The sequence below is a fragment of the Saccharopolyspora taberi genome (assembly GCF_039534165.1).
In the GTDB taxonomy this organism is placed as follows: domain Bacteria; phylum Actinomycetota; class Actinomycetes; order Mycobacteriales; family Pseudonocardiaceae; genus Saccharopolyspora_D; species Saccharopolyspora_D taberi.
The window spans coordinates 138696-227110 of record NZ_BAAAUX010000020.1; the positions used below are offsets into that span (position 1 = coordinate 138696).

An 88415-nucleotide genomic window follows, 5' to 3' on the forward strand; every position below is an offset into this window, starting at 1 on the left:
GCGCCACCCTTCCACTGGGCGAGCACCGGCTCCATCTGGCCGTTCAGCGTGTTGACGGCCTGCTCGATGTTGCCGCGGACCTCGTCGATCTGACCCGACGCCTTGTCAATGATCTCGACGTCACCTGCGAAACCGCTCATTGCGGGATGACCCCCTTCATCGGTGTGTGGTCACTGAAGTTCGGATGAACCTACGACGCAGACATTGCCACGACCGGTTCCCGGTTGTCCCGGATTTCGCCGCAACCCGTTGCGGAGGTAAACGTTGATCGCGGAACCCGCTGGTCAACGCAGGATTTGCGCTTGGGAAAAGTCGAGATCGCTGCCGTCCGACGGCGTTTGCTCCTGCGATTCCAACGATTCCGACACATTCTTCCCATCGTCCACATCGGACTCCTCGGCCGGGAACCGCTCGACGTCGAGCCCGACCCGGTCCCGGTAGTCGGCGGCCGACTGGAGCCGCTTCGATCCGGTGCCCTCCGGCTTCAGCTCACCGCTGCGGATCCGGTCGCCGATCTCCCTGCTGCGCCTGCGGAAACCCTCGGAGTTCTCGTGCGCCTCGGCCTGCGCCCGCCGCCCCCGGCTGACCGCGGCGCCGAGCGCGTCGCGCAACCGCGCCATCGACTGGTCGGACTCGTTCATGGCGATGCCTCATTCTTCCCACGACGGCGCTACCGGACCGCGAGGGAACCGATCACGTCGGCGCACGCGCCTGCGACCTCCTGCTTGCTCGCCGCGGTCCACTGGCAGCCGATGCTGACCTGGAACTGCTTCTCGTGGACGACGTACCACTCGACCGTCGAACCCGACAGCTCCTCCCGGTAGTAGACCACGTTGCGCCCGGCGAAACTCGCGTCCTCGTCGAAACCCGACAACTGCTTGCCCTGGTTGATCAGGGTCTGGTAATCGTCCCGCAGCGCCTGCACCGCACGCGCACGCCCGGCCTGGGTGTCGTAGCCGAGCTGGCCCTCCTGCACCACGATGCTGCTCGGCCCGCCGCTCTCCGGCGCGATCACGGTCTGCCACAGCTGCGGATCGCCGCCGGTCTGCCGCCAGGTCGCCGGGTAGGAGAACTCGTACTGGTACTGCGCGATCCGGCGCGGCTCCTCGGACGGCGCGGACCCGCCGCCGTTGGCGAGCGCGATCGTGGTGGCGACGCCGACCACGACCAGCACCGCGGCGGCGGCCCCGACGACCCAGGGCAGCTTGCGCCTGCTCGCGGTGGACTTCTTCCGCCCGGTCGCCACCGGCCGGGTCTGGTCGCTGCCGCCGATGACGATGGTCGAGGCCCGGCTGAGCGAGTCGCCGGACGTGGTGCCTGGTCCCTGCGGCGCCTGCACCGGATGGCCACCGGAGTGCGGGCCGGGCAACGGGTACTTGCGGACCGTGCGCTCGCCGCCGCTCCAGCCGCCGGAGGGCGCCAGCCCGCCGGTGCGCTCGGGATCCAGCCGGACGGCGCGCAGCGCGCCGCGCGCGACGACGGTCTCCGGCTGGTCCAATGTGGTCGGAACGATCCCGGTGCGCTCGTGGATGAGCCGGGCGACCATCGGGATCCGGCTCGACCCGCCGACCAGGAACACCCCGGCCAGCTGCTGCGGGGCGACCTTGCCCTCGCGCAGCGTCGCCAGCACCAGGTCCGCCGCCTTGCCCAGCGGCTGCGCGATCAGCGCTTCCAGGTCGGCGCGGGTGACGTGGGCGTCGGAGAACGGCGGCGGCATCGGGACGTCGGTGTAGGTGTGCCGGGACAGCGTTTCCTTCGCGCCCCGCACGTCCTGGCGCAGCACCCGGCGGCGCCGCCGGTCGGCCATCTCGCGGCCCTCGACGAGCTGCTGCCACGCGGCGGGGTCGGTGCCGGAGACGATGCCGCCGATGTGGTCGAGCAGCGCCTGGTCGATGTCGGCGCCGCCGAAGTTCGGCTCGCCCCTGGTGGCCAGGACCTGGAAGGCGCGGCCGCGCTTGGCCACGACGCTGGCGTCCACGGTGCCGCCGCCGAGGTCGAGCACCGCGAGGGCGCCGCCGTCGGGCAGGCCGTAGCCCGCGGAGTGGAACACCGCCGCCGCGACCGGTTCCGGGACCATGACGAGTTCCTTGGCCAGGCCGGTGGCCGCGCCGCGGAGTTCGTTGGCGCGCACCGAACCCCAGTCGGCGGGGTGGGTCAGCACGAGCAGGTCGACCGCCGCGCCGCCCGCGTAGCGGCGGGCCTCGCCCACCGCGCGCTGCAGCACCGAGCGGACCACGTCGCCGACCTTGAGCACGCTGCTGCCCAGCAGCAGTTCTCCCTCGTCGATGCGGCGCTTGGGGTGCGGCTCGAACCTCGACGGGTCGACCGCGGCCTGCCGCTCCGCCTCGTGGCCCACGAACAACGTGCCGTCCGGAGCGGCGAAGACCGCGGAGGGCACCAGCGGCTGCCCGTCGATCACGACGACCTGTGGTTCGCCGCCACCGACGGAGACCACGGTGCAGGTGCTCGATGTGCCGAAGTCGATCGAGACGTGCAGGGACACCCAGAACTCCTTCACCGTCGGCGGATCGCAGGTCCCCCGACGTCGTCGTCCGGCCGCCGCGATCGGGCGAGGCGGCCGGTTCCCCCGCGCACCCTAGAGGTTATGGGTACGAGCGCTCCAACAGTCTGCCCCGGATCGGGTGACCTTCGCGAGCAACCCGCACATACTGCCACCCGCACGGCCGGAGCTGCGCGTTCCGGGAAAACCGGGGAGGAAACCGAAGAGCCCCCTCCGCGGTGGCGGAACCGAGGAGAGCGGAAGCGGGGCCGACCTCGACGCAGTCACCTTCGGACCGCCGTGGCTGGACTTCCGCCGACCGACAACTCCGCACGGCACCTGCGCGAGCGCAGCGAGATCGACTGGATCACCGAACCCACCTGCCTGCCGTGCTGGAACGTCCTGACCGGCAGGTGACGAGCCCTGTCCGGCGCTCCCTCCCCACCACCGGACCGCACGATGGCCGGGCGCGGCCTTCCCCCGATCCGCGCCCGGCCATCACCCCGAAAACCGAAGAGCCCCCTCCGCGGTGGCGGAAGGGGCTCTGCGGTTCAGCGCGTCACTGCGGCGGCGGCAGGAACGCCGTCTGGATCATCTGCGGTCCGCCCTTGAGCGAACGGCTGACCAGCGTGCCCCGGCCCGGCGGCAGCTGCCGCGACTTGATGTTGCCGACCAGCTGGCCGTCGTCCTTGTTCGCGCTCATCGCGAGACCCGGCGACGACGACTCGCGCATCTTGCCGATGATCGGCTCGTACAGCGAGCGGTTCGCACCACCGGAGTTCCGGGCGATGACGAAGTGCAGACCGACGTCCGACGCCTGCGGGACGAAGTCCGCCAGCGGTGCCAGCGGGTTGTTGCCCTGCGGCGCGACCAGGTCGTAGTCGTCGACCACGACGAACAGCTCCGGGCCGCTCCACCAGGAGCGGTTGCGCAGCTGCTCCTGCGTGACGTCCGGCCCCGGCAGCCGCTTCTTCAGCGACTTGACGATGTCGCCGACGTTGCCCTTGAGCTGGTCGGCACCCACCGAGTACTCCAGCAGGTGGGTGTTGAGGAATCCGAGCATCGTGCGGCGGTAGTCGACCAGCAGGATCAGCGCCTCCTGCGGCGTGTACCTGGTGGTGATGCCGCGCAGGATCGTGCGCAGCAGCGCCGTCTTGCCCGACTCCCGCTCGCCGAAGGCGTAGAAGTGCGGCTCGGCCTGGAAGTCCAGGAAGACCGGGTTGAGGCCCTCCTCGTTGATGCCGATCGGCACCAGCTTCGGACGCTGCTGGTGCTGGTCCGGCGTCGGCAGCTGCTCGTAGGGCAGCAGGTCCGGCAGCAGGCGGACCTGCGGCGCCGGGCGGCCCTGCCAGGAGCTCTTGACCCGGTTGACCAGGTCGTTGACGCCCTCGGCCAGGTCCTCGTTGTAGAGCTCCCAGCCCATCCGGGCCGGCCTGCGCTCCTGCTCGGCGGCCTCCAGCTCGGCACCGACGCGGTCGCCGATGTTCTCGCTGTCGACGCGCGGGAGCGCGGTCAGGAAGTGCAGCTCCGACGGGTGCAGACCGCGGCCGGGCCGTCCACCCGGGACGTTGACCGCGACCTTGCGGTTGATCTCCGACTCGGAGGGGTCACCGAGCCGCAGCTCCATCCGGGTGCCGAGCAGGTCCTTGAGCGCCGGGCGGATCTCGGCCCACCGGTTCGCCGAGACGAACACGTGGACGCCGAAGGTCAGACCCTGCGCGGCCAGGTTCAGCACGTCCTGTTCCAGCGTCTCGAAGTCCTGGCGGAACGCCGCCCAGCCGTCGATCAGCAGGAACACGTCGCCGTACGGGTCGTCGTTGATCTCACCGCGCCGCTTGCGGTTGCGGAAGTCGGTGATGCCGTCGATGCCCTGGGCCTGGAAGCGGCCTTCGCGCTCGGCCAGCAGCGCCTTGAGCTCCTGCACGGTCCGGCGCACCGTGTCCGGGTCGCGGCGACCGCCGAAACCACCGACGTGCGGCAGGTTCCGCAGCGCCGACATCGAACCACCACCGAGGTCGATGCAGTAGAACTGCACTTCCTGCGGGGTGTGGGTGAGCGCCATCGAGGTGATCAGCGTTCGCATCACGTTCGACTTGCCCGACTGCGGACCACCGACGACCGCGCCGTGACCGGCCGCGCCGCCGAGGTCGAGCATGAAGTGGTCCTGCCGCTGGTGGTACGGCACGTCGACCAGGCCGACCGGCACCTGCAGCCTGCCGCTGCCCGCGTAGCCGACGGCCGTGTAGCCGCGGTCGTCGGAGGACTGCAGCGGCGGGAGCAGCGTGTCCAGCGTCGGCGGGGTGTCCAGCGGGGGCAGCCACACCTGGTGCGCGGGCGGACCCTGGTTGATCGTCTTCTGGACGATGATCTGGAAGTCGGTGGGAGCCAGCTCGTCCTGCGGCTCCTCCTTCTTCTCCTCGACCGCGGGCTTCTCCGGTTCCGGGGGCTTCTCGACGAAGTCCGGGATGAACAGCCGCGGCTGCTTCTCACCGGTGACCGGCGACGCGGCCGAACCCGCGGGCCTGCGCCCGCTGGTCTGGTGCAGGTAGCCGGACACGAACGCGGCGCGGAACCGGTCCATGCCGTTGGGGTGCTTCAGGTAGCCGTGACCACCGGTGGCGGGCAGGTCCGCGGCGTCCGGGATGCCGATCGCGGCGCGGGACTCCGCGGCGTTGAAGGTCTTCAGACCGATCCGGTACGACAGGTGCGAGTCCAGGCCGCGGAGCTTGCCCTCCTCCAGCCGCTGGGACGCCAGCAGCAGGTGGACCTGCAGCGACCGGCCCAGTCGACCGATCATCACGAACAGCTCGGCGAAGTCCGGCTTCTGCGACAGCAGCTCGGAGAACTCGTCGATGACCACGAACAGCGCGGGCAGCGGGTCCTGCGCCTTCTCGTCACCGGCGTCGCGCATCTTGCGGTAGTCCCAGACGTTCTTCGCGCCCGCGGCCTGCAGGACCTCCTGGCGCCGGTTCATCTCACCGGCCAGCGCGTCCTGCATGCGGTCGATCAGGGTCGCGTCGTCGCCGAGGTTGGAGATGCTCGCCGAAACGTGCGGCGCGGGCTCGAAGCCGTTGAACGTCGCACCACCCTTGAAGTCGACCAGCACGAAGTTGAGCATCGACGAGGAGTGCGTGGCCATCAGGCCGAGCACGATCGTGCGCAGGAACTCGGACTTACCGGAACCGGTCGCACCGATGCACAGGCCGTGCGGGCCCATACCGCCGGACGCGGTCTCCTTGATGTCCAGGTGCACGATGTCGCCGTACTCGCCGGGTCCGATCGCGACCCGGTACAGGTCGTCCTTCTGGCGGGGGCGCCAGGCCTCGTTGATGTCGAAGGTGACCGCGTCACCGGCCAGGCCCAGCTGCTCGATGTAGTTCAGCGGCGTGGTCAGCGGCTCGTAGCCACCGCTGTCGGCCTCGGCCGCGGCACCGCCGGCGACCCGGTACGGCGACAGCGAGCGGGCCAGCGAGGTGGCCTCCTCCATGCTCAGCGAGTCCGGCTCGCCGAACCACTCGACACCGCTGCCACCGCGGGCACCGATGCGGTCCTCCTCGACGACCATCCGCATGCCGCGGCGGGCGGTGATCTGGCCGAGCGAGTCGGACAGGTCGATCATGGTCACGCCCGCCATGCCGCCCTCGACGATCAGCGCCTCCTCGCGGCTGATCTCGGCGTCGTCGATCAGGATCACCACGTGCGGCTGGCCGTCCGGCGGGGCCGCGTTGCGCTGGAAGCGCGGGCGGTCGGCGAGCTGCTCGGACAGCATCTCCTCGACCGCGCGCAGCGAACCGGCCATCAGCCGCATCTGGCCGATGCCGTCGGTCTCGCTCGGGTGCTGGGCGTGCGGCAGCCACTTCACCCAGTCCCACTCTCGGCGGGCCCGGCCGCTGCTGGCGACGGCGATGATCACGTCGTCGGGGGTGTGGAAGGTGGCCAGCTGGCACAGCATCGCGCGCGCCAGCCCGCGGGTCAGCTCGCGGTCGCCCTGCAGGCCGACGGCGGCGAAGCCGCGCAGCGAGGTCGCGATCGGCAGCCCGGCGACCAGCGAGTGCGCCCGCACGAAGCGGCGCAGCGCCAGCGTCGTGATCGGCTCCAGCTCGTCGACCGGACCGGTCTGCGGCGGAACCAGGCGGGTCTCCAGCCGCTGCGAACCGCGGCCGACCCGGACCTGGCAGAAGTCGTTGTCGTTGGTGCGCCGCTCCCACATCCGGCGGCTGCCCGCCGCGATGGACCACAGCGTCTGCGGGTCCGGGTGCACCCACTCGCGGGCCAGCCGCTGCTCGTCGGCGGCCTCGCGGGCGCGGTCGCGCATCTGGCCGAGGTAGCGCAGGTAGTCCTTGCGGTCCTCGTTCATCTCGGCCTTCTTCTGGCCGTTGTCCTTGCCGCCGCCCGCCATCATCCCGAAGGTCGAGATGAGCATCATCATCGGCATCATCATCATCATCGGGTTGTCTTTGGCCCGCTGAAGCATGAAGACCATCATTCCGAGCGACGCGACGATCATGACGCCCGGAAGGACCTTCTGGATGACGTTGCCGGGGATCGTCCGCGGGATCTCCGGCGGTGGTTCGAGGTGCACCTCCCCGCCCGGTGGCCTCGGAGCGGCCAGGCGTGGCGTTCGCTTGAACTGCAGCGTGCTCACCGGACGCAGCACCCTTTCCCTGTCGACGTGCTCGGAATGCTTCGGACGCGAGCAGCATTCTGTACTGTCCGCACCGCCGACGGCAGCGGGGTGGGCGGAGAACGGGGTCCAGACGTGACCAATCAGATATCAACCGGTTGGCACTTCTTGGACCAAACCCATCACCCGTTCGCGGTCGGTGCGGCCATACTAGGGGCGCTCTCCGGCCGGGCGGGCGGGTTTCGCGAGAAACCCTCGGCTTGATTTGATTCACCGACCACGGCCGGATCGAGCCGACAGGACGGACACAGTCAATGCAAGGACCAGAGGAGTAGGGGGCCCAAGTGGCGACCGGGACCACGGTGTTCAGCCGCGTGACAGTGGTGGCGCCGACAACTCGTATCGACCTGGCGCTGCCCGCAGACGTCTCGGTGGCTGACCTGCTGCCGATGCTGCTGGACTTCGCCCGCGAGGCCACTCCGGACGGCGGATCGCGGCACGGCGGCTGGTGCCTGGCCAAGCTCGGCGAGGACGAGCTCGACCCGAGCCAGACGCTGGCGTCGCTCGGCATCGTCGACGGCGACATGCTGCAGCTGCGCCGCCGGTCGGACAATCCGCCGCCGCCGCTGTACGACGACGTCGTCGACGCGCTGGCCGAGGCGGAGCCGGGCAGCTACCGGCCCTGGACCAAGGAGACCGCGCAGAAGATCGGGCACATCTCCGGCGCCCTCGGGCTGATCGCCGCGGCGATCGGGCTCGGCGTCGCGGGCCCGGCGGGCCTGCTGCACCCGGAGATCGGCAGCACGCTGTCGATGGTCTACCAGATCATCGCGGCGGTCGTCGGTGTCGCGGTCGCGATCCTGGCGACCGGTGTCGGCTCGATCGTCGCCCGAGCCCACGGCGCGGCCACGACGGGCACGGTGATCGCGGCGGCCGGTGGTCTGCCGATGGCCTTCGTCGGTGGTTTCAACATCGTCCCGGGCTCCGACCTGTCGCCGAAGCTGCTGCTGGCCAGCGCGCTGGTGCTGATCTTCTCGTCGGTGTCGATCATGGTGATCGGCGCGGGCATCGTGACCTTCATCGCCGCGGCCACGGTCTCGGCGTTCGGGGTGATCTCGTTCATCATCGCCACGCTGGTCCCGGCCGACACCGTCGCCCCGGCCGGCATCGCCGCCGGTGCGGCCGCGGTCGGCCTCGCGGGCATCTCGCTGCTGCCGCGGATCACGATCCAGCTCGCCAAGCTCCCGCTCCCGCACGTCCCCGGCAACGCCGAGGACCTCAAGGAGGACCAGGGCTTCCCGGACTACCGGCAGATCGAGAAGCAGACCGGTCTCGCGCACCGGTACATGACCGGCCTGATCATCGGCTGCGGCCTGACCGCGGCCATCGGCGCGGTGCTGTCGACCACCAGCATGTCGATCTGGGGCGCGGCGATGTCGGCCGTGGTCTCCGCGGTCCTGCTGCTGCGCGGCCGCAACTACGCCAACGGCAGCCAGGCGGTCGCCCTGCTGATGTGCGGTCTGCTCGCCGCGCTGGGCGTCACCGCGGGCCTGATCGTCCAGGTCGCGCTCTCCCCGCTGTGGGTGGCGTGGGTGTTCCCGCCGCTGCTGCTGCTGGGCATCCTCGCGCTGATCTTCGGCGTGGTCTTCCCGAACCGCCGGTTCTCGCCGGTGCAGCGGCGCATGGTCGACATCCTCGAAGCGGTGCTGATCGCGCTGGTGCTGCCGCTGGCGCTGGGCGTGATGGACCTCTACATGACGGTTCGCGACCTCAACCTCAACCTGTTCTGAGGGGCGGCGTGATGCGCTCAAGTTCCACACGCCTGCGGCGCGCGCTCGCGTTCTCCGCGGTGGTGGGCATCGCGGTCCTCGGACCCGCGATGCCCGCCGCCACGGCGCAGGACTTCGTCCCGCCCCCGCTGCGGCCGACCAGCGTCCCGGGCGGAGCGCTGGGTCCGCTCGGCGGGTACGAGCAGACCCAGGGCTGCATGCAGGGAAACCCCGGCGGCGGCACCATCCAGGAAAAGCCGTGGAGCCAGCTCACGCTGGGCTTCGAGGAGGCCCACGAGCAGGGGCTGCGCGGCGCGAACCAGACGGTCGGCGTGATCGACACCGGGGTGAACCCGCACCCGCGGCTGCGGCTCAACGGCGGCGGTGGCAGCTCGGTCCCGCAGGGCGGCGCGAACACCGACTGCGACGGTCACGGCACGATCGTGGCCGGGATCATCGCGGCGAGGGAGGACCCGAACACCGGGTTCGTCGGTGTCGCGCCGGACGCGACCATCATGTCGATCCGGCAGTCCTCGAAGCTGTGGCAGAACAAGGCCGAGAAGAAGACGATCGGCGACACCCAGACGATGGCGCAGGCCATCCAGCACGCGGCGGACTCCAACGTCAGCGTCATCAACATCTCGCAGTCGTCCTGCCAGGCGATTTCCGCCGCGAGCAACCCGAACGACCCCTACAACAACATGCTCCACCAGGCGGTGAAGAACGCCTACGACAAGGGGATCGTGGTCGTCGCGGCGGCGGGCAACGCCCAGGACGCCTGCCAGAAGAACCCGTCCGGCAGCCCGACGACCGCGGTGCTGCCCGCGTGGTTCGACGACTACGTGCTGACCGTCGGATCGGTCGGCCAGCAGGGTCAGCCCTCGGAGTTCACCGTCCCCGGCCCGTGGGTCGACGTCGCGGCGCCGGGCGAGAACCTGATCTCGCTCGACCCCGGCAAGGGCGGTGACGGACTGGCGAGCCAGATCGCCGCGGGTGCGAACGGCCAGATGCAGCCGATCCAGGGCACCAGCTTCGCCGCCCCGTACGTCTCCGGGCTCGCGGTGCTGATCAAGGAGAAGTTCGCCCAGGAGGGCAAGCCGACGAACAACTCCGAAGCCGCCAAGGAGGTGATGGAGCGGATCGAGACAACCGCTCTGCACCCCGGCGGCAACAACAACCGCAACGACATCGTCGGGTACGGCATGGTCGACTTCATGGCCGCGCTCAGCGACGTCGTGCCTGCCGAGTACGGCAAGGAGCCGAAGCCCGCGGGCGCGGTCCGGCTCGACGCCGACGTGATCCCGCAGAAGGACTGGCCTGCTTTGATGGTCGCCGTCGGCGGGGCGCTCGGCGGCGTTGCCGCCGTTTTGTTCACGGCTTTTTTGGTTAACGCCGTTCGGAACGTTCGGGCTCGGCAGGCCGAGGCTCGGGGGCGGGAGTAGGCGGTTTTTCGTAGGGGGCCCGGTGTCTGCCTTTGATGCGGGTGCCGGGCTTCTTGCGTTTTGTAGGCCGAAGCGGCTTTGCCGGTTCGGCTGCGGTTTCGTGGGGGGTTTCCGGGGCGCTCGCCGCCCCCGGACCCCAGGCAGGTCTCCGGGATGAGTCTCCGCGGTCCGCTGCGGTTCGGTTGGGGTGGTTCTCATCCCGTCGACCTCCACGGAGGGCTATCAGACCGCGTCAAGGGGGCCGTTTCGTTGTTGTCTTGCGGTTTTGCTCGGTGGTGCCCCCTTGACACGGTCTGATCGGGCTTTGCCAGGTCGACGGGATGAGAACCAAACCCCGCCCTTGTAGGTGGGGGCATCTGCTGGGCGCGTTAGGTGTTGTGGGGGCGGTTCAGAGCTTGCGGACCCAGGTGACAGCCCAAAGCAAAAGAACCCGGCTCCGTCCACCTTGGACGGTGCCGGGTTCCTGTCTTGCGGCGGCCTTCAGATCACCGGGGGTGCGGCGTCTCCTACGCCTGCGGAGCCGGTTCGCCGGGGCTGTGCCGTGTTGTCCTTGGGTTCGGGGGCCTTCTGCTTCGGGTCCTCGCCGATCACCGCGGGTGGGACCGCTTCCGGGGTGCCGAACAGGTCCTCGGGCTTGGTCTTGAGTCTGGACTGGTTCTGGCGGTCCTGGGCTCCTCCGCCCATCATTCCGGCCATCGGGCCCATGGGCATCATCCCGCCCATCATTCCGCCCGTCGCGGCTGCCGCCGCTCCGCCCGCCGCTCCCGCGACCGGCGCTGCCGCCGCAGGCGGCGTCGCCGACGGCTCCGCCGCTCCCGTGGCGCCTCCCGGCGCCAGGTCCGGCGCTTCCGCCGCCGCTGGCGGCGCCGCGGCTCCTGCTCCTCCGCCGGAATCAGCGGCTCCGCCGCCTCCGCCTCCGCCCGGCGCAGGCTCGGGCGGCGCGGGCGCGGGGGGAGCGGGCGCGGGAGGAGCGGCAGGCGACGCAGCCGGAGCAGGCGGCGCGGCGGGAGCCTGGAAGTCCCAGTTCCCCTCGGGCATCCGCTTGTCGAACCGCACGTCCCCGATCGCCTTGCCGGACCCCAGCTCGTCGCAGAACCGCGCGAAAGCCCGGAAGGCGTCCTCCACCGACGAGAACAGCTCCTCCGCCGGACCGTCCAAATCGGACAGGTACTTGCGCGCTCGCTGGTCCCCCTCGTGCGGCACGACCAGTGCCTGCGACACCGAATCCGCCGTCTCGGCGATCGTGTCCCCGATGTCGGTCAGCAGCTCGTCGACCGTTTCCGCCGTGTGGTCCAGGGCCGCCGCCAGCGCGCGCATCGCGTCCACCAGGTCGTTGCCCGCCAGTCCGGCGTCCTGCATGTGCGCGAGGAAGGCGTCCGCGTCCGCCCCCTGCCAGGAGCTGTCGATGCCGCCGAGCTTGCCCGCGACGTCACGCGCGGCCTTCTCCACCCGGTCCGCCGTGCGGCGCCAGACCTCCGCCGCTTCCTTCATGTCCTCGGCTCGGCCCACGGCCTGCTCGAAGCGTTCCCGCACCGGGTCCGACACCGCCAGCTCGGCGGCGACCTCGGTCAGGTAGTCCAGGTGTTCGGCGACCTCGGCCGCGATTCGGGAGCCCCGCATCGTCTACCACTCCTGCTTCCGCGCGATGTCCTCGGCGTTGTCGTCGTCCCCTCCGGTGTGGAAGTCCACGACCTCGCGGAGCTCTCGCCCCGCCCCGGTCAGCACCTCGCTCGCACGGCTCGCCTGGTCCCCGAGCAGCCCGGCCAGCCGCTGGTAGGCGTCGGCCGCACCTTCCTTCCTGCCCAGCTCCCCGAAGGACTCCGGCTCCAGCCGGGCCCCGTCGAGCTCCCGCCGCGCGTTCCCGATCTCCTCACCCGCGGCCGTCACCTCGTCCGCGTACTGGGTGAGCCACTCCGTGTCGACCCGGATCCCCGACATCGCCACACCTCCCCGCCTCGTTGCTCTTAAAGCGCGTCCGCCCGCAGCTCCTCGTCGGTGCTGCGGGCGGACTCGCTGTTTCCTCGGACGTCGTCGGGGAAGTGCCGGTTCCCCGTTCGGCTCAGCTGCCTCCGGTGGCGGCCTGCTGCTTCGGCGGCGGCGGCCGGTTCACCGCACCCGGCGGCACCGGGATCGAGTCGTAGACGAAGCTCGCCTGCGCCGGATCCAGGAAGTCACCCGTGGGCAGCGTGGGCGGGTTCCCGCGCAGCAGCCACGAAGGACCGTCCCTGAGGTCGAAGACGCTGCCGATCACGCCCAGTCCCTGCGCCGTGGCGACGTCCTTGATGCCGTAGGTCACGCCCTGGTCGGACACCAGGACGATCGGACCGCTGTCGCCCGCCTCGTTGGCCGCACCGCGGATCACGGCCGCCTTGCCCGCCGGCATGTAGAAGTAGTCGACCTTCGGCCCGTTGCCGTCGTGCTGGGCCAGCTTCACCGGTGCCTTCGCAGCGGGCGAACCCTGGTTCAGGGTGACGGTGACGTGGTGCTCGTTGTTGATGTTCTGCCAGCTCAGGCAGGAGGTGTCGGACTCCTGGAAGGACACCGGCTTGGACACCGCCATCGGGAAGGTGTCCAGCTTCAGGTACGCGCTGGTGGGCGCGTCCTGCGCGTCGGTGATCGCACCGGTGCGGTCCGGGATCTCCCGGCTGCTGCTGTTCGAGGCGTGCAGCAGCGCGGCCGCACCGGCCGAGATCTGCTGCTTGCCCTCGGACAGCAGCACGAAGTACTGGTCCGGCTGGTCCGGGATGTCCCGCTTGACCACGTCGCCGACCTTGCCCTGCGGCATGTTGTAGCTGACCGGGTCGCCCTCGTTGGGCACGTCCGGGATGTTCAGCTGCGGCACCGAGGGAATCGCGTTGAGCATGTTCGTGCTGATCGTGCGCGGGGTCTTGCCCTGCAGCCCGAAGATGTCGGCGATCACCTTGTCGCTGCTGTCCACCTTGGCCTTCACGGCCTGGGTGTGGACCTGGTTCGGAATGCCCTCCACCCGGTAGACCAGGTACTCGTCGCCGGAGGTCTGGTCCTTGACGTAGAGCGACTGCTCCGGGGCGAGCGGGGTGCCGTGGTTGGCGTCACCGCCGATCACGGTGGTCTCGATCTTGGTGGAGCTCTCGATGCTGGCGGCGTTGAGGGTGTTCTTGACGTCACCGACGTCGCAGATCGCCCATGCCGGCAGCGCGCCGTTCTTGGCGTCGGGCAGGTAGGTGGGGGCGTTGACCATGCCGGTGCGGGGACCGCGCGGGAACTCCGCCAGCGCCGCCTCCTTCACCGTCGTCGGCTGCGGCGGGCCGCCCTGACCACCGCCCTGGGCCATCACCAGCAGCTTCGCCGACGCCATGTTCAGCATCGGGATCAGCCGCTTCTGCGCCTTGTCGTCAGCGGTCACGACGAAAACGCTGCCGCTCTCCTTGGCGATCACGATCGAACCGGGCTCCGGGACGTTTCCCTTCCCACCGAACAGCCCCCACACGAGGAATCCGATGAGCCCGATGGCGGCGAGGACGATCCCGACGACGGTAGCCCTCTTGTGCGAGCCCATCGGATCGTGCAGCATCACCGCGTCTTTGCGCACCAGCGCCGATTCCATCCGGCGCAGCACGAACCGATATGCCTGGACCTGTGACTTGGTTGTGGGTGTTGATGCCATTCTTCGCCTACAGCTCTCCCGTCCGAGGTACGGTTCGGCATGCTAGCCGCACGAAGGTATCGAATGGGTACGGTTCAGCCGAACCACCAGTATTCTCTTCACGCGGCTGCCGCCAGCCAGTGACCCACGTTCGCCGTGTGCCGCACTTACCTGCGAGGGGGAGAGACCGAACGGATGTCCGTGACCACACAACATCCGGCCCAGCCGAAAGCCTCCGGGCCCGCCAACGCGCAACGCACGCGCATCCGTGCGCGACGGCGCACCAACGGCGCGACGCTCGGGGCCATCCCGGTGGCCAACATCGTGCTCATCGAGGTCGGCCTCGCCATCGGCCTGGTCCTCGTGCTGATCAACCCGACGCTGTGGCCCGTCTCGGCGGGCGTCGCCGGGTTCGCGCTGATCATCGCGCTGCTGCGGCGCCGCGGTCGCTGGTTCACCCAGTGGTTCGGGCTGGTGCTCGAATACCGCTCCCGCAGCCACACCCGCGTCTCCAACCCGCTCAACGTCGACGTCCTGGAGCCCGCCGAGGACAAGGACGGTGACGGGATCATAGGCCCGGACGAGAACCACCGCGTCGCGCTGCTGCGGCTCGTGGTCGAGGACCTGGTCATCGCGCGCAGCCAGGACCACGACCGCAACCCGGTCGGAATGGCCTGGCACAACGGCAAGTGGACCGCAGTGCTCGCGATCGAGCCGACGCCGTCGCTGCTCAACCCGCTGGACTCCGCGCCGAACCTGCCGCTGGGCGTGCTCGCGCCCTGCCTCGAGGACCGCGGCGTCGTGCTCGACGCCATCCAGGTCATCTGGCACTGCTACCCGGGCAGCGCCTCGCTGCCGTCGACGTCCCCCGCGCTGAACTCCTACCTGGAGGTCCTGGGACCGCTGGCCGCCGCCGCCCGCCGCACCACCTGGGTCGCGGTCCGGCTGGACCCGCAGCGCTGCGCCAAGGCCGTCGGCGAGCGCGGCGGCGGTGTCGTCGGCGCGCACCGCGCGCTCATCGGCGCCCTGTCCCGAGTCCGCAACGCCTTGGAGCGCCAGGGAATCCCGACCCGTCCGCTGGACCCGGACGAGCTGCTGCAGGCGGGCGTCGCCTCCGCCGAGCTCCAGTCCGTGCTCGGCTCGCAGCGCCCGGTCGGCCTCAAGGAGCGCTGGGACGGCGTGACCGCCGGTGGCGTCGGCCACTCCAGCTACGCGATCACCGGCTGGCCCAGCCAGATGAGCGCCAGCCTCAACGCGCTCACCGGGATCCGCGCCCTGTCGTCGAGCATCGCGCTGTCGATCTCCCCGGCCGGTGAGGACGGCGAGGTCGGCCTGCGCGGGCTGGTGCGGGTCAGCGCCCGCACGCCCACCGAGCTCGACGCCGCCGACGACCGGCTGAAGGCGATCAGCGGCCGGCTCGGCCTGACCCTGACCCCGCTGCGCGGCATGCAGCTCGCGGGCTACGCCGCGACGGTTCCGCTGGGAGGTGCGGCATGAGCCGGACCAGGACCATCGACACCCCGGGCAACACCGGCGCGGCCCCCGAGTTCCTCGTCACCCCGGAGACCCTGGACGCGATCAGCCCGGCGGGCGACCGCGGCGGCATGATCATCGGCTCGGACCCGGCGGGCCAGCCGATCGCGGCGTCGATCCTGCGCCCGCAGCCGACCCGGATGGTCACCGTCGGCGGCCTGTACCTGGCGCGGCAGATCGCGCTGCGGGCGATGGCCACCGGTGCGTGGGTCGTCGTCGCCACCGGCCGTCCCGCCGCGTGGAAGGTGCTGGAGCGCGCGGCCGGGAACACGCCCGACGGCAAGCCGGTGCCGCTGGCGCAGATCCGCAGGCTCACGCCGTTCGACCTGCCCCGCGCCACCGAGGACGCGCCGCTGCTGGTGATCCACGACGGCGGCGCGGTCCCGCAGGAGCTGTTCCCGCCGCGGGCGGCCTGGCAGACGACCATGTACGTGCTGCCCTACCTGCACCCGCAGGTAGGCAGCGGCACCGCCGCCAACGCCTCGGACCTGGTGCTGCTGCAGCGGCTCCCGCTCAACCAGGCGCAGCTGGCGCAGCGGATCTGGTTCCTCCAGCCACCGCAGGTGCAGCAGCTGACCCAGCTCAAGGACGACACCGTCGTCGCGCTGGGCAACATGACGTGGTCGCTGATCAACCTGGTCACCAACAAGAAGGAGCAGGAGATCCTCGGCCCCATCCGCCGCGGCGACTGACCCCCTGCGCTCGCGGCCACTGGCACAGCGGAGCCCCGGACCGACTTCGGTCCGGGGCTCCTCCGCGTTTCAGCCCTTCGCGCGCCGCAACCGCAGCCCCACGCCTCCGGCGACCAGGAAGACCACACCGGTCAGCAGCACCAGCAGCGGCCCGCTCAACGCCCCGTCGGTCCAGTCCCACACCGCCTCCGGCACCGCCAGCGTCACTCCCACGACGCCGAGCGCCAGCAGGACCGCGGACCGCTCGACGAGGTACGCGCCGAAGCACAGCGCCGCGATCAGCAGCGTGAGCCCGTAACCCCACCACGGCTGCTCGGCGCTCACCGCGTACTGCGCGCCGATCATCGCGACCACGACCCCGGAACCGTAGGCGACCCGGCGGTGTTCCAGGACCAGCGCCAACGCCGTCCACAGTGCACCCAGGACGATCAGTCCCGCCGAGACCGACGGCGTCGAGCTGTCGAACCACTCGCCCGCACCGGCCAGCACCAGCCCCGCGCTGAACGCGACAGCCGCCAGCAGCACCGGAATCCCTCGCACGACGACGTATCCGAGCACGGCGACGAGCAGGCCCGTCGCGGTCGCGGCCAGCGACTCGTACTCGTCGAGCGCGCTGCCGACCGTCAGCGCCGCGGTCCCGGAGGCGAGGGCGAACAGCACCGACACGATCCGCCCGCGCGGCCCCTGTCGCTCACCACCGATGACCAGCCCGACCACGACGAGCACCAGCGTGGCGGCGGCGAGCAGGCCGACCTTCGCCGGGCGGGGCAGGTCGTCCCACGACATCCCGACAAGCAGCGACGCCCCGCCGAGCACCAGCGCGCCACCCACGTAACCGAGCACCTCCCACAGACCGCCACCGGCGGGTGCACCCCGGTCGGAGTCGAGCGCGTCCCGGACCTCGGCGGCCTGCTCGCGGGAAATCACACCCCGCTCGGCCAGGTCTTCCAGGCGCTTGTGCTGTTCGGGCGTAAGTCGGTACCTCATCACCGCCAGTACAACACCGGGAAGGCGCGCTTGTCGGTAGGTGAACCTACTCAGCCGAGGGACCGCACGGCCCTGGTCGCGGCGGCGCGGGAGGGCAGCTCGTCGTCGGAGGGGTAGTCGACGCCGACGAGGGTCAGCCCGTGCGCGGGCGCGACGGTGCTCGTGCGCTGCTCGGCGCGGAGCACGTCGCCCGGCCACGGCCTCGGGCGCCTGCCGTCGCCGACCATCAGCAGCGCGCCGACGAGGCTGCGGACCATGGAGTGGCAGAAGGCGTCGGCGCTCACGTGCGCGACCACCAGGTGCGGGCCGACGCGCTCCCACTCGAAGCGCTGGAGCTCGCGGACCGTGGTCGCGCCCTCGCGCTGCTTGCAGAACGCGGCGAAGTCGTTGAGCCCCAGCAGATCCCGAGACCCGGCGTTGAGGGCGTCCACATCGAGCGGACGGTTCCAGGCCAGGGTGTCCCTGCGCCGCAACGGATCAACGCCCCACGGCGCGTCCGAGACCTGGTACCGGTAGTGCCTGCGCATGGCCGAGAACCGCGCGTCGAACCCCTCCGGTGCCACCCGCGCGCCCAGCACGCGCACGTCGCCCGGCAGGATCCGGTTCCACCGGTGGCACATCCGCTCCAGGTCCGGAATCCCCTGCGCGTCGACGGAAAGCCGCCCGCCCTCGCCGGGACCGAGCGGGACCGCGTCGACGTGCACGACCTGGCCGGAAGCGTGCACCCCGGTGTCGGTCCGGCCCGCCACCACCACCGATCGCGGCACCGAACGCCCCGGCGGCTGCTTCCACAGCGCGTCCTCCAGCAGGCCCTGGACCGTGCGCCGGTCGGGCTGCTTGGCCCAGCCGAAGAAGTCCGTGCCGTCGTAGGAGACGTCCAGCCGCAGACGAACGAGCCCGCCCTCCCCGGAGGGAGCGGCGGGCTCGTCCACGGCGTCGCTGCGCGCAGAGATCAGGACTCGTCCTTCTTCTCGGCAACGGTGTCCTCGGCCTTGGCCTCCTCGGCCGGAGCCTCGGTCGCCTCGGTCGCGGTCTCCTCCGCCTTGACGGCGTCCGCCGACGGCTCGGCAGCCTCGTCCTTCTTGGCCGCGAACTTGGTGCCGCGAGCGGCCTCCGCCTCGGCGGTGACGGTCTTCTCCGTCACCAGCGCGATCACGGCCATCTTCGCGTTGTCACCGCGGCGCGGCATCGCCTTGACGATGCGCGTGTAGCCGCCGTTGCGGTCGGCGAAGTGCGGGCCGATCTCGGCGAAGAGCTTGTGCACGACGTCCTTGTCGCGGATGGTCTTCATGACCTCGCGACGGTTGTGCAGGTCGCCCTTCTTGGCCTTGGTGATCAGACGCTCGGCGAGCGGCCGGAGCCGTTTCGCCTTCGCCTCGGTCGTGGTGATTTTCCCGTGCTCGAACAGCGAGGTGGCCAGGTTGGCCAGCATCAGCCGCTCGTGCGACGGCGACCCGCCGAGACGCGCTCCCTTGGTGGGGGTGGGCATCGGTTGCTCCTCTCAAGGCGCGGATCGGTTCCCCTCACCGCGCAAAACAGCTACAGCTGCTCTGTCTCCGCGTAGTCCTGGCCGTCGTCGTAGCCGTTGTCCTCGACCCGGCCCAGACCGCCCACGGTCTCGGTCTCCGAGGACCAGCCCTCGGCCGGGTACTCCGCCGCGGCCGCGGACGGGTCGAACCCGGGCGGGCTGTCCTTGAGGGCCAGCCCGAGACCGACCAGCTTCAGCTTGACCTCGTCGATGGACTTCGCACCGAAGTTGCGGATGTCCAGCAGGTCCGCCTCGCTGCGCGAGACCAGCTCACCGACGGTGTGGATGCCCTCCCGCTTGAGGCAGTTGTAGGAGCGCACCGTCAGGTCGAGGTCCTCGATCGGCATCGCGTAGGCGGCGATGGTGTCGGCCTCCGCAGGCGACGGACCGATCTCGATGCCCTCGGCGTCGACGTTGAGCTCGCGCGCGAGCCCGAACAGCTCCACCAGGGTCCGCCCCGCCGAGGCCACCGCGTCGCGCGGCGTGATCGACGGCTTGGTCTCCACATCGAGGATGAGCTTGTCGAAGTCCGTGCGCTGCTCGACACGGGTCGCCTCGACCTTGTAGGTCACCTTCAGCACCGGCGAGTAGATCGAGTCGACCGGGATCCGGCCGATCTCGGCGCCGGTCGCCTTGTTCTGCACGGCGGGCACGTAGCCCCGGCCGCGCTCGACGACCAGCTCGATCTCCAGCTTGCCCTTCCCGTTCAGGGTGGCGATGTGCAGATCGGGGTTGTGCACGGTGACCCCGGCCGGCGGGACGATGTCGGCCGCGGTGACCTCACCGGGGCCCTGCTTGCGCAGGTACATCGTGACCGGCTCGTCCTCCTCGGAGCTGACGACCAGCTCCTTGAGGTTCAGGATGACGTCGGTGACGTCCTCCTTCACGCCCGGGATCGTGGTGAACTCGTGCAGCACACCGTCGATGCGCAGGCTGGTGACCGCCGCCCCCGGGATGGACGAGAGCAGGGTGCGCCGGAGGGAGTTGCCGAGGGTGTAGCCGAAGCCCGGCTCCAGCGGCTCGATGACGAACCGGGAGCGGGTTTCCGCCACGGCCTCTTCGGCCAGTGAAGGTCGCTGGGAGATGAGCACTTGAGTTTCCTTTCCTCACGGCGCCCGCTATTTGACGCCGATGGGATGCGTGCCCGCGGTGCGGGCCGGTGACGGCGGAGTCTGCCCACCGCCACCCTCGACTGCCACCGCCGACGGCCGCGCGGGCCGTCGGCGGGAGGCGTCACTTCGAGTAGAGCTCGACGATGAGCTGCTCGGTGACCGGAGTGTCGATCTGCGCGCGCTCCGGGCGCTGGTGCACCAGGATCCGCAGGTTGGACGGAACGACCTGCAGCCACGCCGGAACCGGGCGCTCGCCCAAGGTCTCCTTGGCGATGATGAACGGAGTGGAGCCCAGCGACTTCGCCTTGACGTCGATGATGTCCCACTTCGACACCTGGAAGCTGGGGATGTTCACCTTCTTGCCGTTGACCGTGAAGTGGCCGTGGCTGACCAGCTGCCGCGCCATCCGGCGGGTGCGGGCCAGGCCGGCGCGGTACACGACGTTGTCCAGCCGGGACTCCAGCAGCTGCAGCAGGTTGTCACCCGTCTTGCCGGGACGCCGGTTGGCCTCCTCGTACAGGTTCCGGAACTGCCGCTCCAGCACGCCGTAGGTGAACTTCGCCTTCTGCTTCTCCTGGAGCTGCAGCAGGTACTCGGTTTCCTTGATGCGCGCCCGGCCGTGCTGCCCCGGCGGGTAGGGCCGGCGCTCGAACGCCTGGTCGCCACCGACGAGGTCGACCTTGAGACGGCGGGACTTGCGGGTCGCGGGACCGGTGTAACGAGCCATCTTCTATCTCTCCCTTCCCGCGATCAGACCCGGCGCCGCTTGGGCGGGCGGCAGCCGTTGTGCGGCTGCGGGGTCACGTCCTGGATCGTGCCGACCTCGAGGCCGGCGGCCTGCAGCGAGCGGATCGCCGTCTCGCGGCCCGAACCCGGGCCCTTGACGAAGACGTCGACCTTCTTCATGCCGTGCTCGGCCGCCTTGCGGGCAGCGTTCTCAGCGGCCATCTGCGCGGCGAACGGGGTGGACTTGCGGGAGCCCTTGAACCCGACGTGGCCCGCGGAGGCCCAGCTGATCACCGCACCGGTGGGGTCGGTGATCGAAACGATGGTGTTGTTGAACGTGCTCTTGATGTGCGCCTGGCCATGAGCGACGTTCTTCTTTTCCTTGCGCCGCACCTTCTTGACGGCACCGGCGCGAGACTTCGGTGGCATATCTGTCGTGGTCTCCTAGCGAGGCTTACTTCTTCCCGGCCTTCTTCTTGCCGGCGACCGTCTTCTTCGGCCCCTTGCGGGTGCGGGCGTTGGTCTTGGTCCGCTGCCCGTGCACCGGGAGGTGACGGCGGTGCCGCAGCCCCTGGTAGCAGCCGATCTCGATCTTCCGGCGGATGTCGGCCTGGACCTCGCGTCGGAGGTCACCCTCGACCCGGTAGTTCTCGATGGCGTCGCGCAGCTTCGCGAGCTGCTCGTCGTCGAGGTCCTTCGGGCGGACGTCGGACGAGATGTCCGTGGCCTTCAGGATCTCCTTCGACCGGGTACGGCCGATGCCGTAGATGTAGGTCAGCGCGATCTCCAGCCGCTTCTCGCGGGGGAGGTCGACGCCGGCGAGCCGTGCCATACGGCAGGTCTCCTTCGTTGTCGCTCCAGGTCTGCTCCCTCACCATCCCCGCACCGGGTGCTGCTCGCACCCGCTGCGGAGCCCCGGCCTGGATCCGGGGGTCGGCCCGTCCGCGCGTGGACGGGCAGGTCGAAAGGGAGTTCCTTCACTTGTGCCTGCGTTCGCGGTGCCCGGCACCGCGTTCCGCGATCAGCCCTGGCGCTGCTTGTGGCGCTGGTTGTCGCAGATGACCAGGACTCGCCCGTGACGGCGGATGACCTGGCACTTGTCGCAGATTCGCTTCACACTCGGCTGGACCTTCACGGTCGTGCTCTCCTGCTCGGACGCGTGTCCGGTCTCCCGGACACCGTGGAGGTCACTTGTAGCGGTAGACGATGCGCCCACGGGAAAGGTCGTAGGGCGAGAGCTCCACAACGACCCGGTCCTCGGGCAGGATGCGGATGTAGTGCTGACGCATCTTGCCACTGATGTGTGCGAGGACCTTGTGCCCGTTCTCCAACTCGACTCGGAACATCGCGTTGGGGAGCGGCTCGATCACGCGACCCTCGACCTCAATGGCCCCGTCCTTCTTGCCCATGTCCTCCGCGTTTCGTGACGGTGACGGTTTGTCGGCAGCGCTGCGGACAGGGCTGCCGGTACCGCAGCGCCGGGTACCCGGAGCGGCGGCGGGCACACCACTACCTCGGTTCGAGGAGCCGGGGTAACGTGCCACCGGAAACGATCAGCCGTCCGGGCGGGGTCGACGAGGACCCGATCCGATCGGCGCAGTCCCTGTGAGCACAAGGCACGACGAACCGACGCAGCCAGTGCGCCGTTGCTCCACTGTACGCGGGCCGGGAATCGGCCTCCACATCGGGGCAGGTCACGCGCGGAGCGCCGGCCCTGCCACGGCGCGCCCCCGACGGCGGTTGCGACCGCACAACGCTGCTCACTACGTTCGAAATCACGTCGCCTGCGGGGCCGTTCGGCCCGATCCAACGAGGAGAACCGTGACCACCCACCAGGACCATCGCCGTCAGGAAGCCGCGAAACCCCTGCGCAGCAGGGCTGCCACCGGCGCGGCGACGATGTTCACCGAGTACCGCACCTTCTTCGCGACCGCCGTCCGCAACCCGCGGATGGTCGGTGCCGCCACTCCCACCTCGGCCGCGGTCGCGGCGACCGTCGCGCAGGTCGTGCCCACCACGGGCACCCCGGTCGTGGTCGAGCTCGGCCCCGGCACCGGCTCGCTGAGCAACGGCATCCGCGAGCGGCTGCCCGCGGGCGCCCGGCACATCGGCATCGAACTGGGCGCGGACCTCGCCGAACACCTGCGCGAGCACAAGCCCTGGATGGAGGTCATCCACGGCAACGCGGGCGACCTGCTCTCGCTGCTCGACGAGCGCGGCATCGGCAAGGTGGACGCGGTGATCAGCAGCATCCCGTGGTCGCTGCTGCCCGACGAGGAGCAGGACCACATCCTCAAGCAGACGACCGAAGCCCTGGCGCCGAACGCGGCGTTCACCGCACTCACCTACCTGCCCGCCGACCGGACCGCGGGCGGACGCCGCTTCCGGGTCCGGCTCGCCGAGACGTTCGACGAGGTCCTCACCCACACCACCTGGCGCAACCTGCCGCCGATCCTGCACTACCTGTGCCGACGGCCCTTCTGACCGCCCGGAACCGCTTCAGGTGAACACTCGGGTGACCTGCGTGATCACGCCGCGCGTGCGGTAGCCGAACCGCTACCGTCGCACTGCGGTTCCGACAGGCAGGAGCATCCAGTGAGCACGCGCACCAAGCTGCACGAGTACGCGACCTTCGTGGCGCGCGCCGTGCGGAAGCCCTCGACGGTGGGTGCGGTCCTGCCGACCTCCCGGCACGTCGCGAAGGCCGTCTCGGTCGTCGTCCCGTCCGCGGGCAACCCGGTCGTGCTCGAACTCGGTCCCGGCACCGGCGCGCTCAGCGGCGCGATCCGGGACCGGCTGCCGGAAGGCGGCAGGCACCTCGCGGTGGAGATCGACCCGGTGATGGTCGGCTACCTGCGGCGCACCAAGCCGTGGCTGGAGGTCATCGAGGGCGACGCCGCGGACCTGCGCAAGCTGCTCGCGGAAGCCGGGGTCACCCGGGTCGACGCCGTCATCAGCAGCATCCCGTGGACGCTCCTGCCCCCGCGGACCCAGCGGCAACTGCTCGCAGAGGCGGGGGCCGCGCTGAAACCGGACGGGGTGTTCACGTCCGTCACCTACCTGACGACGCTCTGGCGCGCCGCCACCCGTGAGTTCATCCGGAACCTCGACGAGACGTTCGACGAGGTGCTGCCGCGCAGCACGGTGTGGCGGAACGTGCCGCCGACCCGCGTCTACGTCTGCCGCAGGCCGCGGGACCTCAGTCCTCGGCCTGCGTGAGCACCCAGGGACCGTCCTCGGTGATCGCGACGGTGTGCTCCCAGTGCGAGGCGCGGGAGCCGTCGAGCGTCACCACGGTCCACTCGTCCTCGAGCTCCTCGGTGTCGGTGGTGCCGAGCGTGAGCATCGGCTCCACCGCGATGGCCATCCCGACCTTGAGCTTCGGGCCCTTGCCCGGCTTGCCGAGGTTTGGCAGGAACGGCGCCATGTGCATCTCGGTGCCGATGCCGTGCCCGCCGTACTCCTCGATGATCCCGTAGTCGATGCCGTCGGCCGCGGCGGACGCCCGCGCCGACTGCTCGATCGCGTGCGAGATGTCGGAGAGCCGGTTGCCCGCCCGCACCTGCTCGATGCCGGCCCACATCGACTTCTTGGTCGCCTCCGACAGCGCCGCGTCGCGCTCCCCGATAGACCCGACCGCCACGGTCACCGCGGAGTCGCCGTGCCAGCCGTCGAGGATCGCGCCGCAGTCGACCGACAGCAGGTCGCCGTCGGAGAGGACCTCGTCGCGGGAGGGGATCCCGTGCACCACCTTCTCGTTCACCGACGCGCAGATCGACGCCGGGAACCCGTGGTAGCCCTTGAAGGAAGGCACCGCGCCCGCGTCCCGGATGACCTGCTCGGCGACCTCGTCCAGCTCCCCGGTGCTGGCACCGGGGACCGCCTTCGCGGTCACCGCGGCCAGTGCGCGCGCCACGACCAGCCCGGCCGCGCGCATCGCCTGGATCTCACCCGTGGACTTGAGCTCGATGCCCTTCCCCCGCCGCAACAACGCATCCACCCTCGTGCTCAGGCCGCGGCGCGCAGCGCCTTGAGCGCGCGCTCGCTGATGTCCTCGATCGAACCGACGGCGTCGATCCGGATCAGCTTGTCCTTGTAGTAGTCCAGCAGCGGCGCGGTCTCGGACTCGTAGACCTGCAGGCGGCGCCGGATGATGTCCTCGGTGTCGTCGGCCCGGCCGCGCCCGAGCAGGCGCTTGACCAGCTCCTCCTCCGGCACGTCGAACTGCAGCACCGCGGTCACCCCGGTGCCCTTCTCGGCGAGGGACCTGGCCAGCACGTCGGCCTGCCCGGTGTGGCGCGGGAACCCGTCGAGGACGAACCCGTTGCGCGCGTCGGAGTCCTCCAGCCGCTCCAGCACCATCTCGTTGGTGATCGAGTCGGGGACCAGCTCGCCCGCGTCCAGGTAGCGCTTGGCCTCCTGGCCGAGTTCGGTGTTGTTGCCGATGTGGAACCGGAACAGGTCACCGCTGGAGATGTGCGGCACCGAGAGCTGCTCGCTGAGCACGGCCGCTTGGGTTCCCTTGCCCGCACCCGGCGGGCCGACGAGAATCAATCGCACCAAGGGTCTGCCTCCGAATCAATCTGGTGGCTCCGACGCCACCCTCGCCGAGCGCTGACGGGTACCCGGCACAGCTGTCCCCGAGAGACCGGTCTGTCACCGAGCGACGGCACCACAGTCCAGCCCCACACTCTACGTAAGCGCCCCCGCCCCCAGGACGGGCCCTCAGGCCTGGGTTCTCAGACCTGCGGTTTCCCAGGCCCGGGTTCTCGGGCCCAGGTTCTCGGGCCCGGGGTTTCTCGGGCCTGGCTTTCTCGGGCCTGGGGTCCTGGCGAGCACCGCAGGGTACCGACCGTCCAGTCTAGCGGAGGAAACCCTCGTACCTGCGTTGCGTGAGCTGGCTCTCGATCTGCTTCACGGTGTCCAGACCGACGTTGACCATGATCAGCACCGCGGTACCGCCGAACGGGAAGTTCTGGTTCTGCCCCTGACCACCGGTCAGGCCGAGGAAGAAGTTCGGCAGGATCGCGATGATGCCCAGGTACAGCGAGCCGGGCAGGGTGATCCGGGACAGCACGAAGTTCAGGTACTCGGCGGTCGGCCGCCCCGGGCGGATGCCCGGGATGAAACCGCCGAACTTCTTCATGTCGTCCGCCCGCTCCTCCGGGTTGAACGTGATCGACACGTAGAAGTACGCGAAGAAGATGATCATCGCCATGTACAGCAGGATGTGCACCCAGCTGGACGGGTCGACGATGTAGGTCTGGATGAACTGCGCCCACCAGGAGTTCTGGTTGCCCGCGAGCTGGCCGAGCAGCTGCGGCAGGTACAGCAGCGAGGATCCGAAGATGACCGGGATGACACCGGCCTGGTTGACCTTCAGCGGGAGGTAGGTCGAGGTCCCGCCGTACATCCGGCGGCCGATCATCCGCTTGGCGTACTGCACCGGGATCCGGCGCTGCGCCTGCTCGATGAAGACCACCGTCGCGATGATCGCGACCGCGAAGGCGCAGACGACCGCGAAGACCAGCGGGCCGTGGGAGGTCAGGATGTTGCCGCCCTCGGCCGGGATCCGGGCCGCGATCGAGGCGAAGATCAGCAGCGACATGCCGTTGCCGATGCCGCGCTCGGTGATCAGCTCGCCCATCCACATCAGCAGCGCCGCACCCGCGGTCATCACGACGACGATGGTGACCAGGTTGAGCACCGACTCGTCCGGGATGACCGGGACCGAGCAGCCCTGGAAGAGGTTGCCGCGCACGGCGAGCGCCACCACACCGGTCGCCTGCAGGACGCCCAGGGCGATCGTCAGGTACCGGGTGTACTGCGTCAGCTTCGCCTGGCCCGCCTGGCCTTCCTTCTTCAGCTGCTCGAAGCGCGGGATGACCACCTGCAACAGCTGGATGATGATGCTGGAGGTGATGTAGGGCATGATCCCCAGCGACAGCACGGAGAGCTGGAGCAGGGCCCCGCCGCTGAACAGGTTCAGCAGGGAGTAGACGCTTTGGCTGCCGCTGCCCTGGATCTGCTGGATGCACTGCTGGATGTTCGGGTACGACACCCCGGGAGCGGGGATCGTGGCGCCGAGCCGGTACAGCACGACCAGGCCCAGGGTGAACAGGATCTTGCGGCGCAGGTCCGGCGTCGCCAGAGCCGAGCGGAAGGCGCCGAGCACGCGAACCTCCTGTACGCGAGCCGGTCGGGACCGTGCCCCGGAGTGCGGGGATGCCCCCGCACCGGCAGGGACGGTGGCCGGCTTCCAGCGCCGGCACAGCGGGAAACTCTCATGCGCCGCCGTGCCCGCACGACGCCGCGACGGCGACTCTAGCAGGCTGTCGGGCCGACACGGTCGGCGACCGACAGCTCACCGGTGATCAACGCTTCGCTCTCGGCGAACCGAGCAGAACCCCTTGCACCGCTTGGACCTGCGGCGCATCGCAACAACGGGTGATCTTGGGCCGAACCCGGTCCCCGAACCGGTTACCGGCACCCGCGGCACCGGTCCGCCGCACGTGGCACAAATGCGCCAGGGCCGGCCGACCCGGAGGTCGACCGGCCCTGTTCGCGAAGCGCCGTCAGCGGTCCAGCTTGGTGGCCGAACCACCCGCGGCGGTGAGCTTCTCCTGGGCGCTGCCGGTGAACGCGTGCGCGGTCACGTCCAGCTTGACGCCCTCCAGGTCCCCGTCGCCGAGGATCTTGACGAGCTCGCCCTTGTTGGCCAGACCGGCCGAGATCAGCTCGTCGATCCCGACGGTCCCGCCCTGCGGGAACGCGGCGGCCAGCTTGCCGACGTTCACACCGTGGTACTCGGTGCGGAAGCGGTTCTTGAAGCCGCGGAGCTTCGGGAGCCGCATGTGGATCGGCATCTGCCCGCCCTCGAAGCGCGGGGAGACGTTCTTGCGGGCCTTGGTGCCCTTGGTACCCCGACCGGCGGTCTTGCCCTTGGAGCCCTCACCGCGACCGACCCGGATCTTGTCGCGCTTGGCGCCGGGAGCCGGCCGCAGGTCGTGAATCTTGATGACCATGCTCAGTTGACCTCCTCGACGTGCACCAGGTGGCGCACGACGTTGACCAGGCCGCGCACGTCAGGGGTGTCCGGGCGGATCACCGACTGGCGGATCTTGCGCAGACCGAGGGTCCGCATCGAGTCCTTCTGGTTCTGCTTGGCGCCGACCAGACCCTTGTGCTGGGTGATCTTCAGCTGTGCCATTGTCACGCCCCCTGACCCGCACGGGCCCGCAGCATGAACGCCGGGGCGACGTCCTCCAGCGGCAGGCCGCGGCGCGCCGCGACCTCTTCCGGACGCTGGAGCTGCTTCAGCGCCGCCACGGTCGCGTGCACGATGTTGATCGGGTTGTCGCTGCCCAGCGACTTGCTCAGCACGTCGTGCACGCCGGCGCACTCCAGCACCGCGCGCACCGGGCCACCGGCGATGACACCGGTACCGGCGCTGGCCGGACGCAGCAGCACGACGCCCGCGGCGTCCTCGCCCTGGACCGGGTGGGTGATGGTGCCCGCGAGCCGAGGCACGCGGAAGAAGTTCTTCTTCGCCTCCTCGACGCCCTTGGCGATCGCCGCCGGAACTTCCTTGGCCTTGCCGTAGCCGACACCGACCATGCCGTCACCGTCGCCGACGACGACCAGCGCGGTGAAGCTGAACCGCCGACCGCCCTTGACGACCTTCGCGACCCGGTTGATGGTCACGACTCGCTCGAACTGCGGGGTCTTCTCTTGGGCCGCCCCGCCACGGCCACCGTCGCGGCGGTCCCGGCGGTCCTTGCCGCCGGACTCCGAACCGCCGTCACGCCGAGTGCGTCCAGGCATCAGGCGTCCCTTCCGTTCGCTGTCTTACGCATGATCAGAACTCCAGACCGCCCTCGCGGGCGGCGTCGGCCAGCGCGGCCACCCGGCCGTGGTAGGCGTTGCCGCCGCGGTCGAAGACGACCTTGTCGACCCCGGCCTCCTTGGCGCGGGCCGCGACCAGCTCGCCGATCTTGGCGGCCTTGGCCTTCTTGTCGCCCTCGAACGAACGCAGGTCGGTCTCCATCGTGGAGGCCGAGGCCAGCGTGTGCCCGACGGTGTCGTCGATGACCTGCGCGACGATGTGCCGCGTGGACCGCGTGACGACCAGCCGCGGACGCGCCGGGGTGCCGCTGACCTTCTTGCGGAGGCGGAAGTGGCGGTTGGAACGGGCGGTCCGACGCACGCCCGAGATGCCCTTGCCCACTGGCTTGCGCTTGGTAGCTGTGGTGGTCTCGCTCATGGTCACTTACCCGTCTTTCCGACCTTGCGGCGGATGGTCTCGCCCGCGTAGCGAACGCCCTTGCCCTTGTACGGGTCGGGCTTGCGCAGCTTGCGGATCCTGGCGGCGATCTCGCCGACCAGCTGCTTGTCAATCCCCTTGACCGACAGCTTGGTGGGACCGTCGGTGGCGAACTGGATGCCCTCCGGCGGCTCGACGACGACGGGGTGGCTGTAGCCCAGGGCGAACTCGAGGTTCGAGCCCTTCTGCAGCACGCGGTAACCCACGCCGTGGATCTCGAGGTCCTTCTGGTAGCCCTGGCTGACGCCGACCACCATGTTGTTCACCAGGCTGCGGGACAGTCCGTGCAGCGAGCGGCTGTAGCGCTCGTCGTCGGGCCGCTTGACCAGGATCGAACCGTCCTCGTCCTTCTCGACGACGATCGGCTCGGCGATCTCCTGCACCAGGGACCCCTTGGGGCCCTTGACCGTCACGGTCTGGCCGTCGATCGTCACCTCGACGCCGGAGGGGACGGTGATCGGCAGCTTTCCAATGCGCGACATGGCCGTTCCTCCTCCCTTACCAGACGTAGGCGAGGACTTCCCCGCCCACGCCCTGCTTGATGGCCTGCCGGTCGGTCAGCAGACCGCCGGAGGTCGAAATGATCGCGATGCCCAGTCCGCCCAGCACCTTCGGCAGGTTGGTGGACTTGGCGTACACCCGCAGGCCCGGCTTGGAAACCCGGCGCAGGCCCGCGATGCTGCGCTCGCGGTTCGGGCCGTACTTGAGCTCGACGACCAGGTTCTGGCCCTTCTCGCCCTGCTCCGTGCGGGAGCCGGCCACGTAGCCCTCGCGCTTGAGGATCTCGGCGATGTTCGCCTTGAGCTTGGAGTGCGGCATCACGACCTCGTCGTGATACGCGGTACTGCCGTTGCGCAGACGAGTGAGCATGTCTGCGATCGGGTCGGTCATCGTCATGGTGACCTCTTCAACCTTTCTCGTCTGGTTCCGACGGTTCCTGACTGGTGCGCGCGGCACCGTCTGGAGCCTGGCCTGGACGAAGTCGGGATCATCGCCTGCCGCGACGGCAGGCCCGTTGTTCTTCCCGCGCGAACGCGAGCGTTCCTCAGCGGAGGGCAAACGCCCTGGTAGCGCCCGACGAGGGTACCGGCAGCCGCCGGACCTCCGTCGGGCGGGACCTCACCAGCTGCTCTTGCTCACGCCCGGCAGCTCGCCTGCGTGCGCCATCTCGCGGAAGCACACGCGGCAGAGCCCGAACTTGCGGAACACCGACCGCGGACGGCCGCAGCGCTGGCACCGGGTGTAGCCCCGGACCTTGAACTTCGGCTTGGCGGCGGCCTTGTTGACCAGTGCCTTCTTGGCCATCGGCTCAGCTCTCCTTGTTTCGATCCACAGCAACGGCCACGGTCACTGCTCCTTGAACGGGAAGCCCAGCCGGCGCAGCAGCACCCGGCCTTCCTCATCGGTGTTGGCCGTCGTGACGACGGTGATGTCCATACCGCGCGGGCGGTCGATCGAGTCCGGGTCGATCTCGTGGAACATCGACTGCTCGTTGAGGCCGAAGGTGTAGTTGCCGTTGCCGTCGAACTGCTTGCCCGACAGCCCCCGGAAGTCGCGGATGCGCGGCAGCGCGATCGTGACCAGCCGGTCGATGAACTCCCACATCCGGTCGCCGCGCAGCGTGACGCGGGCACCGATCGGCATGCCCTCGCGCAGCTTGAACTGCGCGATGGACTTGCGGGCCTTGCGGATCTCCGGCTTCTGGCCGGTGATGGTCGCCAGGTCGCGCACCGCGCCCTCGATCAGCTTGCTGTCCCGCGCGGCGTCGCCGACACCCATGTTGACCACGACCTTGACCACACCGGGCACCTGCATCACGTTGGAGTACTTGAACTCCTCGTTGAGTGCCTGGCGGATCTCGTCGCGGTAGCGAGCCTTGAGCCGGGGGACGATCTTCTCAGTCGTGGTCATGATCAGATGTCCTTACCGTTGCGGCGAGAGATGCGAACCTTCTTGCCGTCTTCACCGATGCGGTAGCCGACGCGCGTGGGCTGGCCGTCGGAGTCGACGACCATCACGTTGCTGACGTGGATCGGTGCTTCCTGCGTGACGATGCCACCGGACTGCGCACCACGCTCGGTCCGGGAGACCTTGGTGTGCTTCTTGATCCGGTTGACGCCCTCGACGAGGACCTTCTCGCGCTGCGGGTAGGCGGCGATCACCTTGCCCTTGGCGCCCTTGTCCTTGCCCGAGATGACAACGACGGTGTCACCCTTCTTGACCTTCATCACAGCACCTCCGGCGCGAGCGAGATGATCTTCATGTACTTCTTGTCACGCAGCTCGCGGCCGACGGGCCCGAAGATACGGGTTCCACGCGGCTCGCCGCCCGGCTTGATCAGCACCGCGGCGTTCTCGTCGAACCGGATGTAGGAACCGTCCGGACGACGCTTTTCCTTCTTCTGCCGGACGATGACGGCCTTGACCACATCGCCCTTCTTGACGTTGGCACCGGGGATGGCTTCCTTGACGGTCGCCACGATGATGTCCCCGATACCGGCGTACCGCCGACCGGAGCCGCCGAGAACCCGGATGGTGAGGATCTCCTTGGCCCCAGTGTTGTCGGCGACGCGAAGTCGCGACTCCTGCTGGATCACGTCTGACTCCTGACCCTAAGCACCCGGGCCTTCGCCCGGGAGCACTCTGGCGCGACGGATTTCCGACCCGACGCGCGCGGTCAACCGGCACACGATTCGGCCGGCCGCTGAAAACCTCCAACGGCCGGCCGACCGCGATGCCGACTTACTTGGCCTTCTCGACGACCTCGACCAGCCGCCAGCGCTTGGTCGCCGACAGCGGGCGGGTCTCCATCAGGAGAACCCGGTCGCCCACACCCGCGGTGTTGGCCTCGTCGTGCGCCTTCACCTTGGTGTTGCGGCGCATGACTTTGCCGTAGAGGGCGTGCTTCTTGCGGTCCTCGAGCGAGACCACGATCGTCTTGTCCATCTTGTCCGAGACGACGTAGCCCTCGCGGACCTTGCGGTAGTTGCGGGTCACGCCCTGTCCTTGCTCACTCATGCCGCGCCCTCCTCAGCGCCTTCAGGGGAAACCGTCAGGCCCAGTTCGCGCTCACGCATGATCGTGTAGATCCGGGCGATGTCCCGGCGGACGACGCGCAGCCGGCGGTTGTTCTCCAGCTGTCCGGTCGCCATCTGGAAACGGAGGTTGAAAAGCTCTTCCTTCGCTTCCTTCAGCTTGAGCACGAGCTCCTCGTCGTTGAGCTCGCGCAGCTCGGTGGCGGTGACACCCGCTGCCATCAGAAGTCACCACCCTCGCGGGACACGATCTTGCACTTCATCGGGAGCTTGTGCGCCGCACGGGTCAGCGCCTCGATCGCGGTCTTCTCGTTCGGGAAGTTCAGCTCGAACATGATGCGACCGGGCTTGACGTTGGCGACCCAGGACTCCGGGGAACCCTTACCGGAACCCTGACGGGTTTCGGCCGGCTTCTTGGTCAGCGGGCGGTCCGGGAAGATGTTGATCCACACCTTGCCGCCACGCTTGACGTGCCGGGTGATGGCGATACGGGCCGACTCGATCTGACGGTTGGTCACGTAGCCGTGCTCGATCGCCTGAATGCCGTACTCACCGAAGTTGATCCGGGTGCCGCCCTTGGCGAAGCCCTTGCGCTTCGGCGCGTGGCTCTTGCGCCACTTCACCCTGCGTGGGACGAGCACGTCTCAGCCCTCCGTCTTCTCTTCGGTCGCCGGGGCGGCCTGCTCGGCGGAGTCCGCGGCCTTGGCCTTGTCGGACTTGTCCGCCGCGGCGCGGCCGGCCTCGGTGCCACCGGAGCCCGTGGTGCCGGACGCACCCGAACGGCGACGGCCGCCGCGCTCGGGACGGCCACCCCGCTCGCCCCGCTCGCCGCGCGGCGGGCGGACCTCGGACTCCTGCTGCTTCTGCTTCAGGCCACCGACCAGCTCACCCTTGTAGATCCACACCTTGACGCCGATGCGCCCGAAGGTGGTGCGGGCCTCGAAGAAGCCGTAGTCGATGTCGGCGCGCAGCGTGTGCAGCGGAACCCGGCCCTCGCGGTAGAACTCCGACCGGGACATCTCGGCACCGCCGAGACGGCCACCACACTGCACGCGGATGCCCTTGACCTGCGGGGAGCGCATGGCCGACTGGATGGCCTTGCGCATCGCGCGCCGGAACGACACCCGGTTCGAGAGCTGCTCGGCAACGCCCTGGGCGACCAGCTGCGCATCCGCCTCGGCGTTCTTGACCTCGAGGATGTTGAGCTGGACCTGCTTGCCGGTCAGCTTCTCCAGGGAACCGCGGATGCGGTCCGCCTCGGCACCGCGGCGGCCGATGACGATGCCCGGCCGGGCGGTGTGAATGTCCACCCGGACCCGCTCGCGGGTGCGCTCGATCTCCACCTTGGAGATACCGGCGCGCTCCATACCGCGAGAGAGCCGACGGCGGATCTTGACGTCCTCCGCGACGTATTCCGAGTACTGCTTGTCGGCGTACCAGCGGGACTTCCAGTCCGTGGTGATGCCGAGCCGGAAGCCGTGCGGGTTGATCTTCTGACCCACTACCGGGCACTCCCCTTCTGGCTCTTGGACTTGCCGGCCACCTTCGGACGCGACTCGACCTCGACCGTGATGTGGCTGGTCCGCTTGCGGATCCGGTACGCGCGACCCTGCGCACGCGGGCGGAATCGCTTCAGCGTCGGCCCCTCGTCCACGTACGCCCGGTGCACCCAGAGGGTGTCGGGGTCGAGCGAGAGGTTGTTCTCCGCGTTGGCGACGGCACTGGCGAGCACCTTCGACACCGGACCGCTGGCGGCCTGCGGCGCGAACTGGAGCACGGCCAGGGCTTCGCTGGCGCTACGGCCCTTGATGAGCTCGACCACGCGACGGGCCTTCATCGGCGTCACGCGGACGAAGCGGGCCCGCGCCACTGCGCGCGGGTTCTCCTCCGCGGCAGTGTCGTCGGAACGGGCTGTCATCCTGCTACCCCTTGCTGCTGTTCGTTCGTCACAGACCCGCTCAGCGGCGGCGCGACTTCCGGTCTTCCTTGACGTGGCCCTTGAAGGTGCGGGTGGGGGCGAACTCGCCCAGCTTGTGCCCGACCATGGACTCGTTGACAAACACCGGCACGTGCTTGCGGCCGTCGTGCACCGCGAAGGTGTGCCCGAGCATGTCGGGGATGATCGTCGACCGGCGGGACCAGGTCTTGATCACGGTCTTCTTGCCCGACTCGTTCAGCGCGTCCACCTTCTTGAGCAGGTGGTCGTCCACGAACGGGCCCTTCTTCAGGCTGCGTGGCATGTTCTCCTACCTCCCTGCTCAGCGCTTCTTGCCGGTGCGGCGACGGCGGACGATGAGCTTGTCACTGGGCTTGCGGCGGCGGGTGCGGCCTTCCGGCTTGCCCTTCGGGTTGACCGGGTGGCGACCACCCGAGGTCTTGCCCTCACCACCACCGTGCGGGTGGTCCACCGGGTTCATGACGACACCGCGGACGGTCGGGCGCTTGCCCTTCCACCGCATCCGGCCCGCCTTGCCCCAGTTGATGTTGGCGTGCTCGGAGTTGCCGACCTCGCCGACCGTGGCGCGGCACCGGGCGTCCACGTTGCGGATCTCGCCCGAGGGCATCCGCAGCTGGGCGTACGGGCCGTCCTTGGCCACCAGCTGGACCCGGGCACCGGCCGAGCGCGCGATCTTGGCCCCGCCACCGGGACGCAGCTCGATCGCGTGGATCACGGTACCGGTGGGGATGTTGCGCAGCGGCAGGTTGTTGCCCGGCTTGATGTCGGCCCGCGCACCGCTCTCGATGCGGTCGCCCTGCTTCACGCCGTTCGGCGCGATGATGTAGCGCTTCTCGCCGTCGGCGTAGTGCAGCAGAGCGATCCGAGCACTGCGGTTCGGGTCGTACTCGATGTGCGCGACCTTGGCAGGCACACCGTCCTTGTCGTTGCGGCGGAAGTCGATCAGGCGGTACGCCTTCTTGTGGCCGCCGCCCTTGTGCCGCGTGGTGATCTTGCCGTGTGCGTTGCGACCACCGCGACCGTGCAGCGGGCGCAGCAACGACTTCTCCGGCTCCGACCGTGTGATTTCGGCGAAGTCGGACACGCTGGAGCCACGACGCCCTGGCGTCGTCGGCTTGTACTTGCGAATGCCCATCTCTAACGCAACCTCGTCCTAGTCAGCGCCGGTCAGGCGGCCGGTCCGCCGAAGATCTCGATCGGCTTGCTCTCCGGGGACAGCGTCACGATCGCCCGCTTGGTGGCCTTGCGCTGGCCGTACCCGGTGCGGGTGCGCTTGCGCTTGCCCTGGCGGTTGATCGTGTTCACGTTGGTGACCTTCACGCCGAAGATCTTCTCGACCGCGATCTTGATCTCGGTCTTGTTCGAACCCGGGCGGACCAGGAACGTGTACTGGTTCTCCTCGAGCAGCCCGTAGCTCTTCTCGGAGATCACCGGCGCAAGGATGATGTCTCGCGGGTCGGGGATCACTGGTTCGCCTCCTCAGCCTCACCAGAGGTAGCCGCCGCCTTCGCCGCCTTGCCCTGGGCCGGGCCGGCAACGAAACGCTCGAACGCCGACTTGGTGAACACGACGTCGTCGTTGACCAGGACGTCATAGGTGTTCAGCTGGGACGGGTCGATCAGGTGGACGTTCTGCAGGTTGCGCAGGCTCAGCCAGGAGGTCTCCTCCGACTTGTTGAGCACCACCAGAACGCGCTTGGCCTCGGTCCAGGTCCGCACCGCCGCCTTGGCCTGCTTGGTCGAGGGCTGCTCGCCGCCGACCACGTGGGTCACCACGTGCAGCTGGCCCGCGCGGACGCGGTCGGACAGAGCACCGCGCAGCGCGGCGATCTTCATCTTCTTCGGGGTCCGCTGCGAGTAGTCGCGCGGCTGCGGCCCGTGGACGGTGCCACCACCGGTGAACTGCGGGGCGCGGATCGAGCCCTGGCGGGCGTTACCGGTGCCCTTCTGCCGGTACGGCTTCTTGCCGCCACCGGACACCTGGCCGCGGGTCTTCGTCGCGTGCGTGCCCTGCCTGCCCGCGGCGAGCTGGGCCACGACGACCTGGTGCATCAGCGGGATGTTCGCCTGCACGTCGAAGATCTCGGCGGGCAGCTCGACGGTGCCGTCGGTCTTGCCGTCCGGGGTACGGACGTCCAGCGTCACGCTCATCACGCACCACCCTTCGCAGGACTCTTCACCAGCACCAGTCCGCCCTTCGGGCCGGGGATGGCGCCCTTGATCAGCAGCAGGCCGGACTCGGCGTCGACCCGGTGAACCTTGAGGTTCTGGGTGGTGACGCGGTTGGAGCCCATCCGCCCGGCCATCCGCATGCCCTTGAACACGCGGCCCGGGGTGGCGCAGCCACCGATGGAACCCGGCTTGCGGTGCACGGCCTGGGTACCGTGGCTCGCGCCCTGGCTGCGGAAGCCGTGGCGCTTGATGGTGCCCGCGAAGCCCTTGCCCTTGCTGGTGCCGACGACGTCGACCACCGTGCCGGCCTCGAAGACCTCGGCGGTGACCTCGTTGCCGACCTCGTACTCACCGGCGTCGGCGGTGCGCAGCTCGACGACGTGGCGGCGCGGGGTGACGCCGGCCTTGGTGAAGTGGCCGGTGCGCGGCTTGTTCACCTTGCGCGGGTCGATGGCGCCGAACGCCAGCTGCACGGCCGAGTAGCCGTCCTTCTCCGGGGTGCGAATCTGGGTGACCACGTTCGGCCCGGCCTGCACGACGGTCACCGGGACCACCCGGTTCTGGTCGTCGAAGACCTGGGTCATGCCGAGCTTGGTGCCCAGAATCCCCTTGATCTGCCTGTCAGACATGGGTCTCGTCTCTCCGCCTACTGGATGTTCACGTCGACGCTGGCTGGCAGGTCGATGCGCATGAGCGCGTCCACCGTCTTCGGCGTCGGTTCGAGGATGTCGATGAGCCGCTTGTGCGTCCGCATCTCGAAGTGCTCCCGCGAGTCCTTGTACTTGTGCGGGGAGCGGATGACGCAGTAGACGTTCTTCTCAGTGGGCAGCGGCACCGGCCCGACGACCCGAGCGCCGGTGCGCGTCACGGTCTCGACGATCTTGCGCGCAGACGCGTCGATCGCCTCGTGGTCGTAGGCCTTGAGCCGGATGCGGATCTTCTGTCCCGCCATAGTGGCTTGCCGTTCCTCTAGTCTCGTGCCGCGGTTGCATGTAGGGAGCGGGTGCACCGCACCCCTGTGGGCGTTGGTGCCCTGCGCGGCCTCAGCCGTGTGAGCTCCCCCGGTGCCGGATGTCCGGCGGGGATGGGTCACAGCCCTCGGTCCGCCCCTGTTCAGGTGTTTGGTGCCCGGTACACGCGGTCGGGCGTGTCGCCTGTTGACCGCATACCGGTCCCGCCGAACTTCGCCGGTGGGATGGGCTTGAGCCCGTACACCTACTCTTGCCACCCTGATCGGCAGCACAGGCCCGGAGAACCGGTCCTGGCCCGAACCAAGGGCGCGAGGCTGTTCGTAACGAAGCGGTCGGAATCATCCGGTGAAACCCAGATCTCCTGGTGACGCCGGAATCCGACCGCTGTCGAACGAGCAACCCATACAGGATGACACACGCCGTATGTCAACCCAAATCGGGGGTGGGTTCAGCGGGAATTCGATCTCGGTTTCCCGCCCGAACCCGCAGAGGGCCTGCCCTCCCGAAGGAAGGCAGGCCCTCTACCGGATCACTTGTGGATCTTGGTGACGCGGCCCGCGCCGACCGTGCGGCCACCCTCGCGGATCGCGAAGCGCAGACCTTCGTCCATCGCGATCGGCTGGATGAGCTGCACCGACATCTCGGTGTTGTCGCCCGGCATGACCATCTCGGTGCCCTCGGGGAGGGTCACGACGCCGGTCACGTCGGTGGTGCGGAAGTAGAACTGCGGGCGGTAGTTGTTGAAGAACGGCGTGTGCCGACCACCCTCGTCCTTGGACAGGATGTAGACCTGCGCCTCGAACTCGGTGTGCGGGGTGGTGGTGCCGGGCTTCACGACGACCATGCCGCGCTCGACCTCTTCGCGCTTCACACCGCGGATGAGCAGACCGACGTTGTCACCGGCCTGGCCCTGGTCGAGCAGCTTGCGGAACATCTCGACACCGGTGACGGTGGTCTTGATCGGCTTTTCCTTGATGCCGACCATCTCGACCTCTTCGTTCACGTTGATGACGCCGCGCTCGATGCGCCCGGTCACCACGGTGCCACGACCGGTGATGGAGAAGACATCCTCGATCGGCATCAGGAACGGCTTGTCGGTCTCGCGCTCCGGGTCCGGAACGTTCTCGTCGACCGCGTTCAGCAGCTCCATGATCTTCTCGCCCCACTCGGCGTCGCCCTCCAGCGCCTTCAGCGCGGAGACGCGGACGACCGGGACGTCGTCGCCGGGGAACTCCTGAGCCGACAGCAGCTCGCGGACCTCCATCTCGACGAGCTCGATGATCTCCTCGTCGTCGACCATGTCGGCCTTGTTCAGCGCGACCAGGATGTAGGGAACGCCGACCTGGCGGGCGAGCAGCACGTGCTCCCGGGTCTGCGGCATCGGGCCGTCGGTCGCCGCGACCACCAGGATCGCACCGTCCATCTGGGCGGCACCGGTGATCATGTTCTTGACGTAGTCGGCGTGACCGGGGGCGTCGACGTGCGCGTAGTGACGCTTCTCGGTCTGGTACTCGACGTGCGCGATCTGGATCGTGATGCCGCGCTGCTTCTCCTCCGGCGCCTTGTCGATCTCGTCGAACGGCGTGAAGGGGTTCAGCTCCGGGTGCTTGTCGTGCAGCACCTTGGTGATCGCCGCGGTGAGCGTGGTCTTGCCGTGGTCAACGTGACCGATGGTCCCGATGTTGACGTGCGGCTTGTCCCTCTCGAACTTCGCCTTCGCCACTGGATTGTCCTCCTGGACTTGTTAACTTTCCGCCGTACGACTTGTTGTGCCAGGCGGAGTCCTGTCGGGTTGGTGACCGGTGGCCGCACCTCCGCGAGCGGAGCCGCGGCCACCCGCCGCCGGAACTGGGGATTACTCCCCGGTCGCCTTCGCGATGATCTCCTTCGCCACGTTCGCGGGAACCTCGGCATAGGAGTCGAACACCATCGAGTAGTTCGCACGACCCTGCGTCTTGGAGCGCAGGTCGCCGACATACCCGAACATCTCGGACAGCGGGACCTGAGCCTTCACGACGCGGGTGCCGCTGCGCTCCTCCATGGCCTGGATCTGGCCACGGCGGGAGTTCAGGTCGCCGATGACGTCACCCATGTAGTCCTCGGGCGTGGTCACCTCGACCGCCATGATCGGCTCGAGGATCGCGGGGGACGCCTTGGCGGCGGCCTCCTTCAGCGCGATCGAGCCGGCCACCTTGAAGGCCATTTCCGAGGAGTCGACCTCGTGGTACTGGCCGTCCAGCAGGGTCACCTTGATGCCGACCAGCGGGTAGCCGGCCAGCACGCCGTACTGCATGGCGTCCTGGGCACCCTGGTCGACCGACGGGATGTACTCCCGCGGCACGCGGCCACCGGTGACCTTGTTCTCGAACTCGTACGTCGCACTGTCGGCGGTCTGCTCGATCGGCTCGAGCGCGATGATGACCCGGGCGAACTGACCCGAACCACCGGTCTGCTTCTTGTGCGTGTACTCGTACTTGTCGACGGTCTTGCGGATCGTCTCGCGGTAGGCCACCTGGGGCTTACCGATGTTCGCCTCGACCTTGAAGTCCGTCTTCATCCGGTTGACCAGGACCTCGAGGTGCAGCTCACCCATGCCCTTGATGATGGTCTGACCGGTTTCCTCGTCCAGCTTGACCTGGAACGTGGGGTCCTCCTCGGCGAGCTTCTGGATCGCCGTGGACAGCTTCTCCTGGTCGGCCTTCGTCTTGGGCTCGATGGCCACCTCGATGACCGGCTTCGGGAAGGTCATCGACTCGAGGACGATCGGGTTCGCCGGGTCGCACAGGGTGTCACCGGTGGTCGTGTCCTTGAGACCGATCACCGCGTAGATGTGACCCGCCTGGATCTCCTCGACCGGGTTCTCCTTGTTGGAGTGCATCTGGAACATCTTCCCGATGCGCTCCTTGCGCTCCTTGGTCGAGTTGATGACCTGGGTGCCGGAGGAGACCTTGCCGGAGTAGACCCGGACGTAGGTCAGCTTGCCGAAGAACGGGTGCACCGAGATCTTCGAGACCAGCGCGGAGAAGGGCTCCTCGGTGCTGGGCTTGCGCTCGGCCGGGGTCTCGCCGTCGGTCAGCGTGCCCTGCACGGCCGGGACGTCCAGCGGCGAGGGCAGGTAGTCGACGACCGCGTCCAGCATCGGCTGGACACCCTTGTTCTTGAACGCGGTACCGCACAGCACCGGGAACGCCTCCCGGTTGATGGTGATCTTGCGGATGGCGCCCTTGATCTGCTCCTCGGTCAGCTCCTCGCCGCCGAAGTAGAGCTCCATGAGCTCCTCGTCGGACTCCGCGACGGCCTCGACCAGCTTCTCGCGGTACTCCGCGGCGCGGTCGGCGAGGTCGGCCGGGATGTCCTCGACCGCGTAGTCCGTGCCCTTCTTGACCTCGCCTCGCCAGGTCAGGGCCTTCATCCGGACCAGGTCGACGACGCCCTCGAAGTCGGACTCCGCACCGATCGGCAGCTGGAGGACCAGCGGCTTGGCGTTGAGGCGCTCCTCGATGGTCTTGACGGTGTAGTAGAAGTCCGCGCCCAGCTTGTCCATCTTGTTGACGAAGCAGATGCGGGGGACCTCGTACTTGTCCGCCTGACGCCAGACCTGCTCGGACTGGGGCTCGACACCTTCCTTGCCGTCGAACACCGCGACCGCACCGTCGAGCACGCGCAGGGACCGCTCCACCTCGACGGTGAAGTCGACGTGCCCCGGGGTGTCGATGATGTTGATCTGGTTGTCGTCCCAGAAGGTCGTGGTAGCAGCCGAGGTGATGGTGATACCCCGCTTCTGCTCCTCTTCCATCCAGTCCATCGTCGCGGCGCCGTCGTGCACCTCGCCGATCTTGTACGTGATCCCCGTGTAGTAGAGGATCCGCTCGGTCGTGGTGGTCTTGCCCGCGTCGATGTGGGCCATGATGCCGATGTTGCGGACCTTGGTCAGGTCTGTCAGCACGTCGCGTGCCACGAGTTTGTTCCCCGTTCCTACAGCAGGTTCAGCTGTCGAATCGGTGAGTCGAAGCGGGCAGGAGCCGACCCGACGTCACCAGCGGTAGTGCGCGAAGGCCTTGTTGGACTCCGCCATCTTGTGCGTGTCTTCGCGCTTCTTGACGCTCGCGCCAAGACCGTTGCTCGCGTCCAGGAGCTCGTTCATCAGGCGCTCGACCATGGTCTTCTCGCGGCGGGCCCGCGAGTAGGTCACCAGCCAGCGCAGCGCCAGGGTGGTGGAGCGGCCGGCCCGGACCTCGATCGGCACCTGGTAGGTCGCGCCACCGACGCGGCGGCTGCGGACCTCGAGGGTGGGCTTGACGTTGTCCAGCGCGCGCTTGAGCGTGACGACCGGGTCGGTGCCGGTCTTCTCCCGGCAGCCTTCCAGCGCGGCGTACACGATGCGCTCGGCCAGCGAACGCTTGCCGTCCACCAGGACCTTGTTCACCAGCTGGGTGACCAGCGGCGAGCTGTAGACGGGGTCGGCGTGCAACGGCCGCTTCGGGGCCGGACCCTTGCGGGGCATCAGCTCTTCTCCTTCTTGGCGCCGTACTTGCTGCGGGACTGCTTGCGGTTCTTGACGCCCTGGGTGTCAGCGGAACCGCGGATGATCTTGTACCGCACGCCGGGGAGGTCCTTCACACGGCCGCCGCGAACGAGCACGATCGAGTGCTCCTGCAGGTTGTGCCCCTCACCCGGGATGTAAGCCGTGACCTCGATGCCGCTGGTGAGCTTGACACGGGCGACCTTGCGCAGTGCCGAGTTGGGCTTCTTCGGGGTGGTGGTGTACACGCGGGTGCACACGCCACGCCGCTGCGGGCTCTCCTTGAGCGCCGCGGTCTTGGTCTTCGCGACCTTGTCCTGGCGGCCCTTACGGACCAGCTGCTGGATGGTGGGCATGGACCGGCTTTCTGTCAGCGTTCGCGTCTTCTGGCTACTCGTCCAAGCGCCGCTCGTCCGAGCTCCGCTTGACGCACCGTGCCCTGGCGTCGAGCACCGCAGGCACTGTGTACTTGGGACTCCCCCGCACCACGAGGTCGGGCGTGTCGCCCGCTCCTCGGCCTTGCGGCGCTGATGGCGTCCCAACGGGAATGACCCCAGTGGGCTGTCAGGAGGAGTTCCGCCGCCCGCGGCGGTGTCCGCGATCGCGGATAACGATCGCCGTCACGCACGGGCATGCGGATCGACCCGATGGCTCGGGTCCGATAAACAAAGATACCCGCCCCGTTCTGAGGGGGTCAAAACGGGGGTACCCATGACCTGCCCGGTCCGACCAGGGCTCCTTCGAGCGCCGCCGGCCACCGGGCTCGCCGTGTCTGATCAGCCACTCTACCCATTGCCGCAAGGGTTGCCGGAGAGCTGGGACCGGAGAGCACACCAAAGGCGCAGGCTCGAACGGTTGCGCGAGCCGGCCGGCGGTGCTGCCGGCCGGCTCGCGTGCGGTCAGCGGTCGGCGTCGTAGACCGAACCGGGCATCACGCCGTTGATCCGGCGCGGCGAAGGCTTCGGCGACGGGAACTCGGCGAGCGGCTCCGGCTCGTCGGAGACCGCGCGCAGCCTGCGCGAGGAGTTCTCCGGCAGCTGCTCCTCCCGGCGCGCGCGGACCGGGTACCGGTCGTTCCAGTCCTCGTCGACCGGGCGGGCCACGTCCGGGGCGTCCGGGTGGAAGGCGCCCACCCCGAACTCGACCACGCAGTCCAGCGCCATCTGCTCGATGACGTCGCGCAGCTCCAGGTCGGCCAGCCAGTCCACCGGCAGCGCGCTCACGCCCAGCAGGGCGCCGACGATGTTGCCGCAGATCGCGGCGGTGGAGTCGCTGTCGCCGGAGTGGTGGGCGGCCACCCGCAGCGCCAGCTCGACGTCGTCGCCGCCGACCAGCGCCGCGCACACGGCGATGGCCAGCGCCTCCTCGCCGACCCAGCCGCCGCCGAGGACCTCCTCGATGTGGCGCGGGCTGGGCACCCCGCTGCCCGCCAGCTCGACGGCGAGCTTGAGCATCGCGGTGGTCTCGTCGTGGTCCTCCCAGGTCTCCAGGACCTGGAGGGCCAGCCAGACGCCGTCGTCGAGACTGCGGCCGAGCAGCGCCTGCTGCACGATCACCGCGAGCGCGCCCGCCGAGTGGTAGCCGGCGGGGTGGGTATGGGTCAGCGCGGCAGTCCGGGCGGCGAGCTCGAAGACCTCGGCCGGGTCGGCGGAGTACAGCGCCGCGGGCGCGGCCCGCATGACACCGCCGCAGCCCTTGGAGTCGTTGATCTTGTGGGAGAACGAGCCAGCCGGGCGGCCGTCGCCGAAGTCCGACAGCGCGCGGAAGATCGTCTTGCCCGGTCCCCTGGTGCTGAACAGCCCGGGGACCTCGATCAGCCAGCCGTCGGGCACGGGGTGGTCGGAGATGTACCAGCCTGCGGCGGCCTCCCACGCCACGCCCTGGGTGTGCAGCCAGCGCTGGTAGGCCAGCTGCACCTCGGGCAGCGGGTCGTCCGAGCCGAGGGTGCGCTGCGCGATGCTGCCGCGGATCAGCCCTTCGGCGGTGAACAGCGTCATCTGGGTGTCGTCGGTGATCGCACCGCGCACGCCGTACGCCTCCCGCAGGCCGCGCGGGCCGTCCGGGCCGAACCGCTGGGTGATCTCCTCCGCGGTCCGGAACTCCAGGTCGGAGCCCAGCGAGTCGCCGAGCGCGCCGCCGAGGAAGCAGCCGAGCACGCGTTCGGTCAGCGACGGGGCGACGTAGTCGGGGTCCTCGGCCTTGGCGTGGCCGCCGGAGGAGATGGCCACCGGGGCGGGTTCGGTGGTCGGGAAGCCGGGTTCGGCGCCGTTCTCGGACTCGGCGCCGATTTGCGCTAAGGCGGCGAGGGCCGCTACCGGTTCCGCCGCGACTTCTGCGGGCTCGACTTCTTCGAGTTCGGGCTCTGCGGAGTCGTTTTCTTCGGGCTCGGCTTCTTCGGTGTCAGCTTCTTCGTAGCCGTTTTCTTCGAGTTCGGCTTCTTCCAGCTCGGCTTGTTCCGGCTGGGATTCTTCCGGCTCGGCGTCTTCCGGCTCGGCTTCTTCGAGGCCGACGCCGTCGGATTCGAGGGCGTCCTCTTCCGGCTCGGCCTCGTCCGCCGGGTCCGGGTCGGTGGCGAGTTCGGTTTCCGGCTCGGTTTCGCCGGACAGTTCCGGCTCTGCGGGCAGTTCCGGCTCTGCGGGCAGTTCCGCGTCGATGAGCAGCCCCGGGTCGATGAACGACTGGATGTCGACCTCGGAATCCGGCTCCGGATCGGCCACCTCGAGGTCGAGTCCGGTCTCGGCGGCTTCGACGTCCTCGGCTTCGACGTCGGCGAGGACTTCCGCCGGGGAATCGACGGGCTCGGGCTCGGGCGGCGCCGGGAAGGTCGGCTGCCCCGCGGAGTTTCCCTCCTCTGCGGGGAGGAACTCACCGCTGACCGGTTCCGGGACGAAGACCGGCGCGGGCTCCGGCTCGTCCCGCACGACCGGCTGGGGCGCGGTCTGCTCGCGCGGGTCCGGGTCGTCCGGCCGGATCGCGGGCAGCACCATCGTGGCCTCCGCCGCCGAAGTAGCCTCCGCCGCCGAAGCATCCACTGTGGACCCCTGCGGTGCGGCCAGGGCGAGCGGAGCGGCGGGCGGCCTGCTGTCGGCCACGTAGCGCTGCGCCCACTTCGGCATGGTCGGTGCCGCGAACGCCTCGGCCGCGTCAGCGCACAGCAGCTCGACGATCTCGCGCATCTCCAGCTGTTCCAGCCACCGCTCCGGGATCGCGCCGGGCCCGTACAGCGCTCCCGCGAGCTGCCCGGCCAACGCGCCGGACACCGAGCTGTCCGCCGAGTGGTTCACCGCCATCCGCACCGCGTCGGCGAAGTTGTCCGTGCACGCCACCGAGGCCAGCGCGATGCCGAGCTCACCCGGCTTGCCGTAGGTGTCGAACTCGATGTCCAGCTCCGCCGGTCCGAGCCGCTGGCCGCGCTGGCCCGCGAACATCGCGGCGTGCACGGTCCGGTGGACGTCGGCGGGCGGCGGGCCAGCGGTGTAGGTCCGGCCGAGCCGCTGCTTCTCCGACGCCGAAACCGCGTCCCAGAGCCCGTTTCCGCGGACCAGCTGTGCGAGCACGTCGCTGTGCAGACCGGCCGCGGCCTGCGTGTTGACGTCCGCGGTGAACAGGTGCGCGACCATCGCTCCGGCGGCGAAGACCAGCTCGCCCGCGTTGCCCCACAACAGCGTCGGCGCGGCCCACACGATGGCGTCCGAAACGCACGTGTCGCCCAGCAGCGGGCTCGGCGGGTTCGGCGCCGCGGCCCGGCCCATCGCGGCCAGCGCGAACCCGGTCGGGTTGCGGGTGGAGTGCACCTCGGGCCGTTCCAGCAGCCAGCCCGCGGGCTCGGGGTACCTGCCGAGCACCGCGGCCATCGCGTACTCCCACGGCACGCCCTGCGTGTGCAGCCACCGCAGGTGGTTGACGCTCACCAGGTCCGTCGGCAGCCAGCCGTTCGGATCGATGTTGGCGGCCTTGGCGCGCAGCAGCGCTTCCAGCGTGAACACCGTCATCTGGGTGAGGTCGGTGGCCGCGCCCCGGCGGCCGAAGACCGGGATGAGGTCCACGACCCCGCGCGGCGGGAACCAGTGCTGGATCTCCGCCCCGGACCGCCACCGGACGGCCGCGCCGAGGGCGTCGCCGACCGCACCGCCGAGCATCGCGCCGCGGAAGCGCTCCGCCCACGCGTCGCCGGGCGGCATCACCGGTCGGTTCGGGCGGGCGGACCAGGAGTTCGTGTCGGTCATCCCTGTGTCTCCTGTCGGGGTCACCAGGCTGCGGGTCGCCAGGCGGGGGTCACCAGGCGGGGTACCGCTGCGTCCACGCCGCGTCGGTGGGCGGGTTCGGGCTGAACTCGGCCAGTGCGTCCTGGGCGATGGTGCGGATCAGGTCGTGCAGTTCGAGCTTTTCAAGCCACTCCGGGGGAATGGCGCGGATTCCGTGGATCGCCCCCGCAATGTTGCCGCACACGATCCCGGTGGAGTCGGAGTCCCCCGAGTGGTTCACCGACAGCAGCAGCGCGTCCCGCGGGTTGTCGGTGGCCATGGCCGCGTAGAGGCCGATCGCGAGGGCCTCCTCGCCCACCCAGCCCTGGCCGAGCTCCTCCTTCAGCTCCTCCGGGGTGACCGCGCCCCGGCCCGCCAGCTCGACGGCCGCGTCCAGCGCCGCGAGCTGCTCCTCGTGCTCGGGCCAGCGGACGAGCAGTTCGCGGGCGATCCGCACGGAGTCGGCCGGCGGGACCGACCGGATCAGCTGGTGCACGATCACCGCCAGCACGCCGGCGGACAGGAACCCGCTGGGGTGGCTGTGGGTCAGCGCCGCGGTGTCGACGGCGGCCTTGAACACCTCGGCCGGGTCGTTGGACCACACCGCGACCGGCGCGGCGCGCATGACGCCGCCGCAGCCCTTGGAGTCGTTGATCCGGTGCTGCGGGGTCGCGTGCTGGTGGGTCCGCGCGAAGTTCCCGAGCGCGGTCAGGCACGTGTTGCCGGGGGCGCGGGGGCTGAACAGGTCGCTGTTGGTGATCAGCCAGCCGTCGGGCTGCGGCAGGTGCCTGGCGTAGGGCCCGGCCGCCTGCTCCCAGGGCTGGTTCTGCGTGTGGTACCAGCGCTGGTACGCGTGCTGCACCTCGGGAACGGGGTCGTTGTCGACCGGCTTGATGCGCCGCGCGATGTGGGCCCGGATCAGCCCTTCCAGCGTGAACAGCATCATCTGGGTGTCGTCGGAGATGTTGGCCAGACCGTCGCGGAGCACCGGTTCGGTCAGCCCCGCTTCGCCGTGGTGGCGGCGGATCATGCCGAGGTCGTGGAACTCGATGGCGTAGCCGAGGGCGTCGCCCATCGCGCCGCCGAGCATGCTGCCGAGGAACCTCTCGTGGGCGTTCGGGGCCTCGTTTCCCGGAACCTGCTCGCTCATCGGCTTTCGACACCCGCTTCCGTCGTGATCGGACCTGCCGGGCTCGTGAGCGCCCCGCTCCCACTGCCCCGCGGGCGAGAACGTACCAACTCGGAATTGCCCGCCCGTGCGCCTTCGATCATTTAAACGTGTAGGCAACCTCACCCCGGGGCGTGCGGGCCGCTAGCGCACGAGGAACCGCAGCAACTTCCGGTTGGTCTCCTCGGCGTTTCCCATCGGGACCGCGTGATGTCCGACGCCGGACACGACGGCGGTCTCGACGTTCGGCACGCGGCGGCGGGCGTTGCGGATCAGGATGCGGATGTTGTGCGCCTTGCTGTTCTCGGCGACCAGCACCAGCGTCGGGACCGTCAGCCGCTCCGGCTGCGGGCTCGGGCGCACGATCACCTTGGAGCGCTGGGAGAAAGCGCCGAGGGCCTGGAGTTCCAGCACCTCCGGGTCGATCCCGCCGCCGGTCTCCCACCTGACGAAGTCGCGGATGCGCGCGGGGGTGGGGCGCAGCAGCGGAGCCGCGCGCAGCAGGTAGCCCGGCTTCCAGCGGGCGAAGCACGCGGTGGGCTCCAGCAGCGCGAGCCTGCGGACACGGATCGAGCGCAGGGCGTAGTGCAGCGCGATCCACGCGCCGTGGGAATGTCCGCACAGGTGCACGGCTTCGAGGTCCAGGTGGTCGAGCACCGCGTCCAGCCAGGCCATCAGGTCGGGCAGGCCGGTGATCGCGCGCCCGTCCGGGACGCTGCGGCCGGCGTCTCCCATCCGGTCGATCGCGTAGACGCGGTGGGAACGGCTGAGCGCTTCGGCGTTGGCGAACCAGACCGCGGACGTGGTTCCCGCGCCGTGCATGAGCACCAGCGGGGTCGCGTCCTGCGGGCCGCAGGCGTGCACGCGCGTGGTGCCGAACTGCGACGGGACGTCCAGTCGTTCCACCTCGATCGGCCACCGGGCCAGCACCGCGTCGTAAGCCGCTGCGTACGCTTCCGCGTTCTCCGAGGTCGGGAAGGCCATCGCTCACCTCGATCACCGGTCGTCGCCGACTGATAGTACGGTCGCGGCCCCGTGGGGCTTCCCCTCCGCGCGCGACCCGGGGCGCCATCACTCGATCGGAGGTGGGCGGATTCCCCGGGAAACCGCAGGGAACACCTGTTCTAAGCTTGACCCGCGCCGGCCACATCGAGGGAGAAACGTTGAGCGACCAGGAAACCCCGGACCAGACCGCCGAAGCCGCCGTGCCGGAGAGCACGCCGGAGCCGACCGAAACCGCACCCGAGCCCGCGGCGAAGAAGCCGCGCGCCCGCAAGCAGAGCACCGCGAAGAAGACGCGCACGGTCGAGCTGACCCTGACCGTGACGGGTACCGCCGAGGGCGAGTGGCAGGCCGACCTGCTGCACCAGGGCAAGCGGGTCGTGCAGGGCCTGCAGATCCCGGCCGCCGCGGTGTCGAAGGCCGCCGCCGAGCTGCACTCGGACATCTCGGAGGCGATCGACGGCGTGATCAGCGCCGCGCGCGAGCAGCACGAGGCGAAGCTCGCCGAGCTGGAGGCCGAGGTCGAGCGCGTTCGGAAGGCGCTCGCCGAGCTGGAGGGCTGAGGCTCTTTTCCGGGCGCCGGGTTCCTTTTGGGGCCCGGCGCTTTCGTGTCTGTTGGGTTTCCGGGGCGCTCGCCGCAGATCCCAGGCAGGTCTCCGCTTCGGAACGCGGTTCGGTCGGGGTGGTTCCCCGGAAGCTCACTTCGCCGCGAAGGTCCGCCGGTACGCCGACGGCGATACCCCGAGCGTCGTCCGCAGGTGCTGGCGGAGCGAGTTGCCGGTGCCGAAGCCCGATCGCTGCGCGATCTGGTCGATCGGCAGGTCGCTGGTCTCAAGCAGGCTCCGGGCCAGCTCCACCCTCTGCACGGTCAGCCACTGCCCCGGCGCCATCCCGACCTCCAGCTGGAACCGGCGGGTGAAGGTCCGCACGCTCATCCGCGCGTGCGCCGCCAGCTCGGGCAGCGACAGGCGGTGGTGCAGGCGCTCCAGTGCCCAGGCGCGGGTCGGGCCGGTCGTCGCCGACGCCTCGTCCGGGACCGGGTGCTCGATGTACTGGGCCTGGCCTCCGTCGCGGACCGGGGGTACGACGCTGCGGCGGGCGACGCGGTTGGCAACCGCGCTGCCGTGGTCGCGGCGCACCAGGTGCAGGCAGAGGTCCACTCCCGCCGCCACTCCCGCCGAGGTCAGCACGTCGCCGTCGTCGACGAACAGGACGTCCCGGTCCACGCGGATCTTCGGGTAGGTGCGCTGGAAGTGCTCCGCCGAGCGCCAGTGCGTGGTCGCGGGCCTCCCGTCGAGCAGGCCCGCCGCCGCCAGCACGTAGGACGCGGTGCAGATCGACACCATCCGGGTGCCCGGCCGGATCTCGGCCAGCGCCCGCCCGATGCGCTCGGGCAGCCGCCCCTCCTTCATCTCGCCGAGCTCGTGCGTGGCCGGGATGATCACGGTGTCGACCGTGGCCAGCACCCGGGCGTCGTGGTCGACCGTGACTCCGAAGCCCGCGTCGGTGCGGACCGGGGCACCGTCGACAGTGCAGGTGATCAGCTCGTAGAGCGGCCTGCCCGCGTCGTCCTCGGCCTTGCCGAGGATCCGCGCCGGAATCCCCAGCTCGAACGGGATCACCCCGTCCAGGACCAGCACTCCCACCCGATGCATGGCCGGATTCTGGCACACCGCACGATCCTGCCACCAGGAACGGAAAGAGGGCCCCTGTCCGGAGGAGTCGGACAGGGGCCCTCGGGCTTCCGCTACGCGGCTACCTCATCGGTAGTCGCGACCGAAGTCGTAGTCGTCCAGCGGAACCGCGGCACCGGTGCCGGTACCGAAGACATCCGGGGTGTAGTAGCCGTCGTCGTAGGACGGGATCGCGTAGGCCGCGGCCCGCGCCTCCTCCGTCGGCTGCACCTGGATGTTCCGGTAGCGGTTGATGCCCGTACCGGCCGGGATCAACTTACCGATGATCACGTTCTCCTTCAGGCCGACCAGCTTGTCGCTCGCGCCCTCGATCGCGGCGTTGGTGAGGATGCGGGTCGTCTCCTGGAAGGAGGCCGCCGACAGCCACGACTCGGTGGCCAGCGACGCCTTGGTGATGCCCATCAGCACCGGACGGCCCGAAGCCGGGTCGCCGCCCTCGGCCACCACGCGCCGGTTCTCGCCCTCGAACTGCGAGCGCTCGACCGGCGAACCGGGCAGGAACTCGGTGGCACCGGAGTCGATGATGATGACCCGGCGCAGCATCTGCCGGACGATCACCTCGACGTGCTTGTCGTGGATGCCCACACCCTGCGAGCGGTACACCTCCTGGACCTCGCGGACGAGGTGCAGCTGCGCCTCCCGCGGACCCATGACGCGCAGCACCTCGTGCGGGTCGACCGCACCTTCCAGCAGCTGCTGGCCGACGTCGACGTGGTCGCCGTCGGAGATCTGCCGCTCGGTGCCGTCGACCGAGATCACCGCGAGCCGCTGCCGCTTGGACAGCTTGTCGTAGACGATCTCCTCGCTGCCGTCGTCCGGCGTGATCGTGATCTTCCAGTACCGGTCGTTGTCCTCCAGCCGGATCCGGCCGGGAGCGTCGGCGATCGGCGCCTTGCCCTTCGGGACCCGGGCCTCGAACAGCTCCGTGACACGCGGCAGACCGGTGGTGATGTCGTCACCGGCGACACCGCCCTGGTGGAAGGTGCGCATCGTCAGCTGCGTACCGGGCTCACCGATCGACTGGGCGGCGACGATGCCGACGGCCTCGCCGACGTCGACCAGCTTGCCGGTGGCCATCGACCGGCCGTAGCAGACCGCGCAGACCCCGACACCGGACTCGCAGGTCAGCACGCTGCGGACCTTGACCCTGGTGACACCGGCGGCGAGCAGCTTCTCGATCGCCGGGTCGCCCAGGTCCGAACCGCGGGCCAGCACCACGTTGCCGTCGGCGTCGGTGACGTCGTCGGCGGTGGTCCGGGCGTAGACGCTGGTCTCCACGTGCGCGTCCCGGATCAGCTTGCCGTCGGGCAGCTTCTCCGCGATCGGCATCCGGATGCCGCGCTCGGTGCCGCAGTCGGTCTCGCGGACGATGACGTCCTGCGAGACGTCCACCAGACGACGGGTCAGGTAACCCGAGTCGGCGGTCCGCAGCGCGGTGTCGGCCAGACCCTTGCGGGCACCGTGGTTGGAGATGAAGTACTCCAGCACGGACAGGCCCTCGCGGAAGTTCGCCTTGATCGGGCGCGGGATGTACTCACCCTTCGGGTTCGACACCAGACCGCGCATACCGGCCAGCTGGACGACCTGGGTCATGTTACCGGCGGCCCCGGACTTGACGATCATGCTGATCGAGTTGTCCTCGGGGAAGTTCGCCTCCATGGCCTCGGCGACCTCGTCCTTGGCGGCCGTCCAGACCTTGACCAGCTCGGCGTTGCGCTCCTGGTACGACAGCGCACCGCGGCGGTACCGCTTCTCGACCTGGTCGGCCTTGGTCTCGTAGCCGTCGAGGATCTCGGTCTTGTTCGGCGGCACGACCACGTCGGAGATCGACACGGTCACGCCGGAACGGGTCGCCCAGTGGAAACCGGCGTCCTTGAGCTTGTCCAGCGTCTGGGCGACGGTGACCATCGGGTACCGCTCGGCGAGGTCGTTGACGATCGCCGCCTGCTTCTTCTTCGGCAGCAGGTCGTTGACGAACGGGTAGTCCTCGGGCAGCAGCTCGTTGAACCACACCCGGCCCAGCGTCGTCTCCGCCAGCCACGCCTGGCCCGGCTCCCAGTCCTCCGGCATCTGCTGCGCGTTCGGGACCAGGTCGCGGACCCGGATCCTGACCTTGGCCTGCAGGTCCAGCCCGCCGCGGTCGAAGGCCATGATCGCCTCGCCGACCGAGGAGAACGACAGCCCCTCACCGGTGGCGCCGTCCACCTGGCGGGTCAGGTGGTACAGGCCGGTGACCATGTCCAGACGCGGCATCGCCAGCGGCCGGCCGGAAGCCGGCGACAGGATGTTGTTGCTGGACAGCATCAGGATGCGGGCCTCGGCCTGGGCCTCGGCCGACAGCGGCAGGTGCACCGCCATCTGGTCGCCGTCGAAGTCGGCGTTGAACGCCTCGCAGACCAGCGGGTGCAGCTGGATCGCCTTGCCCTCGACCAGCTGCGGCTCGAAGGCCTGGATGCCCAGCCGGTGCAGCGTCGGAGCACGGTTGAGCAGCACCGGGTGCTCGGCGATGACCTCTTCCAGCACGTCCCACACCTGCGGGCGCTGGCGCTCGACCATCCGCTTGGCGGACTTGATGTTCTGCGCGTGGTTGAGGTCGACCAGCCGCTTCATGACGAACGGCTTGAACAGCTCGACCGCCATCTCCTTCGGCAGACCGCACTGGTGCAGCTTCAGCTGCGGACCGACGACGATGACCGAACGGCCGGAGTAGTCGACGCGCTTGCCCAGCAGGTTCTGCCGGAAGCGGCCCTGCTTGCCCTTGAGCAGGTCGGACAGCGACTTCAGCGGCCGGTTGCCCGGGCCGGTCACCGGACGCCCGCGACGGCCGTTGTCGAACAGCGCGTCGACGGACTCCTGCAGCATCCGCTTCTCGTTGTTGACGATGATCTCGGGCGCACCGAGGTCGATCAGCCGCTTGAGGCGGTTGTTGCGGTTGATGACCCGCCGGTACAGGTCGTTGAGGTCCGAGGTCGCGAAGCGGCCACCGTCGAGCTGCACCATCGGGCGCAGGTCCGGCGGGATGACCGGGACGCAGTTGAGGACCATGCCGCCCGGGTTGTTCCCGGTGGCCTGGAACGCCGCGACGACCTTCAGCCGCTTGAGGGCGCGGAGCTTCTTCTGCCCCTTGCCCGAGCGGATGGTCTCGCGCAGCTGCTCGGCCTCGGCGTTGATGTCGAAGTCCTGCAGCAGCGCCTGGATGGCCTCGGCGCCCATGCCGCCGGTGAAGTACTCACCGAAGCGGTCGTAGAGCTCGCGGTAGAGCAGCTCGTCGGCGATGAGCTGGCGGGGCTCCAGCTTGGTGAAGGTCTCCCAGATCTCGTCGAGCTTGTCGAGCTCCCGCTGCGCGCGGTCGCGCAGCTGGCGCATCTCGCGCTCGCCGCCCTCCTTGACCTTCCGGCGGACGTCGCTCTTGGCGCCCTCCGCCTCCAGCTCGGCGAGGTCGGCCTCCAGCTTCTGCGCGCGGGCCTCCAGGTCCGCGTCGCGCTGGTCGGCGATCTGCTTGCGCTCGACGCCGATCTCGGCCTCGAGGGTCGACATCTCGTTGTGCCGCATCTCGGTGTTCACCGAGGTGATCACGTACGCGGCGAAGTAGATGATCTTCTCGAGGTCCTTGGGGGCCAGGTCGAGCAGGTAGCCCAGCCGGCTCGGGACGCCCTTGAAGTACCAGATGTGGGTCACCGAGGCGGCGAGCTCGATGTGGCCCATCCGCTCGCGGCGGACCTTGGCGCGGGTGACCTCGACACCGCAGCGCTCACAGATGATGCCCTTGAACCGGACCCGCTTGTACTTGCCGCAGTAGCACTCCCAGTCCCGGGTCGGACCGAAGATCTTCTCGCAGAAGAGCCCGTCCTTCTCCGGCTTCAGGGTGCGGTAGTTGATGGTTTCGGGCTTCTTGACCTCGCCGTACGACCACTGGCGGATGTCGTCGGCCGTGGCGAGGCCGATGCGGAGTTCATCGAAGAAGTTGACGTCAAGCACGTCGGGTCTTCTCCCTTTGTCGGAAGGTCGCTGTCCTGGGCTGCGCCCAGAGATTTCGCTGAGCCAGGTTGGGTCGGAACGCCGGTCCGCACAGCTCGGCTGCGCGGACCGGCGGCGAGGTCATTGGACGACGTCGTCCACCGAGGGCGACTCGTTGCGGGACAGGTTGATGCCGAGGTTGGCCGCGGCGCGCTCCAGGTCCTCGTCGTCGCCGTCGCGCATCTCGATCGCGGCACCGTCGCTGGAGAGCACCTCGACGTTCAGGCACAGCGACTGGAGCTCCTTGAGCAGCACCTTGAACGACTCCGGGATGCCCGGCTCGGGGATGTTCTCGCCCTTGACGATCGCCTCGTAGACCTTGACGCGGCCGACCACGTCGTCGGACTTGATCGTCAGCAGCTCCTGCAGCGTGTACGCCGCGCCGTAGGCCTGCATCGCCCAGCACTCCATCTCACCGAAGCGCTGACCACCGAACTGCGCCTTACCGCCCAGCGGCTGCTGGGTGATCATCGAGTACGGACCGGTCGACCGGGCGTGGATCTTGTCGTCCACCAGGTGCGACAGCTTGAGGATGTACATGTACCCGACAGCCACCGGGTACGGGTACGGCTCACCGCTGCGCCCGTCGAACAACTGGGCCTTGCCGTTGGCCTTGACCATCCGCTCACCGTCGCGGTTCGGCTTGGTCGAGCCGAGCAGGCCGGTGATCTCCTCCTCCCGGGCACCGTCGAACACGGGGCTCGCGGTGTTGGTGCCGGGCTCGACGTCGTAGAGCTCGGCGGGCAGCCGCTTGGCCCACTCCGGGTCCCCGTCGATCGACCAGCCCTGCGAGGCGATCCACCCGAGGTGGGTCTCCAGGATCTGGCCGATGTTCATCCGTCGCGGCACACCGTGGGTGTTCAGGATGATGTCGACCGGGGTGCCGTCCTCGGTGAACGGCATGTCCTCGACCGGCAGGATCTTGCCGATGACGCCCTTGTTGCCGTGGCGGCCCGCGAGCTTGTCGCCGTCCTGGATCTTGCGCTTCTGCGCGACGTAGACCCGGACCAGCTCGTTGACGCCCGGGGGCAGCTCGTCGTCGTCCTCGCGGTTGAAGACGCGGACGCCGATGACCTTGCCGGTCTCGCCGTGCGGCACCTTCAGCGAGGTGTCGCGGACCTCGCGGGCCTTCTCGCCGAAGATCGCCCGCAGCAGCCGCTCCTCCGGGGTCAGCTCGGTCTCGCCCTTCGGGGTGACCTTGCCGACCAGGATGTCGCCGCCCTGGACCTCGGCACCGATGCGGATGATGCCGCGCTCGTCGAGGTCGGCCAGCACGTCCTCGGAGACGTTCGGGATGTCCCGGGTGATCTCCTCGGCGCCCAGCTTGGTGTCGCGGGCGTCGACCTCGTGCTCCTCGATGTGGATCGAGGTGAGCACGTCGTCCTGCACCAGGCGCTGGGACAGGATGATCGCGTCCTCGTAGTTGTGGCCCTCCCACGGCATGATGGCCACGCGCAGGTTCTTGCCCAGCGCCATCTCGCCGTTCTGGGTGCACGGACCGTCCGCGATGACCTGCCCGGCCTCGACCCGGTCGCCCTCGTTGACGATCGGCCTCTGGTTGGTGCAGGTGCCGTGGTTGGACCGGCTGAACTTCTGCAGCCGGTAGGTCCGCCGGGTGCCGTCGTCGGCCATGACCGTGACGTAGTCGGCGCACAGCTCCTCGATGACACCGGCCTTCTCCGCGGTGACGACGTCACCGGCGTCGACGGCGGCGCGAAGCTCCATGCCGGTGCCGACCAGCGGGGCCTCGCTGCGCAGCAGCGGCACCGCCTGGCGCTGCATGTTCGCACCCATCAGGGCGCGGTTGGCGTCGTCGTGCTCGAGGAACGGGATCATCGCGGTCGCGGCGGAGACCATCTGCCGCGGCGAGACGTCCATGTAGTCGATCTCGGTCGGAGCCAGCAGCTCGACCTCGCCGCCCTTCCGCCGACCCAGCACCCGGTCCTCGAGGAAGTTGCCCTCGTCGTCGATCGGGGTGTTGGCCTGGGCCTTGACGTACCGGTCCTCCTCGTCGGCCGTCAGGTAGTCGATCTGGTCGGTGACCCGGCCGTCGACGACCTTGCGGTACGGCGTCTCGATGAAGCCGAACGGGTTGACCCTGGCGAAGGTCGCCAGCGAGCCGATCAGACCGATGTTCGGGCCTTCCGGCGTCTCGATCGGGCACATCCGGCCGTAGTGCGACGGGTGCACGTCGCGGACCTCCATGCCCGCGCGCTCACGGGACAGACCGCCCGGGCCGAGCGCGGAGAGCCTGCGCTTGTGCGTGAGGCCCGCGATCGGGTTGGTCTGGTCCATGAACTGCGACAGCTGCGAGGTGCCGAAGAACTCCTTGATCGCCGCCACCACGGGGCGGATGTTGATCAGGGTCTGCGGCGTGATGGCCTCGACGTCCTGGGTGGTCATCCGCTCGCGGACGACCCGCTCCATCCGGGACAGGCCGACCCGGACCTGGTTCTGGATCAGCTCGCCGACGGTGCGCAGGCGCCGGTTGCCGAAGTGGTCGATGTCGTCGACCTCGACGGGGACCGTCTCGCCCTCGCCCTCACCGCGAGCAGGCATGTCCAGCTCGCCCGCGTGCAGGCGGACCAGGTACTCGATGGTGGTGACGATGTCCTCTTCGGTGAGCACGCCCGACTCGAAGGGCATGTTCAGGCCGAGCTTCTTGTTGACCTTGTAGCGGCCGACCCGGGCGAGGTCGTAGCGCTTCTCCTTGAAGAACAGGTTCTCCAGGAGCGTCTGCGCGCTCTCCTTGGTCGGCGGCTCGCCCGGACGCAGCTTGCGGTAGATGTCCAGCAGGGCTTCGTCCTGGCCGGCGGTGTGGTCCTTCTCCAGAGTCGCCATCAGGGTCTCGGAGAAGCCGAACCGCTCGCGGATCGCCTCGGCGGTCCACCCCAGCGCCTTGAGCAGCACGGTGACCGGCTGGCGGCGCTTGCGGTCGATGCGGACGCCGACGGTGTCGCGCTTGTCGACGTCGAACTCCAGCCACGCACCGCGGCTGGGAATGATCTTGACGCTGTAGACGTCCTTGTCGGTGGTCTTGTCGACCGACTGGTCGAAGTACACACCGGGCGAACGCACGAGCTGGGACACCACGACCCGCTCGGTGCCGTTGATGATGAAGGTGCCCTTGTCGGTCATGACCGGGAAGTCACCCATGAACACCGTCTGGCTCTTGATCTCGCCGGTGGTGTGGTTGGTGAACTCGGCCGTGACGAACAGCGGGGCCGCGTAGGTCATGTCCTTGTCCTTGCACTCCTCGACGGAGGCCTTGACCTCGTCGAAGCGTGGGTCGGAGAAGGACAGCGACATCGATCCGGAGAAGTCCTCGATGGGCGAGATCTCGCTCAGGACTTCCTCAAGGCCGCCAACGGGGCTCTCGTCGCCGGCGTCGACCCGGCGCTGGAACCAGGTCTCGTCACCGACGAGCCATTCGAAGGACTGGACCTGCAGATCGAGCAGATCAGGTACTTCCAACGGCTCGCGGATGTTCGCGAACGAGACCCGCTTGGGTGCCCCAGGGATCCCCGACGTGTAGTTGGAAGCTGCAGAGACCTTGGTCGCGCGGGAGACTGCCAAGATGCGTCCTTCCGGGACTCTGAACTGGCTACAGCCGCATCAGAAAGCTCGGGAGTCCGGCGACTTCGACGCCGATCTCGGCCCGCTAACACAGCTGTCAAGGGTGCAATGGCGCCCACGATCCTACGACCCCCATGCGGGGTAGACGGAAAGAGGGCAGCGCAAAGTAGCAGTCTAGCCGGAAGGACGCCAGCTGTCGAGGGGAACCCACCGAAGGTGGTCCAGCCCCGTGTCGACGACCAGAGTGAACCCGCGCGGCGCCGCAGTCAAGAGATCACGCTTCGATCACCCTCGTGGCGCAAAACACGATCACTCGTCGTGACCGCACGCGGCGTCATCTTGGCTGGTCAGGACCCTACTCGGAAGTAGCGGCCGGCACTGTCCAGTTGGTACCGGCGCGCCGTGCGCGGGCCCGCGCGACGCCCGGCGGGATGTGGCGCAGATCGCCCATCCGAACCCCACAACGCGCGGCGGTCGCGATCTGTTCCCGGACTCCCGGACCACCATTCGTATCCGAATCGACACACCGGGTGCGAAACGGGGAAACGCGGAATCGCGATCTCGCCAATGGCGGACCGTTCCCCGGCCGCTCAGCAGGATCAAAACGATCATCCGTCCGGCGGAACCGGTTGCTGCGGTGTCCGGTACGCGGACTACGACGGGAGGCGAGCCCGGCCGCATTCCCGCGACCCGCCACTGAGACGCGCGGCGAGCTGGTAAGAAGAGCGGGCGGCGGGCACGATCTGCCCGCCGGTGCCGGTCGCGGCCGCGGTCCCCGGCCGCGCAACCCGGTCTGGTCCGTACGGGCTACTCGCCACCATCGGACGCCGGTAACGTGAAACGGACTCGCCACGACGGCCGCTGGTCACGCGCGCGAGCAGCCACGGGAGAGAACACGCCGATGACAGACGATGCAGGCCGGCAGAGCGACAGGTTTCGCGGGCTGCAGCGTTGGGCGGGAGGGCAAGGCCGGGCCGACACCGGGTCCGGCTGGTTCTCCGACGCCGAGGCCGGGGGCGACCAGCCCGAAGCTCCCCGGGCGCACTCCCAGCAGCCCGAGCAGCAGCGCGCCCCCGAACAGCGCAACCCCGAACAGCGCACCTCAGAACAACGCAACCCCGAACAGCGCACCCCCGAACAGCGCTACGCCGACGCGATCGCGGCGATGAACCGGATCGTCACCACCCTCGACTTCGAGCCGCTGCCCTGGGTCACCGAGGTCTTCCGCGCCACCGCGGGCGCCCTGCACGAGAAGGACCCCGCCCGCGCGGGCGTGCTCAACAACCTCGGCAGCGCCTCGCAGCTGACCCACCTGCGCAGCGGCGACCCGGCCGACCTGGACGACGCCGTCTCCTACTACCGCGCCGCGGCCTCGACCGCGCGCAGCGACGACACCGATCTGGTCCTCTACCGCTGCAACCTCGCGCTCGCGCTGACCGACCGGGCCACCAAGACCGGCAACGCCGAGGACGCCACCGAGAGCGCGGCGATCGCCCGGCAGGCCGTCGACGAGACCCCGCAGAAGGACCAGCGGCGGGTGATGGCGCTGATCCGGCTCGGCAACGCGCTCAAGCTGCACGCGCGGCTGGCCGACGACCCGGCGTCGGACAACGAGTCGATCAACGTGTTCCGCGCGGCCGTGCGCGGCAGCTCCGGCGGGGAGGCCGCGTCGGAGCTGATGGTCAGCCTCGGTGGCGCTTTGCTGCGGCGCTACGAGCGCGCCGGTGCCGTCGAGGACCTGGACGAGGGCATCTCGCACCTGAGCTCGGGTGCCGGCTCGATGCCCGACAGCGAGCCGCGCCGCGCCGCGCTGTGCCACCTCGCGAGCGCGCTGCGGCTGCGCTTCCGGCACAACGGCGACCTGGCCGACCTGCACTCCGCGATCTCCGAGCTGATCGGCGTGCTCGGCGTGCTGGAGCCCGGGCACCCGCTGCTGGGCAAGGCGGTCTGGAACCTGGCGGTGACCGTCGTCGAGCACGTCGACTCCACCGGCGAGCCCAGCCAGCTGCGCCGGGTGCTGCGCCCGATCACCCCGGCGGTGCGCGGGATGTCGCGGGACGACGCGGACCGCGCGGTCGCGCTCGCCGGGTACGGGGCCCTGCTGCGCAGGCATTTCCTGCACGGCGCCGAGGCCGCGGTGATCGACGCCGCGGTCCGGGCCGCGGAAGCCGCGGCGGAGGCCGCAGGCAGCGGGGCGCGGTGCCCGGTGCTGAACTCGCTGGGGACCACGCTGGTCACCCGCTACGAGCACAACTCCGCCCCGGCGGACCTGACCCGCGCCGAGGAGGTCGCGCGGGAGGCGATCGACCTCGCGTCGCGGGAGAACCGCCCGCAGCACCCGGCGCTGTCGCTGCTCGGGCTGGTCACCATGCACCGGTTCCGGCAGACGTCCAAGACGGTGGACCTGGAAGCCGCGATCGACCTGTTCGACCAGGCCCTGAACGCGATGCCGGAGGACGCGCCCGCACGCGCCGCGGTCGCGGCCCACCTCGGCCGGGCGGTGCAGACGCTGCACCAGCGCTCCGGCCGCCGCAAGCTCTACCGCTGGGCCCGCCGCATCCTCACCGAGGCCGCGGCGCAGGCGACGGCACCGGCCGACCAGCGGCTGCGCGCGGCGATCCTGTGCGGCAGGCTCGCGGCGCAGGCGCAGCGGTGGGCCGAGGCGCAGGAATCGTTCGGGACCGCGGTCGAGCTGCTGCCGCTGGTCACCAGGGGCAAGCGGGTGGTCGCGTCCCCGGCGGTCCAGCAGCGCTGGGCGCTGGTCGCCGCCGACGCTGCCGCGTGCGCGCTGGAGAACGGCGAGCCGGAACGCGCGGTCGAGCTGCTGGAGCACGGCCGGTCGGCGATCCTGGCGGACTTCCTGCCGACCGGCGGCGAGCTGGGCGAGCTGCACCGCAGCCACCCGGACCTGGCCGACGAGGCGGTCCGGCTGCGGCGACTGCTGGACCGCGGCGAGGAGGAGCCCGCGCTGGCCGAGTCCTCCGACGGCGACCGGCAGCGGCTCACCACGGCGTGGGCGGCGCTGGTCGACGAGATCCGCGCGGTGCCGGGGCACCGCAACCACCTGCGGCCGACGCCGTTCCAGGAGCTCGCGCCCGCCGGTGCGGACGGGGCCGTGGTGCTGGTGAACCTGAGCCGCTACCGGTCGGACGCGCTGGTCGTCTTCGGCGGCCGGGTGCTGACGGTGCCGCTGACCAAGGCCGCGCCGGAGTTCGCGGCGATGCAGGCGGAGAACGCGCTGACCGCCGTCCAGGACCAGACCTCGCAACCGCTGGCCGAGGTGCTGGACTGGCTGTGGCACAACCTCACCCGCCCGGTGCTGGACCGGATGGGGTACCTGGGAACGCCCGGCGCCGGGCAGCGCTGGCCGCGCATCTGGTGGGCCGCCGTCGGCGCGGCGGCGTTCCTGCCGCTGCACGCGGCGGCCTCGTTGTCCGGCGACTGCGCGCTGGAGCGGGTCGTGTCGTCGTACACCCCGACCCTGAGCTGCCTGCTGCGCGCCAAGCAGCGCCCGCACCCGGAGAACGGCATCCCGCTGGTCGCGGCCGGCTCGCAGGAGCGGGTGGCGCGCGAGCTGCCGCAGCAGAACCAGATCCTGGCGCAGCACTGGCCGCGCGCCGAGATCCGCTCGATGGAGAGCACCACCCCGAACGAGATGCTGCGGCTGATCCCCGAGCACCCGTGGCTGCACGTCTGCGAGAACAGCACGCAGTACCCGGCGCAGCCCGCCGCCGCGCTCGTGCTCGACCGGGAGCCGCCGCACCGCTCGCTCGGCGTGGTCGAGCTCGGCCAGCTGACGCTGGACGAAGCGGAGTTCTGCTACCTGGGCCAGACCGCGACGGCCGCCGACACCCCGTCGGCGGCGGCGGTGAACCTCGCCGAGTCGCTGGGCTTCGCCGGGTACAACCACGTCGTCGGCACCCTGTGGGAGGTCGACGAGGACGTCGCGACCGAGGTGCACGCCGAGGTCTACGAGACGGTGTTCGGCGCCGAGGACGGCGGGACCGACCACTCGGCCTACGCCCTGCACGAGGCCGCGCGCCGACTGCGCCACCAAGCCCCGGACAATCCCGAGCGCTGGAGCGCGCACGTGCACGTGGGCCCGTAGCGCCGGGAGTTCCGGTCAGCGCTGGGAGATCCGGTCGATCTTCCAGCGGTCGCCCTGCTTCTCGGCGCCGACGGTGATCTGCGCGGGACCGATGTTGGGCTGGCCGTTGTCGGTGCGGACCGCCTGCTGGTCGACGAACAGCAGCAGCTCGGCGCGGTCGCCCTGGAGGCGGGTGACGCCGACGGACTTGACGGTCGTGGTGACGACCAGCTTCTGCTGCGGCGCGAGCTCCTTGACCGTGGCGAACAGCCGGTTGTACTCGTCGACCGCCTGGCCGACGAGGAGTTCGTTGGCGGCGCGCTCGGTCTTGGCGGTGTCGGTGAAGTCGTAGGAGAACACCTTCGACACGGCGTCGCTGATCTGCCCGGTGACCTCGGCGGTCGCGGGTCCGTCGACCAGGGCCTCGTTGGCGGCGGGGCCGTTGGTGCGCACGTTGTGCTGCGCGATGCCGAAGACCACCGCCAGCGCGGTGAAGACCGCCGTGGCGACCAGGAGACCGGTGATCAGCGCGCGGTTTCCGCGCGGGCGTTCGGGCGTGGGCTCCTGGGCGGCAGCGGCTTCGGCGGCTTCGGGCCCCGGGGCGGATTCGCGCGTGGGCTCCGGAGCGGCCTCGGCATCCGCGGCTTCAGGGCCCGGGGCGGCATCGGGCGTGGCAGCGGGCTCCGGGGCGGCAGCGGCTTCCTTGGCAGCTTCCGGGGCCCGACCAGCTTCGGAGTCCTGGGCGGACTCGGGCTCCGTGGCGGGCTCCGACGCGGCGGCCTCCGAAGCAGCGGTTTCGGATCCGGGAACGGCCTCGCCCTCGGGCTCGGTGGCGACCTCGGGCGGGACTTCAGCGACCGTCTCGGCCTCAGCGACCGTCTCGGCCTCAGCGACCGTCTCGGCCTCGGCAACCGTCTCGGCCTCAGCGACGGCCTCGGCCGGGGCCGTCACCTCCTCCGCCGATCCCTCCACAGTGGACGAATCAGCGCGGCCGTTCCCCGGAGCGGCCTCCCGGGTGGCCCGCTTGCGGAGCCCGGCGACGCGGGGCCGGGACGCCGATGCTGGATTCTGGCGGGGCTTGGACACTACGACACTCCTAGAACTGCGGCGGCGGGCGGCGACGTACTTCGGCGGCGTCAGCCGACCGCCACGGCACCGAGGTTGCTGAGCTTCCACCGGTCGCCGTCGCGGGTCAGCTCGACCTGGTAGCGGGTGCGCTTCACCGCGGGCTGCTGCCCCTCCGGGGTGGCGGTGAACTCCACGACGGCGATCATCATCGCCTTGCCCGCGCGCTCGTCGAGCTCGGTCAGCGCGGCGTCGAGCACCTTGCCCTCGGTGACCGTCTTGGCCTGCTGGATCCGCTCGGCGTTGGCCTGCCTGCCGCGCTGGACCTCGTCGCGCAGCGGGCCGGTCGAGCTCTCCACCCACAGGTCCAGGCCGCGCTGGACGTCCCGGTAGTCGAGGGTGTGGAAGTTGACGACACCCTGCCTGCCCGCTTCGAGCGCGTTGTCCCGCTCGGTCGCGAACGACGTCGAGTCGCTGTTGGCCGCGCTCGCCCACGAGACGCCGAACACCCCGGCCGCGATGACGGACGCGGCGAGCGCGGCCGAGGCCGCGACCACTCCCCATCTGCGGGGGCGCGGCTGGGACTCGTCGGCCATCTCTCCTCCTAGGTGTTGACGCGGGACTGCTACTGCCCCGGTGCGTTCTGGGCACCCCGCACGGAGGTGTCGCTCCCCCTGGGCTCGGCGCAGTACGCCCGGGTGTTCAGCGGCACCGGTGTCATGTCGTTGCCAGGCCGCCGAACGGTGGATTCGTAACCGGCCGTGCAGGGTAGTGGGTCGAAAACGTTGAGCGCCAGGCCGAAGTGGGCGGTTCCGTCGCCCGGGACGACCGTGTTGCTCGCGGTCACGACCACCGGGTACAGCGTCATGATCTGCTCGATGCCGTCGACCCGGGTGGCCATCAGCTCCGAGGTGCTGGTCAGGTTCGCCAGCAGCGGGCCGAGCTTGTCGTTCTCCCGCAGGAAACCGCTGATCTGCGAAGCCGCGGGCGGCGCCTTCTCGATCACCCCGCGCAGGTCGCCGTCCGACTTCTGCAGCTGCTCGGACAGCAGCCGCAGATTCTCGCCGTAGGACTTGATCGCCGAGCCCTGCTCGTTCTGGGTGGCCAGCACGGTCTTGCCGTCGGCGAGCAGCTGCTTGGTCTGCGGCAGGTGCTGCTGGGCAGCCGCGGTGAACTCGCCGGTGGTGTCGATGATCTTCTGAAGGTTCCCGCCGTTGTCGCGGAACGCGGTGCCCAGCTCGTTGACCACCGTGCGCAGCGAGTCGGTCGGCACCGACTTGGAGAACGAGTCCAGGTTGGTCATCAGGTCCTCGACCGGCAGCGGCGTCCGCGTGGACGCCTGCGCGATCGTCGAGCCGTCCTCCAGGAACGGGCCCCGCTCGCTCTTCGGCCGCAGGTCGACGTACTGCTCGCCGACCGCCGACCGCAGGCTGACCACGGCCTCGACGTCCTTCGGGATGCGCGGCGCGCTGGACTCGATGTCCAGCGGCACCTCCACGCCGTCGGAGGTCAGCCGCATCGTGCCGACCCGGCCGATCGGCACGCCCCGGTAGGTGACCTCGGCGTTGTCGAAGACCCCGCCGGTGTCGGCGAGCTTCATCGTCACGACGTAGCCGCGCGGGCCGAGCAGCCGGTCGAGCCCGGCGTACTTGGCGCCCGCGTAGCCGACGCCGACCAGGGCGATGGCGACGAACGCGACGATCTGGATGCGGACCCTGCGCGTGAGCATCTAGTCACCACCACCGAAGAGGTCGTCGAGCCAGCTGCCGGAGTCCTTCGGCGGTTCCGGTGGCGGCGCGGGTTGCTGGGGCGTCGGCTGCGGCGCGGGCTGCTCTGGGGTCAGCCCCGGCAGCGGCAGCGGCGGAAGTCCCGGCGGCGGGGGCAGCAGCGGCTGCCTGCTGCGGCCGAAGTTGTCGACGATGTTGGTCAGGTTGAGGTCGACGTTCGCGTACAGGTTGGTGTAGTCGCTGCCGCCGATGCCCTCGACCGAGTTGTCCGGGAACGGGAAGGTCAGCAGGACCTCCAGCGACCTCGGCAGGTTCTCGCCCGCCGCGGCCAGCTGCTTGAGCGTGGGCGCCAGCTGGTCGAGGTTGTGCACCAGGTCGTCCTTGCTCTTGTCGACCACGTCGGTGGCGACCCCGGACAGCTTGTCCAGCGACTGGAGCATGGTGACCAGCTGGCCGCGCTGCTCGTTGAGCACCCGCAGGCCCGGTTCCAGGTCGCGCAGCGCGGTGTCGATGTTGCCGCGCTGGGCGTTCACGCTGGCGCTGAGCCGGTTGATGCTGTCCAGCGCGCGCGTGATGTCGTCGCGCTGGGCGTCCAGCCCGGCCACCAGTTCGTCCACGTTGGACAGAAGGCTGCGGACGTCGGCCTCGCGGCCCTCCAGCGCGGCGTTGAGCTCCTTGGTGATGTTCTGCAGCTGCGCGACCCCGCCACCGTTGAGCAGCAGGGACAGCGCGCCCAGCACCTCTTCGACCTCGGGGTTGCGGCTGGTGCGCTCCAGGCCGATGACGTCGCCGCCGACCAGCCTGCCGATCGGCACCTGCGACTCCGGCGGACCGGCGAGCTCGACGTACTTCTCGCCCAGCAGGCTCGACTGGCGCAGCCGGGCGGTGGCGTTGGCGGGCAGCTCCACGTCGGAGTTGACCACCACGGTCACCTCCGCCTGCCAGGAGTCCGGGGCGAGCCCGATCTCGGAGACCCGGCCGACCGGCACGTCGTTGACCCGCACCCCGGCGTTGGGCACCAGGTCCAGGACGTCCTGGAACCGCACCTTCACCTCGTAGGGCGAGTCACCGACGTCGGCACCGCCGGGCAGCGGCATGTCGTACACCCCGCGGAACCCGCAGCCGCCCAGCAGCACCAGGCCGGCGGCGGCCAGCGCGACCGCGCGCAACGCGTTGCGGCCCATCACCGGCCACCTCCCACCTGGTCGCCGACCGGCAGCGGCAGCGGCGGCAACTGGCCCTTCTGCAGGGAGTTGATGGCCTCGGCCGGGGTCGGCAGCGGCAGCGCCCCGTCGATGACCGGTTGCAGCTGCTTGCAGGTGTCGGCCAGCCCCAGCGGGAGCTCGGCGGGCGCCTGCGCCTGGAGCAGCTTGCACACCGAGACCAGCGGGGGCTGGTTCAGCTCGTTGATGTTGGCCCGGGTGTCGAGCGTGCCGGACGCGCCGTTGTAGGCGTTGTTGAGGTTGCCCAGCGCCAGCGGCGCGTTGTTCAGCGACTCGCTGAGCGCCGCCTTCTGCTGCACCAGCACCTGCGCGACGGAGTTCAGCTGGTCCACGTTGGTCTTGAGCCCTTCGCGGTTGTCCCGCACGAACGCCTCCACCTTGCCGAGCGCGACGGCCAGCTCGGCCATCGACGCCCCGAGGTCCCCGCGCTCCTCCGCCAGGAACGAGCTGACCTGCTCCATCTGCGTGTTGAAGCGGCGGACCTGGTCGTCGTTGGCGGCCAGCATCGAGGTGAACCGCTGGAGGTTGTCGACGGTGCCGAAGAACTCGTCGCTGTTGCCCGACAACGTGGTGCCCAGCTCGCCGAGGTGCTTGATGGAGTCGGCCAGCGCCTGGCCGTTGCCGTCCAGGTTGGCCGCGCCGGTGTTGAGCAGGTCGGTCAGCGCGCCGTCGGCGTTGGCGCCCTGCGGCCCCAGCGCCGTGGTCAGCTCGTTGAGGCTGCGATAGACCTCGTCGAGCTCGACCGGGGTCGCGGTCTTGTCGCGCGGGATGACCGCGCCGTCGTCCATCGTCGGCCCGCCCCGGTAGACCGGCGCGAGCTGCACGTAGCGGTCGCTGACCACGCTCGGCGAGACGAGGACCGCGCCAGCGTCGGCGGGCACGTCGACGTCCCGCTGCAGGGACATGTCGACCCGGACCGTCTCGCCGTTGGGCGTGACCTTGTCGACCGTGCCGACGGCGACGCCGAGGATCCGCACGTCACCGCCCGGGTAGATGCCGACCGCGGCGTCGAAGTAGGCGGTGATGCGGCGGTCGGTGCCGCTGAGCGCCCACCACACGACGGCGGTGGTCGCCAGCGCCAGCACGCACGCGACGGCCAGCATCCTGGTCAGCGGGGGTTTGCTCATGGCTGGCAGCCCTTCGGGTTGATCGGGCCGACGGCGGGCGGCAGCAGCCCGCAGATGTAGGTGTCGAACCAGTGGCCGTTGCCCAGCACGTTGGCGAACAGCCTCGTGAAGGGCGCGAACCTGGCCAGGCTCGCGCTGAGGTCTTCCTGGTTGCGCTCGAGCATCTTGGTGACGCGGTCCAGCTGCGCCAGGGCCGGCCCCAGCTGCGCGGAGTTGTCGTCGACCAGGCCGCTCAGCTGCGCCGAGAGGTTGCGGGTGCCGTCCAGCAGGGACGAGATCGAGTCGCGCCGGCTGCGGATCTCCTCCAGCAGCAGGTTGCCGTCGGAGAGCAGCTTCTCGAACTCGGCGTTGCGGTCGGCCACGGTCGTGGACACCTGGCTGGTGTTGGCCAGCAGGTGCTCCAGCTGCTCGTCCCTGGACGAAATCGTCTGCGACAGCTGGGAAAGCCCGTTGAGGGCGCCGCCGACCTCGTCTGGGGTGCCGGAGAAGGTGTCGGACATGACCCGGAAGCTGTCCGCCAGCTGCTTGGTGTCGACCTTGCCGACCGTCCTGGACAGGTCGCTGAACGCCTCGATGACGTCGTAGGGCGACATCGTCCGCTGGAGCGGGATCGGGTCCGAAGTGGACAGTTCTTCCCCGCCCTGCGGGTCGAGCGCGAGGTACTTCTGCCCGAGCAGCGTCTTGATCTTGATCGCGGCGGTGGTGTGGTCGCCGAGCCAGGTGTCGGCCCGGAACGTCACCGTCACGTGGTCGCCCTCCAGCTCGACGTCGCTGACCGAGCCGACCTTCACCCCGGCCACCCGGACCTCGGCGTCCGGCTTGATCCCGGCCGCCTCGGAGAAGTGCGCCTGGTAGGTCTTCCCGCCGACGAACGGCAGGCTCTCGAAGTTCATCGCCACCAGGAACGCCACGACCAGCACCAGGATGCCGGCGATGCCGATCTTGATCGGGTCGCGCTGCTGGAAGGAACTCATCGCTGACACCTCGGCTGGGTAACCGGCGCGAGCGGCAGCGGCAGGTTCAGCTCACCCACACCGACGGTGCCCTCCGCCTCGCACATGTAGAAGTTGAACCAGGAACCGTGACTCGCGGTCCGGCCGATGGTCTCCAACTTGCCCGGCAGGTTCTGGACGAAGTGCTCGGTGAGGTCCTCGTGGTCGTTGAGGTTCTTCGACAGGTCACCGAGCCCGGCGATGTCCTGCTGCAACCCGGGCCTGGCCTCGGTGAGCAGTCCGGCCGTGGTGTTGGTCAGCCCGTCCATCGCGGTGATCGCGTCACCGATCGACTCCCGGTCGGCGGCCAGCCCGGACACCACCTGCTGCAACTGCACGATCAGCCCGGAGAGCTGCTCGTCGCGCGCGTTCACCGTGTCCAGCACGCCGTTGAGGTTGTCGATGGTCTGGCCGATCACCTGGTCCTTGGAGGCGATCGTGGTGGTCAGCGAGGCGGTGTGGGACAGCAGGCTCTCCACCGTGCCGCCCTCGCCCTGCAGCACCTGGATGATCTCGTAGGACAGCTTGTTCACGTCCTCCGGCGACAGCGCCTGGAACAGCGGCTTGAAACCGCCCAGCAGCACCGTCAGGTCCAGCGCGGGCTTGGTGCGCTGCAACGGGATCGTCGCGCCCGGCGCCAGGTAGTTGCCCGGCTCGCCCGGCCCCTGCTCCAGCGACACGTAGCGCTGGCCCACCAGGTTCCGGTACTTGATCGTCGCGCCCACCGACGCGGGCAGCTTCCGGCCGGAGACGCTGAACTCGACCTCGGCGACCCGCCGGTCGACCACGTCGATGCTCTGCACCTCGCCGACCTTGACCCCGGCGATGCGCACCTCGTCGCCCTCGTTGAGCGCGGTGACGTCGGTGAACCGCGCCTTGTACGACTCGGCCGCCCGCAGGTCGCTGTTGGCGATGGTGACGATCAGGACGCCGGTGGCCAGCAACGTCACCAGCACGAAGACCAGGAACTTGACGAGCGGTCCGGTGATGCCGCGCCCGTTCATCGGTAGGTCACCTCCGCTCCGCGCAGCGTCGGGCCGACCAGCAGCGAGCCCCACCCCGGCACCTCGCCCGGCTCGACGCCCATCGTCGGCGCCAGCAGCGCGGAGACGAAGTCGCGCTCGGCCGGGGAGTTCACCACGCCCAGGTCCGCCGACTGCGACGAGGTGCCCGCGGGCAGGAAGTCCTCACCCATCGACGGCGGCATGACCCCGTTCTCGGCGGGCTTGGACGCGGGCGGCGGCACCGAGCCGTCCTTGAACGGACCGTCCGGCGGGTACTCCGGGATCGGGTCCGGCAGCGGAGTCAGCGCGTAGCAGCGCGGACCGCGCTTGTCGGCGAACTCCGGCTCGTCCCGGTTCGGGATGTACTTCCCGCGGTTGGCCGTGACCTCCAGCGTGATGTGCAGGCCGGGCTCCGGGGTTCCCTCGCCGAACACCTTGCGGATGTCGGGCACGAAGTCCCGCATCTGCTGGAGGAAGCACGGGTACTCCGGCGCGTACTTGGCCAGCACGTCCAGCGTCGGCCGCTGCGCCTCGCCGAGCCGGATCAGGTTCTTTCCGTTGTCCTGGAAGAACTTCATGCCGTCCGCCGAGGTCGCGGTCAGCTGCGAGGTCAGGTTGGTCAGGTTCTGCCGCTGGTCGACCAGGGTCCGCGAGGTGGTGCTCAGGTTCTCCAGCGCCTCCAGCACGTCCGGCGCGGCCTGCTCGTAGGTCTCGGCGACGCCGACCAGCTCCCTGAGGTTCTCCCGCAGGTCCGGCACCGACGGGTTCAGCCCGTCCAGGTAGGTGTTGAGCTGCGAGAGCGTCTCGCCGAGCGGCTTGCCGCGGTTCTCCAGCGCCTGGCTCAGCGAGTTCAGCGTCACCGCCAGCTCGTCCGGGTGCACCGCCTGCAGCACCGGCATCGTGTCGGCCAGCACCGCCTCCAGCTCCACGGCCGCGCTGCTGCGGTCCTGAGCGATGACGTCGCCGGAGGCGAGCCTGCCGGTGGCCTGCTCGGGGACCTCCAGCGAGACGTAGCGCTCGCCGAACAGCGTCCGCGGCAGCAGCCGAGCCGAGACGTTCGACGGCAGCTGGGCGGCCTTCTCCGGGTCCAGCGCCAGGTTCAGCTCGGCGCCGTCGGGACTCGGCTCGATGCTCCTGACCCGGCCGACGATCATGCCCCGCACCTTCACGTCGGAGTCCGCCATCAGCTGGTTGCCCGCGGACTCGGTGTGCAGCTTGACGTCCACGCTGGAGGTGAACGCCTTCTGGTACGTGGCGACGGTCAGGCCAAGGAACAGCACGATCGTCATCAGCAGGGCGACGCCCAGCAGCCGGCGTCGCAACGTCGTCAGTGCGCCTCTGGTGCTCATCCGGTGATCCGAACCGTCGTCGTGGTGCCCCAGATCGCGAGGCTGAGGAAGAAGTCGAGCAGCGCCGTGGTCACGATCGCGGTCCGCACCGCGCGGCCCACCGCCACGCCGACCCCGGCCGGTCCGCCGGTGGCGCGGTAGCCGTAGTAGCAGTGCGTCATGATCACCACAACGCTGAAGACCAGCACCTTCCCGAAGGACCACAACACGTCCTCGGGCGGCAGGAACAGGTTGAAGTAGTGGTCGTAGGTGCCCGCCGACTGGCCGTACAGCGACACCGTCACCACCCGGGACGCCAGGTAGGAGGTCAGCAGGCCGAGCACGTAGAGCGGGACCACCGCCACGAAACCGGCCATCACCCGGGTCGTCACCAGGTACGGCAGGCTCGGCACGCCCATCGTCTCCAGCGCGTCGATCTCGTCGGAGATCCGCATCGCGCCGAGCTGCGCGGTGAACCCGGAGCCGACCGTGGCCGACAGCGCCAGCCCGGCGACCAGCGGCGCGATCTCGCGGGTGTTGAAGTACGCCGAGACGAACCCGGCGAACGCCGAGGTGCCCAGCTGGTTCAGCGCCGCGTACCCCTGCAGGCCGACGACGGTGCCGGTGAACAGCGTCATGCCGATCATCACGCCGACCGTGCCGCCGATGACCGCCAGCGCACCGCTGCCGAAGCTGACCTCGGCCAGCAGCCGCATCGTCTCCTTGAAGTAGCGGCGGATCGCCCGCGGGATCCAGGCCAGCGCCCGCAGGTAGAACGACATCTGGTCGCCCAGGTCGTCCAGGAACTCCAGCGGCCTGCGGGCCGCGCGCCGGGCGCGCTGCGAGAACGTCACCATGGTCGTCACATCCCCTTGGGCGGCACGACCTGCAGGTAGATCGTGGTCAGGACGAAGTTCACCGCGAACAGCAGCAGGAACGTGATCACCACCGCCTGGTTCACCGCGTCCCCGACGCCCTTCGGGCCCGGCGCCGGGTTCAGCCCGCGGTAGGCGGCGACCACGCCGGCCAGGAAGCCGAAGATCAGCGCCTTGAGCTCGCTGATCCAGATGTCGGACAGCTGCGCCAGCGCGTTGAAGCTGGCCATGTACGCGCCGGGCGTGCCGCCCTGCATGATCACGTTGAAGAAGTAGCCGCCCATCACGCCGACGACGCTGACCATGCCGTTGAGCAGCACCGCGACCAGCATCGCGGCCAGCACCCGCGGCACCACCAGCCGCTGCACCGGGGAGACGCCGAGGACCTCCATCGCGTCGATCTCGTCGCGGATCTTGCGCGAGCCCAGGTCGGCGCAGATCGCCGAACCGCCCGCGCCCGCGATCAGCAGCGCGGTCACGATCGGGCTGGCCTGCTGGATGATCGCCAGCACGCTGGCGCCACCGGTGAACGACTGCGCGCCGATCTGCCGGGTCAGCGAGCCGAGCTGGAGCGCGATGACCGCGCCGAACGGGATCGCGACCAGCGCGGTCGGCAGGATCGTGACGCTGGCGATGAACCAGCACTGCTGGATGAACTCGCGCAGCTGGAACGGGCGCCGGGGGAAGGACCTGCCGACGTCGAGCATGAGCGCGAACAGCCGACCGGTCTCCCGGATCCCACCCGCCCCCGGAAACCTGGCGTGGGAGGGTGCGCTCACTGCTCACCGCCTCGCCTGCGGCCGAACCAGCGGCGCTGCTGCGACGCGCGCTGCCGGGCCCACGGCGGCTCGCCGCCCGCGGGGACCTGCTGCTCGGGCCGGGGGTGCGGCGACGGCGTCCGGCGCGGCAGCGGAGGCTGGGTCTGGGCGTGCGGCTGAACCTGGGTCGGCTGGGGGACCTGGGCGACCTCCGCACCGGCCAGCGAGCCGCGCATCGACTCGGTGCGCGCGGCGTCGTGCGGGTGGATGGTCTTCATGATCTCCTGCTGCGCGGCCGGGCTCAGCGTCGACAGCTCGCGCAGCACCCGGGCCTGCCTGCGCCGCACCGCGGTCCGCTCCGGCAGCCCCGGCGAGACCTCCAGCTGCGGGATGATGTGCGGAACACCGGCCGCGTCGCGGTCCAGCTCGGCGAGCTCGGCCGCCATCTGCCCGGCGTCCTTCTCCTCGCTCATCCCGATCGGGCCCTGCCTGCGGCCGTTGAGGAACTGCTCCACGACCGGCTCGGTCGAGGTCAGCAGCACCTCGCGCGGGCCGTACATGACCAGGTTGCGGCGGAACAGCATGCCGATGTTGTCCGGCACGGTGCGCGCGGTGTTGATGTCGTGGGTGACGATCAGGAACGTCGCGTCGATCTGCGCGTTGAGGTCGACGATCAGCTGGTTCAGGTACGCGGTGCGCACCGGGTCCAGACCGGAGTCCGGCTCGTCGAACAGGATGATCTCGGGGTCGAGCACCAGCGCCCTGGCCAGGCCGGCCCGCTTGCGCATACCGCCGGAGATCTCGCCGGGGAGCTTCTCCTCCGCGCCGATGAGACCGACCATCTCCATCTTCTCGAGCACCACGTTGCGGATCTCGGACTCGCTCTTGCGGGTGTGCTCGCGGAGCGGGAACGCGATGTTGTCGAAGAGGTTCATCGACCCGAACAGCGCGCCGTCCTGGAACAGGACGCCGAACAGCTTCCGGATCTCGTAGAGCTTGCGCTCCGAGCAGTCGCAGATGTCCACGCCGTCGATGACGACCCGCCCGTGCTCGGGCTTGAGCAGGCCCACCAACGACTTGAGGAACACCGACTTGCCAGTGCCGGACGGGCCGAGCAGGACGCTGATCTCACCGGAAGGAAGCGTCAGCGTCACATCCCGCCAGATGGTCTGGCTGCCGAACGACTTGGACAGCCCCTCGACGACCACCTCGACGCCCATGAGCACCTCCGCCTTCCTACGTCCGTCGCTTCCGTGCGCCGCCCCGGATCGGGAGCCTCGCACATGTGACGCGCTTAACGAGCGTCGTTCGCATCACACCTGTGCAACGAGCGCGACCCGCGCAGGTTACTCACGAGTTGGGTTCGGTTTCCAGACCTCGGCGAGGCATTCGCCGGTTTGTCCGGAACGCCTGTCGCATCGTGGAAAAACCGCCTGCGGGTAAGGAAAAAGGGCGGGCACCCGAGGGTGCCCGCCCTTTCACGCTGGGTCAGCGAGAGGTCACTTGAGGGAGACCTTGGCGCCGGACTCCTCCAGCTTGCCCTTGGCCTCCTCGGCCTTCTCCTTGTCGACCTTCTCCAGGACCGGCTTCGGGGCGCCCTCGACCAGCTCCTTGGCCTCCTTCAGGCCCAGGCCGGAGACGATCTCGCGGACGACCTTGATGACCTGGATCTTCTTGTCACCGGCCGACTCCAGGACGACGTCGAACTCGTCCTGCTCCTCGGCGGCCTCGGCGGCACCGGCACCGCCGGCCGGGGCGACGGCGACCGCGGCCGGGGCGGCGGCGGTGACGTCGAAGGTCTCCTCGAACTGCTTCAGGAACTCCGACAGCTCCAGGAGGGTCATCTCCTTGAAGACGTCCAGCAGCTCTTCGTTGCTCAGCTTCGCCATTTCGGCGTCCTTTCACTTCGATGCCCGCGCGCCTGCGAGCAGATCTGGGGTGGGGTGCGATGACGACGACCGCGGGAGTCCACAGCGGACTCAGGCGGCGTCGGCCTCGCCCTTCTTCTCCTGCAAGGCGGCGGCCAGACGCGCGGCCTTGGTCGCCGGAGCGGCGAACGCGGCGGCGGCCTGGCTCATCTTGGCCTTAAAGGCCCCGGCCAGCTTGCTGAGGGTGACCTCGCGGGAGTCGAGGTCGGCAATCGCCTCGACCTGCGAAACCGAGATCGCGCGGCCGTCCATGTAGCCGCCCTTGATCACCAGGGAGTTGTTGTCCTTGGCGAATTCCTTGAGCGCCTTGGCGGCGTCCACCGGCTCGCCCTCGATGAAGGCGATCGCGGTCGGGCCGACGAACAGGTCGTCGAGACCCTCGACCCCCGACTGCTCAGCGGCACGCTTGACCAGCGTGTTCTTCGCGACACGGTAGGTCGTGCCCTGGCCGAGGGCGCGGCGCAGCTCACCGAGCTTCGCCATGGACAGCCCGCGATACTCGGTCACGACCGCCGCGGTGGAGGTGTTGAACCGCTCCGCGATCTCGCTGACCGCGTCGACCTTGTCGGGCTTCGCCATGTCGCCTCCTCTCTAGTGCTTCACGACTCCAGAAGACCCGGGCAGAAGCCCGGACCGCTCCACCTGTCGATCAGCCCTGAGACGACAAAACGCCCCGGCGCAGCAGCACGGGGCGTGAAAACCACGGGCGCGCAGAAGCGCGCTGATGTTGCCTCGTCCTCCTGCGCGGGCCGCCCGTGTCGCACGGGACCTTCGTTCCCCTCCGGGGAGGGGAAGACCAGCGGTCTTCGGTGGAACCGCGACCACTATACGGCACCACGCCGTGACCTGGCCGCACACCCCCGCCCGGAGTCGTGCCGCGGTCGCACGAGTCGAGGCGGTGATCGCCGGTGGTGACCCCGGTTGCCCCGCACGGCATCATGTGTGTCGTGGCCGACCCGAACGAGTCGCACCGCGACCCCCGCGCGCAGGACCCCGACCAGCAGCAGGAGCAGCCCCGCCCACCCGAGGTGGTCGAGGCCGAGGTGGTCGAGGACCGGGCCCCGGCCCGCCCCCAGGACGACGCCGAGTTCCGCCAGTACCAGCAGTTCCTGGAGTTCCAGAAGTTCCAGGAATGGCAGCGCAGCCAGGGCGGAGCCGACGGGGCCGGCAGCCAGGTCGGGGCCAGCCCCAGCGGCCAGCCCGATTCCGGCACTGACCTGGCGATCCCCGCCCAGAACCCCCCCAGCGCCGACGACGACCCCGCCGCCCCCAGCGCAGTGGCCGGACACCCCGCAGAACCAACCGGTGCAGTGGCCAACCCCGACGTCCGCGCACAAGGGCACGATCTGGGCCAAACGCCTCCTGTGGCCCCTGCGCTTCAAGTTCGTCCGCCGCCTGATCTACCTGACCATCATCCTGATCGTCCTCTACAACATGTTCATGAGCACCGTGAACGACCTCTTCGGCGGCGGCAGCGGCGACGGTGGGACAGGAACCGGCGGTGCACCGCCGGACGCGACCCCGATCACCTCGACGAATCCCCAGCAGGCGATCACCGGGGCTTACAACTACCTGCGCTCCGACCAGCCGGAACGTGCCTGCCGCCTGTTCGACGAGACCGGCCAGGCCGCGTTCTCCGCTGCGCATGGTTCGCCCAACGACTGCGCCACCGCGGCCAGGAACATCCGCACTCAGATCACCGCGCCCGGGCCCTATGCCAACCCGAAGTACGGCGAGAACGCGGTCGAGGTCGTCGAACCCGAAGCTGCGGTCTACGGGTGCCGGATGCGCGTCGACGGAGGTCCGCTGCTGGGCAGCTTCAAGCTGACCCGGGCCCCGGACGGAGGCTGGCTGATCTCCGGCTACGAGCTCGAAGCGGAGAAGTGCCGCCGCTGACGCGAAAGGGCGGACCGGCCCAAACGGCCGATCCGCCCTTCCAGCGATTCAGAACCCTCAGGCCGTGGCGGCCTCGAGCAGGTTCCGGGTGCGGTTCGGGTCCACCGGGATGCCGGGGCCCATCGTCGTGGTGAAGGTGACCTTCTTCAGGTAGCGGCCCTTCGAGGTCGACGGCTTGGCGCGCAGGATCTCGTCCAGCGCGGCGGCGTAGTTCTCCACCAGCTTCTCGGTGTCGAAGGACGCCTTGCCGATGACGATGTGCAGGTTGGCCTGCTTGTCGACCCGGAAGTTGATCTTACCGCCCTTGATGTCCGCGACCGCCTTGGTGACGTTCGGGGTGACGGTGCCGGTCTTCGGGTTCGGCATCAGGCCGCGCGGCCCGAGCACCCGAGCGATCTTGCCGACCTTGGCCATCTGGTCCGGGGTGGCGATCGCCGCGTCGAAATCGAGCCAGCCGCCCTGGATGCGCTCGATCAGGTCTTCGGAACCGACCGCGTCCGCCCCGGCGGCCTCGGCCTCTGCGGCCTTGTCACCAACGGCGAACACGATGACGCGGGCGGTCTTGCCAGTACCGTGCGGCAGGTTCACGGTGCCGCGGACCATCTGGTCGGCCTTGCGGGGGTCGACGCCCAGCCGCATGGCCACCTCGACGGTGGGGTCCATCTTGACCTTGGCGGTCTTCTTGGCGAGCTCGGCGGCCTCCAGCGGCGCGTAGAGGTGCGCCCTGTCGACCAGCTCGGCTGCCTGCTGATATGCCTTGCTGCGCTTAGCCATGTCTGTCCTTATCGCACTGGATCAGTTGTGGTTGGTCGGGCTGCGCTGGAGCCCTCCCACGCTGATTCCCGGAAGGGGGAAGGTCAGCCTTCGACGGTCAGGCCCATCGACCGAGCGGTACCGGCGATGATCTTCGCGGCCTGGTCGATGTCGTTGGCGTTGAGGTCGACCATCTTGGTCTGGGCGATCTCGCGGACCTGGTCCATCGAGACCTTGCCGACCTTGGTCTTGTGCGGCTCGCCGCTGCCCTTCTGCACACCGGCGGCCTTGAGCAGCAGCTTCGCGGCCGGCGGGGTCTTCAGCTTGAAGTCGAAGGAGCGGTCTTCGAACACGGAGATCTCGACCGGCACCACGTTGCCGCGCTGACCTTCGGTCGCGGCGTTGTAGGCCTTGCAGAACTCCATGATGTTGACGCCGTGCTGACCCAGCGCCGGGCCGACCGGCGGGGCCGGGTTGGCCTGGCCGGCCGAGATCTGCAGCTTGATGATCGCTGCGAGCTTCTTCTTCTTGGGCGGCATGTTCGCTTCCTGTGTCTTCTATCCGGTTGATCGGCCGGTCCAGATCGACGGACGGCCGAAACTGGCGGCGGAGCAACGAGTGCTTCGCCTGCTCCCGCGGGAGGGTCCTGCCAGGGTCCTCCCGCGGCCGCCGCGCTCCCCGTGCGGGGAGCCGGTCAGATCTTGGAAACCTGGTTGAACGACAGCTCGACCGGGGTCTCCCGGCCGAAGATCGACACCAGCACCTTGAGCTTCTGGGCGTCGGCGTTGACCTCGCTGATCGTCGCCGGCAGCGTCGCGAACGGCCCGTCCATGACCGTGATCGACTCGCCGACCTCGAAGTCGACCTCGACCGAGGGCTTGGCGGCGGCAGGCGCGGCGACCTTCTTGCCGGCCTCCGGCTTGGCCTCCTTCTCCGCCCGCGGCGCGAGGAACTTCAGCACGTCGTCGATGCTCAGCGGCGACGGGTGCGAGGTCGCCCCGATGAAGCCCGTGACCCCCGGCGTGTTGCGCACGGCGCTCCAGGAAGCGTCGTTGAGCTCCATCCGGACCAGGATGTAGCCCGGCAGCACCTTGCGCTGCACGAGCTTGCGCTGGCCGTTCTTGATCTCGGTGACTTCCTCGGTCGGCACCTCGACCTGGAAGATGTAGTCCTCGACGTCGAGCGTCTGGGCGCGGGTCTCGAGGTTGGTCTTGACCTTGTTCTCGTAGCCCGCGTAGGAGTGCACCACGTACCACTCGCCCGGCGCGCGGCGCAGCGCGGCACGGAGCTCCTCGACCGGGTCGGCTTCCTCGTCCTCCGCCTCGTCGGCGACCTCGGACTCGCCCGCCTCCGCGACGTCGGACCCGGCGCCGGCGTCCTGCTCGACGTCCTCGCCGGAGTCGGCGGCACCCACGGAATCGACAGCGTCGACCGAGTCCGCCGACGGCTCGGCGGCCTCGGCGTGCACCTGCTCATCGGTGAGGCCGGTCAGTTCCTGACCCTCGTGGGAGGTCACAGTCGGTCTCGCTTCCTCTCGTGCGTTGCGTGCCGGGTCGATGGCATCCGCCGCCCCACGCGGTGCGTGGCCGGAGGTGCTCAGCCGAACAACCAGAGCACGCCCTTGGCGAAGAGCACGTCCACGCCCGCGATGCCCGCCACCATGATGCTGACGAACACCAGCACCACGAGCGTGTAGGTCACCAGCGCCTTGCGCGTCGGCCAGATGACCTTGCGCAGCTCGGCGACGACCTCACGCAGGAAGCGCCCGATCTTGCGGAACGGCGAAACCCGACCCTGCCGGCCATCCCGCGAGGGGGTGGGCCGACCCTTCGACTCAGTTGTGCGCGTCGAGTCGGCCTTCGCCGACTCACCGGCCTGCCCCTTCCGGGCGGCCGAGCGGGCGGAGGCGCGGCGTTCCCGCCGCGCCGCGGCGCTGGACGGGCGGGCTGCGTCGTCGCGCTTCCCGTTCCGCTCCTGCTCGCGGTCCTCGCTCACGCCCATCCTCCGCTCACCGTCGCATCGACGCAGGGGTGACAGGACTTGAACCTGCAACCTGCGGTTTTGGAGACCGCTGCTCTGCCAATTGAGCTACACCCCTTTGCGGCCCGCGTTCTCGACCGCAGTTCGGGACGCCCGGTACCGAGCCCGTCGCCTGGAGTCCAGACCCGGGTTCCCAGGTGCCGTGGCATCCCAAGTTCGAAAGTGTACGGCACGAAGTCGACCTTGCTCCAACCGCACCCCCCGAGGGGCGCGAGATCATCGGAGCGGGCCCGCCGCGAGCCGCGCGCACACCATACCTCCGGCGCCGGTCGCCGTGTCGCGGACCACCGCAGATCTGCCAGGATGCCCCCATGGCCGCACCTGATGAGAACAGCACCGGGAGACCGCGGGTCTCCGCCCGCGTCGGAGGGATCTCCGAGTCCGCGACCCTCGCCGTCGACTCGAAGGCGAAGGCGCTCAAGGCCGCGGGCCGTCCGGTGATCGGTTTCGGTGCAGGCGAGCCCGACTTCCCGACCCCGCAGCCGATCGTGGAAGCCGCCGCCGCCGCGTGCGCCGACCCGCGCAACCACCGCTACAGCCCCGCCGCCGGCCTGCCGGAGCTGCGCGAGGCGGTCGCCGCGAAGACCGCGCGCGACTCCGGCTACGAGGTCCAGCCGAGCCAGGTGCTGGTCACCAACGGCGGCAAGCAGGCGGTCTACCAGACCTTCGCCGCGCTGCTCGACCCCGGCGACGAGGTCCTGCTGCCCGCGCCGTACTGGACGACCTACCCCGAGGCGATCGCCCTGGCGGGCGGTGTCTCGGTGGTCGTGGGCACCGACGAGTCGACCGGCTACCTCGCCACCGTCGAGCAGCTGGAGGCCGCGCGCACCCCGCGCACCAAGGTCCTGCTGTTCAACTCCCCGTCCAACCCGACCGGCGCGGTCTACCCGCCCGAGCAGGTCGAGGCGATCGGCCGCTGGGCGGTCGAGCACGGCATCTGGGTCGTCACCGACGAGATCTACGAGCACCTCGTCTACGGCGGTGCCGAGCACGTGTCGATGCCGGTCGTGGTGCCGGAGCTGGCCAACACCTGCGTGGTGCTCAACGGGGTCGCCAAGACCTACGCCATGACCGGCTGGCGGGTCGGCTGGATGATCGGCCCGGACGACGTCATCAAGGCCGCGACCAACCTCCAGTCGCACCTGTCGTCGAACGTCGCCAACGTGTCCCAGCGCGCCGCGCTGGAGGCCGTCAGCGGCTCGCTGGACGCCGTCGCGTCGATGCGGGAGGCGTTCGACCGCCGCCGTCGCACGATCGTGGAGCTGCTGTCGGCGATCCCCGGGGTGAGCTGCCCCGAGCCGCAGGGCGCCTTCTACGCCTACCCGTCGGTGAAGGACCTGCTCGGCAAGGAGATCCGCGACTCGCGGGCGGAGACCAGCGTCCAGCTGGCCGGTCTGGTCCTGGAGCACGCGGAGGTCGCGGTGGTCCCGGGCGAGGCATTCGGCACCCCCGGCTACTTCCGGCTGTCCTACGCGCTCGGCGACGACGACCTCGCCGAGGGCGTGCGCCGCATGGGCGATCTGCTCCGCGAGGCGAAGTAACCGGAACGCGGAAGGGGCCTGCTCCCGGCCGGGAGCAGGCCCCTCCGCACACTCAGTCCTGAGCCAGCTTCACGATCGCGCTGGCACCGCTCAGCACGCCCTGCTCGGCGCTGCGAGCCGTGATGTTGACCTTCACCGTGCCGTCGTCGTTCTTGGCCGCCACCTTGCCCGACAGCTCCACGAGAGCGCCTTCGCCGTCGTCGGGCACGACCACCGGCCGGGAGAACCGCACGCTGTACTTCGCGACCGCGCCCGGGTCACCGGCCCACTGGCTCACCAGCCGGCCCGCGAGGGCCATCGTGAGCATGCCGTGGGCGATCACGTCCGGGAGACCGACCTCGGTGGCGAACCGCTGGTTCCAGTGGATCGGGTTGAAGTCCCCGGACGCCCCGGCGTAGCGCACGAGGTCGTCCCTGGTCACCGGGACTTCCAGGGTGGGCAGCTGGTCGCCCTTGGCGACCTCGGACATCCGCAGCGTCACTCGCTCTCCCCTTCCGCCGTTCCCCGCGCCACCAGCAGCGCGGTCGCGGTGCACACCCGCTCGCCCTCGACCGTGGTGATCTCGGCGCGCAGGGTGAGGAAGTCGTTGCCCGCGCGCTCCTTGATGTCGTCGACGTGCACCGCCGTCACCAGCCGGTCACCGGCCTGGATCGGCCGGTGGTGGACGAACTCCTGCTGGCCGTGCACGACCCGGCTGTAGTCCAGCCCGAGCTGCGGGTCCTGCACGATCGAGTCGTGCGCCCGCATCGACAGGATCACCGCGAACGTCGGCGGTGCGATCACGTCCGGGTAACCGGCGGCCTTGGCCGCCTCCGGGTCCCGGTGCAGCGGGGAGTCGTCCTTGATCGCGTCGGCGAACTCGCGGATCTTCTCCCTGCCGACCTCGTACGGCTGCGACGGCGGGTACTCACGTCCGATGAATGACTGGTCAAGCGGCACGCAAGCAGGCTACAAGGCCCTCGCGCGCCCGGGCACCGGGGAGAGCGCGGAACGCGAAGACCCGCCCCGGCTCGGCCGGGACGGGTCTTCGGTGGAACTGGATCTCGCGAGTGGATCCGCTGTGGTCAGCGGGTCTCCTTGTGCACGCGGTGCGTACCGCAGTTCGGGCAGAACTTCTTCATCGCCAAGCGGTCCGGGTCGTTGCGCCGGTTCTTGTTGGTGATGTAGTTGCGGTGCTTGCACTCCTCGCACGCCAGCGTGATCTTGGGGCGGACATCGGTCGCGGCCACGGGGGTGCCTTTCTCTTCGAACTTCCTGGGACGGTCCGCGAGAACGCGAACCCCTCAATGGTAGCGGTGGCCGGACTTGAACCGGCGACACAGCGATTATGAGCCGCTTGCTCTACCGACTGAGCTACACCGCCGCACTGGGAACAGCTTATCCCATGCAAAAACAGCCGCAGTACCCATTTGTCGAGCACCGCGGCTGCCTTCCGAGCCCCAATACGGAATCGAACCGTAGACCTTCTCCTTACCATGGAGACGCTCTGCCGACTGAGCTATTGGGGCGTGCCCTTGCGGAGCGATTAGAACTCTACACACCCCCTCGGGGGCCCTGAAACGGGGGGTCCCCAAAGGGGGAAACCGCAGGTCAGTGCACGAGAGTCAGCACGGTCTCGGATCTCGGCCCGCGGCGGCGCACGGTCCGCGCCTGGAGCCACGCCTCCAGCCGGTCCTCGGACAGCGGCCGGGAGATCAGGTACCCCTGCGCGATGTCGCAGCCCATCGCCACGAGCTGGTCGCGGGCGGCGTCGTCCTCGACGCCCTCGGCCACCACGACGAGCTCCAGCGAGTGGCCCAGCTCGACGATGGAGCGCACCACGGCCATGTCCCCGAGGTCGGTCCCCATCCCGAGCACGAAGCTCTTGTCGATCTTGACCTCGTCCACCGGCAGCTGCCGCAGGTACGCCAGCGAGGAGTACCCGGTGCCGAAGTCGTCGACCGCCAGCACCACGCCCAGCGCGTGCAGCCTGCGCAGGACCGGCATCGACCGCTCCGGGTCCTCCATGACGCTCGACTCGGTCAGCTCGAAGGTCAGCAGCTCGGGCGGGATGTCGTGGCGCCCCAGCGCCTCGGCGACGCGGTCCGGGAAGGACTCGTCGGCCAGGTTGCGCACAGAGAGGTTCACCGCGACCGACATCCGCAGCCCGCGGTCCAGCCACTTGCGCACCTTGACCAGGGCGCACTCCATGACGAACGAGGTCAGCGCGTCGACCAGCCCGGTCGCCTCGACCACCGGGATGAACTCGTCCGGGTCCAGCCGCCCGTACTCCGGGTGCGACCAGCGCACCAGCGCCTCGGCCCCGACGACCTGCCGCTCCGGCAGCGAGACCTTCGGCTGGTAGTGCACCTCCACCTGGCCGGAGTCGAGCGCCTGCCGGAACTGGGTGACCAGCTGGAACCGGCGGAGGAACACCTGGCCCATCGCGGGCGCGTACTGGCGCACCCCGTCCTCGCCGTTGCGCGCCGCCCGGACCGCGACATCGGCCCGTTGCAGCAGCGTGTCGACGTCGTTCTCCGGCTCGCCGTCGCCCGGCGCCGACGACACGTAACCCGCGACGCCCGCGGCCTCGACGACCAGCTTGTCCAGCGGGTACGGCTCGGCGATCACCTCGCGCAGGTGCTTGGCGACCTCGTGCGCCTCGTCCTCGCTGTGGTCGAGCAGCAGCACCGCGAAGGCGTTGGCCTCCAGCCTGGCCAGCGGAGCGTCGGTGCCGAGCGCCTCGCGCATCCGGCGGCCCGCCGCGACCACCATCCGGTCGCCCCAGGTGTAGCCCAGCGCCTCGCTGACGGTGGTCAGCACGTCGAGGTCCATCCGCAGCACCACGGCCGTCCTGCCGTTGCGCAGCTCCTCGGCGGCCATCTCGCGGAAGCCGGTGCGGTTGAGCAGCCCGGTCAGCGGATCGTGATAAGCGTCATGCCGGAGCCGCGCGAGGAGTCGGCGGTTGTCCATCGCGGTGGCCAGGTGGCTCGCGAGCGTGTGCAACAGCCGCACGTCGGCCCGGCCGAAGCCGCGCCAGCGGCTGACCCGGTCATGCGCCTCCACCGCGCCGAGCAGCTGGCTCGCACCGCGCAGCGGCACCACCAGCGACTCGTACGCCCCGCGCTGGCGCAGCGCCCGCCGCACTTCCTCCGGCGCCTCCAGCGTCCGGAACGAACGCACGTGGCTGCCCGGCAGTTGCAGCAGCGGATCGTCGCGGAGAGCGGAAGGAGCGGCCTGCTCCGCGGCCTCCGGCAGCGGATCCCCGGCGACCAGCGTGCTGACCTCGCCGCTCGGGTCCAGCCGGAGCCGCAGCACGACCCGGCTCGCGTTGAGCTGCTCCCGGATCCGCTCGGCCACCGGCTCCCACTCGGTGACCGACACCTCCGCGGCCTCGCCGCCGTCGGACGGTCCACGCGCCGTGGCCTGCCCGGACCGGGCGACGCTGAGGCTGACGTCGCTGAGCGCTTCGAGGTCCCGCTGCTCCCGCAGCAGCCCCGAGTACGCGCGGTAGAGGCCGAGCACTGCGACCGCGACGAGCGCGACCAGCAGCCAGCCCCACAGCGTGCTCCTGGCCACCTCGTAGCTGATCAGGCCGACCGAGGTGTTGAGCAGCCCGACCGCGAGCGTGTTGACCGCCAGCCGCGCGCCGGCCGAGACCCGCATCGCACCGCCGAGCACGTGCAGGGCGGCGAGCGCGAAACCGCAGCTGATCAGCGGAGACGTCAGGGTGCCGACGACCGGCCCGAACCAGTCCGGCCCGATCCCGACGATGGCCTGGTTGACCGCGTGCGCGACCGCGAAGGGCACCGCGATCTCCAGGCACATCACGCCCGCGTTGTAGGCGACGTGGGTGGCGGCCCGCCGCCCGACCTGCGCGCCGAGCCCGGCCAGCAGGTTCGCGGCCAGCACCACCTCGAACGGGGCGGTGAGCAGGCCGAGGATGAGCGGGATCTCGGTGAAGGAGATGGTCCAGCCGACCCGCTTGACGTCCACGTCGATGGTCAGCTGCTCGGCGAGCAGGAAGCCCATCGCCAGCAGCGGCCCGATCAGCAGCAGGTTCGAGTTGTACTGGAACGGCAGCCAGGCCGAGGTCACCGCGGACGCGGCGACGCCGGCGACCAGCACCGCCAGCGAGAAGAAGGTGAAGATCCGGCGGCGCACCGGGTCGACCTCGGCGCGCACGGGTGGACGGGAAGCGTCCAGCGCCGTCTGCGATTCCAGAGAGCGATGACGCTCGATCATCCACCCTCCTCCCCGCCTGGCGACACGGGGGCCGCACCGGATTGCCGTACGGGATCGTGACTCACGACAGGTGACCTTGGCCAGGGGCCAATGGCCCACGACGCACCCCGCCGGCGGGAACGTTCGCCATGTGGGACGGACTTTTCACCGCGTGAAAACCAGCCGACCAGGCAATATCGCGGGCAGGCCAGCTCAGCGGACGCAATCCCGAAACCGGGGGAGAAAGTCGCGAAACGACTGTGAGCATGGCCGCAACAACCGAACCGCGCCGTCACGGTACGTGTCCACCCGCGACGGGTGGTGACGATCTTCGAGGCTAGCCTATCCCGATCTCGTCCAGGAAGTCCCGCACGGCCCGGTCGAGGTCGGCCAGCCCGGTCTCCTCGATCGGCAGGTGCCCGGCCCCGCGCAGCGCCGCGAACCGGGTCGGCGCCGCCACCCGGTCGAAGAACTGCCGGGACAGCAGCACCGGCAACCAGCGGTCCTCCTCCGGGTGGGCCAGCAGCAGCGGAGCGCCGCGGAAGTCCTCGGGTTCGACCACCGGCGGGGTGCTGAGGTAGCTGCGGACCAGGTTGAACGAGATCCAGTTCCCGCCGCCCAGCGGGTCGGCCCAGACCAGGTCGGCGAACTTGACGTTGTTCGACGCGGCGGCGACGTTGGCCAGCCAGTGCACCGGCACCTTCACCTCCCGCAGCGGCCACGGGGTAAGCGCCAGCATCCCCGAGAAGCTGCTGAGCTCGGGACGTGCGGCGAGCCGCCTGCGCACCTCGCCGCGCCGGGGGTCGGCCAGGCAGGTCACCACGAGCCCGGCCACTTCAGTGCGAGCCGCGACGTCGTAGGCGAGGCGGCCACCCGTTCCGATGCCGAGGAGCACGACCGGCCGCGGGTCCGCGCGGCGCCGCTCGGCGATCAGGTCGACGACGCAGTCGACCCACCTCCGGTAGGTCACCGCCCTCCGGCCGGGATCGCTGAGGCCGAACCCGGGCAGGTCGGGCGCGACGTACTCCAGGCCGTCGGTGGAGGGGAGCCGCCCGTAGGGCGCGAGCATGCGGCCGTAACCGCCTGCACCGTGCAGGGCGACGAGGATCGCGGGGGCGTCCGGTTTGGGCACGAGGTCGAGGTGCACGGTCGCACCGCGCCAGCTCCACCACTCCTCCTGCGGGGCGTTCTCCGCGGTCAGCCGCATGCCGCCGGGAAAGAACTCCTGGTAGTTCAGCCAGTGCGGGTGGTGGGAGTAGCCCTCGCCTGCTTCGGCCGGGCGCTCGGAGGTCGTTCGGGCGTTCGAAGCCACGACTTGAACATACGGCGAAATCCGGACGCGCGTCCGGAGCGCCTCCGCGCACGGGGCCGATCCGCCCGGGCGCGTAGGGTTTTCCGCCGTGCAGGACCCCTACTTCGTCCAGGTCGCCACCGGCGAGCTCGCGGATCTGCTGGGCGCGCTGGACGTCGTGGCCGGCGCGGACCTCAACGACCGCTACCGCAAGCTGATCACGGACTCCCGTCGCGCCCTGGAGGCCGAGCAGATCCGCCTGACCCAGGCCCGCGGTATCGCGAAGCGCCTGATGGTGCTGGTCAAAGCCGCGGGCCCGGACTTCCGCGACGGGCTGGACGAACCGGCCCGCCGCGCCCTGGACGCGGGCCTGACCCAGGCCGATTCCCTGGTGCACGAAGCCCGCTAGGCATTCGTTCACCAGTTCGAATGAACTGATGGCCGGATCATGGCGCGAGGCCGAATGCCCTGGGCACGATGGTTTCAAGCGATCACCGCACGCCGAACCGTCGAACGGAGCAACCATGAACAGCACCCGAAGGAGCCGCACGGCGGTTTCTCCCCTCGCAGCAAGGCAATCCGGATCTCGACCGGCCGCATTCGCCGCACCTGCGGCTAATCTGGCGGAATGGCCATCGACCGAGCGGCCCGGGCCCGCCGCAGGCGCGAACTGCGCGCCGCTGCCGGGCAGGAGGCTGCCCAGCAGCCGACCATCGCGGCGACCACCGCGATGGAGATCGAGGGCCTGTTCACGCCCGCCGCCAGGCACCGGCTGGAGCACCAGGAGTGGGTCGCGGTCGCCAAGCAGGACGACCGCGAGTCCGGCGCGGGTCCACTGGACCTCGAAGCCGAGGTCGTCCGCCTGACGACCCCGCCCACTCCCAGCTGACCTGCCCCGGCCCGGCTGACCCGACCCGGCCCCCACACCGCAGCCACTCCTCGCCTGCATCACGGGAACGGTCCGGCACCTCGTCGGAATGGTCCGGACTCTCGTCCACTGGCACCGCACCGGCGACTACCGGCACCGGAACGGACAGCGGCTCGCACGGGATCCACATAGGACAGTCACAAGGTGTACCGGGCCACCAGCGAAGAAAAGATCAACCCAGGCCGGGAACGCCACCCAAGGCGACGACCGAACAAAAGCCCCCACCGCACCGTGGGGGGCCTGGGGGGTTCGAACCCCCCAACATCAATACGAAGAGAGCCCCGTCCACGCATTCCGTGGACAGGGCTCCCCTACTCTCGAGTGCCGGGTGAAGGATTCGAACCTCCGAAGCTTGCGCGGCTGATTTACAGTCAGCTCCCTTTGGCCACTCGGGCAACCCGGCGTCGCGCGCCAGTTGAACTGGCTTGCGTGGAAAGGATACATACCGGCGTCCACCGGATTGGCAGGGGGGCGTGGCGGTAGCGTGTCGCGTGGACGAATCGTTGCGCTCTGCAGGAGGTAGACAGGTGGCAGACCCGTCATTCGACGTGGTGAGCAAGATCGACCGCCAGGAGGTCGACAACGCGCTGAACCAGGCGGCCAAGGAGTTGGCGAACCGGTTCGACTTCCGCGGCACCGGCACCAAGATCCAGTGGGCAGGCGATGAGGCCGTGACCCTGGAGTCGGAGACCGAGGAGCGCTGCAAGGCGGCGATCGAGGTCTTCAAGGAGAAGCTGATCAAGCGGGGCATCTCGCTCAAGGCGTTCGACGTGGGTGAGCCGGCGTCTTCGGGCCAGGTGTACCGGGTGACCGGCAAGCTGGTGCAGGGCATCGCGCAGGACGTGGCCAAGAAGATCTCGAAGAAGATCCGCGACGAGGGTCCGAAGGGCGTGCAGGCGCAGATCCAGGGCGACCAGCTCCGGGTGACCGGCAAGAAGAAGGACGACCTGCAGGCGGTCATCTCGCTGCTGAAGTCGGCCGACTTCGACGTCGCCCTGCAGTTCGAGAACTACCGGTGACGACCGGCCGCGCGCCGCTGCCGGAGGGGGTGTCCAGGTGAAGGGGATCGTGCTCGCCGGTGGCAGCGGGACGCGGCTGCACCCGCTGACGCAGGCCGTCTCGAAGCAGCTGCTCCCGGTCTACGACAAGCCGATGGTCTACTACCCGCTGTCCGTGCTGATGCTGGCCGGGATCCGGGACGTCCTGCTCATCTCGACGCCCGCCGACCTGCCCCTGTTCCGCAGGCTGCTCGGCGACGGCTCGCAGTTCGGCATCCGGATCGAGTACGCCGAGCAGCCGGAGCCCAACGGGCTCGCGGAGGCGTTCGTGATCGGGGCGGACTTCATCGGCTCGGACCCGGTGGCGCTGGTCCTCGGTGACAACATCTTCTACGGGCACGGGTTCTCCTCGCTGCTGCAGCAGTGCGTGCGGAACCTCGACGGCTGCATGCTGTTCGGCTACCCGGTCAAGGACCCGGAGCGCTACGGCGTCGGCGAGGTCGACGGGGACGGGAAGCTGGTGTCGATCGTGGAGAAGCCGGAGCGCCCGGCTTCCAACAAGGCGATCACCGGCCTGTACTTCTACGACAACGACGTGGTCGACATCGCCCGCGGACTGGCCCCCTCCCCGCGGGGCGAGCTGGAGATCACCGACGTCAACCTGGAGTACCTGCGGCGCGGACGGGCCCGCCTGACCCAGCTGGGGCGCGGGTTCGCGTGGCTGGACACCGGGACGCACTCCTCGCTGCTGGAGGCGTCCCAGTTCGTGCAGGTGCTGGAGAACCGGCAGGGCGTGCGCATCGCGTGCCTGGAGGAGGTGGCGCTGCGGATGGGGTTCATCTCGCCGGAGGAGTGCCACGCGCTCGGCGCGAAGCTGTCGAAGTCGGGTTACGGGCAGTACGTCATGGACGTCGCCCGCGCCGCCGGGGCCCCGGGCTGACCGATCCGCCTGCACGGCAGCCCGGGTCGGCATCGGCAGCCCGGGCCGGGACGGTATCGGCGCCGCAGCCGGATCGTCCGGGCCGGGACCGGCGCGAACCAAGCCACGGCACTCGGGCCGTCCAGACCAGGATCGACGCGGGCGAAGCGTCGAGGCGGCATCTCGGGCGGCCGAACCGCTGGTGTCCCAGGGACTACTGCCGGGCCGCCCGGATCGCCGGGCTGGCGCGCCGAGGTTCCCGGGGCTCCCGCGCCGAAATCGTCGGGGCTGCCGCGCCCGAGACCCCGGGGCTGCCATGGCCAGACCCCGGGGCTTCCGCGCCAAGATCCCGGGGCCCGCGCCGAGATCGTCGCCGGGCTGCCGTGCCCGAGATAACCCGGGCTGCCGTAGCCGAGAGAGCCGGGGTCGCCGCGCCCGAGACCCCTGGCTGCCGCGCCGAAATCGTCGCCGGGCCGCCATGGCCGAGACCCCGAGGTTGCCGTGGCTGAGATCCG

At 69.7% G+C, this 88415-nt stretch carries 85 protein-coding genes and 4 tRNA genes; 14 read left to right on the forward strand and 75 right to left on the reverse strand.

The window, feature by feature from the left end:
• Positions 1-284 precede the first annotated feature (284 nt).
• From ABD691_RS25205 to eccCa, 3 genes are all read right to left on the reverse strand, one after another.
• Positions 285-641 (reverse strand): hypothetical protein, encoded by a 357-nt coding sequence (locus ABD691_RS25205; RefSeq protein ID WP_344683757.1) that lies wholly within the window; start codon positions 639-641, stop codon positions 285-287.
• 29 nt (positions 642-670) lie between these two features.
• The gene (locus ABD691_RS25210; RefSeq protein WP_344683759.1) at positions 671-2503 is read right to left on the reverse strand and encodes a type VII secretion-associated protein; all 1833 of its coding nucleotides are present in this window, start codon (positions 2501-2503) and stop codon (positions 671-673) included.
• 556 nt (positions 2504-3059) lie between these two features.
• On the reverse strand, positions 3060-7145 hold the full coding sequence (gene eccCa / locus ABD691_RS25215) for a type VII secretion protein EccCa (protein WP_344683762.1): 4086 nt from the start codon (positions 7143-7145) through the stop codon (positions 3060-3062).
• 323 nt (positions 7146-7468) lie between these two features.
• On the opposite strand from eccCa, the gene eccD reads away from it, so the two are divergent.
• Together eccD and mycP are read left to right on the forward strand one after the other, a co-directional pair.
• A complete protein-coding gene (gene eccD / locus ABD691_RS25220) occupies positions 7469-8914 on the forward strand; it encodes a type VII secretion integral membrane protein EccD (protein WP_344683764.1) in 1446 nt (481 codons plus the stop codon).
• A gap of 11 nt (positions 8915-8925) precedes the next feature.
• The gene (mycP, locus tag ABD691_RS25225; RefSeq protein ID WP_344683767.1) at positions 8926-10335 is read left to right on the forward strand and encodes a type VII secretion-associated serine protease mycosin; all 1410 of its coding nucleotides are present in this window, start codon (positions 8926-8928) and stop codon (positions 10333-10335) included.
• 480 nt (positions 10336-10815) lie between these two features.
• Here mycP and ABD691_RS25230 read toward each other — a convergent pair whose 3' ends face one another.
• The 3 genes from ABD691_RS25230 to eccB all read right to left on the reverse strand — a co-directional run bounded on the left by ABD691_RS25230 (position 10816) and on the right by eccB (position 13981).
• The gene (locus ABD691_RS25230) at positions 10816-11955 is read right to left on the reverse strand and encodes a WXG100 family type VII secretion target (protein ID WP_344683769.1); all 1140 of its coding nucleotides are present in this window, start codon (positions 11953-11955) and stop codon (positions 10816-10818) included.
• A gap of 3 nt (positions 11956-11958) precedes the next feature.
• On the reverse strand, positions 11959-12273 hold the full coding sequence (locus ABD691_RS25235; protein ID WP_344683770.1) for a hypothetical protein: 315 nt from the start codon (positions 12271-12273) through the stop codon (positions 11959-11961).
• A 121-nt stretch (positions 12274-12394) separates the two neighbouring features.
• Positions 12395-13981: a type VII secretion protein EccB gene (gene eccB / locus ABD691_RS25240; protein ID WP_344683772.1), complete on the reverse strand. Its 1587-nt coding sequence runs from the start codon at positions 13979-13981 to the stop codon at positions 12395-12397.
• Positions 13982-14272: 291 nt separating this feature from the next.
• On the opposite strand from eccB, the gene eccE reads away from it, so the two are divergent.
• Positions 14273-15457 (forward strand): type VII secretion protein EccE, encoded by a 1185-nt coding sequence (gene eccE, locus ABD691_RS25245; RefSeq protein ID WP_344683963.1) that lies wholly within the window; start codon positions 14273-14275, stop codon positions 15455-15457.
• Entirely contained in the window at positions 15454-16185 is a 732-nt protein-coding gene (locus tag ABD691_RS25250) for a hypothetical protein (RefSeq protein ID WP_344683774.1), read from the forward strand. The genes eccE and ABD691_RS25250 overlap by 4 nt, the downstream gene beginning before the upstream one ends.
• A gap of 69 nt (positions 16186-16254) precedes the next feature.
• On the opposite strand, the gene ABD691_RS25255 is transcribed toward ABD691_RS25250, so the two are convergent.
• The 9 genes from ABD691_RS25255 to infA all read right to left on the reverse strand — a co-directional run bounded on the left by ABD691_RS25255 (position 16255) and on the right by infA (position 21947).
• Positions 16255-17172 carry a DUF2157 domain-containing protein gene (locus ABD691_RS25255; protein WP_344683775.1) on the reverse strand — a complete coding sequence of 306 codons (918 nt, stop codon included), beginning with the start codon at positions 17170-17172 and terminating at the stop codon, positions 16255-16257.
• Between the two features lie 50 nt (positions 17173-17222).
• Entirely contained in the window at positions 17223-18104 is an 882-nt protein-coding gene (truA, locus tag ABD691_RS25260; RefSeq protein WP_344683777.1) for a tRNA pseudouridine(38-40) synthase TruA, read from the reverse strand.
• Positions 18105-18124: 20 nt separating this feature from the next.
• On the reverse strand, positions 18125-18661 hold the full coding sequence (gene rplQ / locus ABD691_RS25265; RefSeq protein ID WP_344683779.1) for a 50S ribosomal protein L17: 537 nt from the start codon (positions 18659-18661) through the stop codon (positions 18125-18127).
• 50 nt (positions 18662-18711) lie between these two features.
• On the reverse strand, positions 18712-19791 hold the full coding sequence (locus ABD691_RS25270; protein ID WP_344683780.1) for a DNA-directed RNA polymerase subunit alpha: 1080 nt from the start codon (positions 19789-19791) through the stop codon (positions 18712-18714).
• A gap of 142 nt (positions 19792-19933) precedes the next feature.
• A complete protein-coding gene (gene rpsD / locus ABD691_RS25275; protein WP_344683782.1) occupies positions 19934-20539 on the reverse strand; it encodes a 30S ribosomal protein S4 in 606 nt (201 codons plus the stop codon).
• Positions 20540-20562: 23 nt separating this feature from the next.
• Positions 20563-20967 carry a 30S ribosomal protein S11 gene (rpsK, locus tag ABD691_RS25280; protein ID WP_009948668.1) on the reverse strand — a complete coding sequence of 135 codons (405 nt, stop codon included), beginning with the start codon at positions 20965-20967 and terminating at the stop codon, positions 20563-20565.
• Positions 20968-20992: 25 nt separating this feature from the next.
• Positions 20993-21370, reverse strand: coding sequence for a 30S ribosomal protein S13 (rpsM, locus tag ABD691_RS25285; RefSeq protein ID WP_344683785.1), 378 nt, complete (start codon positions 21368-21370; stop codon positions 20993-20995).
• A 189-nt stretch (positions 21371-21559) separates the two neighbouring features.
• Complete coding sequence (rpmJ, locus tag ABD691_RS25290) at positions 21560-21673, reverse strand: 50S ribosomal protein L36 (protein ID WP_009948666.1); 114 nt, start codon at positions 21671-21673, stop codon at positions 21560-21562.
• Positions 21674-21725: 52 nt separating this feature from the next.
• Positions 21726-21947: a translation initiation factor IF-1 gene (gene infA / locus ABD691_RS25295; protein ID WP_009948665.1), complete on the reverse strand. Its 222-nt coding sequence runs from the start codon at positions 21945-21947 to the stop codon at positions 21726-21728.
• Positions 21948-22359: 412 nt separating this feature from the next.
• Between infA and ABD691_RS25300 the strand changes: the two genes are divergently transcribed.
• Entirely contained in the window at positions 22360-23022 is a 663-nt protein-coding gene (locus tag ABD691_RS25300) for a class I SAM-dependent methyltransferase (RefSeq protein WP_344683787.1), read from the forward strand.
• A gap of 111 nt (positions 23023-23133) precedes the next feature.
• Entirely contained in the window at positions 23134-23757 is a 624-nt protein-coding gene (locus ABD691_RS25305; protein WP_344683789.1) for a class I SAM-dependent methyltransferase, read from the forward strand.
• On the opposite strand, the gene map is transcribed toward ABD691_RS25305, so the two are convergent.
• The 31 genes from map to ABD691_RS25460 form a co-directional block, all read right to left on the reverse strand.
• Positions 23738-24475, reverse strand: a complete 738-nt coding sequence (map, locus tag ABD691_RS25310; RefSeq protein ID WP_344683965.1) for a type I methionyl aminopeptidase — start codon at positions 24473-24475, stop codon at positions 23738-23740. The two genes, ABD691_RS25305 and map, sit on opposite strands and share 20 nt — an antisense overlap.
• A gap of 71 nt (positions 24476-24546) precedes the next feature.
• The gene (locus ABD691_RS25315; RefSeq protein WP_344683791.1) at positions 24547-25101 is read right to left on the reverse strand and encodes an adenylate kinase; all 555 of its coding nucleotides are present in this window, start codon (positions 25099-25101) and stop codon (positions 24547-24549) included.
• Between the two features lie 298 nt (positions 25102-25399).
• Positions 25400-26713, reverse strand: coding sequence for a preprotein translocase subunit SecY (gene secY, locus ABD691_RS25320; protein WP_344683793.1), 1314 nt, complete (start codon positions 26711-26713; stop codon positions 25400-25402).
• Between the two features lie 400 nt (positions 26714-27113).
• A complete protein-coding gene (rplO, locus tag ABD691_RS25325) occupies positions 27114-27563 on the reverse strand; it encodes a 50S ribosomal protein L15 (protein ID WP_344683795.1) in 450 nt (149 codons plus the stop codon).
• A gap of 2 nt (positions 27564-27565) precedes the next feature.
• The gene (rpmD, locus tag ABD691_RS25330; RefSeq protein WP_344683796.1) at positions 27566-27748 is read right to left on the reverse strand and encodes a 50S ribosomal protein L30; all 183 of its coding nucleotides are present in this window, start codon (positions 27746-27748) and stop codon (positions 27566-27568) included.
• Between the two features lie 2 nt (positions 27749-27750).
• Positions 27751-28362, reverse strand: coding sequence for a 30S ribosomal protein S5 (gene rpsE, locus ABD691_RS25335; protein WP_344683798.1), 612 nt, complete (start codon positions 28360-28362; stop codon positions 27751-27753).
• Between the two features lie 34 nt (positions 28363-28396).
• Positions 28397-28801, reverse strand: coding sequence for a 50S ribosomal protein L18 (gene rplR, locus ABD691_RS25340; protein WP_425565154.1), 405 nt, complete (start codon positions 28799-28801; stop codon positions 28397-28399).
• Between the two features lie 2 nt (positions 28802-28803).
• Positions 28804-29343 carry a 50S ribosomal protein L6 gene (rplF, locus tag ABD691_RS25345; RefSeq protein ID WP_344683802.1) on the reverse strand — a complete coding sequence of 180 codons (540 nt, stop codon included), beginning with the start codon at positions 29341-29343 and terminating at the stop codon, positions 28804-28806.
• Between the two features lie 16 nt (positions 29344-29359).
• Positions 29360-29758 (reverse strand): 30S ribosomal protein S8, encoded by a 399-nt coding sequence (gene rpsH, locus ABD691_RS25350; RefSeq protein WP_344683804.1) that lies wholly within the window; start codon positions 29756-29758, stop codon positions 29360-29362.
• 222 nt (positions 29759-29980) lie between these two features.
• Positions 29981-30166 carry a type Z 30S ribosomal protein S14 gene (locus tag ABD691_RS25355; RefSeq protein WP_344683806.1) on the reverse strand — a complete coding sequence of 62 codons (186 nt, stop codon included), beginning with the start codon at positions 30164-30166 and terminating at the stop codon, positions 29981-29983.
• A gap of 42 nt (positions 30167-30208) precedes the next feature.
• Complete coding sequence (rplE, locus tag ABD691_RS25360) at positions 30209-30772, reverse strand: 50S ribosomal protein L5 (protein ID WP_344683808.1); 564 nt, start codon at positions 30770-30772, stop codon at positions 30209-30211.
• Between the two features lie 2 nt (positions 30773-30774).
• Positions 30775-31089, reverse strand: a complete 315-nt coding sequence (rplX, locus tag ABD691_RS25365) for a 50S ribosomal protein L24 (protein WP_344683810.1) — start codon at positions 31087-31089, stop codon at positions 30775-30777.
• Positions 31089-31457, reverse strand: coding sequence for a 50S ribosomal protein L14 (gene rplN / locus ABD691_RS25370; protein ID WP_344683812.1), 369 nt, complete (start codon positions 31455-31457; stop codon positions 31089-31091). The genes rplX and rplN overlap by 1 nt, the downstream gene beginning before the upstream one ends.
• A gap of 145 nt (positions 31458-31602) precedes the next feature.
• Positions 31603-31878, reverse strand: a complete 276-nt coding sequence (gene rpsQ / locus ABD691_RS25375) for a 30S ribosomal protein S17 (RefSeq protein ID WP_344683814.1) — start codon at positions 31876-31878, stop codon at positions 31603-31605.
• Positions 31875-32117 carry a 50S ribosomal protein L29 gene (gene rpmC, locus ABD691_RS25380; RefSeq protein WP_344683816.1) on the reverse strand — a complete coding sequence of 81 codons (243 nt, stop codon included), beginning with the start codon at positions 32115-32117 and terminating at the stop codon, positions 31875-31877. Before rpmC ends, rpsQ begins: the two co-directional genes overlap by 4 nt.
• A complete protein-coding gene (rplP, locus tag ABD691_RS25385) occupies positions 32117-32536 on the reverse strand; it encodes a 50S ribosomal protein L16 (protein ID WP_344683818.1) in 420 nt (139 codons plus the stop codon). Before rplP ends, rpmC begins: the two co-directional genes overlap by 1 nt.
• 3 nt (positions 32537-32539) lie before the next feature.
• Positions 32540-33397, reverse strand: coding sequence for a 30S ribosomal protein S3 (rpsC, locus tag ABD691_RS25390; RefSeq protein WP_344683819.1), 858 nt, complete (start codon positions 33395-33397; stop codon positions 32540-32542).
• The gene (gene rplV, locus ABD691_RS25395; protein WP_344683821.1) at positions 33397-33813 is read right to left on the reverse strand and encodes a 50S ribosomal protein L22; all 417 of its coding nucleotides are present in this window, start codon (positions 33811-33813) and stop codon (positions 33397-33399) included. The genes rpsC and rplV overlap by 1 nt, the downstream gene beginning before the upstream one ends.
• 40 nt (positions 33814-33853) lie before the next feature.
• Entirely contained in the window at positions 33854-34135 is a 282-nt protein-coding gene (rpsS, locus tag ABD691_RS25400; protein WP_344683823.1) for a 30S ribosomal protein S19, read from the reverse strand.
• Positions 34136-34153: 18 nt separating this feature from the next.
• Positions 34154-34987, reverse strand: coding sequence for a 50S ribosomal protein L2 (gene rplB / locus ABD691_RS25405; protein WP_344683825.1), 834 nt, complete (start codon positions 34985-34987; stop codon positions 34154-34156).
• Positions 34988-35019: 32 nt separating this feature from the next.
• On the reverse strand, positions 35020-35319 hold the full coding sequence (gene rplW / locus ABD691_RS25410; protein WP_344683827.1) for a 50S ribosomal protein L23: 300 nt from the start codon (positions 35317-35319) through the stop codon (positions 35020-35022).
• Entirely contained in the window at positions 35316-36002 is a 687-nt protein-coding gene (gene rplD, locus ABD691_RS25415; RefSeq protein WP_344683828.1) for a 50S ribosomal protein L4, read from the reverse strand. Before rplD ends, rplW begins: the two co-directional genes overlap by 4 nt.
• The gene (gene rplC / locus ABD691_RS25420; RefSeq protein WP_344683831.1) at positions 36002-36652 is read right to left on the reverse strand and encodes a 50S ribosomal protein L3; all 651 of its coding nucleotides are present in this window, start codon (positions 36650-36652) and stop codon (positions 36002-36004) included. Before rplC ends, rplD begins: the two co-directional genes overlap by 1 nt.
• Before the next feature lie 17 nt (positions 36653-36669).
• On the reverse strand, positions 36670-36975 hold the full coding sequence (gene rpsJ / locus ABD691_RS25425) for a 30S ribosomal protein S10 (protein WP_009948626.1): 306 nt from the start codon (positions 36973-36975) through the stop codon (positions 36670-36672).
• 548 nt (positions 36976-37523) lie between these two features.
• Positions 37524-38717: an elongation factor Tu gene (tuf, locus tag ABD691_RS25430; protein WP_344683833.1), complete on the reverse strand. Its 1194-nt coding sequence runs from the start codon at positions 38715-38717 to the stop codon at positions 37524-37526.
• A gap of 132 nt (positions 38718-38849) precedes the next feature.
• A complete protein-coding gene (gene fusA / locus ABD691_RS25435) occupies positions 38850-40952 on the reverse strand; it encodes an elongation factor G (RefSeq protein ID WP_344683834.1) in 2103 nt (700 codons plus the stop codon).
• A 75-nt stretch (positions 40953-41027) separates the two neighbouring features.
• On the reverse strand, positions 41028-41498 hold the full coding sequence (gene rpsG / locus ABD691_RS25440) for a 30S ribosomal protein S7 (protein WP_344683836.1): 471 nt from the start codon (positions 41496-41498) through the stop codon (positions 41028-41030).
• Positions 41498-41872 (reverse strand): 30S ribosomal protein S12, encoded by a 375-nt coding sequence (rpsL, locus tag ABD691_RS25445; RefSeq protein ID WP_344683838.1) that lies wholly within the window; start codon positions 41870-41872, stop codon positions 41498-41500. Before rpsL ends, rpsG begins: the two co-directional genes overlap by 1 nt.
• A 543-nt stretch (positions 41873-42415) precedes the next feature.
• Positions 42416-45742 (reverse strand): ADP-ribosylglycohydrolase family protein, encoded by a 3327-nt coding sequence (locus tag ABD691_RS25450; RefSeq protein ID WP_344683840.1) that lies wholly within the window; start codon positions 45740-45742, stop codon positions 42416-42418.
• Between the two features lie 49 nt (positions 45743-45791).
• On the reverse strand, positions 45792-46910 hold the full coding sequence (locus ABD691_RS25455; protein WP_344683842.1) for an ADP-ribosylglycohydrolase family protein: 1119 nt from the start codon (positions 46908-46910) through the stop codon (positions 45792-45794).
• Positions 46911-47072: 162 nt separating this feature from the next.
• On the reverse strand, positions 47073-47912 hold the full coding sequence (locus ABD691_RS25460; RefSeq protein WP_344683844.1) for an alpha/beta fold hydrolase: 840 nt from the start codon (positions 47910-47912) through the stop codon (positions 47073-47075).
• A gap of 179 nt (positions 47913-48091) precedes the next feature.
• Here ABD691_RS25460 and ABD691_RS25465 point away from each other — a divergent pair, with 179 nt between their 5' ends.
• Complete coding sequence (locus tag ABD691_RS25465) at positions 48092-48493, forward strand: DUF6319 family protein (RefSeq protein WP_425565155.1); 402 nt, start codon at positions 48092-48094, stop codon at positions 48491-48493.
• A 135-nt stretch (positions 48494-48628) separates the two neighbouring features.
• Here ABD691_RS25465 and ABD691_RS25470 read toward each other — a convergent pair whose 3' ends face one another.
• The 3 genes from ABD691_RS25470 to rpoB all read right to left on the reverse strand — a co-directional run bounded on the left by ABD691_RS25470 (position 48629) and on the right by rpoB (position 57217).
• Positions 48629-49585, reverse strand: coding sequence for a GlxA family transcriptional regulator (locus tag ABD691_RS25470; protein WP_344683846.1), 957 nt, complete (start codon positions 49583-49585; stop codon positions 48629-48631).
• Between the two features lie 105 nt (positions 49586-49690).
• Positions 49691-53602, reverse strand: coding sequence for a DNA-directed RNA polymerase subunit beta' (locus tag ABD691_RS25475; RefSeq protein WP_344683848.1), 3912 nt, complete (start codon positions 53600-53602; stop codon positions 49691-49693).
• A gap of 120 nt (positions 53603-53722) precedes the next feature.
• Positions 53723-57217: a DNA-directed RNA polymerase subunit beta gene (rpoB, locus tag ABD691_RS25480; protein WP_344683850.1), complete on the reverse strand. Its 3495-nt coding sequence runs from the start codon at positions 57215-57217 to the stop codon at positions 53723-53725.
• Positions 57218-58118: 901 nt separating this feature from the next.
• Between rpoB and ABD691_RS25485 the strand changes: the two genes are divergently transcribed.
• Positions 58119-61325 (forward strand): CHAT domain-containing protein, encoded by a 3207-nt coding sequence (locus ABD691_RS25485; protein WP_344683852.1) that lies wholly within the window; start codon positions 58119-58121, stop codon positions 61323-61325.
• 15 nt (positions 61326-61340) lie between these two features.
• On the opposite strand, the gene ABD691_RS25490 is transcribed toward ABD691_RS25485, so the two are convergent.
• From ABD691_RS25490 to rplJ, 13 genes are all read right to left on the reverse strand, one after another.
• Positions 61341-62390: a hypothetical protein gene (locus ABD691_RS25490; protein ID WP_344683854.1), complete on the reverse strand. Its 1050-nt coding sequence runs from the start codon at positions 62388-62390 to the stop codon at positions 61341-61343.
• Positions 62391-62440: 50 nt separating this feature from the next.
• Complete coding sequence (locus tag ABD691_RS25495; protein WP_344683856.1) at positions 62441-62965, reverse strand: hypothetical protein; 525 nt, start codon at positions 62963-62965, stop codon at positions 62441-62443.
• A 29-nt stretch (positions 62966-62994) separates the two neighbouring features.
• Positions 62995-64098 carry an MCE family protein gene (locus ABD691_RS25500; RefSeq protein ID WP_344683858.1) on the reverse strand — a complete coding sequence of 368 codons (1104 nt, stop codon included), beginning with the start codon at positions 64096-64098 and terminating at the stop codon, positions 62995-62997.
• Complete coding sequence (locus tag ABD691_RS25505) at positions 64099-65280, reverse strand: MCE family protein (protein WP_344683860.1); 1182 nt, start codon at positions 65278-65280, stop codon at positions 64099-64101.
• Positions 65280-66446 (reverse strand): MCE family protein, encoded by a 1167-nt coding sequence (locus ABD691_RS25510; RefSeq protein ID WP_344683862.1) that lies wholly within the window; start codon positions 66444-66446, stop codon positions 65280-65282. The genes ABD691_RS25505 and ABD691_RS25510 overlap by 1 nt, the downstream gene beginning before the upstream one ends.
• The gene (locus ABD691_RS25515; RefSeq protein ID WP_344683864.1) at positions 66443-67420 is read right to left on the reverse strand and encodes an MCE family protein; all 978 of its coding nucleotides are present in this window, start codon (positions 67418-67420) and stop codon (positions 66443-66445) included. The genes ABD691_RS25510 and ABD691_RS25515 overlap by 4 nt, the downstream gene beginning before the upstream one ends.
• Positions 67417-68442, reverse strand: coding sequence for an MCE family protein (locus ABD691_RS25520; RefSeq protein WP_344683866.1), 1026 nt, complete (start codon positions 68440-68442; stop codon positions 67417-67419). The genes ABD691_RS25515 and ABD691_RS25520 overlap by 4 nt, the downstream gene beginning before the upstream one ends.
• The gene (locus ABD691_RS25525; protein ID WP_344683867.1) at positions 68439-69791 is read right to left on the reverse strand and encodes an MCE family protein; all 1353 of its coding nucleotides are present in this window, start codon (positions 69789-69791) and stop codon (positions 68439-68441) included. Before ABD691_RS25525 ends, ABD691_RS25520 begins: the two co-directional genes overlap by 4 nt.
• Entirely contained in the window at positions 69788-70627 is an 840-nt protein-coding gene (locus ABD691_RS25530) for an MlaE family ABC transporter permease (RefSeq protein WP_344683869.1), read from the reverse strand. The genes ABD691_RS25525 and ABD691_RS25530 overlap by 4 nt, the downstream gene beginning before the upstream one ends.
• Positions 70628-70632: 5 nt before the next feature.
• Complete coding sequence (locus tag ABD691_RS25535) at positions 70633-71424, reverse strand: MlaE family ABC transporter permease (protein WP_344683871.1); 792 nt, start codon at positions 71422-71424, stop codon at positions 70633-70635.
• Positions 71421-72623 carry an ABC transporter ATP-binding protein gene (locus ABD691_RS25540; protein ID WP_344683873.1) on the reverse strand — a complete coding sequence of 401 codons (1203 nt, stop codon included), beginning with the start codon at positions 72621-72623 and terminating at the stop codon, positions 71421-71423. Before ABD691_RS25540 ends, ABD691_RS25535 begins: the two co-directional genes overlap by 4 nt.
• Before the next feature lie 279 nt (positions 72624-72902).
• The gene (gene rplL, locus ABD691_RS25545; protein WP_344683875.1) at positions 72903-73292 is read right to left on the reverse strand and encodes a 50S ribosomal protein L7/L12; all 390 of its coding nucleotides are present in this window, start codon (positions 73290-73292) and stop codon (positions 72903-72905) included.
• Between the two features lie 90 nt (positions 73293-73382).
• Positions 73383-73910 (reverse strand): 50S ribosomal protein L10, encoded by a 528-nt coding sequence (rplJ, locus tag ABD691_RS25550; protein WP_344683877.1) that lies wholly within the window; start codon positions 73908-73910, stop codon positions 73383-73385.
• 726 nt (positions 73911-74636) lie between these two features.
• Here rplJ and ABD691_RS25555 point away from each other — a divergent pair.
• Entirely contained in the window at positions 74637-75227 is a 591-nt protein-coding gene (locus ABD691_RS25555; protein ID WP_344683879.1) for a hypothetical protein, read from the forward strand.
• Positions 75228-75284: 57 nt separating this feature from the next.
• Here ABD691_RS25555 and rplA read toward each other — a convergent pair whose 3' ends face one another.
• From rplA to ABD691_RS25580, 5 genes are all read right to left on the reverse strand, one after another.
• Complete coding sequence (rplA, locus tag ABD691_RS25560; protein ID WP_344683881.1) at positions 75285-76001, reverse strand: 50S ribosomal protein L1; 717 nt, start codon at positions 75999-76001, stop codon at positions 75285-75287.
• Positions 76002-76084: 83 nt separating this feature from the next.
• Positions 76085-76519: a 50S ribosomal protein L11 gene (gene rplK / locus ABD691_RS25565; protein WP_344683883.1), complete on the reverse strand. Its 435-nt coding sequence runs from the start codon at positions 76517-76519 to the stop codon at positions 76085-76087.
• Positions 76520-76674: 155 nt separating this feature from the next.
• Positions 76675-77496 (reverse strand): transcription termination/antitermination protein NusG, encoded by an 822-nt coding sequence (gene nusG, locus ABD691_RS25570; RefSeq protein WP_344683885.1) that lies wholly within the window; start codon positions 77494-77496, stop codon positions 76675-76677.
• An 80-nt stretch (positions 77497-77576) separates the two neighbouring features.
• Complete coding sequence (gene secE, locus ABD691_RS25575; protein WP_344683887.1) at positions 77577-77975, reverse strand: preprotein translocase subunit SecE; 399 nt, start codon at positions 77973-77975, stop codon at positions 77577-77579.
• A 30-nt stretch (positions 77976-78005) separates the two neighbouring features.
• Positions 78006-78078, reverse strand: a tRNA-Trp gene (locus tag ABD691_RS25580).
• Between the two features lie 253 nt (positions 78079-78331).
• On the opposite strand from ABD691_RS25580, the gene ABD691_RS25585 reads away from it, so the two are divergent.
• A complete protein-coding gene (locus ABD691_RS25585) occupies positions 78332-79561 on the forward strand; it encodes a pyridoxal phosphate-dependent aminotransferase (RefSeq protein WP_344683889.1) in 1230 nt (409 codons plus the stop codon).
• A gap of 52 nt (positions 79562-79613) precedes the next feature.
• Here ABD691_RS25585 and ABD691_RS25590 read toward each other — a convergent pair whose 3' ends face one another.
• The 7 genes from ABD691_RS25590 to ABD691_RS25620 form a co-directional block, all read right to left on the reverse strand.
• The gene (locus ABD691_RS25590; RefSeq protein WP_425565156.1) at positions 79614-80042 is read right to left on the reverse strand and encodes a MaoC family dehydratase; all 429 of its coding nucleotides are present in this window, start codon (positions 80040-80042) and stop codon (positions 79614-79616) included.
• On the reverse strand, positions 80039-80500 hold the full coding sequence (locus ABD691_RS25595; protein WP_344683891.1) for an FAS1-like dehydratase domain-containing protein: 462 nt from the start codon (positions 80498-80500) through the stop codon (positions 80039-80041). Before ABD691_RS25595 ends, ABD691_RS25590 begins: the two co-directional genes overlap by 4 nt.
• A gap of 125 nt (positions 80501-80625) precedes the next feature.
• Entirely contained in the window at positions 80626-80790 is a 165-nt protein-coding gene (gene rpmG, locus ABD691_RS25600; protein WP_009944078.1) for a 50S ribosomal protein L33, read from the reverse strand.
• 58 nt (positions 80791-80848) lie between these two features.
• Positions 80849-80924 (reverse strand) — tRNA-Met (locus ABD691_RS25605).
• A gap of 72 nt (positions 80925-80996) precedes the next feature.
• Positions 80997-81069: transfer RNA gene (locus tag ABD691_RS25610), tRNA-Thr, on the reverse strand.
• An 82-nt stretch (positions 81070-81151) separates the two neighbouring features.
• Complete coding sequence (locus ABD691_RS25615; protein ID WP_344683894.1) at positions 81152-83785, reverse strand: putative bifunctional diguanylate cyclase/phosphodiesterase; 2634 nt, start codon at positions 83783-83785, stop codon at positions 81152-81154.
• A gap of 316 nt (positions 83786-84101) precedes the next feature.
• Positions 84102-85076 (reverse strand): alpha/beta hydrolase, encoded by a 975-nt coding sequence (locus tag ABD691_RS25620; protein WP_344683896.1) that lies wholly within the window; start codon positions 85074-85076, stop codon positions 84102-84104.
• An 88-nt stretch (positions 85077-85164) separates the two neighbouring features.
• Here ABD691_RS25620 and ABD691_RS25625 point away from each other — a divergent pair, with 88 nt between their 5' ends.
• Positions 85165-85464, forward strand: coding sequence for a hypothetical protein (locus ABD691_RS25625; protein WP_344683898.1), 300 nt, complete (start codon positions 85165-85167; stop codon positions 85462-85464).
• Positions 85465-85683: 219 nt separating this feature from the next.
• Positions 85684-85944: a hypothetical protein gene (locus ABD691_RS25630; RefSeq protein ID WP_344683900.1), complete on the forward strand. Its 261-nt coding sequence runs from the start codon at positions 85684-85686 to the stop codon at positions 85942-85944.
• A gap of 361 nt (positions 85945-86305) precedes the next feature.
• On the opposite strand, the gene ABD691_RS25635 is transcribed toward ABD691_RS25630, so the two are convergent.
• Positions 86306-86386, reverse strand: a tRNA-Tyr gene (locus tag ABD691_RS25635).
• Positions 86387-86510: 124 nt separating this feature from the next.
• Here ABD691_RS25635 and ABD691_RS25640 point away from each other — a divergent pair.
• Together ABD691_RS25640 and rfbA are read left to right on the forward strand one after the other, a co-directional pair.
• Complete coding sequence (locus ABD691_RS25640) at positions 86511-87002, forward strand: YajQ family cyclic di-GMP-binding protein (RefSeq protein WP_344683902.1); 492 nt, start codon at positions 86511-86513, stop codon at positions 87000-87002.
• 37 nt (positions 87003-87039) lie between these two features.
• Positions 87040-87921 carry a glucose-1-phosphate thymidylyltransferase RfbA gene (gene rfbA, locus ABD691_RS25645; RefSeq protein WP_344683904.1) on the forward strand — a complete coding sequence of 294 codons (882 nt, stop codon included), beginning with the start codon at positions 87040-87042 and terminating at the stop codon, positions 87919-87921.
• Positions 87922-88415: the final 494 nt, after the last annotated feature.

Bases quoted from the DNA above. Each gene is read 5' to 3' on its own strand.
- rpsD (WP_344683782.1), bottom strand. From the start codon at position 20,539: ATGGCTCGTTACACCGGTCCCGCGACCCGCAAGTCCCGCCGTCTCAAG.
- rplE (WP_344683808.1), bottom strand. From the start codon at position 30,772: ATGACCACGACTGAGAAGATCGTCCCCCGGCTCAAGGCTCGCTACCGC.
- ABD691_RS25460 (WP_344683844.1), bottom strand. From the start codon at position 47,912: ATGGCCTTCCCGACCTCGGAGAACGCGGAAGCGTACGCAGCGGCTTAC.
- ABD691_RS25500 (WP_344683858.1), bottom strand. From the start codon at position 64,098: ATGCTCACGCGCAGGGTCCGCATCCAGATCGTCGCGTTCGTCGCCATC.
- ABD691_RS25455 (WP_344683842.1), bottom strand. From the start codon at position 46,910: ATGAGCGAGCAGGTTCCGGGAAACGAGGCCCCGAACGCCCACGAGAGG.
- rpsQ (WP_344683814.1), bottom strand. From the start codon at position 31,878: ATGAGTGAGCAAGGACAGGGCGTGACCCGCAACTACCGCAAGGTCCGC.
- ABD691_RS25355 (WP_344683806.1), bottom strand. From the start codon at position 30,166: ATGGCCAAGAAGGCACTGGTCAACAAGGCCGCCGCCAAGCCGAAGTTC.
- rplX (WP_344683810.1), bottom strand. From the start codon at position 31,089: ATGAAGGTCAAGAAGGGTGACACCGTCGTTGTCATCTCGGGCAAGGAC.
- rpsG (WP_344683836.1), bottom strand. From the start codon at position 41,498: ATGCCCCGCAAGGGTCCGGCCCCGAAGCGGCCGTTGCACGCCGACCCC.
- rplJ (WP_344683877.1), bottom strand. From the start codon at position 73,910: ATGGCGAAGCCCGACAAGGTCGACGCGGTCAGCGAGATCGCGGAGCGG.
- rplQ (WP_344683779.1), bottom strand. From the start codon at position 18,661: ATGCCCACCCCCACCAAGGGAGCGCGTCTCGGCGGGTCGCCGTCGCAC.
- ABD691_RS25510 (WP_344683862.1), bottom strand. From the start codon at position 66,446: ATGAGCAAACCCCCGCTGACCAGGATGCTGGCCGTCGCGTGCGTGCTG.
- rplF (WP_344683802.1), bottom strand. From the start codon at position 29,343: ATGTCGCGCATTGGAAAGCTGCCGATCACCGTCCCCTCCGGCGTCGAG.
- rplA (WP_344683881.1), bottom strand. From the start codon at position 76,001: ATGGCTAAGCGCAGCAAGGCATATCAGCAGGCAGCCGAGCTGGTCGAC.
- ABD691_RS25520 (WP_344683866.1), bottom strand. From the start codon at position 68,442: ATGAACGGGCGCGGCATCACCGGACCGCTCGTCAAGTTCCTGGTCTTC.
- map (WP_344683965.1), bottom strand. From the start codon at position 24,475: ATGCGCGCGGCCGGGCTGGTCGTGGCGCGCGCACTGGCCGCGGTGACC.
- eccB (WP_344683772.1), bottom strand. From the start codon at position 13,981: ATGGCATCAACACCCACAACCAAGTCACAGGTCCAGGCATATCGGTTC.
- ABD691_RS25495 (WP_344683856.1), bottom strand. From the start codon at position 62,965: ATGGCCGACGAGTCCCAGCCGCGCCCCCGCAGATGGGGAGTGGTCGCG.
- infA (WP_009948665.1), bottom strand. From the start codon at position 21,947: ATGGGCAAGAAGGACGGGGCCATTGAGGTCGAGGGTCGCGTGATCGAG.
- ABD691_RS25515 (WP_344683864.1), bottom strand. From the start codon at position 67,420: ATGAGTTCCTTCCAGCAGCGCGACCCGATCAAGATCGGCATCGCCGGC.
- ABD691_RS25540 (WP_344683873.1), bottom strand. From the start codon at position 72,623: ATGGGCGTCGAGGTGGTCGTCGAGGGGCTGTCCAAGTCGTTCGGCAGC.
- ABD691_RS25470 (WP_344683846.1), bottom strand. From the start codon at position 49,585: ATGCATCGGGTGGGAGTGCTGGTCCTGGACGGGGTGATCCCGTTCGAG.
- rplL (WP_344683875.1), bottom strand. From the start codon at position 73,292: ATGGCGAAGCTGAGCAACGAAGAGCTGCTGGACGTCTTCAAGGAGATG.
- ABD691_RS25630 (WP_344683900.1), top strand. From the start codon at position 85,684: ATGGCCATCGACCGAGCGGCCCGGGCCCGCCGCAGGCGCGAACTGCGC.
- ABD691_RS25255 (WP_344683775.1), bottom strand. From the start codon at position 17,172: ATGAGGTACCGACTTACGCCCGAACAGCACAAGCGCCTGGAAGACCTG.
- rpsS (WP_344683823.1), bottom strand. From the start codon at position 34,135: ATGCCACGCAGCCTGAAGAAGGGCCCGTTCGTGGACGACCACCTGCTC.
- rplV (WP_344683821.1), bottom strand. From the start codon at position 33,813: ATGACAGCCCGTTCCGACGACACTGCCGCGGAGGAGAACCCGCGCGCA.
- rplK (WP_344683883.1), bottom strand. From the start codon at position 76,519: ATGCCGCCCAAGAAGAAGAAGCTCGCAGCGATCATCAAGCTGCAGATC.
- ABD691_RS25485 (WP_344683852.1), top strand. From the start codon at position 58,119: ATGACAGACGATGCAGGCCGGCAGAGCGACAGGTTTCGCGGGCTGCAG.
- ABD691_RS25615 (WP_344683894.1), bottom strand. From the start codon at position 83,785: ATGATCGAGCGTCATCGCTCTCTGGAATCGCAGACGGCGCTGGACGCT.
- ABD691_RS25250 (WP_344683774.1), top strand. From the start codon at position 15,454: ATGAGCCGGACCAGGACCATCGACACCCCGGGCAACACCGGCGCGGCC.
- rpsM (WP_344683785.1), bottom strand. From the start codon at position 21,370: ATGGCACGGCTCGCCGGCGTCGACCTCCCCCGCGAGAAGCGGCTGGAG.
- rpsK (WP_009948668.1), bottom strand. From the start codon at position 20,967: ATGCCACCGAAGTCTCGCGCCGGTGCCGTCAAGAAGGTGCGGCGCAAG.
- rpsE (WP_344683798.1), bottom strand. From the start codon at position 28,362: ATGCCTGGACGCACTCGGCGTGACGGCGGTTCGGAGTCCGGCGGCAAG.
- ABD691_RS25505 (WP_344683860.1), bottom strand. From the start codon at position 65,280: ATGGGCCGCAACGCGTTGCGCGCGGTCGCGCTGGCCGCCGCCGGCCTG.
- rplR (WP_425565154.1), bottom strand. From the start codon at position 28,801: ATGAGCGAGACCACCACAGCTACCAAGCGCAAGCCAGTGGGCAAGGGC.
- ABD691_RS25585 (WP_344683889.1), top strand. From the start codon at position 78,332: ATGGCCGCACCTGATGAGAACAGCACCGGGAGACCGCGGGTCTCCGCC.
- rplD (WP_344683828.1), bottom strand. From the start codon at position 36,002: ATGAGCGTGACGCTGGACGTCCGTACCCCGGACGGCAAGACCGACGGC.
- rpsL (WP_344683838.1), bottom strand. From the start codon at position 41,872: ATGCCCACCATCCAGCAGCTGGTCCGTAAGGGCCGCCAGGACAAGGTC.
- ABD691_RS25525 (WP_344683867.1), bottom strand. From the start codon at position 69,791: ATGAGCACCAGAGGCGCACTGACGACGTTGCGACGCCGGCTGCTGGGC.
- rplB (WP_344683825.1), bottom strand. From the start codon at position 34,987: ATGGGCATTCGCAAGTACAAGCCGACGACGCCAGGGCGTCGTGGCTCC.
- rpsJ (WP_009948626.1), bottom strand. From the start codon at position 36,975: ATGGCGGGACAGAAGATCCGCATCCGGCTCAAGGCCTACGACCACGAG.
- rplC (WP_344683831.1), bottom strand. From the start codon at position 36,652: ATGTCTGACAGGCAGATCAAGGGGATTCTGGGCACCAAGCTCGGCATG.
- ABD691_RS25450 (WP_344683840.1), bottom strand. From the start codon at position 45,742: ATGACCGACACGAACTCCTGGTCCGCCCGCCCGAACCGACCGGTGATG.
- rpmC (WP_344683816.1), bottom strand. From the start codon at position 32,117: ATGGCAGCGGGTGTCACCGCCACCGAGCTGCGCGAGCTCAACGACGAG.
- ABD691_RS25205 (WP_344683757.1), bottom strand. From the start codon at position 641: ATGAACGAGTCCGACCAGTCGATGGCGCGGTTGCGCGACGCGCTCGGC.
- ABD691_RS25230 (WP_344683769.1), bottom strand. From the start codon at position 11,955: ATGCGGGGCTCCCGAATCGCGGCCGAGGTCGCCGAACACCTGGACTAC.
- rpmD (WP_344683796.1), bottom strand. From the start codon at position 27,748: ATGGCACAGCTGAAGATCACCCAGCACAAGGGTCTGGTCGGCGCCAAG.
- mycP (WP_344683767.1), top strand. From the start codon at position 8,926: ATGCGCTCAAGTTCCACACGCCTGCGGCGCGCGCTCGCGTTCTCCGCG.
- ABD691_RS25235 (WP_344683770.1), bottom strand. From the start codon at position 12,273: ATGTCGGGGATCCGGGTCGACACGGAGTGGCTCACCCAGTACGCGGAC.
- ABD691_RS25530 (WP_344683869.1), bottom strand. From the start codon at position 70,627: ATGGTGACGTTCTCGCAGCGCGCCCGGCGCGCGGCCCGCAGGCCGCTG.
- rpsH (WP_344683804.1), bottom strand. From the start codon at position 29,758: ATGACGATGACCGACCCGATCGCAGACATGCTCACTCGTCTGCGCAAC.
- rplO (WP_344683795.1), bottom strand. From the start codon at position 27,563: ATGGTCATCAAGATTCACGACCTGCGGCCGGCTCCCGGCGCCAAGCGC.